A 110113-nucleotide genomic window follows, 5' to 3' on the forward strand; every position below is an offset into this window, starting at 1 on the left:
GAGGTCGACACGCTGGACGAGCTGGAACGCATCGCGATCACGCTGAGCGAGCTGGGCTCCCTCGTCGGTGCCTCCGACCACGGCACCACCAAGGCGCTGTACGCCAAGGACCCCGACGGGCTGGAGTTCGAGGTCTCCTGGCTGGTCCCCGCATCGCTGATCACCGACGAGACCCTGGCCGCCAGGGCCGCCATCCGCCCGCTCGACCTGGCCGCCGACAAGGAGCGGTACGGCGCCGGCACCCGCGGCGGGGTCGGGGTGTCGATCCCGGCCTGACGGTACCGTGGCAGGTATCCGACCCGACCGTTCCGGAGAAGGTCATGCCAAACGATCCGGATCACGTTCTCGACGCCATCGACGGCGTCGTGGACGAGTGGGAGACGCTGAGCGCCGACGCCATGCGCTGGGCGCCTCCCGAGCACAAGTCGCCCGACCTGCTGCACGAGGTGACGGAGCTCTTCACGCCGATCGCCGAGGCGCTCGGCGAGGTGCTGCGGCCGATCGGCGACTCGATCACCCGCGTGCTCGACCGGCTCACCGACGACGACTAGCCGGCCCGTACTGCGGCCGGTCAAGCCCGTACTGCGCCGGCCGGCCCGTACTGCCGGTCAGCCCGTCCGGCGGCGGCGGGTGCGGCGCGGGTAGGACTTGGCCGTCTCGGCCAGCCGGGCCGAGTGCTCGGCCTGCCTGCGCCAGTGTCCGTAGGCGTCGCCGCGCTGGGCCAGCCGGTCGAGCTCGCGCATGGTCGTGAGCGGGATGAACGCTGGCTCGGCGTCCCGCCAGGGCGTGCCGGGCAGCGGCATGAACGTGTGGGTGTGGATGCGGGCGCCCAGCTCGGCCAGGTCGGCGGCCAGCGCGAGCGACTGCCGCTGGTCCTCCTCCGACTCGCCGGGCATGCCGAAGATGAAGTCGACGTTCGCCCTGAAGCCGTGCTCGACGGCGATCCTGACGGCGTCGCGTACGGGCGAGGTGTCGTGGCCGCGTCCTGAGGCGGCCAGCACCCGGTCGGATCCCGACTGGGCGCCGATGATCAGGTTGTCGTTGGCCACGTACCGCCTGAGCAGCCGCATGGCCTCGGGCGTGACGTGCTCGGGCCGCACCTCGGACGGGAAGCTGCCGAAGAACACCCGGCCGTGCGGCGGCAGCTCCTCCTTGACCCCCGCCAGCAGTTCCTCCACCGCGCCGAGATCGGGGTCGGGGCCCGGCGAGCCGTAGGAGAGCGAGGTCGGCGTGATGAAGCGCACGTCCCGCAGCCCCTGCTCGACCATGCCCCTGACGTGCGCGCGCACGCTCGCCACCGACCGGTGGCGGAACTGGCCGCCGAACATGAACGGCGTCTGACAGAACCGGCACGTGTACCGGCACCCCCGCGTGATCTCGATGGGCCCCTTCCGGCCCACGAACGACGGGAACGCGTCGAGCGGGAGCTGCGGGGCGGGCCGCGTCCTGAGCGCGACGCCGTCGCCGTCCTTGACCGCCAGGCCGGGCACGGTGGTCAGCGGCTCGCCCCGCCGCAGCGCCTCGACCAGGGCGATGATCGTGGACTCGCCCTCGCCGATCGCCGCCAGGTCCCAGCCGGCGTCGATGACCTGCTGCGGCTCGGCCGTGGCGTGCACCCCGCCGGCGATGTGCAGCCCCCGGCCGTCGCTGAGCGACCTGACCGTGGCGAGCTCGGCGGCCATGGCCTCGGCGTCGGGCGAGTAGAACGACCAGAGCACGAGCACCCGGTCGGCCCGGCTGGCCGCGATGTGGGCCGCCGTCTCCTCGGGGGTGACGCCGAGCAGCTGCCGGTGCTCCACGCCCGAGGTCTCCAGGGCGGCGAGCACCGCGTGCACGCCGTACGTCACCGCCTTGCGGTAACGGACCACCACATCCACTGCCAGCGTCACGACCGGCAGCGTAGCTCAGGCGTGGGCCAGCCGCATGGGACGCAGCGCGCCGGTGAGCTTGGCCAGCTCGGCGAGCATGGCGTCGGCGGCGGCGATCATCACGTCGTTGGGCGCCACGGTGCCGTCCTCGGCGATGAACTGCTGGTAGAAGGGGATGTTGACGGCCTCGACCACGGGGATCATCTTCAGCGTGCTGACGACCTGGCGCAGGCCGTTCACCGCCCGGGTGCCGCCGGAGATCCCGCCGTAGCTGACGAATCCGGCCGCCTTGTGCTGCCACTCGTGGTGCAGGAAGTCCAGGGCGTTCTTCAGCACGGCCGTGAAGCTGTGGTTGTACTCCGGGGTCACGAACACGAACGCGTCGCCCCGGTCCACGGTGGCGCTCCACTCCTTGGTGTGCGCGTTCACGTACTGCTTGAGCTTGGGGTGGTTCGGCTCGTCGAGGAACGGCAGGCCCACCTCGGCGAGGTCGACCAGCTCGACGTCGAAGTGGCCGGCCGCGACGGCCCGTTCCCGGAACCACTCGGCGACCTCGCGTCCGGCGCGGCCGGGACGGGTGCTGGCGACGATGATCTGCAGGACGGGCTTGTCCATGGGGTCCTCCCTCAGGTAGTTGATACCTCAACATTATTGAGTAGCTAAACATTTCTTAGCAAATGTAGGATCGGCTCCGTGAGCCCCCATTCGGTCTGCGTCCGGTTCCACGTCGCCCTCGAACTGATCGGCGCCCGCTGGTCGGGCGCGGTGATCCACATGATCTTCAAGGGCGCCCACCGCTACGCCGATCTCAAGGCGGCCATCCCGGGCATCAACGACACGATGCTCGCCCGCCGGCTGCGCGAGCTGGAGTCCGCCGGGCTCGTCGAGCGGCGCGTGCTGCCCACGTCGCCGGTGCGGGTCGAGTACCACCTGACGGAGATGAGCCAGGAGCTGCGGCCGGTGCTCGACGAGCTGGTCACGTGGGCGCACAAGTGGATCCCGCTGCCCGAGGAGCCGGCCAGGTCCGCCTAGCGAATACGGGCGAGCGCCGGAGGCGGGCCGGAGGTTAGACTCCCGGGCATGCACTGGCGACATTGATGAACCACCAGCGGCCGACGCGGCAGACGCGCGCGCGGGCCTCCAGGGTGCCGAGCACCAGACGGAGTCCCTGTCCGCCTCTTCCGAGAGGGCCGCATGTTCGTCCCCAAGCTTTACGTCTACACGTTCCTCGGCGAGTTCGTCCTGCTCTACCCGGTGTACACGCTGCTGTTCACCGACTCCGGGCTCTCGGTGGCCGAGACGTCCTCGTTGTTCGTCATCTGGTCCGTGACCGGCATGGTGCTGGAGGTCCCCTCCGGCGCCTGGGCCGACGCGGTGTCCCGCCGCCTGTTGTTGTGCCTGGGCCCGCTGCTGGCCGGCACGGGCTTCGCGTTGTGGGTGCTCTTCCCGTCCTACTGGGCCTTCGCGCTGGGCTTCGTGTTGTGGGGGGCCGAGGGCGCGCTCGTCTCGGGCGCCTTCGAGGCGCTCGCGTACGAGGAGCTCGACCGCCGCGGCCTGCGCAGCCGCTACGCCGTGATCATGGGCAGGGCCCACTCGATCGGCATCGTCGCCGCCGCCTCGGCGATCGCCCTCGCCACGCCCGTCTTCGCACTCGGTGGCTACCCCGCAGTCGGGGCGGCCAGTGTGCTCTCCTGCCTGCTGTGCGCGGCCACGGCGCTGACCCTGCCCGAACGCCGCACGCCGTCCACCGATTCGGACGGCGGCTATCTCGCGATCCTGCGGGCCGGTGTCGCCGAGGCCAGGACCGACCGGAACGTGCTCCAGGCGCTCGTCCTGATCTCCGTGGTGACGGCGATCTGGGGAGCGCTGGAGGAGTACGTCCCCTTCCTGGCCGCCGAGACCGGCGTGCCGAAGACGGCCGTGCCCCTGCTCGTCCTGGCCGTCTGGGTCGGGGCCTCGGCGGGCGGACTGCTGTCGGGGCCGGCCCAGCGGCTGGCCGAGCGGCCGTTCGCGCTGGTCCTGGCGCTGGCGGCGCCGGCCATGGCGGCGGGCGCGCTGGTCCGGCATCCGGCCGGGTTCCTGCTGGTCGCCCTGTCGTTCGGGGCGTTCCAGATGGCCGGCGTGGTGGCCGACGCGCGGTTGCAGGAGCGTGTCACGGGCGCCCAGCGGGCCACCGTGACCTCGGTGGCCGGACTGGGGACGAACGTGGTCACGCTGGCCGTCTACACCGCCTACGGCGCGGGCTCGCCGTTCCTCTCCCATGGGACGACGTTCGCCCTGCTGGTCCTGCCGTACCTGGTCATCGCCCTGTGGCTGGCCCGGGAGCGGGTCGCGCCGATGTGATCCGCTTCGACGCGAACGGGACGCGCTTGGGCAGCGGCGGCGGCTCCTCCCCTTCGGGAGCCGGCGCCTTGCCCTGGCGCGCCCGCCAGCGGGACGGGAACACGGAAGCGGTCAGCAGAATGCCGCCGATCACGAAAGACCAGGTATTCAGCAATGCCGCGTACGCGTCCAGATAATCGGCGGGCACCAGGTCGAATCCCATTCTCCGGTCGCCTCCCGTGACGACCCGCACGATCGTGGCCCCGGCCAGCGCCGAGAAAGCGAGACCGGGCAGCAGCGAGGCGACCGGGGAAATCCGGGAACCGGCCAGGACGCCGATGAGGACCGCCGTTCCGGCGAGTGCCGCGGCGGCCGCCCAGTCCACGCCGGACGGGGTCGTGCGGGGGCCGTACAGAAGACCGGCCGCGATCAGCGGGATCGCGGCCACTCCCACTCCGGCCCCGGCGAAATGACGAACACCATTACCCATAGAGAACACCTCCAGGCCCAATACGATACCGACATACCTCTGGTAACTACTTTAGGGCGAGAAATCTCCATTTGAGGCCCGTGGCCGGAAAACAGGGCATATCGCCGTAATAGGAAATAGTTGGTATCTCCTCATTTTCCTGGCAGCCGTTACGTTGGCAGAACCCCCCATCGAGGAGCGGCGGCATGTTTCGCTGTGCAGTGGCAGGCGTCACCTTCGTGGCCGCCTGCCTGGCCCCCCCCCGGCCACCCGGCAACCGACCCCGTGATCGAGGCACTCTCACGCGACCTCGGCCTCTCGGAGTCCCAGGTGGTCGCCCGGCTCGCGAGCGAGCGGCATGCCGCCACCCTTGAGTCCGAACTGGCCGCCTCGCTCGGCGACTCCTACGCCGGATCGTGGCTGACCGAGGACGCCTCCGCCCTCGTCGTCGCCACCACCGACCCCGCCGGGGCCGCCGCCGTCTCGGCGCGGGGCGCGCGCCCGGTCCTCGTCCGGCACTCGCTGTCGGAGCTGGAGGACGTCGTCCGCCGCCTCGACCGAGCGGCCCGCCGCGTCCCGACCGGCCCCGCCCTCTGGTACGTCGACGTACGGACGAACCGGGTCGTCCTCCAGGCGCCGTCACCGGCCGCCGAAACCCTGGCCGCCGAAGCCCTGACCGCCCGATCCCTGGTCGCCGGATCCCTGGCCGCGGCGGCCCGCAGCACGGTCATCGCGGTCTCGCCGCCCGCCGAGCTGCCCCGGACCTACGCCGACATCATCGGCGGCGACCCCTTCTACGTCGGCTCGACGCGCTGCACGATCGGCTTCTCGGTCACCAAGGGCAGCGTCCCCGGCTTCGTCACCGCGGGCCACTGCGGGCGGACCGGCGACCTGGTCAAGTCCCCGTCCGGCACCTTCCAGGGCTCCTCCTTCCCCGGCAACGACTACGCGTGGGTCGCCACCCCCGGGTACACCGCGCAGCCGTACGTGCGCGGGGCCGGCGGCACGCTGGTGACCGTGCGCGGCTCGGTACAGGCGCCGATCGGCTCGTCGGTCTGCCGGTCCGGCCCGACCACCGGCTGGCACTGCGGCACGATCCAGCAGCACAACGCCACGATCACGTACGCCCAGGGGACCGTCTACGGGCTGACCCGTACCAATGTGTGCGGCGAACCCGGCGACTCCGGTGGTCCGTTCATCTCCGGCGGGCAGGCCCAGGGGGTGACCTCGGGCGGCTCGGGGAACTGCAGCTCGGGCGGCACGACGTACTATCAGCCGGTCAACGAGATCCTCAGCGCGTACGGACTGACCCTGCGCACGGCCTGACCCTTTCCGCCTGCGCTTGTTCGTGGGCACCGATTTTGTCCCGGTTTCGTCCCGCACCGATGAGTTGCCGCCTCCGGTCGAGTCTGTCCTTCCGACAGCGGGTCCTTCCGTACCCGACCGCTCCGACCGCAGGAAGGCAGCGATGACGCGCCCCAACCTGAACAGCCTGCTCCTGTCCAGCACCAACCCCGCACGCCTGCGCACCTGGTACGCCACCGTGCTCGACCCCGAGTCCGACACCGACGTCACCCACTACGGCGTGCTGACGTTCGGCGACTTCCACCTGATTATCGACACGCGGGCGGACGTGGCGGACAAGAATCCCGAGCCCGGACGGGTGATACTCAACTTCGACGTCCCCGACGCGCGCGCGATCGCCGCCCGGATGGAGGAGGCGGGCGTGTCATGGCTGGCCGAGCTGGAGGACCGCGACGGCAGCCTGTTCGCCACGGCGATCGACCCCGACGGCAACTACGTCCAGATCATCCAGCTCAGCGAAGAACACCGGAAGGCGATGTGACGATGTCCAAGTTGTTCAGCGGGACGAAGGCGTTCAGCGGGTTCTCCGTCAACGACCTGGCCGCCGCGAAGGCGTTCTACGGCGACACCCTGGGCCTGGAGGTGTCGGAGTCGCACGGCCTGCTGACCCTGCACATCGCCGGCGGCACCAACATCCTGATCTACCCCAAACCCGACCACGTCCCCGCCACCTTCACCATCCTCAACTTCCCGGTCGAGAACATCGACAAGGCCGTGGACGAGCTGACGGCCCGCGGCGTGCGCTTCCAGCGGTACGACAACCTGAAGACCGACGAGAAGGGCATCTTCCGCGGCGGCGGCCCACTGATCGCCTGGTTCACCGACCCGGCGGGAAACGTCCTGTCAGTCCTCCAAGACTGACCCCGCGCGCCCTGCGGCCCATCCGCAGGGCCACCCCCCAGGCCGCCAGCCCTCCGCCTCCCTGCTCCGCTGGGCCGTCAGCATGGTCACGACCCACCACCAACCTCAGGCATGATCACCTCACCCGAGGCCGACGGCGGCCCATGCCCACGAGAAAGAGATCCCACGAGAGTGAGCGACACCCCTCACGCACCGGTGGAGCAGTTCTCCGACGAGGCCCGAAAGCGGCTGCGCGAAGAAGCCGAGGCATTCGCGGACGCAGTGCTGCGGCACGCCGAAACCCTGTGCGAGTTCGAAGGCCGACAACGTGAGAAACCGGCGATCTTCGAACTGAACGACCTGCTCTCGGCAGCGGCTCACCGTCTCCGCGAAGCCCAGCACGACCTCACCGGGACGTACCCATCGTTCGAACCCTCCACCGACGACGGTGACGACGACGTCCACCCCGCGCACCCCGAGTACCCGGAGTTCACCGATCGGATCGCCGTACTCATGCGCCACGACTTCGCCATCACGGACCGAGAGGCCCTGATGGCTGCCGGCCGAGCGGCGTATCTGCGAATAATGCCGGACGCCGTCGAAGACGACGCCGAGTTCGACGTACGGACCGTGGACAGTGCTGTCTACCAGCTCATGCATGTCTCAGCAGAAGACACGATCCTCGACCACGTCCCGGGCCTGAGGCCGACCGCGAGCGTCACGCGGACCGTGGAAGTCGATGGCCCCCTCGATTTCCAAGCCCCCTTCGCCATCGCCACCGACGATTAGTCGGCGCAACCACGCGTCAGCTCAAGGTCCGCGGGTGCTCCGAACGAAGCCGGCCATGGATCAGATAAACAAGTTCCTTGCATTTCATGAGCGTTCCAGGTGCTCAAAGGTCACTGCGCGTGCGGACTCCGTTGCCCCGCGACGGTGGGCTCATTCAGCCTCCACCACGAGCTTCCTGGAAGGGGCGGTGATGTGCACAGGCGTTCCCCAGCCTTTGTAGAGGACGTTGATCCTCACAGCGTCAGCTTTCTGATCCGGGCCATGGGGCTCGTAGACAGTCTCGGCCTGGAAGCGCCTGGGCAGGTTGTCCGGGCCGAGCCAGAGCTTCCACGTGATGCGGCCTCCTGACCAGTCCCCCATTCGTTCTCCGTAATAGATCCCGGCCTGGCAGAGCCGAGGAGGCCGACCTCAACCGAGCCGTCATGGCGAACAGTGAGGACGCCGTCGTATCTGTCCTTCGTGGGCACCTTCTCGGCGTTGCCGGAGATCAGTTGCAAGAACTTCGGATTGAGGGCGTCCACCAGGTTCTGTGTCCAGAGGAAGGCTCCCTTGTTCCGCCAGTGGTTCCACTTCTTCCCGCCGGACCTGGTTGTAGTAGATCGCGACATCCTCCGGCGCGTGCAGACGCATGTCCGCACCGTCCACCACTCCTGGTGCTCTGCGGCCCTTTCACCGCACTCCAAGAGCGCGAGCGAGCACGACCCTCAAGGGGCTCCCGCTCTTGGACGCTCAATGCCCGCACCACGGCGACCGTCCCATCCCACGGTGGCGGCAGAACTTCTGTTTTCGCAGCTGGACCGCGCCTCACGTGTCCCACACTGTCCCACGGACCATGCGTGCGACCTCGCCGCCATGGTCCGATGAGCCCTGTCACCACGTACCGATCACCACGTACGAGTGACGCAACAAACAAAGCCACCGAGTTTCCCCGGCCAACCCGATGAGAAAAGGCAGTGACAGGGCATGAACCAGCACGTCAGCGAGAACCACCTCCCCGTTGAGGACGTCGAGCAGCAGCCCAAGGGACGCGGAATGCGGTTCACGCTCAACGGCGCACTTTGGTCACTTCAAGCGTTGTGGGGCTTCTTCTTCGCCGGAAGCGGTTTCGGCAAGGTGCTGCTGTACGACGACGCCCTGTATGCGACGGCACCCCAGGCCGTGGCTTGGTACGCGGCAGTGCCACAGTCCCTGATCGTCCTCATCGGGATCCTTGAGGTGCTTGGCGGCATCGGCCTGATCCTTCCGGCGATGACGGGAGTCAGGCCGAACCTGGCGCCACTCGCCGCCGCCGGCCTGACGCTGACGATGATCCTCGCGGCCGGTTTTCACATCATGCGCGGCGAATACGAATTGGTGCCGGCGAATCTCCTGCTGGGAGGCGTCGCGGCGTTCATCGCGGTCGGACGATGGAAGCTGAGGCCCATCGCACCCTCGATCATCACCACCTCACGCGTACTCAAGTCGTTCGCGGTCGTGGTCGCACTGGCCCTGCTGGCATTCGCTCCGACCTGGTTCACGATGACCAACGCCCAGTTCTGAGCACCTTCGCAGGTAGGTCAAGGGCGTCGAGCACAGATCGCCGCACCTCACGGCCGCGCTGTCAGCTTGGGACTCGGCCACCGGTCCTGCCTCTCCGAGCCAGGGAACCCGGGGAGGCAGGTCAGGGCGCAGACCGACCGCGGGTCCCTGTGAGACACCGCCAATCCCCGCCCGTTCCGGCACGCATCCGGCGCGGAAACCGCCCGGTGTCCAATCACACGCGGACAACCCGGTGACGTACTCCGACAAATCCACGGCCCTCGGCCGAGCCGCAAGCCGGCCACGCCTGAAGGACTGCACCGGCCACGTGGACAAGTGCCCCAAACAAACGGGCAGCGGCCTGGTCCTCGCTCAACGGCCGCCCGAACCCCCACGCCCACCTCAAGGCACACCGCGAGACCCAAGACACCGAGCACGAAGAGGCGAAGGACCGCCGGAAAGATCACACCACGCACGTCGCGCCCCTCCAGATGAAGGACGCCGGCGACCGCATGGACTCCGCCCTCTGGACTGACGGGCCAACCGCAACCCGAACTGCAACCGCTCCTGACCCGTGCGGACGCGCGCACTGCTCCAAGACACCCCGGTACCTGACCGCGCATCCAGCCAGTAGACCGGGGACCGATGACTTCCGGGCGGCAGTGTCGTCTAAAGCATCAGCGACAGGCCACAGACGCCGCGGCCAAACGAGCGCTGCGGCCCGGGACACGTCCCCCTGGCCAAGCACGGTCCCCAGACGACCCGAACCCACGGAGTTCTGATCATGCGGAAGCTGATAGCGACAGTGTTCAACTACTCCCTCGACGGCCTTCTCGCCGACGAGGGCACCGAGTTTTGGAAGTTCTGCTTCGACCTGCCCGAAAACCGTCAGCCCGACGCCCCGGCGCACCTCGACTTTCTCCAGAGCGCGTACGCGCACATCATGGGCCGCACCGCCTACGAGGGCATCGCCGTGGGCATGACAACGTCCACCGACCACCCGTTCGCCGACATCCTGAACGCAGGGCGCAAGGTCGTCTTCTCCCGCACCCTGAAGACGGCTGACTGGGCCAACACCACCATCGCCGCTGGTGACACGGCAGAAGAGATCGACAAGCTCAGGCTGGGCGGCGACGGTCACATCGTGGTCTGGGGCGGCGTCAGCCTCTGGCGGTCGCTCATGCGGCTCGACCTGATCGACGAGCTCCAGCTGAGCATGTTCCCCTACGTCGCGGGTGAGGGCACCCGGCTGTTCGACGGCGTCCCCAAGTCTTACCAGCTCGACCTGGTCTCCAGCACCGCGTCCAGCAACGGGATCATGTATCTGCAGTACCGGCGACACCGCTGACCCAGCGACCGGACATGCACAACGAGCGGCAGTCACGCGAGCACCGCCACCTGTCCGAGGAGTCCACGACCCAACTCAAACCAGCCAGCGACACCGGCGGCATCGCCACGATCGACAACGGCAGGTAGACACCGAGGCTCAACCTCAAAGCCCATTACTCCTCGGGGCATTGCCCGCTTTTCCGGTGAGCCAGGGTTCGTGCCTCACCCTGGCTCACCGATCGCCCCAAGCACGTACGGCGTCCAGCCATGCAGTGGCGATCGTAGGGCTGCATCTGTGCAGCGGCGCGGCAACCCCGGTCGGAGCGTTCGGTTGGTACGGCGGGGGCGGCGTGCGGTGCCGCCGCGTGATACGCGATGCAGGCGAGCGCCTGGCCTCCGCACTCTGGGGAAATCCGTAGCCGTTGCAACTTCGACGCCCGGAAAGATCGAAAGGCCCTCCCCCCGAGTTCGGGGAGAGGGCCTTTCACCTGCGGAGGATCGGGGATTTGAACCCCGGATGGTGTTGCCACCAAACCGCATTAGCAGCTCGGGTCTTGGGTGTCCCTATTGGTTCCACCTGGACCACCTGGCCGCGCTGGTCTCCCTGGGACGGCTATGTACGAGATGGGATTGCAACTAGAACTGCAACTAGACCAGCCCCCACCGCCGCCTGATCGCCAAGCGCGGAGTGACGGACATCAATGTAACCATCGCTCCATCGCCGACCTACCGATTCGACACGCGCGTGCTCGCTGCTCGACTCATGGAGACGGCTTCTCAGACATTCTCGGTGCGTGACGATGGCATGGCCGCCAGGGCCGTCGGCGCTCCTGACATCCATGACCACGCCGTCGCCTGCCGGGCTGAGGACGGTGGGCGTGCCGCAGAAGTCGCACAGCCATTAAAGACTGCCGGCAAGCCAAAGCGGCTCTCCGACGAGCCCGAGCTTGTGCGTCGAGGGGAGACGAAGCCGAGCAGTGGGATACCGTCTCCCCAGGCCGACGCCGAGTCCGGCGCGGAAACCCCAGAGCCATGAAATCTCGGCAGCGAGATCGCTACAGGTCGTTTGCGCTGCTCGCAGGGGTCGTTAACGGCCGCTCAAGGTCGCCCGAATATGGCGCGGTTGCTGCTGCGGTTGCCGCCCTCCGGCCCCACCGCCGCGCGAGGGGCCAGACTCTCGAAATAATGACATATCTGCGCAAATCGGAATCTTCGAGAGCTACGCGTCAGGATAATATCCATTATAATGGCGGATATTTGGACATCAAGGACGCTCTTTCCTTTTGCTCCTTGCTGACTATTTGCCCGCTCATAAATGTGCGTGCGTCTATCATTCTTGACACTGGGGTATATCCCTCATCGCGCTATTGCAGCGGTGTGGATGGATGCAAAAAAGAACAACTCCGGCATCCGCGCTACCGCAACACCATTCACGAGCTCGATCTGACACAGGCCAACGAGCCTCGGTAAATTGCCTGACGTTCTCGCTGGGAATGCTCACCACGGAAAGGAATGCCCCATGCCATTCATCATGCGCAACACACTCCCCAAGCTGGCCGCACGTACACTCGCCGCCGCCGCCGTCCTCACCGCAGCAGTCATGACGCCCGCGGTCGCGGCATCCTCTGCCCCCAACCCGGCCGAGGCATACATCTCGAGCGTCAGTGCGAACGGAAACGGGTGCCCACCCGGGACATGGGAGGCGGCGATCAGCCCCGACGGGAAGTCGTTCACCGTTACATTCAGCTCATACGAGACGATCATCGAACCTGGTGGTGATGCTTCGGATAAGGAATGCACGCTCTCGCTGAACGTGCATACGCCGCCGGGGAGCTCGCTTTCCACCGCCAAGTTCTCCTACCAGGGCTACGCGCTCATGGACCAAGCAGGGATGAGCGCGACGCAGAGCGCAAGCTACGACTTCCTCGGTGCTCCCGTCCCGGCTCAGTCGGTTCGCTCGCAGATCTTGGGGCCACACGACGACTCGTACCTCTTCTCCGACCGGATCCTGCTTCACGACGACGTGGCGTCGGCGCAGGGCGCAACCCGCGCGCTGAACGTGGAAACGGGCCTGGTCCTCGCCAACAACCCCGCAGAGACCGGCAGCGGCTTCTTCAACACCAGCAGTGTCGACGGGACGCTCCAAAACGGACCGGGCTGCACCATCGACCGGCGCACCGCCACCTCGGGGCAGACCATCGTCGGCACCTCGGGCGCCGATGTCATCTGCGGGTCACCGTTCGCCGACCGTATAGCCGCGCTGGGCGGCGACGACGTCATCCTCTCCTTCGCGGGCAACGACCGGATCTCCGCCGGCGCCGGCAACGACACCGTCTTCGGCGGCAACGGCGACGACGACATCAGCGGCGACGACGGCAACGACACCCTCGACGGCGAAGCCGGCAACGACCGGATCCTGGGCGGGCCGGGCACCGACACCGCTAACGGCGGACCGGGCACCGATTCCTGCGTAGCCGAGACGACCACCTCCTGCTGAGTCAGGTCGACGCTCCGGTGATGTGGCTTTGGGACGAAGGTCAGCTTCGGTGAGCAGTGGCGACCCAGAGTCCAACTGAGGACTGGAAGATCTGGAAGTCCATCCTTCAGCAGGCCGGCGTCCGGGACGTCCGAGTCCATGACGCCCGCCGCACCGCCGCGACACTCCTCATCGAGCAAGGTGTGAACATCCGCGTCGTTCAACAGGTCCTCGGCCACACCCGCGTGACGACCACTGAGCGGTACACCCACGTATCCACACCGCTGATGCGTGATGCCGGGGAACGACCCGCTTCGGCTCTCTGGGGATAGCCGTTGCAACTATGACGCCCCGGAAGATCGAAAGGCCCTCCCCCCGCACTCGGGGAGAGGGCCTTTCACCTGCGGAGGATCGGGGATTTGAACCCCGGATGGTGTTGCCACCAAACCGCATTAGCAGTGCGGCGCCATAGACCTGACTAGGCGAATCCTCCTGGAAGCCATTGCGGCTCAGCACAGCGTACCGGCCTTCTGGCGAGGCAGCAAAGCGGTTCCGCGCCGCGCCTTCACCAAGAGTTATCAACAGCCTGTGGGTAACCGGCTGTGGATGAAGCCCGCCCCATGCTAGGACGGGCTTCCGGGCTGTGGAAAACCGGCCTCAGGCGGGGTTCGCCTCGCCCTCGATCTCAATCTTGACCTTCTTGCCCACGAGCACACCGCCGGCCTCCAGGGTCTGGTTCCAGGTCAGGCCGAACTCCTCGCGGTCGAACTCGGTGTTGATGGAGAAGCCCCATACCGCGGCGCCCCACGGGTTGGTGCCGGCGCCGCCGTACTCGACGGTGAGCTCGACCTGCTTGGTGACCTCGCGGATCGTCAGGTCGCCGACGACGGTGAACTCGTCGCCCGAGTGGCCGACCACGCGGGTGCTGCGGAAGGTGATCTCGGGGTACTTGTCCACGGCGAGGAAGTCGTCGCTGCGCAGGTGGCCGTCGCGGTCGCCCACGCCGGTGTCGATGCTGGCGGTCTGGATCGTCAGCTCGGCCGTGGACTCCAGCGGGTTCTCCGCGATCGTCACGGAGCCGCTGAAGGCGCCGAAGCTGCCGCGGACCTTGCTCACCATCATGTGCTTGACCACGAACCCGATGCGGGTGTGGGCCACGTCGAGGTTGTACGTGCCGGCGGCGGGGATGGTCAGGGACTCCCACGTGCGAGTGCTCATCGGGTTCTCCTTGGGAACGTTGCTGTGCGGATGTCTGCGGCAACAAATGTCTACACGAGGAATATTCCGCAAGTCAACTAACGTCGGTTAAGCTATGGACGTGAAGCACATCGATGACCCCAGGCTGACGGCGATGGGCCTGCTCGCCGAGGTTCACGCAGGTCTGACGGCCCGGATGCAACCCGTGTTCAGCACGGCGGGGTTGTCGGGCATCGACTTCGAGACGGTGATCCGCCTGGCCAGATCGCCGCGGCAGGCGTTGCGGATGACCGACCTGGCCGCGCAGACCGGCCTGTCCACGAGCGGGGTGACCAGGGTCGTCGACCGGCTCGAACGGGAGGGCCTGGTGACCAGGCAGGCGTGTGCCACCGACCGCCGGGCCTCCTACGCCGCGCTCACCGACGAGGGACGCGAGCGGCTGGCGAGCGTCCTGCCCCAGCACCTCCAGGACATCGAGGACAGCTTCACCGGGCTCCTCAGCGAAGACGAGCTCGCCGCGTTCCTGCGCGCGCTCCGCAAGATCAGAGAGGTCGTACGCCCCTGCGCGACGGCCGGCGCCGAGGAGACCACCCCCGCCCTCCACTGAGGCTACGAGGAGATCCCCAGGGCCCCCCTGAGCTTGGCCATCGCGCGCGACACCGTGCTTTTGACCGTGCCGACGCTGATCCCGAGCGTCCTGGCGATCTCCGGCTCGGTCATGTCCTCGTAGTAACGCAGCACGATCGCGGCCCGCATGCGCTCCGGCAGCTCCTCCAGCGCCTTATCCAGCAGCTCGTGCACCTCGCCGCACACCGTCGTGTCCGTGGTGTCCGCCGTGGCCACCTCGGGCAGCTCGTCCGACGGATACTCCTCCAGCTTGCGCCGCCGCCACTGCGAGATGTTGATGTTGACCATGGCCCGGCGGACGTACCCGTCCAGCGCACCCCGGTCCTCGATCTTCCCCCACGCCAGGTACGTCTTGGCCAGCGCGCTCTGCAACAGGTCCTCCGCGTCGAGCGGATGCCCGGTGAGCTGACGGGCGGCGCGCAGCAGCGCGGGACCGCGAGCCATGACGTACTCGCGGAACTCCTCTTCCCACCCGGTGGTCTGCATCGTGGCCAGAATCGCAGCCTGATGCCCTTTTGTGCCCGAACCACAATCCAGGTTTCGGTCCGACGAAGACAAAGGTCAGTCAAGGTCGGTGGCGGAATGTTCGAAGGCGGATGTCAACTACCTTCCCCGGGGATGCGTATTTTGCTCTCATCTGTTCGCCGCGGCACGACGCGCTCCGGAGTCATGTGAACCTAGTACCTGACGAGGGAGGGCGGATGGGCTATCCGAACGTCGAGCGCCGCAGGGTGCTCGCGGCGGCCGCGCTTGGCCGCGACCCCGGCATCGCCGGCCCCGACCCGGCCGACGGCCAGCCGTTGCGCGCCGTCGCCGGCGAGATCCTTGACGTCAGTCCACATCTCATCACCGTCGAGACCCCCGAAGGCGCCGAGGAACGGCTCGTGATCGCCCCCTGGGCCACGGCCTGGCACGGCGCGGAGATCGCGCCCGCCGACCTCCCGGTGGGCTCCATGGTGCTCATGCGCACGCTGCGCGACGGCCGCGTGGTCGAACGGATCTGGGCCGACACCACCCGGCTCACCGGGACGATCCTGTCGATCGAGGGGCGTAAGGAGCTGACGGTCGAGCTCGACTGCGGCTCACACCGCGGCCACCGGACGATCGTCATCCCCTACCCGGCCACGGGGCGGCTGCAGGTGCGACATCCGAAGTTCGAGCCGGGTTACCTGTTCGACGCGATCGGCATCAGGCGCGACGGCTCCGCCCTCGCGCTGCTGCCGGCGACCTCGCAGCCCGCCTATCGGTCGGGCGCGGTGCCGGCCCCGCCGGTCGCGTACGCCGGGATGCAGTCGCGCATCTCCGGCACGGCCACCTGGTCCGACACGTTCGACGAGGAGGAGCGCGGCGCGGCGTACCCGATGCTGGAGCGCGTCGACACCGGCTGCCCCGACGCGGGGCTGTCCTGCGCCGGTCTGCCCTACCTCGCCATCGGCTCGCTGATCCAGGTCAGGAACATGTGCGCGGACCGTGCCGCCAACCTGCCGGTGGTCGCCTGCGGCTGCCTGGCCGGACGGTTCTGCGACCGCTGCGTCGAATGCGACACCTCGCCGCGCGGGCGTGTCGCCGAACTGTCGCCCGCCTCGTTCGTGGAGCTGGGCGGCGAACTGGTCAAAGGCTGCTTCAACGCTCAGATCGGATTGGGGTGACGGGCGTGCTCGAATCGCAGATGCCGATCCTGATCGTGCTGCTGGTCCTGGGCACCGGCGCCAAGGTCGTCACGGTGTGCAAGGGCGGGGAGCCGGGCGCCCTGTCCAGGCTGGGCCCGGCCGTGCTCATGCCCGGCCGTATGCAGGCGCCCTCGCTGCTGGTCTGCGCGGCCTGCGAGCTGGTGCTCGCGGGCGGGCTGCTGCTCACCACCGCGCCGATCTTCAGGTGGGGCACGGTCTGCTTCTTCGCGATGTCCACGTACGTGCTGGTCGAGCTGCGCAGGCGGCGGCCGGACGCGGGCTGCGGCTGCTTCGGCGAGGTCAGCTCGGCGCCGGTCGGCATGCGTTCGATCGGCCGGACCGTCGTACTGACCGGGATGTCGGCGTTGTCGGTCGCCGCGCCGGTGTCGGGCTGGGCGGCGATGGGCCGTCCGACGTGGCTCATGGCCGCGGGGGTGGCCGTCCTCGTGCTGCTCTCCCCCGAGATCGAGGAGCTGTTCGACCGCGTACGGTACCGCGCCCCCTGCGAGCAGCGCCCCGGCCCCGCCGAGCAGGTCATGTTGTCCAGGCTCAGGTCCAGCGGCCCGTGGCGGGTGCATCAGGAGGTGCTGGCCTCGACGGAGCCGTACGACAGCTGGCGTGAACTGTGCTGGCGCTTCTTCGCCTTCACCGGCCGCGACCGGGACGACGTGGTCTTCGCGGTCTACCTGAGCGGACGGCGCCCGGCGGTGCGCGTGGCGGTGGTCGCCAACGACGGCAGCGACGCTCTGCCGGAATATACGCCAGTATCGGCCCAGCGCTAGAGAGCCCTAGATTTCGCTAGCCGGGCATGACGGTACAGCTCTATTGGGCTGTCTAGCTTCCCCACTAGACAGCCCAATAGAGGTCTAGGGGCGGCGCTCAAACGGGTTGAGACCGCAGGAACCTTCCGAAGTGCGGCACCGTGAACGCGATCAGACCGCGCTCGGCGCTGTAGATGAGCCCTTTCTTGATGAGACTGTCGCGGGCGGGCGAGAGACTGGACGGCTTGCGCCCGAGGGCGTCGGCCACGTCGGCGGTGGCGACCGGCTCGTCGCCGATCTGCGCCATGGCGTGCATGTAGTCGCGCTCGGCGGGGGTGGCCCGCTCGTAGCGGCTGCCGAAGAAGCCCACGGCGAGCTCCTCCTCGGCCTCGGGCGCGGAGACCTTGACGTCGTCGAGGGTGATCGGGCTGCGCGGCGCGAGGTCCCAGGCGACCTTGCCGTAGGCCTGGACGAAGTACGGATAGCCGTCGGCGGCCTCGTAGAGCGCGTCGAGGGCATCCTGGGTGAACTCGACCCCTTCCTCCCGCGCGGGAAGGATCAGCGCCATGTCGGCCGCCTCACGGTCGAGCTTGTCGATGCGCGCGTAGCGGAAGAGCCGTTCGGAATAGCTCTTGCTGGCCGACAACACGCTCGGCAGGTGCGGCAGCCCCGCGCCCACCACGATCAGCGGGCCACCCGACTGGGACAACTCGTGACAGGCGGCGCAGAGCGCGGAGACGTCGGCGGGCTGCACGTCCTGCATCTCGTCGATGAACAGTGCGATGCCCACGCCGAGGTCGGTCGCCACGCTCGCCGCGTCGACGAACAGCTCGGTGAGGTCGATCTCCAGGTCGCCGGAGTCGGCGCGCCCGCGGCTGGCGGGCACCTCGATGCCGGGCGACCAGTGGGACGTGCCCTTGGCCGCGGCCGGGTCGCGCATCGCGAACGCCTTCAGCACGCCGAGGAACTCCTCGATGCGCTCGGGCGCGCGGTGGCGGGGGGCCAGCTCGCGGATGGCCATGTGGAGGGCGGCCGCCACGGGACGCCGGATCGACTGGTCGGGCCGGGCCTCGATCTTGCCCGTGCCCCACAGCCGCTGCATGGCCATGGACTTGAACGTGTTGAGCAGGACGGTCTTCCCGACACCGCGCAGGCCGGTGACGACCATGCTGCGCTCGGGACGGCCTCGGGCCACCCGCTCCAGCACCACCTCGAACTGCTGCAGCTCACGGTCGCGCCCGGCCAGCTCAGGCGGACGCTGGCCGGCGCCGGGGGCGTAAGGATTGCGCACAGGGTCCACGCTCTCGGACTTTATTGCCGGATATAGCGGCCGTCTTAGATTTGGGAAGAAAGTGCTACGGCGTGTCCGAGCAGGGGCGGTGGCAAGCATCGTCATCGGACACACCCCCTCTCACCAGGCCGAACCCTTGTTCGATTTCGATACCCAGAACTGTAGCGCGGACTCGAACACGCATGCGATGGTTTCGAGTAAAAGATCTTTGCAACAGTCCGGGACGCCCGTGCGTCTGGGAGTTGTGGAGTTCGAGGAGTTCGAGCAAGCGCGTGGCGCCGCCCTGCTCCGGTACGGATATGTGCTCACCGGGAATCCCGACGACGCCGCCGACCTCGTGCAGGAGGCGCTGCTCAAGCTCGGCGACACCTGGCGCAAGGTGCGCAACAAGGACAACCCGGAGTCCTACGTACGCACGATCATGACCCGCCAGCACGTGAGCTGGTGGCGCCGGCGGCGCAGGGAGCAGCTCACGGACGAGGTGCCCGAGGGGGCGTACACCGACAGCCACTCCTCCGGCGAGCTGTGGCGGGAGCTGGCGACGCAGCCGCGCAGGCAGCGGGTGGTCCTGGTGCTGCGGTACTACGAGGACCTGTCGGACCAGGAGATCGCCGACATCCTCGGCATCTCCCGCGGAACCGTTCGCAGCCAGGCGTCGCGCGCGCTGCACACGTTGAGGATCCGGCCGGCACTGCTGGAGAGGGAACGGGCATGAGGACCGAGAAGGACCTGACCGAGACGCTTCGTACCGCGGCGGACCACGCACCGGAGCCGGGCGGGCTGCTCGCCGGGGTGGAGGGGCACCGGCGGCGCAGGCGGAGGCGGCGTACCCAGGGGCTGGCCGTCGCGACGGCGGTGGCGGCCGTACTCGCGACCGGCACGGTCATGGCGGCGAACGGACGGCAGGCCGCCGCGCCGCCCCCGGCGGCGCGGCCCTTCCCACAGGCGACGGCCGTGCCCCTGGAGCGGGTGTGGTCGCGGGCCGTCGTCACGATGCCCACTCTGCGGGCCGACGGCCTGCGCCGCGTCCCGGTCACCGCGCTCGACGCCACCCGGATCCTGGCCGTCGCCGGGCCCGGGGCCGACACGATCCGCGCGATCGAGGTCTACGACACCACCACCCGGATGTTCCGCGAGATCACCGACATATCGGTGCCGCCAGACATGAGGACCTACCGCCCCCAGCCGCCGGCGCTCGACGGGCTGAACCTCGCCTGGCACGTGAACGCCGTACGGAAGGACGGCACGAAGGCGCGCGAGATCTGGACGGTCCCGCTCGCCGGCGGCGAGCCCCGACAGGTCGCCGCGATGACGGGAGAGCACCTCCGGATCGAGCGCATCGCCCTCGACGGCGACCGGATCATCTGGTCGGAACGGACCGGCGGCGTGTGGTGGATGCCGCTCGCGGGCGGCGCCCCCAAGCGCTTTCCGGGCAGCGAGGGCCTGCACCTCGTCAAATGGCCGTGGGCGAGCGACGTCGCCGACCTCGAGGACCGGAGCCAGACCAGGGTCGTGAACCTGTCGACCGGCCGCCCCGCCACCAAGGACGTCGTCGCGCCCCTGGACGCCTTGAGGCTGCGCTGCGGCCCGTCCTGGTGCCAGGGCGTACGGGGCGGGCGCACGTACCTGCAGCGCGTCGACGGCAGCGCCGCGGCCGAGCCCCAGGGACTCGGTCTCGTGCCCAGGTTCAGCGACTACCCGGCCCTCGACCGCTTCGTGGTGACCGGCCGCGCGGTCTACGACGTGAGGACCGGCACGCTGGCCACGTACGACCGGCCCGGCATCTGGTGGGGGAACTTCATGTCCGCCGAGCCCAGCTCGACCATGTACTGGAGCGAGCGGGCCAACGAGTACCGGGTGCTCAACTTGGCAGCCGTCCCGCCCGCGCAATAGCGTTCGGGACCATGCGGACCTTCGCGAACGTACAGGAACTCAAGGCGGCCGTGGGCGAGACGTTCGGCCCGACCGAGTGGCGCACGATCACTCAGGAGCAGGTCAACCTCTTCGCCGACGCCACCGACGACCACCAGTGGATCCACGTGGACGTGGAGCGCGCCAAGGAGGGGCCCTTCGGCGGCACGATCGCCCATGGCTACCTGACCCTGTCGCTGCTGCCGACGTTCATGTTCGAGATGGTGCGCGTCGAGAGCATCGTGATGGGCGTCAACTACGGGCTGAACAAGGTCCGCTTCCCCCGGCCGGTGCCGGTGGGCGCGCGGGTCCGGGCCGTGGGCGAGCTCACCGACGTCAAGGGCACCCCGGCCGGCTACCTGGCCAACCTGAAGATGACGATCGAGATCGAGGGCGAGCGCCGGCCCGCGTGCATCGCCGAGTCGCTCAGCCTGTACGTCCCCGCCGAATGATCATCGCAGCGAGATGACGATCCCCGCCACCGCGGCCAGCCCGATCAGCCCGAGATAGGCTAGTACGAGCCGGGTGTCCCTGAGCAGGCACTTGCTCCGGGTCAGCCCGGCCCGCCGCGCCTTCCAGTACCCCGCGAACCCCAGCGCCGCGAACCCGAGCACCGCCCACGGCCCGAGCAGCCAGGCCAGCAGCGCCACGGTCGCGTACACGCACAGTCGGAGCGGATCGTACGGCTGGGCCTTCACAGGATCACCAGCCCCGGCTTCGAGGCGACCGCGGACAACCGCTGCCGCGAGAGCTGCGGCCACGCCTGCACGGCGCAGAACGGCGCACACTGGTCCTGCTCGGCCCGCGTGCCGACGTGCACGCAGCACTGCGTGAGCCGCTCCTCGATCATGGTCGAGATGTCCATGAACGGCTTGACCGTGATCCGGACCACCCGCTCGCCCAGCATCCTGCGCAACTTCTTGCGCCGGCCGGGCAGCGCCGAGGAGGCGAGGGTGAGCAGCGTGGCGACGCCGAGGTCGCAGTTCTCGCAGATGTCGCGCCACAGGTCGCCGATCTGCGGATGGGACAACGACGACTGCTCCGACAGCAGCCCGAGCAGCGACTCCTGCACGGCGAGTCGCAGCTCGCGCGGGATCTCGCTGTCGGCGATGCGGTTGGAGACCAGGCCCAGGTTCTCCTTGAGGCGGTCGTGGCCGATCAGGGCGACCAGCGAGCGCCACTGCTGCGCGTCGTCGCGGATGAGGTAGCCGACCGAGCAGCAGTGGGGGTGTGAGCAGGGCAGGGCGGTCAGGTCGCGCCAGGTCACCAGGCCGTCGGTCTGCGGGCCGAGCCGCTTGAGCACGCCGGTGTGGGTGAGCCGGTCGGACGGGTCGATGACCCCTGACCGGCCCGAGCCGAACTGGGGTTGCAGCGACACGCCGCCGACGAACGGCGTGTCGAGCGAGAGGCGCACGACGTCGCCGATCTCCTCGTCGTTGACGCCCAGGGCCGCGGTCATGACCAGGGTGGTGAAGATCTCCCGCTCCGACAGCCGCCGTACGGCCTCCGCCTTGATCTTGCGCAGGTCGCCGCCGCGGTGGTGCTTGGACGCCTCGGCCGACGAACCGTCGTACTGGAGGTAGACCTCCACCCGGTCGCGGTGCTCGGTGAGCAGGTCGAGCAGCGAGTCGTCGCGGGCGACGAGCACGCCGTTGGTGTTGATCAGGATGCGCGTGACGGGCCGGCTCACCAGCTCGGCGAGCAGGGTCTTCAGCTCTGGGTGGAGCGTGGGCTCGCCGCCGCTCAGCATCAGGACGTCGAGCTTGCCGTTCTCCCTGGCCAGGCGCTGGTCCACGTTCGCCAGGACGTCGGCCACCGGGACGACGCCGGTCAGGTCGGGCGAACTGTCGGCGAAGCAGGTGGGGCAGCGCAGGTTGCACGCCTCGGCGATGTCCTCCAGGAGGATGCAGGTGTGCTGGGTCTGCATCTCGGGCAGACCGCTGAGGTACGCCGCCGGGATCGGGGTGAAGTTTCCGGAGACGTCGGGGATGTGCTGCTTGGTGGGAGCGGTCCACTCTTCCAGGTAGGAGAGGATTTCCGGGTCCTCGTCGTACATCGTCCGGATCAGGCCGTGTTTGCGGCAGCCGCGTTCCAGCCAGACCTTGCCGTCGCGTTCGGCAAGGTAGCCGCTCAGCCGTTCGACCTGGTCCAGGTCCTGGCCGTGGCATTTCGGGCAGAACGCGTTGACGTACCGGAGGATGCGGTCGCCCCGTAGCCCCATCCCTGCGCTCATGTCATGACCTTCCGCTCGAAAAGGGCATCGTAATGGCCGCGTCGCCAGCCGTACGCGAGTCTCAGTGTGAGCAACGCCAGGCCAGGGATCAGGAACCATTGCGGCCCGGTCAGATCGAGCCACAGCGTCTCGTTCGCCCTGGTGAACTCCACCAGGAACCGGAAAACGGCATATCCGGCGAGATAGAGCGTGAACAGCTCACCCGGCTCGGTCAGGCGCCTGCGCGCCCACCACAGCGCGACGAACGCGGCGAGCTGGAAGACGATCTCGTAGACGAACGACGGGTGCATGGCCTGGCCGGTCAGGCAGCCGGGGCATTCCGGGGTGGTGGGCGGCGCGTGCACGCCCCAGGGCAGGTCCGTGGGCCGGCCGGGAGCCTCGGTCAGGTGACAACCGATGCGGCCGATCGCCATGCCGAGCGCCACCGCCGGGGCGAACAGGTCGCCGGTACGCTCCTTGTAGCCGATGACCTTCTTCGCGACGAGGACGCCGACGTACGCGCCGGTCAGGCCGCCGAGGATGCTGCGCGAGCCGTACAGCCAGAGGTCGGCGAGGTTGAGGGTCTCCAGCCAGCCCGCCAGGCGCATGCCGATCGCGCCTCCGACCAGGGCCCCGGTGACGGCGACGAGCGACTGTTCGTTGAGCGCGCCCCTGGCCCTGGCCTCGCGGACGAAGACCACCGAGGCCACGAAGACGCCGAGGCCGACGAATATCTCGTGGTACGGCATGCTTCAGCCGTACATGCTGGGGTTGAGACCGGTGCAGACGCCGGCCGACAACATCGACCAGAGCGCCCAGCCGATCGCGAGCCCCAGCCCGAGGCCACGCGACCAGGGCCTGCGGACGAGACCGAACCCCAGCCCGCCGCCGAGGCCGACGACGGCGAGCAGCACCGCGGCGCCGATCACCAGCGCCTTGTCCGCGCCGTCGAGGGCGGCGAAGAGGACGGCGAAGAAGACGATGACGTTGACGGCGCTGTAGGCGAACAGGCCGGCGACCAGCGTCGCGATGAGCACGAGCGTGGAGTCACGGCCGCTGGGCGGTGGCGGCGGCGGCGGTTGCCGGCCCTGGTGCTGCGGCCCCCACGGGCCCTGCGGCGGCGGCTGCGGTGGTGGTGTCGTCATCCCCTCACCCCTTGGTCGTGAGCATGAAGGTAGGGGGCGACGATTGACGTACGATCAATGCCTTCACCTGTGTGTGCCGGTCGTTCATGCGTACAGGGCCGGGTTCAGGCCCGTGCAGTATCCGGCCGAGACGATCGTCGCCAGGGCCCATCCGATCATCAGCCCGAGCCCGAGGCCGAACGACCACGGCTTGCGCAGGATCGCGAGCGTGAGTCCCGTGCCGATGCCCAGGAGCAGCAGGAAGCCCGCTCCCGCGCCGATCGCCACCGACGAGCTCAGGCTCACCGCCAGAAGCCCGACGATCACGTTGACCACCAGGTAGCCGAAGACCCCGGCGAACGCCAGCGCGACCGTCAACCCTGGCCGGCGCGGCGGCCTCGGAGGGGTCGGAGGCGTCGGGGGATGTGGCGGGGGCGGTGGTGGCGGGATGCTCACGGCGTTCACCCTACGGGGCTAAAGCGACTCTGAGTAGTAAATCGCTGCCTGGACGCGGCTCTTCAGTCCCAGTTTGTTCAGCAGGCGGCTGACGTGGGTCTTTGTGGTGGCCTCGGCCATGTCGAGCTCTTTGGCGATCTCGGCGTTGGACAGTCCGCGGCCGATGCAGGCCAGCACCTCGCGTTCGCGTGGGGTCAGGGTTTCCGGGGCGGGCGGCTCCCTGCGGGGCGGTTGGTCGGCGAAGGCGGCGATCAGGCGTCTGGTGACTCCCGGTGAGATCATCCCCTCGCCGCCCGCAACCAGCCTTACCGCTTCGATCAGTGCGTCGGCCTCGGTGTTCTTCAGCAGGAAACCGGCCGCCCCCGCCCGGAGGGCGCCGAAGACGTACTCGTCCACGTCGAACGTCGTGAGGATCAGGACGTCGCTCACCCCCGCCAGTTCCCTGGTGGCGGAGATGCCGTCGAGGCGGGGCATGCGGATGTCCATGAGGACGACGTCGGGCCGCAGGTCGTGGGCCAGCCGCACGGCCTGCTCCCCGTCGGCGGCCTCGCCCACGACCTCGATGTCGCCGGCGCCGTCCAGGATCATCACGATCCCGGCCCGGACGGCCGCGTGATCGTCGGCCACCAACACCCTGATGCTCATGCCATGTCCATTTCACCGCCGCCGCTTTGAGGGCGTCCGTCGTCATCACCCGCGTCCTCGGCCCTCCGCCCCGGCGGGCCCTTGGCAACCCCCCGCAACACCACCCCACCACCCCCTACCGCCGAACCCCTCTGCTCGGACCTCCGCCCCTCCGACACCCCCGCACCCGACCCCCTCTGCTCGGACCCCCGCCCCTCCGACACCGCCACACCCGAAACCCGCTCAACGGACGCCCGCTTCCCTGAGCCCTGCTCCCCCGGACCCCACCCATCCGGCGCCCGCTCTCCCGAACCTCCCTCGCCCGACGCCCGCTTCCCCGAGCCCCGCTCGTTCGGTACGGCGGATGTCTGCTCCGTCGGGACCTGGGCCTTCGGGACCTGGGCCTTCGGAGGGCGTTCGCCGGACGTGCGGCGATCGAGGGGCCGTGGCGCGTCGAGCGAGGTGGGGAACGCCGCCGCGATCCGCCAGCCGTCCCCCCGTGGTCCCGCCTCGAAGAACCCGCCGACCAGCGAAGCCCGCTCGCGCATGCCGATCAGCCCCGCCCCCGAACCCGGCAACCGAGCACCACGCCGGCCGACCTGGTTCTCGATCGTCAGCAGAACCTCGCCCGGGTCGTACGTCAGCGACACGACCACCGGCGCCTCGCCGTGCTTGAGCGCGTTGGTCAGCCCCTCCTGAAGGATCCGGTAGCCCGCCAGGTCCACCGAAGCCGGCACCTCCCGCAGCTCACCGTCGAACCGCAGCTCGACCGCCATCCCGGCCCGCCGCGTACGCTCGACCAGGCTCTCGGCGTCCGCCAGCCGCGGCCGGGTGGCCTCCAGCTCGGGCCCGTCCCCCTCGCGACCGCCGCCGTCCTCCCGCAGCAACCCGATCATGTCGCGCATCTCGGCCAGCCCCTTGACGCTGTTCTCCCGTACGGACTCCATGACCTTGCGAACCGTCTCCCGATCCAGGTCCTTACGGGACAGGGCTGCCGTCGACTGGATGGCAATGGCGCTGAAATGGTTCGCGATCATGTCGTGCAGCTCACGCGCCATCCGCGTACGCTCGGCCGCGATCGCGGCCTGCCGATCGAGCTCCGCCAGACGCGCGACCTGCTCGGCGCGCACCCGTTCAGCGGCCGCCCGGTCCCGCTGCTCCCGCAGCACCCAAGCCGTGGTCACGGGCGTGACCAGCACCAGCCCCGACTGGATGCCCATGACGGCCAGCAGCCGCCAGTCCGCCGCGACGACCGCTGCCACGGACCCGCCCACCACGGCCAGCACCGTCGTGATCCCGAGCAGCCACCGAGCGAACCGCGCCGGCCCGTAGAGCGCCGCGGCGTAGAGATTGTCGGTGAACACCAGCATGGTGGCCAACGACGGCCCCAGCACGCCGTCGGCCGTGACGGCCACCACCCCGAGCGCCAACGACCACAGCGGAGCCCTCTGCCGTAGCAGCACGGCAGAGCAGGTGATCGCCAGCGGCACCAGCAGCGCCCACACCGGCACGCCACGCCGCACGTACCCACCCGCCAGGATCAGCAGCGCCCCCAGGACGAACGCCAGCACCGCCGCAACCTCGGGCCGCACCCTGCCCTGCCCCGGACCGCCGGCCTTCCCCCGCGCCTCGAAGCGGCTCCACCAGCCTGAAAGCGACCGAGACCCGGCCCGCCACCGCTCAGCGATCATCCGCACCTCAGCCCGCCCTGCCATCCGCACCTCGGACCGCCCTGCCATCCGCGCGTCGGAGCGCCCTGCCCACCTCGAAACCACCCGCACCAGCAAGCAGCACCACAGAACCACTCACCGCACGCCAACCCCCGCGAACCACCACCGCCCCGCACCGTCGCCCGTGTCATGTCCTCATCTCACCACTCCAGGAGGCCGCCGCCTTCCTCCGAGGGTCCGCCTGTGGATACACCTTTCGATGTATCCACAGGTTCGTTTCCGCCGACGATGTGCCTGGTCGCGAACCTCCCCAAACTGGAACACGTGATTGTCGCCATCCTGATCGGTTGCGAGGTCGGCTTCTGGCTCCTCCTGGGGCTCGGCCTGGCCTCCCGCTACCTCTGGAACCTCCGACGGCTCAGTACGGCCCTCCTGCTCTGCGTCCCGCTTCTCGACGTGGTCCTCCTGGTCGCGGCGGTCGTGGACATGCGCGGCGGCGCCACGGCGGACCTGCGCCATGGCCTGGCGGCGGCCTACCTGGCCTACTCGATCGTCTTCGGCCACCGGACGATCCGCTGGGCCGACGCCCGCTTCCGCCACCGCTTCGCCGGCGGCCCCCCACCCTGGAAGCCCCCGGCGGCCGGCCCTGCCCGTACCCGCTACGAATGGGCGTACTGGCTGAAGATAGTCCTGGCGTACGGGATCGCCTGTCTCATCCTCTTCGCCCTCATCTGGCTCGTGAACGACTCCTCCCGTACGAGCGCCCTCCTGGAGTTCATGCTCAACCTGCTCAAGGTCCCCGTGATCGCCCTGATCTGGCCGGTGAGCCACACCCTCTGGCCGAAGAAGGAGGAGCCGGCGAGCGAGTGATCGCGCTATTCGGTTCGATGCACCGCTCAGAACCCGCTATGCTTGCTTACGCAGCGAGCGGCCGTAGCTCAATGGATAGAGCATCTGACTACGGATCAGAAGGTTGGGGTTTCGAGTACCTCCGGCCGCACACATGCGAAAGGCCCGCAACCAGGGGTTCCTGGGAGCGGGCCTTTCTGTTTGTCTGGACAATCTCCGGATCTTGCTAACACCTCTGCTTACACGGCCTCTCATCCCTCACCGATCGCCTCAGCGAGGACATCGGCGGCTGACGCTTCGGCGGCGCGGATCATGTGGGCATAGGCCCTGAGCGTGATCGTGGCGTGGATGTGGCGTAGGTCGTGAAGCCGTGCGTGGGGCGACGGCGTACGAGGGTTCGCCGGGTTGTACCGCTTGATCAGAATCGGGAAGAGCGAGCTGAGCGTGTCCGGGTGAACGGGCTCGCCCATCCCCGCTCTTGTGTCGCCGACCGCGTGTTCATGCCGCCGTAGCAGTGCGTTGGTTGTGTTCCTGAGTGGTCGGTTAGCTGATCCTCTGCACGGTCGTACCCTGTCGGATGGCGCGGGGGATCTCGGCGACGGAGTCCACGATGTCGATCAGGCGGGCGATGCTCTCGGCTGGAGCAGTGGAGCTGACGTCGACGGTGTAGGTGATCCCGGTTGATCGCCAGTTCTCGGTATCGAAGCCGCCGGCTGCGGAAACGCGTACTCCTTGGAGTTCGATTCCCAGTGCGGCGGCCTCCCGGTAGAGGTCGTTGAGGACGCATCCCGCCGCTGCGAGGTGAAGGAGATGTCCTCCGGTGAAGTCCGCCCTGACGCTCACGCCCTCGGGCGTCCACCGATGAGGGAAATGCACCGCATGCTCGTCCGTCACCTTCAGCGATCCTGCGCTCACGATCACGTTGAAACGGTCATCCATGATTCGGCTCCCGGCACCTCGGGCGTACGGACGTGACGACAAGAGCCGTCCTACACGTCGTAGCCGCCAACCGGCAACACCACAACTGGCAACACAGCACTCCCTCACACGGGGACAGCCGTTCGTGCGGCTGGGCCGTCTGGTGGAGGACGCGTCCGTTCGGCTCGGAGTCCGCTCGTGTAACACGTGTGGCATCTCCGCCAAGCACGCCCTCTCGTGCTGCCGCACAGCGGCAGCGACGCGGACCCTGCCGGGACGAATCGCGCGTGGCCGGTGACATTGGCCATCACGGGAGATGTTTGATGGGATTGCCATATGAAGACACGAGGACATGACATCGAGGTCTCGGCTGCGTCGGACCAGGTCGTGGTACGGGTCAAGGACTCGGTTGTCGCGATCTCCTCCCGGCCGCTCGTACTCACCGAGACAGGCTGCCCACCGCGGTACTACCTGCCGCCAGACGACGTGAAGATGGATCTGCTCCGGTCGTCGACGACGACGTCGCACTGCCCGTTCAAGGGTGATGCCGTCTATTGGTCGGTGGATACTGGTGACGATCTGGCCGAAGACGTGGTCTGGTCCTACCCGGAGCCGTTCGAACGGGTCGAGCAGATCGCGGGACGGCTCGCCTTCTGGGCGGAGAAGCCGGGCGTCACCCTTGAGGTGAACGGGCAGGGTGCGTAAGCGTCGCCGACTGCGACCACCGCCACATGAACGGCCACACGAAACGGCAGTCTGCCTCGATTCGGCACCGCCGGTCATGCTCTGGGGCGTCATCGGTTCCTCCGCCCGTCGCCACCCTCGCGGGAGGCCATGAGTTCGAGCTGCGCGGCGGTGCCAGCGGTGGAAAGCCCGTCAGGAACAGCGAGTGGGCCTCATCGGCGGTCAGCCCGGTCAACCGGGCGCGGAAACCGCCGAGCAGTCGATACCCCGCCGTACAGCACCCCGCCGTACAGCGGCACAGCCGCCGTGCTGAGGCGAGGCCGTAACCCTGGAGCGATGGGATCCCGGAGACCGGCCTCGGCCAAGCTCACGAGCGGAGCCACGTTCATGAGCCCGAGCGCGGGAGGCAACGGCTTCCGCGCCGATCTCCTGCCCGAGGGCACTCCGAGACCACATCTCGACTACGCGGAGGCATCGACGCGAAGCAGTCGTTCTTGAAGGTGCTCAGAGGGTGTGGTTTCCCGCACCCCTGAACGGCCACACGCCTCATGGTGGCCGCATCTGATCATTTCTAGTCTTAAATGCATGACGGAATGGCTGATTGACCTGATGGAAATGCTCGGCGCGCCGGGAGCCGGGATCGCGATCGCGCTGGAGAATCTCTTCCCGCCGCTGCCCAGCGAGGTGATCCTGCCTCTGGCCGGTTTCACCGCCTCCCAGGGCGAGATGAACCTGGTCTCCGCGCTGCTGTGGACCACCGCCGGCTCGGTGATCGGTGCGCTCGCGCTGTACTGGGTGGGCGCGCTGCTCGGCCGCGAGCGCACACTGGCCCTGGCCGCCCGGATCCCGCTGCTGAAGGTCTCCGACATCGCCAAGACCGAGGCGTGGTTCCTCAAGCACGGGCGCAAGACGGTGTTCTTCGGCCGGATGATTCCGATCTTCCGCAGCCTGATCTCCGTTCCCGCCGGAGTTGAACGAATGCCGCTGGGCGTCTTCACCCTCTTGACCACCGCCGGCAGCCTGATCTGGAACACGATCTTCGTCATGGCCGGCTGGATCCTGGGCGAGAACTGGTCGCTGGTGGAGGCCTACGTCGGCGTGGGCACCAACGCCGTCATCGCCGCGGTGCTGTTGGCCGTGCTGGTCTTCGTGGGTGTGCGGCTGGGTGAGCGGCGCAGGGGGCGGCATGCGGTGGAGGCCAGATAGCTTCGGCCCCCGGGCGGATGAACCGGCGTTCCCCGCGTCACCGGAGGCGGGGAACGCCGGTGACTGACAAGGCGTCCGACCCTTCCCTACTGAAGGCCCGGTTGGAGTTGCGCGGCACTGTCGGCGTACCGGTGCGGGGCGTGAACGTCGTGCCCGAGGTTTCGTCCGAAGGCCGAGACGCCATGGAGGGGGATCAAGAGCGGTGCGTGGAGGCGGGACGGGCCGATCCTGTGCCGGTGAGCCGTTCACAACCGGTTGGTGGTCCGGAGGTGCCATGGGCGGTCGGCCATCCCCGATGGAGCCGCTCTTCTCGCGCAACACGGAAGACGCTACGCTCATCACGATGAATACCTCCTGCATCAGATTGGGGGCCTCGTTCACGCAAGGTGAGTGCTGATGTCGCACTCGACCTCGAACGAGGATTCCCGCCTAACTCTCTGGCTGCGCGTGCGTGAGTTCGCCGTGCCGCCTCCCATGATCGAGTCAGCGACTGCCCGCCGTGTCACCGGCGACTGGGCCGCGGCGTGCGCAGCAGCACACGTGGACGTCGATCTCGACCTGCGCCACATAGCGCGCCTCCACGGCCGGGAACTGGCCGCCCACCTCCGGACCGACCTCCGCCATCTCGCACCTGACCTGCTGCGCTGGCACATGCCGAGGATCGCCCCCAATGGCCTGATACGTCCGGGCCTGACCCTCTCGCTGGCCCGGTATCAGGAGAGCGGCAACACGGTTCACCTCGTGGCCAGGACCCCGCCGGCCTGGGCAGATGCCGGTCAGCGGATCAGTCTGGCGCTCTGGGACGGTTCCCGGTCAGGACCTCATCCGCATCCGCACCCGAACCGGCGTTTCCGACTCGATCTGCATCGCCACTTGTGGGATGCGCGCAGGGCCGGTGAGCTGCGTACACGTGCGGGGACGGCGCCGCACGCACGGGGCTGGGCCGTCGATCGGTGGCCGGCCGAGGCCCGGTTGCTGCTCCGGGCCGAGGGGCGGGAGGCGGGTACGGTCGCCATCCGGGTCGGCGGACGAGGCGATGAACGAGACCGCGGACGAGACCATGAACGAGACCGCGGACGAGACCGCGGACGGAGCGGCAGGCGAGGCGGCGGACGGCGTCAGGTGTTCCTTGACGTGGACGGGGCCCGGGCCGACGGCGAAGGACCGGCATCGCCGCCGATCTTGCCCGACGCGGCGACCTGGGTGCTGCCCGACCTGGCGTTGTTGCGTGCCGGGCGGATCGAGGCCGGCAGGCTGCACCCGCTCGTCGCAGCGGCGCTCGTACCGGGCCGTCCGCCGGACGCCGGGCCACCTGGCCACTGGAGCGAGAACGGGCCGCGGATCGTCGAGTGCGGCGGTGCCCTGCACAGGGTGGCGCTCGTGAACGGCATGCTGGTCGCCCTGGATCACGACGCGACCGAGATCCGGCGCGAGAAACTGCTGGCCGACCTGACCGGCACCCCGTCGCCCTGTGTGCAACTGATCGAGGCGACCCACCGCTCCCCTGAATGCCTCCTCGATGTCCGCGCACGGCTGGAGCACGGCGACGCCGCCGGTGCTCAGGCCACCCTCGACGGTCTCCTCGGACCTGGTGCGCGGCTGCCCGAGGGGGAGCTGCGTGACGTACTGGAAGAGGCGGCGCGGCGGCGGATCGACCACGGGCTGTTCCGTGCCGGGCTCGGGCCGGGGGCGGCCGAGCGGCCAGAGCGCCGCTCGGCCGAAGCAGCCTCCAAAGCCTCCCGGAAGGGCTCCCGCACGGGCCGGGCCCGCCCCCGCCAAGCCACCTCCGCCTGACGTGCCGGGCGCATCCCCGCCACGCCACCTCCCGTTGACGTGCCGAGCACGTTCGCCCCACGCCACCTCCCGCTGACGTGCCGAGCACGTTCGCCCCACGCCACCTCCCGCTGACGCTTTCCTAGACCTTCAAGGTGATTCATCATGCTTTCGTCTGTTCATGCCTCGCGCCTCGACGTCGCCGGCGATCTGCTCTCCCTGCTCCGCGACACCACCACGGAACCGCGTACCGACCCGCAGTTGGAGGCGTTGACCCTGGCCGTGGCGGCCGACCTGCCCGTCCTGTTGTGGGGGGAGCCGGGGATCGGCAAGACCGCGGCGCTGCGGCAACTCGCCGAGGCGCTCGACCTGCCGCTCACGACGGTGATCGCCAGCGTGCACGAACCGTCCGACTTCTCCGGTCTTCCGGTGGTCGGTGATGATCCCGCCGTGCAGGGCGTCCCGATGGCGCCGCCGGATTGGGCCGTACGTCTGGCTCACGCGGGACGGGGGCTGCTCTTCCTGGACGAGCTGTCCACGGCACCGCCCGCCGTCCAGGCTGCCCTGCTCCGCCTGGTTCTGGAACGGCGGGTCGGGGCCCTGCGGCTCCCGCCAGGTGTCCGGATCGTGGCGGCCGCCAACCCGCGTTCCTCCGCCGCCGACGGCTGGGAGCTGAGCCCGCCGCTGGCGAACCGGTTCGTCCACCTGCAATGGCGTCACGATCACGATGTGGTCGTACGCGGCCTCGGCGGGACCTGGCCGCGCGCGAGCCTGCCATGGCTCGACCCGGAGCAGCTGTCCGAGGCTGTGACGTTCGCCCGGCGTGCGGTGTGCGGGCTCCTCACCGCCCGCCCCGACCTCGTGCACCGGCTGCCGAACAACGAGGCGCACCGGGGTGGCCCGTGGCCCTCTCCTCGTAGCTGGGAGATGGCATTGTGCCTGACCGCCTTCGCCACCGCGGCCGGCACATCCAAGGACGTGCTGTCGATGCTCGTCAGGGGCACGGTGGGAGACGGTCCTGGGCTGGAACTGCTCGCCGCCATGGATCGGATGGACCTTCCCGACCCCGAGACGCTGTTGGCCGATCCCGCGGCGGCCGAGTTGCCCCAGCGGGGTGACCTGCGCCAGGCCGTACTCGACGGTGTGGTCGCGGCGGTGCGGAAGCGTCCGGAGAAGGGCCGGTGGGACGCTGCCTGGGCGCTGCTGGTACGAGCACTGGAGACCGGCGCCCCGGATCTGGTGGTCGTGCCCGCCTCCACGCTCGCCGCGCTGCGCCGCGCGGACTGGCAGGTCCCGGCCTCGATCGAACGGCTCGCCGGAGTGGTCTCCTTGAGCAGGAAGGCGGACGAGGTCGCGGCGCGGGTGGTGGGCTGATGGACCTTGAGAAGCTCTTCACCGCCCGGTTGTACGCCGCGCGGGCCCGGCCCTATCTGGCGACGGCGCTGTTCGCGCTGCACCCGGTGGAGTCGCGGTTCGTGCCCACGATGGCCGTGGACCGGCACTGGCGCTGCTACGTCTCACCGGCGTTCGTCGCACGCACCCCCGTCGAGGAGCTGGCGAGCGTATGGGTGCACGAGGTCTCCCACCTGCTGCGCGACCATCACGGCCGCAGTGACCGGGTGGCTCGGCAACGCGAGCTGACGGGTCCGGGAGAACGGTTGCGGATGAACATCGCCGCCGATCTCGAGATCAACGACGACGTGTACGGTGACGGGCTGGCCTGGCCTGAAGGCGCCGTCCAGCCGAAGATGCTGGGGCTGCGCGAGGGCGAGCTCATGGAGGACTATCTGCGCCAGTTCCGGCTCGGGCCGTACACGCAGGGGCTGGTCTGGCTGGACTGCGGCAGCGGCGCCGACGGCCTTGATCGGGAGTGGGATCTCGGGCCCGAGGGTGCGAACGGGCTGAGCGACCACGAGCGGGAGGCGGTCCGGTTCCGGGTGACGCAGGGCATCAACGCCCATCCGGGGAACGTGCCGAAGGGATGGCGGCGGTGGGCGGAGGAGGCCTTCCATCCGCCGCAGCCGTGGCGGGAACTGCTCGGTACGGCCATCCGTTCGGCGGTGTCAGGGCCCGGCGTGGGCGAGGACTACACCTACGGCCGGCCGCCGCGGCGCTCGGCGAGCCTGCCCGGCGTCATCCTGCCGAGCCTGCGGCGCAGACCGCCGCGGATCAGCGTGGTCATCGACACCTCCGGTTCGGTCAGCGATGCCGAGTTGGGGAGCGCGCTGCTGGAGGTCGCCGCGATCGTCCGCGCCGTGGGCGGCCGGCGCGACCTGGTCAGCGTTCTGTCCTGCGACGCGGCGGCCCAGGCCGTGCAACCGCTGTGCCGGGCCGAAGGGCTGACGCTGGTGGGCGGCGGCGGCACGGACCTGCGTACGGGCATCGCCAAGGCGGTGCGGGCGAGTCCGCGACCGGACGTCGTCGTGGTCCTGACCGACGGGCAGACCCCGTGGCCGCAGGAACGACCGGCGTCCCGCATGGTGGTGGGACTGTTCTCCCGGACCAGGCGGTCGTACGAGGATGATCCCGACTACGTGCCGGACACGCCGCCCTCGTGGGCGCGGGTGGTCGACATCGGCTAGGCGAGTGGGCCGACAACGGTGACGGGTTCGATCGGCCTGGGGCGCGCCCGGTTGTCAGCCGTAGCCCGGCAGGCCGGTGATCGTGGTGAGGGCGGATCGGAGGGTGGTGTCGGTCGGTGGGCGGGTGGGCCAGTGGGCGGCGATGTGGCCGTCGGGGCGGACGAGCAGGGCGCCGCGCGAGGTGAGACCGCAGAGGTCGGCGTGCTCGGCGGGGAGGGGCTCGACGTGCAGCGGCCACGGCTCCTGACATGACCATGCGGCGGGGTCCGGGGTGAGCACGGTGAACCATTCGCCGAACGTGTCCAGCGTCGAGCGGTCGCGGGTGAGCCAGAGGTGCGGCATGCGACGGCCCGGTTCGGCGCTGGGCACGTAGTCGGGGCCGGGCGGCTCGGGTGGGGGGTCTTCGCGGCCGAGGACGGCGGCGGATCGGTACGTGACGCCGAGCACCAGCCCGAGCTGGGCGAAGTACCGCTCCGACCAGGGCAGCTCGACGTGGGCCGGCGCCGCCCGGCCGGCCCGGAGCTGCTCGCGGCGCCGGTTCTGCACGTCGAGCATCAGCTCGGTGTTGGCCACCGCCTGCGCGAGTGTCCGGTGGGCGACGGGCCGGCGCTCCGCCTCGTACGTCTCCAGCAGGCTCGGACCGGCCCATCCCCGCAGGACGCCGGCCAGTTTCCAGCACAGGTTGTGCACGTCGGCGATGCCGGCGTTCATGCCCAGGCCGCCGACGATGGGCATCGCGTGCGCGGCGTCGCCGGTCAGCAGGATCCGGCCGTGCCGGAAGCGCTCGGCGACGAACGCGTTCATCTCCCAGTGCTGGATCCGTACGACCTCGGCCTGGACGCCGCCGCCGAGGGCGCGCGCGAGGAGGGCGGGCCAGTCGGCGGGCCCGGCGTCGCGCGGCGTGGGGACGAACCAGGCCCAGCCGCCTTCCGGGTACAGCGGCGCGAACAGGCCGTGCGCGGTGAAGTAGAGGCCGGCGGGCTGGTGGGCGCACCAGCGGCGGAGATCGGCGTCGAACACGACGGTGGTGAAGCCGCCCATCCTCCCGGGGCCGGTGGCGCCGATGCCCAGCAGCCGCCGGACGGTGGAGTTCGCGCCGTCGGCGGCGAGCACGTAACGGGCGCGGAGGCGGGTGCGCTCACCGGACCGGGGGCCGGTGAGCAGGGCCACGACGCCGCCGTCCGCCTCGGCCAGGTCGGTGAGCTCGATCCCGAAGCGCGCCGGTGACGTCGCGCCGGCGAGCAGGACGGGTTCCAGGCGGTCCTGCGAGGTGATCACGCCGGTCACGGGGCTCTCGGGCACCGGTGCGTCGATCCCGGCCATCGCCGCCGTGGCGAAGTCGTGGTCCTGCACGGTGTCGCGGAAGCGGATGCGGCCGTACTCGGGGGCGAACGCGTCGGCGGTGATCCCGGCGGCGAGCCCGAGCCGGCGGAAGATCTCCATCGAACGTACGTTGACCAGCCGGGCCCGCGGGAACGGCGACGGCTCGGGGTGTCTTTCGACCAGCAGGACCCGCACGCCCCAGCGGTCCAGCAGCGCGCGGGCGGTGAGCCCGACCGGCCCGCCGCCGACGACCAGCACCTCCACCTCGCCGTCCGCCTCGGGCACGCTTCGAAGCCGATCCACGCCTCATCGTAACCACGGCTCTTGAAAGGGGCCGGGGGAAGGCCCGCCGGCTCTACCCCGTCGGGACCGGGCGGGTCAAGGCCGTGTGAGCGCGCTCCGGCCGGGCCCGCGCGCCGGTGAATCGTCCGTAAGCTGAGGGTGTGTCTCCCGTACTGGTCCTGCTCGACGGCGTTCGCTGGCAGGGGTCGCGCGTGGTGGGCGATCGCGCGCACACCCTGCTGGCCGTGCTCGCCATGCGCGGGCGGGCGGGGGTCAGCGACGAGCGGCTGGTCGAGGAGTTGTGGCCGGACGAGGCGCCGGCCAACCCGACCAAGGCGCTCCAGGTGGTCGTCTCACGGACCAGGGCGGCGACCTGCCCCGACGTCGTGGAGCGCATCCCGCGCGGTTACCGGCTCGGGCTGCCCGCCGCCCAGGTCGACGTACTGCTGCTCGGCACGCTGGTGGAGCAGGCGCGGGCCGCGCTGGGCGAGGACGACACGGCGCTGGCGCGCAGCCGTGCCGAGGAGGCCATGGGCCTCGTGGCCGGCGGCCCCGACGGCGCCACGGGCGCGCTCGCCGAGCTGCGCGGCGGCGCCGCGCGGCAGGCGGCCGAGGCCCGGCGGGTGGCGGCGATCGCCTGGAGCCGGAGCGGCGCGCACGAGGGCGCGCTGCCGCTGCTGGAGGCGGCCGCGGCCGACCGGCCGCAGGACGAGGAGCTGCTCACCTGCCTGCTGCGCAGCGAGGCCGCCGTACGCGGCGCCGCCGCCGCGCTGGAGCGCTACGAACGTCACCGCTCCGACCTGATCAACCGGCTCGGCACCGAACCGGGCCCCGAACTGGCCCGCGTGTACGCCGAACTCCTCGCCGCGGACCGCCCGGTGCGCACGGGCATCCTGTTCGACGGCTCCTCGCTGCTCGGCCGCGAATACGACATCCACGCCGTGCACGCTCTCTTGCAGACCAATCGGGTCGTCTCCCTCATCGGCCCCGGCGGCCTGGGCAAGACGAGGCTGGCTCACGTCGTCGGCCGGAACGCCGCCCAGCCCGTCGCCCACTTCATCGAGCTCGTCGGCGTGTCCTCGCCGGAGGGCGTGGTGGGCGAGGTGGGCTCGGCGCTCGGGGTGCGCGACTCGGTCAGCGCCCGTCGTGTCCTGACCGCCGAACAGCGCTCCGACGTACGCGCCCGGATCGCCCAGCATCTCGACCAGGCTCCGGCGCTGCTGATCCTGGACAACTGCGAGCACGTGATCGAGGCCGTCGCCGACCTGGTGGCGTTCCTGACCGTGACGACCCGCGACCTGCGGGTGCTCATCACCTCGCGCGCCCCTCTGTCCATCCCCGCCGAACGCGCCTACCTGCTCGGCGAGTTGCTCCCGGACGACGCGGTCGAGCTGTTCCGCCAGCGTGCCACCGCCGCCCGCGCCGGGGTGCGGATCGACGAGGAGGTCGTCGGCGACGTCGTCGCCCGCCTCGACGGGCTGCCGCTGGCGATCGAGCTGGCCGCGGCCAAGGTACGGATCATGTCGGTGGAGGAGATCGCGCGGCGCCTGGCCGACCGGTTCGCCCTGCTGCGCGGCGGCAACCGTACGGCCCCCGACCGCCACCAGACGCTGCTCGCGGTGATCGGCTGGTCCTGGAACCTGCTGAACGAGCCCGAACGACAGGCGTTGCGCTGGTTGTCGCTGTTCGGCGACGGTTTCACCCTGGCCGCGGCCGAACACGTGCTCGGCCCGGACGCCCTCCACGTCGTGGACGCGCTGACCGAGCAGTCGATGCTGAGCGTGCGCGAGACGGCGTACGGCCTGCGTTACCGGATGCTGGAGACCGTCAGGGAGTTCGGGCAGATGCGGCTGAAGGAGGCCGGCGAGCAGGCGTCGGCCCGGACGGCGCAGCGGGAGTGGGCGACGGCGTACGCGCTCGAACACGCCCACATGATGTTCAGCCCCGCCCAGTACGACGCGGTGGACGCGCTGCGCGCCGAGGAGGGCAACCTCGCCGACCTGCTCCGGCAGGCCCTCGCCGAGGTCGATCCCGTCCTGACGATGCAGTTGCTGGCCGGCGTGGGCTCGCTGTGGTCGATCCGCGGCGACCACTCGCGCATCCTCGTCCACCGGGAGGCGATCAGCCAGGTCGTCACCGGCTGGAAACCGCCGCCGCACCTCGTCGAGGTGACCAGGGCCGCCATGCTGATCGCGCTGATGAACAACATCGTCATGACCGACCGCACCCGCGACCCGCTGCACGAGCTCCTGCGCGAGCTGCCCGAGACCGGCGAGACCGATCCCCGCGTGGCGGCCATGGGCAGGGTGGTGCTCGCGATCGACCAGGCGGACGCCCACCGGCTGCTGGCCGAGCTGCGCCGGAGCCCCGACCACGACGTGGCCCTGGCCGCGACCCAGGCGAGCGTGCACTTCCTGGAGAACGCGGGAGAGGTGAAGGAGGCGACCGAGGCCGCCGAGCAGACCCTGGTGATGCTCCGCGGCGACGAGGGGCCCTGGTTCGGCGCGATCGCGCACACCGTGCTGGCCCACCTGGCCATGCAGCTCGGCGACCGCCCGCGGGCGGTCCGGCACGCGCGGACGGCGATCCCGGTGCTGAGCCGGCTCGGCGCGGTCGAGGACGAGACCCAGCTCCACGCGGTCCTGCTGCTCGCCGCGCTGGCCGACGGCGACCTCGACACCGCCGAGGCCGAGCTGGCCCGCATCACCCGGATCAACGACAACGAGGCGGTGCTCGGCGGGGTGTCGATGGGCTCGATGTGCGCGGCCGAGCTCGCCCTCGCCCGGGGCGATACGGCCGCCGCGCTCGCGGAGTACCGCAGGGCCGTCGAACGCGCCCGCGACCTGCGCCTGCCCGGGTTGCCGCCGGTCGAGTACACGCCATGGATGATCGTCACGGAGGCGGTCACCCTGACGGCATACGCCTACCACGCCGGGCCGCAGGACATCCGGTACGGCGAGGAGCTGTACGCCGCCGTCCAGCGCTACGACGTGCTGGACGTGGACAACCCCGTCCTCGACTTCCCGGTGTGCGGGGCGATGTTGTTCGCGTTGGGCGCCTGGGGGCTGCTGCGGGAGGCCATGGCTCCGCACGACGCGATCGGGCTGCTGGTGCTGGCCGAACGGTTCGCGTACAGCAACGCCATGCTGAGCATGAGCTTCGAGCGGATCGAACCGTACGTCGAGCGGGCCGCCCCGGGCCTGCTCGCCGCCGTACGCGCCGAGTACCGCGACCGGCGTGCCGTCGACCTGCTCGACGAGGCACGGCGGCACGTCGGGCAGGTCTTCGGCCGTCATCGCCGGGGCTCACATGTGCCGCTTGTAGCTGCGTACGGACAGCGGCGCGAAGACCGCGATGACGATCGCGCACGCGAGCAGCGTCCAGGCCACCTCGCCGCTGACGAGGGCGTGGTTGGCGAGGTCCCGCGTGGCCGTGACCAGGTGTGAGACCGGGTTGACCCGGACGAACGCGGCCAGCCAGCCGGGCAGGGTCTCGACGGGGACGAACGCGTTCGACAGGAACGTCAGCGGGAACAGGATCATCATCGAGATGCCCTGCACGGCCTGGGCGCTCCGGGCGATCGTGCCGACCCAGGTGAAGATCCACGCCAGCGACCAGCCCGTGCAGATCGCCAGCAGGACCGCGGCCAGCACGCCGCCCACCCCGCCGCCCGGACGGTAGCCCATCACCAGGCCCATGCCGAAGGTCAGGGTGGCCGCGATCGTGTAACGCAGCAGGTCGGCCACCATCGGTCCGGCGAGCGGCGCGATCCGGGCGATCGGCAGCGACTTGAACCGGTCGAAGACGCCCTTCTCCATGTCCTCGCGCAGCTGCGTGCCCGTGGCCATGCACGTCGTCAGCACGGTCTGGGCGAGGATGCCGGGGATCATCAGCGGGAGGTAGCTCTGCACGTCACCGGCGATCGCGCCGCCGAAGACGAAGGCGAACATCGCGGTGAACAGGATGGGCTGGAACGCCACGTCGAAGAACTGCTCCGGGTTGCGGCGCATCTTCTTCAGCGCCCGCCAGGCCATCGACAGGGTCTGGCCGACGGTCTCCCCCATGGACACGCGCCGCCGGGCGGCCTCCACGCGGTCGGCGGCCCGGACCCTCTCGCGGGTGGGTGCGATCATGGTGCTCATCGGTCCTCCTCCGTGCCGGTCGCGTCGTCCGCGTCCGTCCCGTGGCCGGTCAGTACGAGGAACACCTCGTCCAGGCTGGGCTTGGCCACGCTCACCGAGGAGATCGACACCCCGGCGGTACGCAGCGCGATCAGTACGTCGGCGGCCAGGTCGGCCTGGTCGAGGGCGACATTGAGCCGGCCCTGCTCCGGGCTGAGCACCGGGTCGGAGCCGAGCACCCGCCGTACGATCTCCACGGCGGCCGGCACCTCGTCCGGCTCGGCGAGCAGCAGTTGCAGGGTCGAGTTGCCCACCGTGCTCTTCAGTTCGTCGGGGGTGCCCTCGGCGACCTTGCGGCCGTGGTCGATGACGGCGACGCGGTCGGCGAGCTGGTCGGCCTCGTCCAGGTATTGGGTGGTCAGCAGCAGTGTGCAGCCGTCGGCGACCAGGTCGCGGATGGCGTCCCACATCTGGCCGCGGGTGCGCGGGTCGAGGCCGGTGGTCGGCTCGTCCAGGAAGATCAGCGGTGGCCTGGTGATCAGGCTGACCGCCAGGTCGAGGCGGCGGCGCATGCCACCGGAGAACTGCGCGATCGGCTTGTCGGCCGCGTCCTCCAGGCCGAACTGGCCCAGCAGTTCCGTGCCGATGCGCCGGGCGCGCGGCTTGGCGATGCCCTGGAGGCGGCTGAAGAGCCAGAGGTTCTCGCGGGCGGTCAGGTTCTCGTCCACGGAGGCGTACTGGCCGGTGACGCCGACGAGCTGGCGGATCACGTGGGGGTTGCCGGCCACGTCGACCCCGAAGATCTCGGCCCGTCCGGCGTCGATCTTCAGCAGGGTGGCCAGCATGCGGAGTGTGGTGGTCTTGCCGGCGCCGTTCGGGCCGAGCACGCCGAAGATCTCGCCGGCGCGTACGTCCAGGTCGATGCCGTCGACGGCACGATGCGAGCCGAACGTCTTCACCAGCCCTTCCGCGCGCACGGCCAGCTCGGTGTCCCCGACCGGGGCCGGACGGCCTTCGGTGCGTCCGAGTTCTGTGATGCTCATGACCCAACTGTCGCGGACCCCGGTTTCACGCCACCCTCGACCAGGTTTCACCGAATTGCCGAGCAGGATGGACGCATGCGCAGACCGCCATGGATGATCCTCATCGGCCCCGCCGCGGCGGGCAAGACCACCTTGGGCGACGGGCTGGCCACCGCGACCGGCAGAGCCTTCGTGGACATCGACGCGCTCGGCGAGAGCTACTACGCCGAGGTGGGGTGGACCATGGACCGGCTACGCGCCCGGATCCGGGAGGTGGGCAGGGTCGCGGCCGAGCGGGAATGGGAACCGGCGCGCGCCCATGCCGTGGAACGCGTGGTGGCCGACCACCCTGACGCGATCGTCTCGTTCGGGGCGGGCCACAGCCACTACACGCGCTCCGACCTGTTCGACCGCGTCCGGGCCGCCCTTCGCCCCGTCGATCACGTGGTGCTCGTGCTGCCCTCCCCTGACGAGGAGCGCTCGGTCGAGGTCCTGCGGCGACGCAGCCTCGCCGCGAAGGGCACCGACTGGATCAGCGCGGACGGGCACGACTTCCTCGCCGAGTGGGTGCGCGCCCCGGGGAACCACACCCTGGCGACGACCGTCCTGCACACCGGGGAAGAAGATCCGGAGCAGACCGTCAGGCGGCTGTCGGTCAGGTGTGAGGGCGTCACCGGTCGCCGGTGAAGCGGTAGACCGTCGAGTTTCTGGCTCGGAAGCCGAGGCGTTCGTACAGGCGGTTCGCGGCCGCGCGGTCGGGGCGGGAGGTGAGGTCGACCGTACGCGCCTCCGCCTGCCCGGCCAGGCGCAGCGCGTGCCGGGTCAGCTCGGCGGCGATCCCGCGTCCTCTGGCGGCGGCGTCGACCACCACGTCCTCGATGCGGGCCCGCGTGCCGGTCGCCACCGGGAACACCACCAGGGTCAGCGTCCCGACGATCCGGCCGTCCAGGCGGGCGGTCAGAACGGTGATCGCCTCGTTCCGTACGACCCGGTCGAGCGCCGCGTGGTCCAGCGGCCCGGCGGACGCGGAGAGCTGGGGCAACAACACCGCGAAGGCGTCCACCAGCTCCTGATCGACCTCACGCACGATCTCCACCTCAACACCCATGCGCCGGAGCCTATCGACCCGGCGTCCAGGGGAGATCTCGGACAGGCACCCAAACTATTCGCACCGTTTCTGTACCGTTTCTGGCCACCGAGCCACGCCGGAGCGGCCCACGAGCACGTTAGTCTCATCGAAGGCTAACTAAATGCATTAATCTGGCCACTGTGAGTAATGGACACGTTGTCGGTACGCCCCGGCTTCGCCGTACCATCACCCGGGTCCTCCGCCGAGTCGGGAGGCGGGGCGCCTCCCTGACCTTCGTCGGCCTGCTGAGCCTGGCCATCGCCGCCTCGCTGGCGTTCGTGCCCGACGGCCAGCGCGCCACCCCCGGTTACGCGTCGCTGGCCGTCGTCGCGCCGCTGTCCGCCTGGGCCGTGGTCTGGTGCGCGCTCGGCATGCTCTGCCTGACGCAGGCGTTCATGCGTTCCGACCGGGTGGCCTTCGCCGCCGCGACCGCGCTGCTCCTGTCGTACGGGCTGATCTATTTGATCTCGACCTTCACCGGCGACAACCCGCGCGGCTGGGTCGGCGGGGCGGTCTGGCTGGCCTTCGGCGGCTGGATCGCGCTGATCGCCACCTGGCCCGAGGCCGTCGTGCTCGACCGCCTGCCGGGCAGCCGCAGACCGGCCTCCACGGCCGTCATCGTGGCCGACGCCTCGGGCACGATCCAGTCGTGGAACCCCCAGGCCGAGGCCATGTTCGGCTGGGACACCGACGAGGCGGTCGGCAGGTCGCTGACGATCCTGATGCCGCCGCGCTTCCGCACCCGCCATGCCGACGGGCTGGCCCGGGTGCTCTCCAGCGGCCGTTCCGAGTTGTCCGGCCGTATCATCCCGCTGGTCGGCCTCCATCGCGACGGCAGCGAGTTCGCGATCGGCCTGACCGTCAACGTCTGGCACAGCGACGACGGCGTCACCTACACAGGGGTGATCCGCCCGTTGGGAGGCCCTCATGTCCGGCCTGAGTGACATCCTGGTCCAGCTCGGCGTCGGCATCGTGCCGCTCGGCGTGGCCTATCTGGCCTTCCGATCGGCGACCGACGCCAGCAGGAAGTCCCAGCAGAGCGCGCTGCTCCAGGTCGAACACCAGGCCGAGGTCGAACGCTCCAAGGTCGACGCCGAAGCCTTCATCCGCGCCAAGACGATCTACGAGGACGCCCTGGCGCAGATGGAGAAGCAGATGAGCAGGATGCAGGGCCAGGCCAGCCAGCTCGGGGCCGAGCTGGTCACCGAGCAGTCCAGCTCGGTCGCCATGCGCGACCAGATCCGCCGGTTGCAGGCCCAGATCCGCGCCCTCGAACGTACGGTGCTCGTGCTGCGTTCGCAGCTCGTGGACGCGGGCCTGTCGCCGGCGCCGCCGTCCGACCTGACCGGGCCCCACCGGCTGGGCCCGTAGCGCTCGGCCGACTAGGGCCGGCCGGTCACAGGCCGTGGGCGGCGGCCAGCAGCTCGATGGAGCGCAGCCACGCCTTCCTGTCGGGCGCGGAGGAGACCACGATCAGCTCGTCGGCCTGCGCGTGCCCGGCGAAGCGGGTGAGGTGGTCCTCCACCTCGGCCGGCGTGCCGACCGCCGAATAGCGCATCATCTGCAGGATCTGCTGCCCGGCCGGCGATTCGAGCACCATGTCGGCCTCCTCCGGCGTGAACGTGCGCCCGCGTCCGAGGAACCGGCTCACCCGGTAGCGCTTGGCCGTCAGCAACTGCTCCTGCGCCTCCTCGCTCGTGTCGGCGGCGATCACGTTCACCCCGGCGATCACGTACGGCTCGGCGAGTTGCGCCGACGGCCTGAACTCGCGCCGGTAGAGCGCGACCGCCTGCTCCAGCGCGTCGGGTGCGAAGTGCGAGGCGAACGCGTACGGAAGCCCGAGCGCGGCGGCGAGCTGGGCGCCGAACAGCGACGAGCCGAGGATGTAGAGCGGCACGTTCGTGCCCTTGCCGGGCGTGGCGTCGACGCCGGGGATGCGGGACTCGCCGGCCAGGTAGCCCTGCAGTTCGAGGACGTCCTCGGGGAAGGAGTCGGCGGCGCCGGGGGTGCGCCGCAGGGCACGCATGGTCTGCTGGTCGCTGCCGGGGGCGCGGCCGAGGCCGAGGTCGATGCGTCCGGGGTGGAGGGTCTCCAGGGTGCCGAACTGCTCGGCGATGGTCAGCGGGGAGTGGTTGGGCAGCATGATGCCGCCCGCTCCGAGGCGGATCGTCCTGGTGTGGGCGGCCACGTGGGCGATGAGCACGCTGGTGGCCGAGGAGGCGATGCTCGGCATGTTGTGGTGCTCGGCGTACCAGATGCGGTGGTATCCCAGCTCTTCGGCCCGCTGCGCCAGGCCCACGCTGGCGGCCAGGCTCTCGCTCGCCGTCTCTCCCTCGCCGATGTGCGCCAGGTCAAGGATGGAGAGTGGAAAAGTCATGGGGAACGAGCCCTTTCGCCTGGACGGTGGCCATCGGGCAGTGCAACCGTAGCGGGGCTCCGCTTATTTCCCCGGACGCCCCCGCGCGGGCACACGGGGGCGAGGGGTACGTGGGCGGTGTCAGGACGCGGTGCAGGCGAGCGCGGACGGGGTGCTGGTCGCGGCGTTGCCGTTGGCGAGGAAGCCGAACGTGGTCGTCGCACCGCCGGCCAGGGCGCCGTTCCAGCTCAGGTTCGTCACGGTGGCGTTGCCGGACAGGTTGCCGTTCCAGAGCTGGGTGATCGTCTGGCCGGACGGGAACGTCCACTGGACCTTCCAGCCGGCGGTCGGCGCCGAGCCGGTGTTCCTCACCGTGATCTCGCCCTGGAAGCCGCCCTGCCACTGGCTGGTCACCTTGTAGGCGGCCGAGCAGCCCGCGGGTCCCGTGGTCGGGGTCACCGTGGGAGTCACTGTGGGCGTGACGGTCGGGGTCACCGTCGGGGTCACGGTCGGGGTGGCGGTGGGTGAGGGCGCGGCCATGGCCAGGTCGTACGCCCGCTGCGGCACGAACTGCCCCGCCCCCGCGATGCACCCGTCGGCCTCACCCGGCGGCTTGACCCACAGGTAGGCGTCGATCGCCGCGTCACCCGTGTTCGTGGTGCTCCAGATGCCGGTGGCCCGGCCGGCGGGGTCGCACCACTCGCTGCCCGCGGGGCCGTTGCCGTTGCGGCTGGTGTCGATGACCGCCTTCAGCCTGGAGACGCCGGTCGCCGCGATGATGCTCTTGGCGTACGACACCAGGCCCGGGGTCGCGCGGTAGTTGGAGGTGTTGAGCGCGATGCCGTCGGCGCTGCCCCCGACGTCGGCGCCGTTCAGCCTGGACGCGGCCTCCGAGGCCGACAGCCAAGCGTCGTGCCCGATGTCGAAGTACACCTTGACCTGCGACGACGTCGCCTTGAACTTCTTGCCCGCGTACGCCATGGACGCCTTCACCTCGGCCTGCTGGGCGGCGTTCATGCAGTTGGTCATGATGGCCAGCGCGTCGGGTTCGAGGACGACGGTCGCCGGACGGCCGCCGAGCCCGGCCGCGATCTGGTCGATCCAGGCCCGGTAGGAGGCGTGGTCGGGCGCGCCGCCCGCGCTCGCGCCGCCGCAGTCGCGGTTGGGCATGTCGTACACGACGACGATCGGGATCTTGCCGGCCGCCGCGGCGGCCCCGACGTAGGAGTCCACCTGGCCGCGCACGGTCGCGGGGTTGTAGCTGGCGAACCACCGGCCCTGCGGGACGGCGGCGATCCGGTCCCTGATCACCGGCGTACGGCTGTCGCCCGGGTTGGCGGCGACCCATTTGGCGGCGTTCGTCGTGGGGTCCACGTAGAACGCGGAGTCGGCGGCCTGGGCGGTGGACGAGGCGAGGACGACCGCCCCCGCCGCGGCCATGGCGGTGGCGGCGAGGAGCACCGCGAGCGCGGGCCTTCTGCGAGACATGAGGTTACTCCGTCCGTAGGGTGGGAGTGGGAGCGCTCCCACAGCTCTCTTGGATCGTAGGTAGCCCCTGTCCCTCACTGAAAGGCGGCCGATCGGGGCCCACGGGCTTTGCCCAGGCCACAGCCGGTCACGGGGATGAAAGTTTCACTCCGCCAGGCACGCCTCGAACACCGCCGTCAGCCGTTCGACGTCGGCGGCCGTGGGCCGCTCCGGGCCGAGGCGGCGGCGCATGGCGCCGATGCCCAGGAACACCGCCGTCGCCATCCTGGCCCGCGCCTGGACGTGGGGGCCGTCGAGCTGGGCGGCCAGCGGGTCGAGCACGGCCACGCGCAGGCGTTCGCGTACGACGTCCTGGATCTCAGGGTGGCCGGCCGAACGTTCGAGGGTGCGCAGGATCGGGCTCTCGGGGTCGTGGTGCATGCGCTCGGCCGCGTACTCGGCCAGCCGGCGCGGCAGGGTCGCGCGGTCGCCGGCGAGCATGGCCACGAACGTCGGCTCGCCTTCGAGCACCGCGCCGAAAAGCCCGGCCTTGGATCCGAAATAGCGACCGACCAGGGCGATGTTGGCCTCCGCGGCCGCGGCGATCATCCGTACGGTGACCTGTTCGTATCCGTGCTCGCCGAACAGCACGCGGGCGGCGTCGAGGATGCGTTTGCGGGTGGCCTCGCGTCCGCGCGGCCGGGCGTCCGTCGTCGGGGCGTCCATGTCCCGAACTCTACTCAGGAATAAAGCCACTTGCCGCGCGGCTAGTAAACATGCGTATACTCAACTTTGGATAAGTGCGTACGAAGGGGATGTGGTGTCTTGGTAGCCCAGGCACAGGCCGCACCCCCCGCGCGAAGGCAGTACACCCACCGCGAAATCCTCGAAGTCATGTCCGGGCTCATGCTCGCCATGCTGACGTCGATGATTTCCACGTCCGTGGTGGGTACGGCGTTGCCGACGATCGTGGGGGAACTGGGCGGCCAGGACCAGTACTCATGGGTGGCCAGCGCCACCATGCTGACGATGACGGTCTCGACACCGTTGTGGGGCAAACTGTCCGACCTGTTCGGCCGGAAACTGCTTTTCCAGACCGCTCTCGGTCTGTTCGTGGCGGCCTCACTGGTGGCCGGACTGTCCCAGAACATGGGACAGCTCATCGCGGCACGTGCCGTACAGGGCCTGGGTGTGGGTGGTTTGTCGGCCCTCGCGCAGGTGATCCTGGGAGACATCGTCTCGCCGCGTGAGCGCGGCCGGTACTCCGGCTACATGGGAGCCGTCTTCGGCATCTCCACGGTCGCCGGACCGCTGCTCGGCGGGTTCATCGTGGACACCGACTGGCTCGGCTGGCGCTGGTGCTTCTACGTCGTGGTGCCGTTCGCCATTGTCGCGTTCGCGGTGGTGCAGAAGGTGTTGCGGCTGCCCAAGGTCAAGCGGAACACCTCGATCGACATCTGGGGCGCGACGACCATCACGGCCAGCGCGGCCTCGCTGATGTTGCTGCTGACGCTGGGCGGCAACGAGTTCGAGTGGAACTCGTTCTGGACGTACTTCCTGGGCGCGTTCGCCGTGCTCATGCTGGCCCTGGCGGTGCTCGCCGAGCGTACGGCCCGCAACCCGATCCTGCCCCCGCGGCTGTTCAGGAACCGCACGTTCGTGCTCACCAGCGCGGCCTCGCTGTTCGTCGGCATGGCCATGTTCGGCGCGATGATCTACCTGCCCCAGTACCTGCAGATCGTCAAGGGTCTGAGCCCGACGAACTCCGGCCTGATGACGCTGCCCATGGTGGTGGCGCTGTTCCTCTCGGGCGTGGTCTCCGGCAAGATCGTCACGAACACCGGCAAGTGGAAGATCTTCCCGGTCATGGGCCTCCTGATCGTGGCCGTCGGCCTGTTCCTGCTGTCCAGGCTGCACGTCGACTCCGGCGAATGGCTCATCGGGTTCGACGTGGCCGTGCTGGGCATCGGGCTCGGCCTGTCCATGCAGATGCTCATCCTGGCCGCCCAGAACGGCTCCGAGCTGCGCGACATGGCCTCGACCACGGCCGGCGTCTCGTTCTTCCGCTCGCTCGGCGGCGCCATGGGCGTCGCGGGCTTCGGCGCGATCCTGACCAACCGGCAGGCGAGCGAGATGGCCGACCTGGTCGCCAAGGCCCGCATCCACCTGCCGGGCACCGGCCAGAAGCTGGGCAGCCCCGCCGCGATCCAGCACCTGCCCGAGCCCATCAAGGGCATCATCCTGGAGTCCTTCACCCGGGCTCTGGAGACGGTGTTCCTGGTCGGCGTGCCGATCGCCCTGCTCGGGTTCATCGCGGCACTGTTCCTGAAGGAGCTCCCGCTGCGTGGCACGACGATGCCGGTCGGACCCAAGCCCCTGGGCAAGGACGACCTCGTCCTGGCCGGGCTGCTCCTGGAACTCATCGCCCAGCGCGTCGAGCGGTCGAACGGCCAGCCCTCCGCGCTGCTCTCCGCGGTCGCCAGGATGGCGCCGCCCGACGGCCGCCCCGAGCGCGAACGCGCCTGGACGGTCGCACAGAACGTGCTCCGGCCCACCTCGCGCGCCCTGATCGCGCAGGCCACGCCGCCGCAGCAAGACCTCGTATCCGGAGGAGTCTCACAATGATTCGCAAGTTCGTGGGCGCCGTAGCGGCGGCCCTCGCGGTCATGGCCGGCCTGTGGCTGATGATCGCCCCCTTCGCCCTCGGCACGCAGCCCGAGAACGCCGACTGGACCGGCCCCACCACGTCCGAGTTCTTCTCGGGCCTCGGCGTGACCGTCTTCGGTCTCGTGGGCGTCATCGGCTTCGTCCTGGCCATCCACGAGGAGCTCGTGGTCCGTGGCCTGGTGGCCGTCAAGCAGCGCGTGGAGCCGGAGCCCGAGCCCGTGCCCGCCGCGCCGCAGGCCTCCTCCGCCGAGCTCGCGAGCCTGCTCGCCCCGCTCGTGGAGGCACTGCGTGAGGACATGAACAACTCGAGCCGCGGCGGTGAGCACCGCCAGAACGGCAAGGCCACCCTGGTGGGTCTGGAGGAGTCACGATGAAGGCCAAGCTGGGCGTCTCCGCCCTCGTCCTGCTGTTCCTGAGCGGACTGTGGCTGGTCGCCGCGCCGTTCGCGGTCGGCTACCAGTCCCGGGGCGCCTCGTACGTGGACGCGACGGTCAACGATCTGTGGGTCGGTGGCGGGCTCGCCGCCGTCTCGTTCGTCGCCCTGGTGATCTACGCCGCCGACTCCCTGCGCGAGCTGGCCCGCCGCGGCAAGCACGCAGACCTCTGACGCGAGTCATGCCGTGTTCAGCGGTAGCACAGACCCCGGCCGGGAGCCATTGGAAGGCCGGCTCCCGGCGGGGCAGTTCGAGATCGGCAAGGACGGCGCCGGGCTGCTGGTGGTCGGCTTCGACGGTTCGGCCCCCAGCCGCAACGCGCTCGCGTACGCGGCCGGACTGGCCCGGCGGGACGGCGCCACGCTACTCGTCGCCTTCGTCGAGCCGATCAACAGCACCACCCTGTGGTTCTTCGCCGGCTCCCCGATCATCCCCGACTCCGCGGCCGACCTCACGGACGACCTCCGGGACGAGCTGAAGGGCGCCGGCGTGCCCTGGCAGTTCGTGAGCGTCCGCGGGGACACCGCACGCGAGCTGGAGACACTCGCCAGCTCGTACCGCGCCGACGCCATCGTGGTCGGCAGGTCGCGCTCCTCCTGGCACGCCCTGACCGGCTCGGTGGCCGTCGGCCTGGCGAAACGGGCTCGCCGTACCGTGCTGATAGTCCCCTGACCTGGCACGACGTCGCATATGGTGGCCAGATGAAACGTACAGCCGCCATGGCGTTCGTGGTGCTCGCGTCCGTTTCGTGCGCAGGGCAGAAGCCTGTCGCCTCGTCCGGCGCCACGCCCACGTCCGCGCCGTCATCCGAGGCGTCGTCCGAGGCGGCCACGCCCGACACCTCGGCGACGCCGAGGCCGACGGCTCCGCCGCCGTTCACGGCGAAGGTCACGAAGGTGACGCGCGAGCAGTTGCCGTACTCGTGGCGGCCCGGTTGCCCGGTCTCGTACCAGGACCTCAGGCTGATCACGATGTCGTACTGGGGTTTCGACGACAAACCGCACACCGGCGAGCTGGTCGTCCGCAAGACGGTCACCGACGACATCCAGACCGTCTTCCGGAAACTGTACGACTGGCGCTGGCCCATCCGGCAGATGAAGCTCGTGGACGTCTTCAAAGGCGACGACTACGCCTCCATCGACGCCGACAACACCTCGGCATTCAACTGCCGCCGCGCGACCGGGTCGAGCAATTGGTCGAACCATGCGTACGGCCAAGCGATTGACATCAATCCACGCGAGAACCCATATGTCACCGCAAGCGGCGGGACAGCGCACCAGAATGCCAAGAGGTACACGAAGCGTCCAATGCAGGGTAAAGGTGTGGTAAACCCTGGAGACAAGGTCGTCAAGGCCTTCGCCCAAGTGGGCTGGGAGTGGGGCGGCTACTGGGCCGGCACCAAGGACCTGCAACATTTCAGTAAGGGCGGAGGCTGAGAGAATCCCCTCATGGCGGCTAAGGACGGCGACGGCTGGGCCGAATGCGGGCTCGGACACAGACATTGGGGCATCCACGGAGCGTCGGGCCTGCTCCTCGTCCACCACGACCCCCTCGGCGTGCCCCACGTGCTCATGCAGAAGCGTGCGCTGTGGAGCCACCACGGCGGCACCTGGGGCCTGCCCGGCGGCGCCCGCGACAGCCACGAGGACGCCGTCGCGAGCGCGCTGCGCGAGGCCCACGAGGAGGCCACGCTCGGCGGCGACCGGTTCCGTGTACAGGGCGTCTACCTCGACGACCACGGCGGCTGGTCCTTCGAGACGGTGATCGCCGAGTCGGCCGAGCTGATGCCGGCCGAGCCCGCCAACAGCGAGAGCACCGAGCTGCGCTGGCTGCCGCTGCCCGAGGTGACCGGCCAGAAGCTGCATCCCGGGTTCGCCGCCACGTGGGAGCAGGTGCAGGGCGCCATCCGTCCCGAGACGATCGTGCTCGACGTCGCCAACATCATCGGCGCGCGCGCCGAGCACGGCTGGTGGAACGACCGGGTGGGCGCGGCCACGCGCCTGCTCACCGAGGTGGCCGAGCTCAGGCTCAGGCACCCGGTGTTGTCGCAGTGGTTCCCGCGGGTGGTCGCGGTCGTGGAGGGCGCGGCCAGGAGCACCCCCGAGATCACCGGGCTGCAGGTGGTGGCGGCCACGGGCAGCGGCGACGACGCCATCGTCGACGTCGCACGCCGGGCGAAGCCGTGGGAGCGCGTGCTCGTGGTAACGGCCGACCGGCGGCTCAGGGAACGGGTCGCCGAGCTGGGGGCCGAGACCGAGGGCCCCCGCTGGCTGCTGTCACAGCTCGACCACTGACCCGCCGCCCAACCGTGACCCGGAGGCGTGTGTCGAGATCCGTCGCCGCCTGAACGTGCCCCCCTGTCACCACAGCCGCTATCGTGGTTTCCGCACAGGAGGGTTCGCATAGTGGACGAGTGCAGCCGCCTTGAAAGCGGCCAGGTCAGCGATGGCCTCGTGGGTTCGAATCCCACACCCTCCGCTCACTCGCGCACCCCCGCGAACCCGTCGCCCACGCTGGCGGCGAGCTGCAGGTAGGACTCCCTGGTCGCCTCCTGGAGGCGGTCGAGGTCGATCTCCGCGCCCTCCTCCAGATGCGGGTCGTACGGCACCCGGATCACCGCGCGGCACCTGGCGGCGAAATGGGCCTCCAGCTTTCTGATGTCCACCGCCGACTTCGATCGCGGCCGGACGCTGCACAACACCACGGTCGCGTTCTTCACCAGGTCGGCGTAGTGGTGGGCCTCCAGCCAGTCGAGGGTGGCCGAGGCCGCCCTGGCGCCGTCCACGGAGGGGCTGCTGACCAGCACGATCTGGTCGGCGAGCCCGAGCACGCCGCCCATGGCGGAGTGGAGCAGGCCGGTGCCGCAGTCGGTGATGCAGATGGAGTAGAAGTTCTCCAGCACCTGCGAGACGGCCTGGTAGTCGGAGCCGCTGAACGCCTCGGAGACCGACGGGTCGCGGTCGGAGGCCAGCACCTCCAGCCGCGAGGGTGCCTGCGAGGTGAACGCCCTGATGTCCACGTACCGCTTGACCTGGTCGCGCTCGTTGAGCAGGTCGCGGACGGTGGCCGAGGTCTCCAGCACCAGCTTGTCGGACAGCGTGCCCCTGTCGGGGTTGGCGTCCACGGCGATGACGCGGTCGCCGCGCATCTGCGCGAGCGTCGCGCCGAGGCCGACCGTGGTCGTGGTCTTGCCCACACCGCCCTTCAGGCTCAGTACGGCCACGCGGTGGTGCCCGGTGGTCACGGGGGTGCGCGCCCTGGTCACCAGCTCGCGGCGGCGGCGTACCTCCGGCGCCTCGCCCGGCTTGATCCAGCCGCCGGACGCCTTGTAGACCAGCCGCCGCCAGCCCTTGGCGGGCGCGTTGCGCCTGCCGCGCAGCAGCGACTCGGGGTCGAGGCTGTCGGCGGTCGGCCTGCCGGTGAGCGGCGGCCTCGGGGGCGCGGTGAACACGGGGATCGGCGCCGGACGGCGATGCCGCTCGCGCGGGGGCGGGATCTCGCGCTCGGCCGGCCGCCACTCCTGGCGGTCGCTCCACTGCGGACGCTCGTCCCGCGCGGCCTCCCTGGGCGCGGGGCCGGCCGCGAAGGGAGGGTCGATCCTGGGGGCGGTGTCGGCCTGGAAGGCGAGGTCGATCCTGGGCCCGGGCTCGGGCTTGGGGTCGGACGGCAGTGCGAGGTCGGACGGCAGTGCGGGGTCGGACGGCGGTGCGGGGTCGGTGTGCACGGGGTCGGGCCACTGGAGGCGGCCCTCCCGGAAGGAGCTTTCCGACCATTGCGGCCGTTCGTCCCAGCGCGGACGCTCGTCGGCCGTCTCCTCCTCCACCGTCGCCCGCTCATCCGGCTCGGGGTCCGGTTCGGTACGGGCCGGCTCGCCGAACGCCTTGGGCAGCTCGGTGATCATCGGCAACGTCTCGCCGGACGGCTGCTCGGTGGGCAGCGACCAATCGGCGAGGGACGGCCAGCCGGGTTCCTCGGCCTCCTCGGCGTCCTCCGCGCTCTTCGTCGCGTCCTTCTCCGTGCCCCTCTCCGTGCCCTTCGCCGCGCTCTCGGCCGGCTCGGGCGACGTCGTGAACGGCTGCTCCGGCGGCGTGAACGACAACGAGTAGCTGTCGGTGTCGTCAGGGCGCGGCAGCGGCTTGAGCGGTGCCAGGAAGGGATCGTCGGAACGTCCCAGGCTCGCGGGCGGCACGGCGGGCTCGCCCGCGGCGCTCTCCTGCCCCGTACCGCTCTCCTGCGTGCCGACCCGGTCCAGCCACTCCCCGGCCTCGCTCTCCTCCGCGGGCAGCTCCTCGGCCGCCGCGGAGCCGTACACGGAGTCGACGGCGGCGCGGAACAGCGGCGGGGTCGGTGTGTCGTGCTGGGCCGGGACGAGCGACCAGGGGTCCTTGGGGTACGGCGAGGCGACCGGCTCGTCCGCGGCCGCGATCGGGGCTCCGACGGAGACGGGGGTCTCCTCCGTCTCCTTGATCGCGTCCAGCCAGGCCAGCTGTTCCTCGAGAGATTCTTCTCGATCGTGTCTTGCCACCGTGTTCCCCCTCGGGTGGGTCTAAAGGGGCAGCAAATACTTTGCAGATTAACGCCACGCGTTCCTGCGCAGCTCGGCAACCCACAACTTCTTTGCCCCGCTACCGTGGATCGCATGCGAGCCATTGAGATCACCGCGCCGGGCGGACCCGAGGTCCTGGAGTGGCACGAGGTGCCCGATCCGTCCGTCGGGCCGGGGGACGTGCTCATCGACGTGGCCGCCTCGGCGGTGAACCGCGCCGACGTCCACCAGCGGAGGGGCTTCTACGACCCGCCTCCCGGCGCGCCCCTGTACCCGGGGCTGGAGGTGTCGGGCGTGGTGGCCGCGGTGGGGGCGGACGTCGAGCAGTTCAAGGCCGGTGACGAGGTGTGCGCGCTGCTCGCGGGCGGCGGTTACGCCGAGCGCGTGGCGGTGCCCTGGCAGCAGGTCATGCCGGTGCCCGAGGGGCTGCCGCTGGCCGAGGCCGCCGCGCTGCCCGAGGTGGCCTGCACGGTGTGGTCGAACGTGTTCATGATCGGCCGGCTGCGCCGCGGCGAGACGCTGCTGGTGCACGGCGGGGCCAGCGGCATCGGCACGTTCGCGGTGCAGCTCGCCAAGGCGCTCGGCTCGCGGGTGGCGGCCACGGTCGGCTCGGAGGCGAAGGCCGAGCAGGTCAGGAAGCTGGGCGCGGACGAGGTCGTCAACTACCGCGAGGAGGACTTCGCCGACAGGGTGGAGGCCGACGTGATCCTCGACATCATGGGCGCCAAATACCTGGCGGGCAACGTCCGGGCGCTGCGGACCGGCGGCCGGCTGGTGATCATCGGCCTCCAGGGCGGCGGGAAGGCCGAACTCGACCTCGGCGCGCTGCTGACCAAGCGCGCGACCGTCCACGGCACCACGCTGCGCTCGCGTCCGGTCGACGAGAAGGGCGTCATCGTCCGCAGCGTCGTGGACAACGTGTGGCCCCTGGTCGAGGCGGGCGCCGTACGTCCCGTCGTGTACGCGAAGGTGCCCATGTCCCAGGCGGCCGATGCACACCGAATGTTGGATTCGGGAGAGCACGTCGGCAAGATCCTGCTAGTACGGTGAGTGTTATGAATGCTGAGGACAACAACACCCCTCACATCGTGGTGGTGGGCCCCGACTTCCAAGGTCAGGGCGATAGCGGTGACGAAGAGCGCTCGGTGACCAACCTGGTCGAGCAGCCTGCCAAGGTGATGCGGATCGGCAGCATGATCAGGCAGCTTCTTGAGGAGGTCCGTGCGGCCCCGCTCGACGAGGCCAGCCGCAAGCGTTTGAAGGAGATCCACGAGTCCTCCATCAAGGAGCTTGAGGACGGTTTGGCGCCCGAGCTGGTCGACGAGCTGGAGCGACTGTCGCTCCCGTTCACCGACGACAACGGCGTCCCGCCCAGCGAGGCCGAGCTGCGCATCGCGCACGCCCAGCTCGTGGGCTGGCTGGAGGGTTTGTTCCACGGTATCCAGACCACCCTGTTCGCCCAGCAGATGGCCGCACGGGCGCAGCTGGAGCAGATGCGCAGGGCGCTGCCCGGCGTGCCGCAGGGTGACGAGGGCCACCGGCCGCCGAGCGGGTCGGGCCCCTACCTGTAGAGCCGTTCCAGCACCTGAGCGACGCCGTCCTCGTCGTTGGACGCGGTCACGTGATCGACCGCCGCCAGCACGTCGGGATGGGCGTTCGCGACGGCGTACGACGTGCCTGCCCAGCTCAGCATGGGCAGGTCGTTCGGCATGTCCCCGAAGGCGATCACTTCGGCGGGCCTGACCTCGTGCCTGCCGGCCAGCGTGGCCAGCGCCGTGGCCTTCGTCACGCCCTGGGCGCTCATCTCGACCAGTCCGCCATGGCTGGAATGGGTCGCGGTCACCAGATGCCCCACCAGGTCGTGCACGGTCGCGTGCAGTTCGTCGGCGTTCATGTCCGGATGCAGGGCCAGCAACTTGGCGCAGGGTCGGTCAGTCAGTGCGTCCCGGTCAATCCGGACGACGCCGATGCCCTTGCGATCCAGCCCGCCCAGCCGGAAATCGGACTCATGCGCAAAACCACCTTCATACTCGACCGAAAATGCGAGATCGGACACGTTCGCTCGTAGCTGAGCGACGACTTCCGCGAGTACGTCGACGTCGATCAGGTGAGATTCAACTATCCGTTCGGTATGGAGATCGTAGATCAGTGCGCCGTTGGCGCAGATGGCCAGGCCACGGTGCCGTACGGCCCCCGCCACCCCGCCCATCCACCGGGGCGGACGTCCGGTCACGAAGATGAGCACGGCCCCGGATTCCTCGACTTTCGCGAAGGCCGCAGCCGTCCGGGGAGACACGGTTCCGTCGGCGCGCAGGGCGGTGCCGTCGAGGTCGGTGGCCACAAGACGCGGCGAAGGAAGGCTCTGCATAACAGGTTCCAGTTTGCCCGGTGATGCCGCCTGACAGAAATCTTCGTAGGGACGGGAACACCAACGCGCCAGAATGGTGTTAGATGTGATGGCGTTGTATTAGCTGATCCCGTAGTGAAAACCAGCATGACTTTGTCTGAGCCACCCCGGGTGCTTGCTGTACGACACACCGGGATCCACGAGGTGTGGATCCCATAGATTCACATCCTGAGGGAGAGCTTTTATGGCTCAGGGAACCGTCAAGTGGTTCAACGCCGAGAAGGGCTTCGGCTTCATCGCCCCGGACGGCGGTGCGCCGGACGTGTTCGTGCACTTCTCCGAGATCGTCGGCAACGGCTACCGCAGCCTTGAAGACGGCCAGCGGGTCGAGTTCGAGATCACGCAGGGACAGAAGGGGCCGCAGGCCTCCCAGGTCCGTGCCCTCTGACCTGTAGTTCGTAGTTCGCAAGAAGACCGGGGTCCGCATTCCAGCGGCCTCCGGTCTTTTGCTTGTCAGGCCACGGGGATACCTGCGCGGGCTTGTCAGGCCACGTGGATGTCCACCGATGGGCGCAGGCGGGCCGCCGCCGCCAGAGCCTCGTGCACGGGGTGATCGGTGAAACCGTTCACCTCCTGGCCCGCCGGCTTGGCGGGGAAGGCGAGCTGCTCGTAGGCCGCCTGGAAACGCGGCCCCCACCGCCGCGCCCCCAGCCGCGCCGTACGCGAGCAGTTGTCCACCATGTACGCCACGTCCCGCGCGTGCATGTACGGCAGCAGCGAGTCCACGGCCTCGATCACCGACTCGTTGACGATCTCCGACCACGGGTGCCCGCGCTCGGCGAACTCGTCCACCTGCGCCATCATCGTGGCCACGAACATCCCGGCGGTGAAGGGATCAACGGGCAGCGTGCGCTCGCCGCGCCTGGCCCGGACCGCGTCCCCGGCCGCCCACATGGGCGAGCCGCCGATCCCGCTCATCGGCCGCGAGGCCAGCCGCCGTTCGGCGAGGATGACGCTGCGCAGCTCGGTTCCGTCGGCGACCTCGTCGTAAATCTCGGCGACCAGGTCGCGGGCCGGGCCGTACGCGGCGTGGTAGGCGCGGTCGAAGGTGTCGCGCCCGTCCGGGTCGAGGCGTTCGCGGACCGCGCGCAGGCCGTCGGCCGAGATGGTACGCGCGATGGGGCCGGTGATGTTCTCGCACGATCGCTCGTACGCGGTGACGGGGTCGTCCCCTTCGAGCCTGTAATGGCCGTACAGGGCCTCCACAAGGCCGTGTACGGCCCCCAGCAGGATCGCCCGCTCTCCCACGATGTCCGACATGTACTCGCGCTCCAGGGACGTCTGGAACGTGTACGGCGAGCCGAGCGCCACCGACCAGGCGAGGGCGCGGTCCACCGCCCGGCCGTCCGGGTCGGCGTGTACGGCGAAGCTGCTGTTGATGCCCGCGCCGTTGACCTCGGCGCCCTGCTCGTAGAGGCGGCGGACGGAGTCGCCCATGCCCTTGGGGCAGACCGCGATGACGCCGTGCCCGTCGGGGAACGTGCCGCCGGTGGCGCGCAGGTGGCCGAGCAGGAAGCCGTGCGACAGGCCGATCGTGGCGCCGGGCCGCAGGGCGGCGAAGATCTCCTCGTGGTGCGCGGCCAGGGCGGCGTCCGCGATGAGCAGGATGACCAGGTCGCTCTCCGCCACGACGTCGAGCCAGTCGCCGAGGGTGCCGTCCTGCTCGGTGAAGCCGTGGGCACGCGCGTCGGCGGCCGAGGCCGAGCCGGGACGCAGCCCCACGCTGACCCGGATGCCGGTGCCGGCCAGCGAGTCGCGCAGGTTGCGGCTCTGGGCGCGGGCCTGCGGCCCCCAGCCGATCACCCCGATCCTGCGCACGCCCCCGAAGGCTTCGGGCAGCAGCGGGAACAGGTGCCGGCCGCCACGCAGGATCGTCTCCGTGCCGCCGGGGACGTCCATCGTCTCGGTCTCGAACACCGCGGAGGTGAAGGAATTGCTCATAGCAGGAGTTGTAGGCTGAGCTGTGATGTTGCGGCAAGCGCAACATTCGTATCGGAGCGTTGCGAAGAATGAAAGGCGCTGGTCGTGGCCGATGATCGCGAGTTGCGGATCTTCCTCCACCTGGCCCGCACACTGAACTTCGGCCGTACGAGCCTGGACTGCCACGTCAGCCCCGCCACGCTCACCCGCATGGTCCAGCGGCTTGAGTCGCGGGTGGGCCACCGGTTGCTCGACCGCGGGCCGGGCGGGGTTTCGCTCACGGCCGAGGGACACCGTTTCCGCGAGTACGCCGTCTCCGCTCTCGGCCTGTGGGACGCCTACCGGCGCGGCGATCCCGACCCGGTGGAGCTCACGGGCCGGCTGACCGTGTTCGCCACCGTGACGGCCTGCCACGCGCTGCTGCCCGACCTGCTGGCGCCGTTCCGCCGGGCCCATCCGCAGGTCCGCGTCGACCTGCGTACGGGCGACGCCGCCGCCGCGCTGGCCAGGGTCGACGAGGGCGAGGCCGACGCCGCCGTGGCGGTCGTACCGGCACGGCTGCCGGAATCCCTGGCCAGCCGGACCGTGACGAGCACCGACCTGGTCTTCGTGACCGCGCGCGACCGCCGCGACGACGGGCTCGCCGGGCCGTTCGTCCTGCCCCGGCGCGGGCTGGTGCGGGAGGCCGCCGACCGGTGGTTCCGGGGGCGGGGGCCGTACGGGCTGGCGGCCGAGGCCGACGGGCACGAGGCGTTGCTGACGCTGGTCGCGCTGGGGTACGGCACGGGGATCGTGCCGCGCATCGTGCTGGACGCGGGGGCCGTACGCGATCGGCTGGCGATCGTGCCCGCTGATCCGCCGCCGGCGTCCCTGTCCATCGGCCTGTGCGTGCGCCGGGCCGACCTTCGCCGGCCGCTGGTGGCCGCGCTGTGGAGTCTCACGAATTAGTCACGGACCGCGCCGTTGCCTGAACTTCCCTCCGTTCCGCGCCGTCCACCCGTTCATGAGGTATGCGTGGTTATGTCACCCCGTGACCATGGCCGGGGTCATCGTGCTCTTGCTCAACGACCACCTGTTCAAACAGCTCTGGCCCGGCTTCCTCACCGGCAAGCTCAGTGACGTCGCCGGGCTCGTCGTGGCCCCCGCGCTGGTGGCGCTGCTCTTCCGGCGCCGCGCCGACCTGGCGGCCATCGCCCTGACCGGGCTGCTGTTCACGCTCGTGAAGACCACGGAGACGGGCGCCGAGCTCGCCTCCCAAGCCTGGGGGCTCGTGGCCGGGCCCTCGCGCGTCCTGGCCGACCCCACGGACCTGATCGCCCTGCCCGCCCTCGCCCTGGCCTGGTGGGTACGTCGGCGCAGCGCCACGACGGACTCCCGGAAGTGGCGGATCATGGTCACCGTGCCGCTCGCCGTCCTGGCGGTGACCGCCACGTCCGCGGCCGCCGAACCGCGGGCCGCCGTATCCGTCGAGGTGACCGGCACGGGAAAGATCGTCGTACACACGGCCGGCGACGGATCGGCCTCGCGCGTCTCCGACGACGGCGGTACGACCTGGACCGACGGGACGTTCACGTACTCGGGCGCGACGTCGATGGGCGCCCAGTGCGTGCCCGGACAGGCGACCCGCTGCTACCGCGTACGGCCGGACCGGCTGGGCGTGGAACAGTCCGACGACGGCGGCCGGGCCTGGCGACCGGCGTGGCCCCCGTCACCCGACGCCCACGAGCGGCTGACCAGGACGTACGACGAGAACGAGGTGGGCAGGCTGCGGTCGTACGACCTGGCGGTCCAGGCGCGGCCGGGCGGGCACGTCGTGATCGTCGCCAACGGCGTGGACGGCATCCTGATCCGGGACGTCTCGGGCGTGTGGCGCCGGCTCGGCTGGTCCGACACGCTCGGCACCGCGCCCGCCGCCGATTCCGCCTCCGCCTCCGACCAGGTGGACCTGGGCCCCGAGCAGGGCATCGCGCTCTTCCTGGCCGCGTGCATGCTGCTGGGCGCCGTCGGGGCCGGGATGCGCAAGTATCAGGGCGTCTACCTGGCGTCGGCGGCGGTCGGCTCGCTGGCCATGTACGCCGCGCTGGACAGCGGATCCCGGACGGTCGCGCTCGTCGACCTCACCGCCTTCTTCGGCTGGATCGTGGCGCTGGTGGCGGGCATTGTGTGCCTGGTGCTGGCCTGCGACGCCAAGGCGAAGCCGGTGAGCGCGGCGACCGGCGTGGTCGCCGCGCCCCTGGTCTACGCGACCGTCTACACGCCCTTCTACGGCTGGTCGCTCGGCACACCGGCGACCTACGGGACCGCCGTCGTGCTCGCGATCGTGTTGACGAGCGTGATCGTGCTCGCGGGCGTCACCGTCATCGCGGTCGACGCCCGCCGCCATGCCTACTTGGCCGGCTCCAGCACGTCGAGCCCCACGTAGGGACGCAGCGCCTTGGGAACCACCACCGAGCCGTCGGCCTGCTGGTGGTTCTCCAGGATCGCCACGATCCACCGGGTGGTGGCCAGGGTGCCGTTGAGCGTGGCCAGATGCTGTGGCTTGCCGTCCTTGTCCCGAAAACGGACGGCGAGCCTGCGGGACTGGAACTGGGTGCAGTTGGAGGTCGAGGTCAGCTCGCGGTAGCGCCCCTGGGTGGGGATCCACGCCTCGCAGTCGAACTTGCGCGCCGCCGACATGCCGAGGTCGCCCGCCGCCGTGTCGATGATCCGGTAGGGGACCTCGATCTTGGACAGCATCTCCTTCTCCCAGGCCAGCAGCCGCTGGTGCTCCTCGTGCGCGTCCTCGGGACGGACGTAGGAGAACATCTCCACCTTGTCGAACTGGTGGACCCTGATGATGCCCCGGGTGTCCTTGCCGTACGAGCCGGCCTCGCGGCGGAAGCACGACGACCAGCCCGCGTAGCGCAGCGGCAGCTCGTCGGCGCTCACGATCTCGTTGGCGTGGTAGCCGGCCAGCGCCACCTCGGAGGTGCCGACCAGGTAGAGGTCGTCCTCGGGCAGGCGGTAGATCTCCTTGTCGTGGGCCACGTGGAAACCCGTGCCCTGCATGGTCTCCGGCTTGACCAGCACCGGCGTGATCATCGGCGTGAACCCGGCCTCGATCGCCTGCTGCATCGCCATGTTGAGCAGGCCGAGCTGAAGCCGGGCGCCGACGCCCTTGAGGAAGAAGAACCGCGAGCCCGACACCTTGGCGCCGCGCTCCATGTCGATAGCGCCGAGCGCCTCGCCCAGCTCCAGGTGGTCCTTCGGCTCGAAGTCGAACGCGCGCGGCTCGCCGAACGTCTCCAGCACGACGTAGTCGTCCTCGCCGCCCGCAGGGGCGCCTTCCTCGACGAGGTTGGGCACCGTCTGCATGAGCTCGTCGAGCTCGGCGGCCAGCTTCTCCGCCTCGGACTCGGCGGCCTTGACCTGGCTCGCGAGGTCCTTGGCCCGCTGGAGCAGCGCGGCCTTCTCCTCGCCCTGCGCCTTGGAGACCGACTTGCCCATGCTCTTTTGCTCAGCGCGCATCGACTCGAACGAGGTCAGCGCGGATCGGTGGCGCTCGTCGAGGTCGAGCAGCGTGTCGACGACGGAGTCGTCCTCACCGCGGGCACGCTGCGACGCCCGTAGCCGGTCGGGATCCTCACGAAGGGTACGCAGGTCAATCACAAGGAAAAGGCTACCGGCGCCTGCCCCCACCCCGCCCCCCGTATTCCTCCCGCCCCTCCGATTCCTGGGCCGTCGCAGGCGGGCACAGCCGCAACCGGGGCACTCTCACCCGCCGGTAGCGTGCGATTCCCGGGCGCGTCACAGGCGCGCATGGCGCTGCCCCGGTGTCGCGCAGGTGGGTCAGACCTTGCCGGCTCTGACGCGGGCCAGCCAGTCGGCGGCATCGGCGAACTCCGTGTCGGCCGTGCCCCTCTTGAGCTGCGGCGCGACCCCGTCGGCCCGCGGATAGCTGCCGAGGAAGCGCACTTCACCGCAGATCCGGTGAAGCCCGGCGATGGCCTCGCCGACCCGCGCGTCGGCGACGTGCCCCTCGAAGTCGAAGTGGAAGAAGTAACGCCCGATCCCGTCACCCGTGGGCCGCGACTCGATGCGCGTCAGGTTGACCCCGCGCACGGAGAACTCGGTCAGCATCTCCAGAAGCGCACCCGGATGGTCGTCGGCGAGGAAGACGACCAGCGTGGTGCGGTCGGACCCGGTCGCCTCCGGCAGCGGCCCCGGACGGCTCACCTTGATGAACCTGGTCACCGTGTCGGACCGGTCACCGATGTCGTCGGCCAGCCCGACCAGCCCGTAGTGCTCACCGGCGATGCGCGCGGCGATGGCCGCGTCGTACGGCGACCCGGGCAGCGAGACCTCCTGGGCCGCGGCCGCCGTCGAAGGCGCGGCGACCACCACGGCGTCGGGCAGCTCGCGGGCGATGAAGGCGCGGCACTGCGTGATGGCCGCGGGATGCGTGTAGACCCGCTTGATGTGCACGATCTCGGTGTCGGGCCTGGCCAGCAGCGAGAACTGGACCGGGAGCAGCAGCTCGGCCGTGATCATCAACGGCTCGCCCCAGGCGAACTCGTCGAGCGTCGTGGTGATCGCGCCCTCGATGGAGTTCTCCAGCGGCACGACGGCGCCGTCGGCGTCACCGGAACGGGCGGCGTTGAGCGCCGCGCTGACCGTGGCGCAGGGCAGGCGCTCGGCGATCGGGTCGAGGAGCCTCAGGGCCTCTTCGGTGAAGGTCCCTTCCGGTCCGAGATAGGCGAGTCTGGGCATGCTTCCAGAGTATCCGCAGGTGGGCGCATCACGCCGCCTTTTCACCGACCGCGTACCGCGACCGTCCGACCACACTCCGAAGTCGCACCAAGACCCGCGACTATCCCTTCAGAATCCGCGACGGAACCAGCGGCCCGAGGCCCAGCCGGGCCGCCCGTACCGCCTGCTCCTCCTCCGGCGAGAGCGGCTGCTGCCCCTTGCCGCCCACCACCGGCCGCACGTACGTGCGGGTCTCACTCGTCCCGTTGATCGAGGTCAGTACGATGCCGTCGCCCAACCCGTTGATCATGGCGACCGAGAACGAGAGCCTGCCGGTCATCTCGGCGAGCGCGTCGTAGCGGCACACGGCCACGTCCCTGATGGCCTTCAGGTCACCGCCGCCCTCGCCCGCCTGCCTGGCCAGCCGCCGCAGGCAGTCGTCGACGGCGGCCCTGGCCTGCCTGAGGCCCATGTAGCCGATGAGCACGCCGCTCGCCCCGGCCACCACACCCACGACAACCCAAGCGGTAATGAACACGACACAGAGCGTAATGCCTCAGTCAGGCCAGTTGCCGCCGTTTTGGCAACCACGAGACGAGCAGCCAGACCAGAACCAGCGCCCCCAGCCCGAACCCGTTCTGGACGATCTTCCCCAGGACCAGGCTCACCCCCGGGATCTGGGCGGCGATCAGCGAAACCCCCCACCAGGGGACGGGAACCACGTAGAACAGCCAAACCCCCGCGGCCACCCGCAACCTGACCGGATCGCGCCCGTCACCGACGATCGCCCCGAGCACCACGACCACCCAGGCCAGATGGTGGATCCAGGCGACGGGCGAGAGCAGCACCGCCATGAGCCCCGTGAGCGCGACCGCCGTGAGCTGGTCCTTCGCCTGGTACGCCGCCCGCGCCCCCCGGAACCCGTACCAGGCCACGACCGCCACGACCACGGCCCAGATCACGAACGTCAGCGACTCCGGCATGTACAGCCGCAGCAGCATGCCCCGGATCGACTGGTTCGTCGTGGCCCTGTTCGCCCCCAGCCGTTCCGGATCGAGCAGCGCCGAGAACCAGAAGTCGGACGCGTCCTGCGGGATCACCACGAACGGCAGCAACGTCAGCGCCGCCGCCACGAAGGACGCCATGAAGAACGTCCGCCACTGCTTGGTGATCAGCAGATAGATCAGGAAGACGCCCGGCGTCAGCTTCACCGCCGTGGCCAGTCCGATCATGAATCCGCGCGGCCACCAGGGCCTCCGCGCCACGCAGTCCACCAGGCACAGGGTGACCAGCAGGATGTCCACCTGCCCGAACCGCACCTGGTCGCGGATCGGCATCAGGTACGTGCAGGCCACCATGAGCAGCGCGAACACCCACGGCACGTACGACCGCAACGCCTGGCGGAAGGAGAACCAGACCGTGACGGCCAGCGCCACGAAGATCCCGGCCGTCCACACCCATTGCGCGGTGCCCCAGGACATCTCGGCCAGCAGCACGGCCAGCATCGCCGCGATGGGCGGGTAGGTGAAGGGCAACAATTGAGGCGCGGGCGTGAAGAACTCGTACACCGGGCGCCCGTCGAGCAACATCTGCCCGCCGGTACGGTAGACGTCGAGGTCGACGAGCCGCTGATCGTCCGGGTTGGTCAGCCACGTGTGCACCAGGGGCGCCGCCGCCGCCGCGACGACGAGCGCCACGACCACCCACGCCCACCACTGCCGCCGGATCACCTGCACCTCGCCTCTTGTCACGATGTGGCACGTTACCGTGGCTGTTGATCGAGGGCGCAGACACTGGGGGTTCCGTACATGCCATCCGCCACGCTCGGGGCCGAGCACCGAGAGCATCACGCCCGCCCCGCGTACGCGCCCGCAACCCCCCGTCCTGGAGCCGCAGCACGCCGAGCACGCCGCCCGCTCGTCACCCCGCTCCTCACCCTGCTCCTCGGTCTCCTCCTCGCGACCGCCCTTCTCCCCGCCACGCCCGCCGCCGCCACATCCACCACCACGCCCGCAGCCACACCGGGCGCGGCGTCCCATGGCCCGGCGGGCCGGGTGGCTCTCGTCGGCGTCCCCGGTCTCCAGTGGAGCGACTTCAGCGAGTCAGGCACCCCCACCCTGTGGAAACTCGTCACCCAGGGCGGCTCCGCCTCGCTGTCCACCCGCGCCGTACCGCCCCCTGACCGTGGCATCACCTGCCCCATGGCCGGTTGGCTGACCATCTCCGCAGGCCAGCGCGCCGGAACGCCTGGCCGAGGCTGCCCCTCCCCGCAGAGCCCCCGACCGGCCGGAGAGGGCGCCACCGTCCCCGGCTGGCAGGACCTGGTGGCCTTCCAGTCCGACACCGGTTACGCCGCCCAGCTGGGCACGCTCGGCCAGCTGGTGACCGACAGCGGGGGCAAGGTGGCGGCGATCGGCCCCGGCGCTGCTCTCGCCGCCGCCGACAAGACCGGAAAAATCGCCAAATACGCCCCCACCCTCGACACCCTGAACGACCTGACCCCCTACAACCTGATCGTCTTCGAAGCCGCCGACCTCGCCACCGCCTGGGCCCACACCCCCCTCGACGAGTACGGCATCCCGACCTCCCTCCCGGCCCCCGAACGCCAGGCCGCCGCGACCCGCGCGGACCAGCAGATCGCCGCACTGGTCGGCAAGCTGCCGCCGAACACCACCCTCCTGCTCGCCGGCATCTCCGACATCAGCCCCAACGCCCACCTCCACGCCGCCATCGCCACGGGCCCGTCCCCGAACGGGCAGCCGTACCCGCACGGCTACCTCACCGCCTCCTCCACCCGCCAGGACGGCCTGGTCACCATCACCGACCTCACCGCCACCGCCATCCAGCTCCTGGGCCTGACCGCCCCCCAGGGCGTCGTCGGCCGCCCCTGGCAGCCCGACGGCAACGCCCCCGCGTCGGCCGCCGGCACGGTGACGCGGCTCGCCGACGGCGACCTGGCCAGCCAGGTCCTCAAAGACGTACGCGGCCCCTTCTTCACCGTCTTGGTGAGCGTCCAGCTCCTCTTCTACGCCTTCGCCGCCCTGGCACTCCGCCGCCGCTCGGCCCGCGTCCCGGAAACCCCGTCCACCGGCGACGACACCCCCAGCACGCCCTCCTCCGAGGACGACCACCCCGGCACGCCCGCCACCACCTCCCCGACCGGGGAAACCCCACCGGACGAGCGCGCCCCCACACCACCCCCGGCCCCGCCCTCGACCCCGCCCCCGAGCGGCGCGCCGGCGGACGCCTCAAGGCTGCTGGTGGCGGTTCAGGTGGTGGCGACCGTCAGCGGCGCCATCGCCGTCTCCACCTTCCTGGCCCAGCTCGTGCCCTGGTGGAGCCTGCCGATGCCGATGGTGTCGGTGATCGTGACGATCCTGGCCATAGCCGCCCTGATCACCGCCCTCGCCTTCGCCGGCCCGTGGCGCTCGCACGTGCTCGGCCCGCTCACCGTGGTCGCCTCCATCACCTCGCTCGCCCTCCTCATCGACGTGATGACCGGCTCGGCACTCCAGGTGAACGCCGTCACCGGCTACGAACCCGTGACCGGAGGACGTTTCTACGGCTTCAGCAACATCGCCTTCGCCGTCTACGCCACCGGCACGATTCTCGGCCTGGCCGGAGTGGCGCAGTGGCTGCTCGGCAGAGGCGTCTCCAGGACCGTGGTCGTGACGCTGTGCGCCCTGTACGCGGCGTTCGCCGTCTTCGCGGATGGTTCGCCCTCGTGGGGCGCCGACTTCGGCGGTGTTCCGGCGTTCGTCATCGGTGCGGCGGTCTTCCTCATCCTGCTGTCGGGCAAGCGCGTGTCGGTGCTGAAACTGCTCCTGGTGGGAGTGGTCGCGGTCGTGCTGATCGCCGGCATCTCGGTCTTCGACTGGATGCGCCCCGCCGACAGGCGAACCCACCTGGGCACCTTCGTGCAGCAGGTCATCGACGGCCAGGCGTGGACCGTCGTCGGGCGCAAGCTGACGGCCATGATCGGCGTAACCGTGGGCAACTGGTCACTGACCCTCCTCTCGCTGGTCGCGCTGGCCTTCCTGTTCCTGGTGCTGGCCCGGCCCTCGCGGTGGGGCGCCTCGGCGCTCGGTCAGGCGTACGCGCTGGCCCCGCCGCTCAGGGCCGGCCTGTTCGGGACGCTGACGTGCGCCTTCATCGGCTTCCTCATGAACGACTCGGGCATCGCCATCCCGGCCATGGCGCTCACGGTGGCGGTGCCGCTGACGCTGGCGGCCTGCGTACGCGCCCTCCAGCTCGCCACGCCCACACCGTCAGAGCAACGGTCAACGCCAGCAGCGCCCACGCGATCTGAGGCCTGACCACGCCACTGAGCCATTCGAGCCCCGGCGGCTGCCCGTCCACCCGGGCGGGCAGGTACGCCAGGGACAGGACCAGCAGGTGTACGACCACGAACCCGTCCACGGCGGAGGCCCCCACCAGGACGAGCATCCCGAACGCCAGCCCGTCGTACCAGGGCAGGATGTACGGCGTGGCGAACAGGTAGGCCACGACGAGCGCCGCCGCCACGACCGGCGCCTCCAGCCCCCCGGGCGCGGCCTGGCCCGCCGCGGCACGCCTGGACGCCAGCCGCAGCAGCGACCACGCGACGAGGCCGAGCACCATGAGGGCACCGACCTGGATCTCCCCCCGGTACGCGCTCCCCGTCCCCACCAGGGCCCAGAGCCACCCCTGCACCAGCTTCCAGAACGACACGTGCGAGATCGCCTTGCTGGTCGTGGTCACCGGCGTGATCGCCTCGGGGCCGACGATCGCGTAACCGGCGATCACCACGGCCAGCGCGGCGGCCGCCATGACGGCGAGCCGCCCCGGACGCCGGCGCAGCTCCCACGCCGGCCCCAGCGCCACCAGGCCCGCGTTGAGCTTCGTCGCCACCCCCAGCCCGAGCAGCAGGCCCGATGCCAGGGGACGTGCCCTGGCCAGCAGCGCGGCCACCATGCAGGCGATGGCGAGGGTGTCGGCGTGCATGCCCGCGACCAGGTGGTAGAGCAGGAGCGGGTTGGCCGCCCACAACAGGGCCGCCCGCCGGCGCCGGGCCGGGTCGTGCCTGGTGAAGCGGTCGACGAGCAGAGCCGTGACGATGAAGGCGGCGGCGTTGAACACCGCCAGCACGAAGATGGTCAGCCGGAGCGAGTCGCCGCCGATCCAGCTCGCCAGCGCCTGGAGGGCCGTGGCCACGGGGCCGTAGACGCTGGGCTCCTCGCGCCACGGCCGCTCGACCGCGTCGGCGATGGGATCTCCCGGCAGGTCGTCGGCGCCGTGCGTGTACGGGTTCAGCCCCAGCGTGACCATGCGCCCATATGCGGCGTAGTTGAGATGGTCGCCGGACCCCGAGGGCGGCAGGAACGCGAGCACCCCTGCGGCGAGGCACCCGAACAGCACCAGAAGACGCGGATCCGGCCGGAGCCGATCACGCGGGACGGCCGCCAGCGCCGCCAGCAACCCCAGCCCCCCGACCACGATCGCGGCAGCGGCCAGCACGATCACCAGGTACGGATCAGGACGGGCGTCGAACGAGTACGACGGCTGCCACGCGGGCCCGCCCAACGCCGGAACCATGGGCGAAGGCCCGAGCAACCCGATCGTGATCGTCAGCAGCACCGAGACCGCGATCATCACCAGCCCCGGGACCGCGAGCCGCCCACGCACCCCGCCGACCAGCCGCTCGTCGGCGGCCGACCTCGGAAGACGTGGCGATCCCGCCCTGAAGGGCAGGTCTTGTGCCTGTTTGCGGCGCCTCTCCGAAGTCACCCGCAAATTCCAGCACACTCACCACAACCTCAGCTCCGGATCACCCACCCCTGTGGATAACCCGCAGCCCAAAATCACCGCTTAGGGCGGAGTTTGCCAAGATTTTCAACCACCACCGGCTCCCGAGTCGCCAGAGCCAGCGCCACGTCCCGGAGCTGCCGAGCCCGATGCAACTGGGCCCGCCAGTCGTTGCCCGTGGCCCGGTGGGACATCTCCACCTCGACCTCGGTGACCCTGAACCCCTTGCGCAACAGGTCGATCGTCAGCGCCGTCTCCACACCGAACCCGTGCGCCAGCGGCCGGGCGGCCTCGAAGGCGGCCCTGGTCAGGCAGCGCTGGCCGTTGAGCGGCTGGGTGGCCTCGAAGCCGGTGGCACGGCGGATGCCGTCCTTGGACACGCGCACGACTAAGCCGTGGCCGCCGAGCTTCACCCGCGTGCCGAAGACCGCGATCGTCATGTCGGCCTCACCGGCGCGTACGGGCTCCATCAGCGGCGCCGCGGCGCCCGCCGTGTCACCCAGATCGGCGTCGAGGAAGAGCAGGTGGCGAGGGGTACGGTCCTCGTCGAGGAGGCGTACGGCCTCCGCACCCGTCTCCATGGCCGCGGCCTTGCCCCGGTTGCGGCTGTGCCGGACCACCCGCGCACCCGCCGCCCGCGCCACCCTGCCGGTCTGGTCCGTCGAGCCGTCGTCGACGACCACGACGAGATCGACACCGGGCAGGCCGGCCGCGGCGGCGACGGTGGCGGCGATGCGGTCGCCCTCGTTCGCCGCGGGGATGACGACCGCCGTGTCCCCTTGCGTCATGATCCCTCGGTGATGAGGAACTCCTGCGGCACCTCGTCATGCACGGTGAACACCGAGACGAGCCCCGTCACCTGCAGGATCTTCCGGACGGCAGGACGCGGCGCGGCCACCTCCAGCACGCCTCCCCGCTCTTTCATGCGCTTGAGCGCCGAGAGCAGCACGTTCATCCCCGTGGAGTCGCAGAAATCCACGGCGGACATGTCGATGACCACCCGGCTGGGCCCGTCCTGCAGCAGCCGAGTGAACTCGGCCTGCAGGTGAGGCGCCGTATAGAGGTCGATTTCTCCGGTGATGGCAACGAGTGCGCACCCGGCATGTGATCGAGTCGAGACCTTGAGCTCCACATGGGCAGGCTAGCGGCGCGGAGGCTTCCGGTCACGTTGTCACGCCGAGAGGGGAACGACAGGTTTTTGTCCTCCGTTTGGGCTCCATCAAAACGGAGAGTACGCGAAGCTTGACAGCGTGACACCGGAACCGGCACCGCTTCATGGAGAAGGAGGGGCTGAGGCCCGCCGTTCGGGCCTCGTATCGATGAATGCAGAGAAACCTGAAGATCCACAGCGCCAGGGTCTCCGAGAACGTCTGGAGACCATCCTCATCCGTACAGAAAAGGCGGCTTCATGGCATGACGAGGCAGCGCGGCTGCGCAGTCTGCTGAACCACGAGGGCTACGTCCCGATCCGCACCAGGCTCGCCAGCGAGGACCTCGACTTCCTGGCCGGCGCCCGCGCCGACCTGCTCAGGTTCTCCGAGCTCGGGCTGCGGCTGCTCGACCTGCACCAGCCGCGCGACGCGGGGGGCATCACGAGCGACACCGCCAACCCGATCCTGCGGTGCCGGAGCTGCATGTGGCGCTGGCCCTGCCCGACATTTCGGGCGATGTCGGAGTCGTTCGGTCAACGTGACGCCGCGCTCCCCGAAACCGCCTGAACCGGGCGGCCCACCCAAGGCGCCCTCCGAAGCGGCAGAGCCAAGGCGGGCAAGGCACACCGAGGCAGCACACCAGGCTGCGTGACCAGAGCGGTGAATCGAGGCAGGACACAGTGCGGGAACGTCAGCTTCCGGGCACCAGGGGCAACCGGATCTCGAACCGGCACCCCGGCCCTTCGTTGACCACCCCGATCATCCCATCATGCGCCTCGACGATCCCCTGGGCGATCGCCAGCCCGAGCCCGGCGCCGCCGTCGGCGGTGGGCGTACGCGCGGCCTCCCCCCGGAACGCCACCTCGAACACCCGAGGCAGATCCTCCTCGGGAATCCCCCCGCAACCATCGGCCACCGACAGACAGGCCATCCCCGCCTCGTCCACACCGGCCCGCAGCACCACGGCCCGGTCCGAAGGCGTGTGCCGGACGGCGTTGACGACCAGGTTCCGCAGGGCCCGGCCCAGCGCGGCCGCGTCGGCCTCCACGGGCACTGCCCCCGCCGCCTCCGCCGTGAGCACTACCCCCTTGGCCCTGGCCAGCGGCTCGACCCCGGCCAGCGTGTCCGCGACGAGGTCGGCGAGCCCGATCCTGGTCCGTGAGAGCCGCAGCGCGCCCGCGTGGATCCGCGACAACTCGAACAGGTCGTCCACCATGGCCGAGAGCCGTTCGACCTCCAGCTTGATCTGCCCGTGATAGCGCGCGACCGTCGCCGGGTCGGCCACCACGCGGTCCTCCAGGGCCTCTGCCATGGCCCGCAGGCCCGCGAGCGGCGTGCGCAGGTCGTGGCTCACCCAGGCGACCAGTTCCCGCCGCGCGCCTTCGAGCGCGCGTTCCCGCGCGTACGCCTCCTCAAGGGTGCTCGCGATCTCCTGCAACTCGGCCGGCAGCCCCAGGGGCGCCCTGAACGGCACGTCGCGTACGGCCGCCACCAGCCGCCTGCTCTCGCCCACCACCCGCTTCGCCAGCACGAACGCGACCCCGAGCCCCACCAGCCCGCCCACGGCGACCACGCTGAGCACGAAGTCCTTGACCGCCCCCTCGATGATCATCCTCATCGTGATGGCGACCACGCCCGCCAGCGTCGCCGCGACGGCGACCACCACGACGACGGCCAGCATCACCCCGATCGACCTGGTCCGCAGCCGTCCCATCACCCACAGGCCCGCGGCCGCGACCAGCAGCCCCAGCCCGGCCGAGACGGCCACGACCACGGGCAGCTCGCTCACGGACACCATGACCTCCGGGCACGTCTCCCCCAGGCAGGGCGACGGGGTGATCACCCCGCACCCTCCAGCGGCTCGTAGCGGTATCCAACGCCCCAGACCGTGACGATCCGCCGCGGCTCGGTCGGGTCCGCCTCGACCTTCTCGCGCAGCCGCCGTACGTGCACGGTCACCGTCGAGGAGTCTCCGAACGACCACCCCCACACCTGGTCGAGCAGCGCCGACCGGCTGAACGCCTGCCGCGGGTTGCGCATGAGGTAGGCCAGCAGGTCGAACTCCCTGGCCGTCAGCATCACCTGGTCGCCGCCCAGCCGTACGTCGTGGGCCCCGACGTCGACGACGAGGTCGCCGTCGCGCAGCACGCCGGTCCCGGCCGTGACGGACGCCCCCCGGGCCCTGCGCAGCACCGACTGGACGCGCAACGCCAGCTCCCGAGGGCTGAACGGCTTGGTCACGTAGTCGTCGGCCCCGGTCTCCAGGCCCACCACCCGGTCGATCTCCTCGCCGAGCGCGGTCAGCATGATCACCGGGACCGGCCAGCGCTCCCTGAGCTTCCTGCACACCTGGAGCCCGTCGATCCTGGGCAACATCAGGTCGAGCACCATGAGGTCGGGCGGATCGGCCAGCGCCCTGCGCAACGCCTCGGCGCCGTCGCCCACGCACTCGACCTCGTGCCCGTCGCGCTCCAGATAACGCGCCACGACCTCCGAGACGGTCGGATCGTCGTCCACCACAAGGATGCGCGTGTTCACCGTCTCACCGTACGGCTGAGCCCCACGTGGGCGACATGTACGTCATGAGTTCGTAAGCCTCGCGGATCACCCACCGAGGACGTACGGTGGCCTCATGAGTAGAGTCGTCATGCTCGTTCTAGGGGCCATTCTCGGCCTCTTCGTGCTGTTCACCTTCCTCCTGCCCCTGCTGGCGGGTCTGATCAAGATCGCTCTGATCATCGGGGTCGTGGCTCTGATCGTCTTCGTCGCGGTCACCGTCGTCGGTAAGTCCCGTTCGTCACAGTGACGCTTTTCCTGTTCGACCCGTGGCTGGTGGGGATCACCATGGTGGCGATCCTCCTGCTTGCCACGTGGGCGGCCACGTTGCTGCCCACCGTCGGCGGCGAGCCTCCGGGCTCCCCGCTGACCTACGCGCGCCGCACGGCCTTCCAGCGGCTGCGCGATCCCGACGCGGCCGGACGCCCGCGTCCACGAGCGCCTTAACCGAGCCCCGCTTCCCGTCAAGCGGGGCTCGTCATCACGTATGAGCCCTGGTCCACCGTCATGTCCGAAGGTCTGAAGGGCTCATGATCGATTCACTTGTCACGTTCGTCATCGGTTTGTCCGGGGGCGACGCCGCGCTCGCCATCGTGCTGTTCACCCTCGCCGTACGCCTGATCCTGCTGCCGCTCAACGTCCGCCAGGCCCGTACGAACAAGGTCAGGCAGCGGCTCGCGCCGAAGCTGCGGGAGCTGCAGAAGCGCCACGGGCGTGATCCCGAGCGGTTGTCCAAGGAACTGACCGCGCTCTACGCCAAGGAAGGCACGTCGCCGTTCGCGGGGATCTTGCCGATGCTGGCGCAATTGCCGTTCATGTGGCTGATGTTCAGGGTGGCCACGCATCCGACCGCGCTGGCCGGTCACACCCTTTTCGGGGCGCCGCTGGGTCAGCAGTTCGCGGGTGTCGTCACCCATTTCGGTCTGATCAGTTGGCCGGTTTCGGTCTTCGTGATCCTGATCGCGGGGTTGGTGCTGCTGGCATGGTTGTCGGCACGTTCGATCAAGGTCTCGGAGGAGCAGCCGGAGTTGCTGCGGAAGATCACGCCGCTGCTGCCGTACGGCTCCGTGCTGGCCGCGTTCGTGCTCCCCCTGGCGGCCGGCCTGTACCTCCTGGTCTCGACGGCGTGGGCCGTCACCGAACGAGCCGCGCTGGCGGCCCGGACCGCCTAACCGGCCTCCTTCAGGGCCGCGACCTGCCCGTTCACCGACGCGCCGTTGGGAGCGGGCAGGATGGCCCACACGGTCGTCGTGTCACCGTCGTGACGAACCCCCCAGCTCTCGGCCACGTATTCGACGATTCCCAGCCCCCGGCCCCCGAGCGAGGACAGGGTCGGGCGGCCCGCCCGCGGCTCCGTCGCCGCACCCCCGTCGCTCACAGCCACCTCGATGTGATCGTCGCTGCGCAGCCAGGCGACCCTCACCATGCCTGAAGGCAGCGGATGCGCGTGCCGCAGCGCGTTGCTCAGCAACTCGCTCACCACCAGCACCGCATCGTCGATCGCGGTGGTGTAGACGCCACTGTCCTGCAGGTCAGTGCTCAGACGCTGGCGGGCGACGGCGACGCTGGACGGCGCGTACGGCAGCAGCACCACGCTTGACACACCCACCTCCCCGTTCCCTGTGCCCCCCGCGGGAACACTCCCCGGTACGACCGAAATGCCCCGTTAGCCAATCCCAGAAACCGCATCTCGATCACAGCTTGTACACATTGGACGATAGATCAGCTCAACTGTGACCACCTCGTTACCGCATCGGTGTGTCGGATCCGATAGTGGAAGCACGTCTCAGAACCAGCCTCATGCGGGTACCCCCTCCTGGCCTCGCGTGAGCACTCACATCTCCCCCTTGTGCCCTGGCCAGACTGCGCACGATGTAGAGCCCGAGCCCCACTCCACCAAAGCGCCTCCGGTCCCCACTGTCCACCTGGACGAAGCGCTCAAAGATCCGTTCCCGGTCAGGCGGCGCGATTCCGACCCCCTCGTCATCCACGACCACGACCACGCTGTCGTCTTCGGACCACGCCTCAACACAGATCAATCCACCCATTGGCGAGTATTTAAACGCATTCTCCAGCAATTGCCCCAAAACTATGTCGGTTGCCAGGGCATCTCCCAGCACCGGCGGCAATCCTTCGGGGATGACCACCTCGACGCGATGCCGGTCGGACAACACCGGGAGGCCGAGCGTGGCCGCGTGGATCCTGGCCCCGAGGTCGAACGCCTCGATCCGCACCGCCAGTTCCTCCGCGCCCGCCCTGGCCCCGAGCAGCAGGTGGTCCATGAGCTGCCCGAGCGACCCGGCCCGCTCGGCGATCGTGTGCACGGCCGAACGCCGCTCGGCGTCGCTCAGCTTGTCCCAGCGGGCGTCCAGCGTGCCGGCGAAGCCCCGCACGATCGTGATCGGGGTGCGCAGTTCGTGGCTGGTCGTGGCCAGGAAGAGGTCTTTGGCCTCCTCCAGCTCCTTGGCCCTGGTGACGTCGCGGAAGTCGATCACGACCTCGCCGGTCTCCTCGATCTTCGCGCTCACCACGTCGAGCCAGCGCCCGTTCTCCATCTGGAACGTGAGCTTCTCTCCCGGGCTGGGCAGCGGGAACGGCGGCGGCCCGCCGATCACCACGTCGGCGGGGAAGGCGGTCAGCTCGGCCGCGGCGGGGTTCCAGCGCACGACCTGCCCGGCGTCGTCCAGCACGGCGATGCCGTCGGCGCTGGCGTCGAACACGGCCCGCTCGTGCGCCCGCTGGCGTACCGCCTCCTGGTAGGCGACCGCGTTGCCGACCGCGATGCCGGCGTGCCCGGCCAGCAGTTCGAGCAGCTCCAGCTCAAGATGGCCCGGGATGCGGCGGGCGAACAGCGCGTAGAGGGCGCCGTAGGGCCTGCCGCCGACGGCGGCCAGGCCGAGCGCGATCGTGTGCAGCCCGTTGAGCTGCGCCCACACGAGGTCGCCGAGCCCCTGGGACTCCAGCATCACGGTCTTGCCCGTACGTAAGAGCTTGTCCACCAGGCTCGTACGCAGGTCGGTGGTGGTGCCCCTGAGCGTCTCCGGCAGCAGGTACGTGCTGACCAGCCGCAGCCGTTCCCCCTCGATCAGCACGAACCCGCCCGCGTCCGCGCCCGTCAGCTCGGTGAGGCTGGCCGAGATCCGGTCGAGCACGGCCGGCAGCTCCAGCTCGGAGTTGATGTCGCCCACCACGTCCGTGAGCCGGCGCACCAGCCTGGCCCGGCGTTCCATGCGCAGCCCGGCCATCTCGTCGGCCTGGGCGGGATGGTGGGCGCAGACGTAGCCGACCACGGAGTTGCCCAGGCGCAGGGCGTTGATGTCCACCCGCAGGTCGAGGGCCCGGCCGTCCTTGTGGACGCGCTTGGTGCGGACCGACACCTGCACCCCGGTGCGTACGCGCTCCAGCACCGCGTTGTGCTCGGCGGTCAGCTCGTCGGGCACGATCGGGGCCCGGCGTCCCAGCATCTCCTCGGCGGTCCAGCCGAAGAGCTGCTCGGCCGCCGCGTTCCAGACCAGCACGCTCTGGTCGCGGTCGAGCGCCACGACGGCGTTGGGGGAGCCGGCCAGCACGGCGCGTGCGATCTCCTCATCACTGCCTGCCCATGCGTCCCCCACACCTCCATAGTGCACGTGGCGTGATGGGTCCGTCGGGCGATCCGTCCGATACGCTGCGCTCACGAAGATTCCGGTGGCTGAAACAGGTGAGAGGCATGTCGAGCAGTGACCTCGATGCCCTGCTGAGAGTGACCTCCAGCACTTACAAGGGTGAGGGCCCGCCCGACATCGCGTTCGGCACCTACGACGGCGCCGTCGGCAGGCTGATACTCGCGGTGACCGCCAAGGGCATCGCGGCCTGCAGTTTCGAGGCCGAGAACACCGTGTACGAGCGGGTCGCGAAGGAGGTCGGCACGTTCATCGGGCCCGACGCGCGCCGGCTCGACCCGGTGCGCCGGGAGCTCGACGCGTACTTCTCCGGCCGCCTGCGCACGTTCACCACGCCGGTCGACCTCGCGCTGGCCACGCCGTTCGCCCGTACCGTGTTGCAGAAGACCATGGCCGTCCCGTACGGCACGACCACGACGTACGAGGCGATCGGCACGAGCATCGGCCGGCCGCGCGCGTTGCGGGCGGTCGGCAACGCGGTCGGCGCCAACCCCGTGTGCGTGGTCGTGCCCTGTCATCGGGTGGTCCGCGAGGACGGCGACCTCGGCGACTACGCCGGAGGCGTGGCCGCCAAGCAGCACCTGCTCAACGTCGAACGCCGCGTCTCAGCGGGCCGCTGAGCGGCGCCGGGCGCCGGTGAGCGCGCCGATGAGCAGCGTCACCAGCGCGGCGACGAGCGCGCCGCCGAGCGCGCCGTTCATCCACGTCTCCCGGGTGAAGCCGACCGCGTCGCGGGCCCCGGCCCAGAACGCGTCCCATCCGGCGACCGTGGGCGTCGAGGTGGTGAACCAGTACGCGGCGAAGCCGAGCGCCCACGGCACCAGCATCAGCCAGCGCGAGGGCGCGTCCTCGTCGGTGTTCCACCGGGCGGCGCCGCCGAGCACGAAGTAGTCGACGGCCAGCACCGCGAACATCGGCACGAACACCGCGCCGATCACGCCGAGGAAGGCGCCGTAGGACGTGACGTCCACGACCAGGGCGATCGCCGTGGTGAGCACGCCGATCGCGGTCGAGACGACCCGCCGGTCCACCTTCGGCCACAGGTTCTGCAGCGAGACCGTGGTGGAGTAGACGTTGGCGAAGGACTGGTCGGTCTCGCGCAGCACGAGGATGCCGAAGAACAGCGCGCCCAGCGGCGCCGCGACGAACGGCTGGAACACGGCCATGCCGTCGGCCTTGACCGACTGCGCGCCGGCGATGGCCACCGCGTACACGCCGAGGGCCAGGCAGGCGACCTGCGCGACGGTGTAGCCGCCGACGACGCCGGTGAAGGCGGCCCGGCTGGAGCGCGAGTGCCTGGCGAAGTCGGCGGCCATCGGCACCCACGACACCGACAGGGCGATCACGTAGTCGACGGCCGGGGCGAAGGCCGTCCAGGACCCGCCCGTGTACGTCGGCGCCTCGCCGAGGAACGACACGGTGAACCAGATCAGCGACACGATCACGCCCGCGGTCACGTACCGGCGCAGGAGCCTGATCGACCCGAGCGGCCAGACGGCGAGCGCCGTGGTCAGCACCCCCGCCGCCACCACCCACACCTGGTACGGGACGTCCCCGAAGATCGCGGTAGCGGCCTTGGCGATCACCCAGAGCTCGAAGGCGCCCCAGCCGAGCATCTGCACGATGTTCAGCACGGACGGGACGTACGACATCTTCGCCCCGAACAGCCCGCGCAGCAGCACCATCGCCGGCCGCCCGGTCTGCGTGCCGGGGATGGCCGACAGGCCCACCATGGCGGTGCCGATGAGGCTGCCGACCACGGCGGCGGCGAGCGCGGCCACCAGGCTGAGCGGCGCGCCGCCCAGGGGGTCGATCAGGATGAGCGCGCCCGAGAAGCCGAGGAGGCTGACACCGAGGTTGGCCCAGAGGGCGCCCTGGTCGAGCACGCCCAGGGTCTTGGGGGGCGCGCCGTCAAGGGTCAGCGGAACTTCGTCGACGACATGCGTCATCGCACACTCCCTACGCCGGCATTACCCGGACAGGTTCAGGCGGTCGGCAGCGGCTGTGTTGCTGCCCTCTCAGCCCGGCACCCCGAGCTCCCGCGACTATGCAGTTGGCGCCCTCATCATGCCTCAATGGCGGCAGAACCGCCACAGTGGGGCATTCAGGCCACGAACGGTTGCTGCCCGGTCTCGCTGACCATCGGACGGTGCGCGGACTCCCACGACTGCATGCCGCCGCCCACGTTGACGGCGTCGCGGCCGAGCTGGTTGAGCCACGCCGTGACCTGCATCGACCGGCCGCCCACCCGGCACACGACGTAGACCGTGCGGTCGGCGGGCACCTCCTCGACCCGGCCCTGGATCTGCGACATGGGGATGTGCACAGCCTCGGGGGCGTGGCCGGCGAGCCATTCGTCCTGCTCACGGACGTCGAGCAGATAGGCGTCGTCGGGAACGGCGTTGGCCTCGATCTCAGGAACGGTCATGCCTCCATCATCTCGTGCCCCTGCCCCTACTTGAGCAGGCGCGACATGCGCCGGTCGGCCAGCGGCTTGCCGCCCGTCTGGCAGGTCGGGCAGTACTGGAGCGCGGAGTCGGCGAACGACACCTCGCGGATCGTGTCGCCGCACACGTCGCACGGCTGGCCCGCCCGGTTGTGCACGCGCAGCCCGGACTTCTTCTCCGCCTTGAGGTCCTTGGCCGCCAGGCCGTGCGCCCGCTCAACGGCGTCGCGCAACGTCGTCACGATGGCCTCGTGCAGGTCGGCGATCTGCGCGTCGGTCAGCGACGACGCGATCTTGAACGGCGACATCTTCGCGACGTGCAGCACCTCGTCGGAGTAGGCGTTCCCGATGCCGGCGATCACCTTCTGGTCGCGCAGCAGGCCCTTGATCTGGGTACGGTTGCCGCCCACGATCCGCTTGAGCGCCTCGACGGTGAAGGCGTCGTCGAGCGGGTCGGGGCCGAGTGCGGCGATGCCGGGGACGTCCTCCGGCCGGTCGGTGACGTAGACGGCCAGGCGCTTCTGCGTGCCGGCCTCGGTCAGCTCGAACCCGGGGGCCAGGCCGTCGTCGTCGGGCGCCAGCCGTACGCGGGCGGCCAGCGGGCCCTTGCCGGGACGTACCGGCCGCGCGCCGGTCAGGTCGTCACGCCAGCGCAGCCAGCCGGCGCGGGCCAGATGGATGATCAGATGCAGGCCGTCGCAGTCGAGGTCGAGGAACTTGCCGTGCCTCGACACGCCCGTGACGGTGAGCCCGCCGAGCGCGGTGACCGGCGGGTCGAACGTCTTGAGCGCCTGGAAGGCGACGACGTCCACGCCCGCGATCGAACGACCGACCGCCCGCTCGCGCAGGAAGTCGGTGAGCGACTCCACTTCGGGAAGTTCCGGCATGCCACCAGGGTATGGCGCACGCCGGACTGTCACGCGACTACGGCACGTCCCAGAAGGCGAGCTCGTGCGCCATGCCCTCGGTGAACATCGCCTCCGCCCGTACGGGGTCGGGGTCGGCCTCGTCGATCATCTGCCCGATCCGTACGGTCAGCGCCGCGAACCCCGGATCGGCGTACGTGTCCACCCACGCCCGGTACCGCGGCTCGGCGGGCGGGTTCTCCGCAAGCAGCTTCCCAAGACTCGAATATCCCCACATGCAGGGATAAAGCGCAGCCAAGCCTTCTCCATAGGACCCCGCCGACTCCAACAGGAACGCCGTGTACGCCGCGCAGGCCGGCCCCTTCACCGCCCCGTCGAGATCGGCCCCGAACTCGGCCGACAACGACCTGTGCAGGTTCAACTCGTCGTGATAGGTGGTGTGCGCCAAGTCGACCAGGTCCCCCAGATGCGCGGCCGGCGCCTGCCAGGCCAGCTTGGCGAACACCCGCACGTAGTCGTGCAGGAACAGGTAGTCCTGCTCCAGCCAGGACCTGAAGACCGGCTCCGCCAGGTCGCCACGCGCGATCCCGGCCACCGTGGGGTGGTCGAGCTGCGCCTGGAGCAGCGGGCGGCCGATCGCGTGAAGTTTTTCCGAGATGGTCATGCTGGGAGGTTAGTGTCGGGACATGACCGTGACGATCGCCGAAGAACTCCTTCTCCTCGCCTACAGCGAGGACGAAGGCAAGCAGCTCATCGGGGTGACGCAGCTCGATCCCGCGCTCGGCGGCGCGATCCTCGCCGAGCTGGCCGCCGCCGGTCGCGTGGAGCTGGCCGACGACAAGGTGACGGTCAAGGACCGTACCCCGCTGGGCGACGAGGAACTCGACGCCACCCTCGCCCGCATGGCCGAGGACGGCAAGGCCAGGAAGCCCGCCTGGTGGGTGCAGCGGGTGCAGTCGGCCAAACTGCGCAAGCGCCTGCTGACCCGGCTCGCCGGGGCGGGCGTGCTGACCGAGGAGCACGGCAAGGTCCTGGGCATCTTCCCGACCACCCGCTGGCCGGAGGCCGACCCCAGCGTGGAGGCCGACGTACGGGAGCGCGTGACGGCCGCCCTCGCGGGCGCCGAGCCCGACGCCAGGACGGCCATGCTGATCGCGATCATGCACGCGGCGAAGCTCGACCGCAAGGCGTTCCCCGGTGCCGACCGCGCGCGGGTCAAGGAGATCGCCGAGGGGGAATGGGCGGGCGCGGCGGTCGCCAAGACGATCGCCGCCATCAACGCGGCCATCGCCGTCACCGCCTCCACCGCCGCGGTCGTCGCCGCCACAAGCTGAAGCGCCCATCGAAGGCTCAAGCTCCGGCCGCGAGGCGCGCCCAGGCGGCGCGCCTCGCGGAAGCGGAACAGGTCAGCCGGCGTCCACGACGTCCTTCGGCACGGGCTTGTCGGCCTTCAGAGCGTCGAAGAGGGCCAGAGCCTTGACCCGGTCCCACTTGACCGCCGCGCCGCCGCCTGCGACGACCTCGTTCCCGCCGAACGGCACCACCGTCGTGACCGGGCTGTCGCCCATGGCCAGCCCCAGCGAGAGCATGTCGAACGCGCCGGTGCTGGAGTCGACCTCGACGGCGTCCGTGGCGCTCATGGCCAGCGGGATCGACGTGAACGGGTTGATCAGCACCCCGGGGCTGGCGGCCTTCTTCACCACCGCGCCGAGGAACTGCCGCTGCCGCTTGGTGCGCTCGAAGTCCGGCAGCGCGCCGCCCTTGCGGGTACGTACGTAACCGAGGGCCTGGGCGCCGTTGAGCACCTGCTTGCCCTTCTTCAGCTTGAGCCCGGCCTTGGGGTCGTCGACGTCGGCGCGTACGTTGATCTCGACGCCGCCGACCGCGTCCACGATGTCCACGAAACCGGCGAAGCCGATCTCCATGTAGTTGTCGACGTGCAGGCCGGTGACGGTCTCGACCGTACGGACCAGCAGCTTCGGCCCGCCGGACGCGTACGCCGCGTTGAGCTTGTCGCGCCCCCGGCCCGGGATGGTCACGGCCGAGTCGCGCGGGAGGCTGACCAGAGTGGGCTTGTCGCCATTGTCGGAGATGTGCAGCAGCATCATCGAGTCGGTGCGCTGCCCGACCGCGCGCCCGGTGGCCAGCTTCTTGCGGTCGGCCGCGGACAGGCCCTTGCGGCTGTCGGAGCCGACCAGCAGCCAGTTGGTGCCCGGGGTGTCCGCGGGCCGGCCCTCGTACTCGTCGAGCACGCCGTCGATGCCCGCCAGCCGGGAGTCGATCCAGAAGAACAGGCCCACGGCGGCCACCAGGAGCAGCGCGACGACGCCCGCGATGATCTTGAGTACCGTCTTGCCGCGCATCCGCGGCCCTCTGGGCCCGCGCGGGCCGCGCGGCTCGCGCGGCTCCTTCGGCGCGGACTCGCCGGCCGACCTGAATGGTTTGACCGGGCTGTTCCCGGCCCGCTCCCGCCCGTAGACCTTCCCCGACTTGGGCGGCGGAGGAGGCGGAGGCGGCGGCTGCTCGTCGGAGTAGGCGGGCAACTTGTGTGTAGGCGCGTTCGGCACGCCCGGCGGCACCCGGTGGGCGGGTGCGCCGCCTGAGCGCGGACCGTCCCCGGGCCTTGGTGGCAGCGGGCGGCCGTCGCCCGGCGAGCGCATGGCCCGCGTCCGGTCGTCCTCAGACACTTCGCCTTCTTCCCTTCGGTATGCCATAGACGCTACGTCCAACCCCCTGTCAGTGAAGACATCTCACCAAGTTTCTCCCACGGAGAAGTACGCACAACTGGCTGAGAGTCACTCCGGAAACATAGACGCGGCCTGCGTCGTTAGCGTTATGGACGACCTCTATCGAAGGGATGATCGTGTCCGCTCCGGACTCGTGGAGTCTTCGCCCGTGCTCAGGCACGGGTTCCTCTGAAGGCTCACTCTGGTGAGCGCCTATCTCGGCCTGCTGGCCCTTTTCCTCCTCACCGCCGCCACGGGATACTTCGTCGCCCAGGAGTTCGCCTTCGTCGCCGCCGACCGGGGCCTCCTGCGCGAGCAGGCCGCCGCCGGTGACGCCGCGGCCGAAAAGGCGCTCAGGGTGACCTCGCGGCTGTCTTTCATGCTCTCGGGCGCGCAGCTCGGCATCACCGTCACGGCACTGCTCGTCGGCTTCCTGGCCGAGCCCGCCATCGCCGTTCTCGTACGGCCCTGGCTCGACACCACGGGCCTGCCCGACGCCGCGATCACGGGGGTCTCCGTGGCCGCCGGCGTGTTCGTGGCGACCGTGGTGCAGATGGTGCTCGGCGAGCTGGCGCCGAAGAACCTCGGCATCGCCAGGCCCGAGGTGGTGGCCAAGTTCCTCGCCGGGTCCACGCTGGTGTACCTGACGGTCGTGGGACCGGTGGTCAAGCTGTTCGACTCGGCCGCCACCGGGCTGCTCCGGCGGGTCGGCATCGAGCCGGTCGAGGAGGTCGAGCACGGCGCCACCCCTGAGGAGCTCTCCCGGATCATCGAGGAGTCGACCCAGGCCGGCGAACTGCCTCCCAGACTCTCGGAGCTGCTGGAACGCGCCCTTGAGTTCGGCGACCACAGCGCCGAGGAGATCATGGTGCCGCGCCCGCGCGTGGTGGCCCTGCGCGACTCGCAGCCGATCTCCGACCTGCTGGAGGTCATGCGCGAACGCGGCCACTCCCGCTACCCGGTGCTCGGCGACGACGGCGACGTCGTGGGCGTGACCGGCGTACGCGAGCTGCTGGAGTCCGGCCTGGACGAGGGCCTGATCGGCAGCATCACGCGCCCCGCGCTGCTGGTGCCCGACTCGGTGCCGCTGCCCGCCGTCCTCGACCGGATGCGCGCGGCCAAGGACGACATCGTCTGCGTCATCGACGAGTACGGCGGCCTGGCCGGCGTACTGACCGTCGAGGACCTGGCCGAGGAGCTGGTCGGCGAGCTCGTCGACGAGAACGACCCCGAGCCCGCGGGCGCCGTCGAACGGCCCGACGGCGTCTGGGAGGTGCCCGGCTGGCTCAGGCTCGACGAGGTCGAGCGCGCCACCGGCGTCGCCCTGCCGGAGAGCGACGACTACGACACGCTGGCCGGCCTGGTGCTGGCCAGGCTGGGCCGGATGCCCGACCCCGGCGACGTGGTGACCGTGCCGATCGAGGGCGACTCCGACCCGTTCGCCGACGACGCGGCCGAGCACCTGGCCGAGCTGACCGTCATGTCGCTCAACCGCCGGGTGCCCGAATGGGTGCGGCTCGCGCCCGTGCAGCACGCGGAGGCGTCCCGATGACGATGATCCTCGTCAGCCTCGCGCTGCTGTTCTTCAACGCGTTGTTCGTGGCGGCCGAGTTCGCGTTCGTCTCCGCCAGGCGGCACCGCCTTGAGGAGATGGCCTCGGGCGGCAACCGCCTGGTCAGGATCGCCGCCAAGTCCGCCGTGGGCGGCGGGCGGCAGCTCTCGCTCATGCTGGCCGGCGCGCAGCTCGGCATCACGCTGTGCACGCTGGGCCTGGGCCAGGTCACCGAGCCGGCCATCGAGCACTTCCTGGAGCCGGTCTTCGCCGCCGTCGGCGTGCCGGAGTCGCTGCGCATGCCGATCGCGCTGACGATCGCGCTGGCGCTGGTGACGTTCCTGCACATGGTGGTGGGCGAGATGGCGCCCAAGTCGTGGGCGCTGACGCACCCCGAGCGGGCCGCGCTGGTGCTGACGCTGCCGTTCCGCGGGTTCACGCAGCTCATGCGCCCGCTGCTGTCGTCGCTGAACGCGCTGACCAACTTCATACTGAGGCTGTTCGGCGTGCAGGCGCGCGACGAGCTGGCCACCACCAGGACTCCGCGCCAGCTCGCGATGCTGGTGGGCGAGTCGGGCCGGATGGGCCTGCTCGACCGCGAGGAGCACGACCTGCTCACCCGCGCGCTGCGGCTGCAGGCCGAGGGCATCGAACGCCTGATGGTGCCGATCGACCGGGCCGTGAAGGTGCCGCCGACCGCCGGGGCGGCCCAGATCAGGGCCAGGGCGGCCGGGAGCGGCCACCTGCGGCTGCTGGTGGGCGGCCCCGAAGGGATCGAGGGCGTCCTGCACGCCCGCGACGCCCTCCTGCAGCCCACGCGTACGGCCGGCGAGCTGTCCAGGCCGCTGCCCAGGCTCGCGTGCGTCACGCAGGTCCCCGAGGCCGTGACGGCCCTTCAGGAGGCCCGCGCGCACCTGGCTCTGGTCACCGGCCAGGGCGGCGCGGTCATCGGCATGGTGAGCCTCACGGACCTCCTGGGCGAGCTCCTGGACACCAAGGCCGCCTCGCGCGCCTACTCCCCGGCGGCGAACCCGTCGAGGTAGGCGGCGTGCTGGGCCCGCTCGGCCTCGATCAGCGAGTGGGGCTCGGCGTAGACGTGTTCGAACATCGCCGAGGGAACGGGGTCGGGCAGTTCGAGGCAGCGCCTCCGCAGCTCGGCCCCGATCTTGGCGGCATCGGCCTCGACCTCCTGGAAGAAGTCGTCGCCGGTGCCCGCCGCGCTCAGGTACGCCCTGACCCGCTCGATGGGGTCGCGCCGCCGCCACGCCTCCACGTCGTCCTTGGCCCGGTAACGGGTGGGGTCGTCGGAGGTGGTGTGCGCCCCCATCCGGTACGTGAACGCCTCGACGAGCGTGGGCCCCTGCCCTGACCTGGCGTCCGCCAGCGCCTTGCGGGTGACCGCGAGACAGGCGAGCACGTCGTTGCCGTCGACCCGTACGCCGGGGAACCCGAAGCCCTCCGCCCTGCGGTACAGCGGGATCCGCGACTGACGTTCCTGCGGCTCGGAGATGGCCCACTGGTTGTTCTGGCAGAAGAAGACGATCGGCGCGTGGCAGGCACCCGCGAAGACGAACGCCTCGTTCACGTCGCCCTGGGAGGTCGCGCCGTCGCCGAAGTAGGCGATGGTCGCCCCGGCCTTGTCGGTGCCGATGACGCCGTCGCGCTGCATCCCCATCGCGTATCCGGTGGCGTGCAGCGCCTGCGTGCCGATCACGATCGTGTAGAGGAAGAAGTTGTGCTCGGCCGGGTCCCAGCCGCCGTGGTTGACGCCCCGCCACATGGCGACGACGTCGAGCGGGTCCATCCCGCGGCAGTAGGCGACCCCGTGCTCGCGGTAGGAGGGGAAGACGGCGTCCAGGTCTCCGACGGCGCGTCCGGAGCCGACCTGGGCGGCCTCCTGGCCGAGCAGGGACGTCCAGAGCCCCAGCTCCCCCTGCCGCGCGAGCGCGACAGCCTCGGAATCGATCCGCCGGACGACCACGAGATCCCGATACAAATCCCGAATCTCATCATCCGAGACGACAAGCGGATATTCCGGATGCTCCACGCGCTCCCCGGCGGGTGTGAGCAGTTGAACCATCGACTCATCCATGAGCGGCAACTCCCCTGAACAGAACCCAGCGGCCACAGTTTGCCGTAGCCCTAAGAATCACCCGAACCCGCCCCAGGAACCAATGTGACCTAAATCACGCAAGCCACCAGAAAGCCCTCTGCAAGCGCCACGTTCTAGAGTCCGAGAGGCGCGAGGCGGTGTCACAAAGAAATCGGCGGACTCTTGCGAAGCAAGGCGACCGTACGCAACTGTGGGCCAGACCCGCGAAACGAGCAACCACCGTAATGGGGGTCCGGGGGAGAATCCCCCGGAACGCTTGTCCCTCCTGGGGGTCCGGGGGTCATCCCCCGGGCAGACATGACGAAGGGACCCGAGGGAGCCGGCCTTAAGGCCGGCGACCAAGGATCCCCTAGTCACAGAGTGGGCGAGGAGGGATTTGAACCCTCACGTCCTTTCGGACACACGGACCTGAACCGTGCGCGTCTGCCGTTCCGCCACCCGCCCGTTTGTGGGTGCGGAGAAACAGTAGCACGGAACAGCCACTGGTACTGAACCCGGATACGATCGCATAAGACACGGGAGCGGAGGAGCTGGGCGCGACTGGCAACGAGCGCCACGAGACCGCCACGTGGGACGAGCGGAAACCGGGCGCCGGAAGCGTCTGGGGCCGCGATCATATGCAGGGAAGAAGGGAGGTACCCGGTGGGAGTCCTTCAGCGCTTCGAGCGAAGGCTCGAAGGCTTGGTTGAGGGGGCCTTTGCGCGGGCGTTCAAATCTGACCTTCAGCCGGTCGAGGTCGCCAGCGCGGTTCAGCGGGAGATGGATGAGCGGGCGGCGATCGTCGCGCAGGGCCGCACGCTCGTGCCCAACGACTTCGTGGTGGAGCTGTCCACGACCGACAGCGAGAGGCTTGAGGTCTACGCCGACAGCATCAGCCACGAGCTGGCCAACCTCGCCAGGGAGTACGCCAAGGAACAGGGCTACTCCTTCGTGGGACCGGTCCGGGTGCGCTTCGAGACCGCCGCAGACCTGGCTGTGGGCCTGTTCCGCATCCGGTCCGGCGTCATCCGGGGCGCGACGGTCGAGCAGGACGAGATCCGCCAGCCGGCGAGCGACCTGCCCCCGTCCAGGCCCGGGGCCTTCAACGGGCGGCCCAGGCTGCTCGTCTCCACTCAGGACGACCCGCAGGGCGACCGCTCCTACGAGCTCACCACTCCGGTGACCTTGCTAGGCAGGGGCACCGACTGCGATCTTCGTCTCGTCGATCCGGGAGTCTCGCGGCACCACGCGGAACTCCGCGTCGAGGGCCAGCTCGTGGCCCTCGTCGATCTCGGTTCGACGAACGGCACCTTCGTCAACGGCCAGCCGGTACGCAGAATCGAGCTCCAGAACGGCACGCGAGTGACCCTGGGGCGTACGACTCTGGTGTTCCGGCGCGATTAGGGGTAGACAGACGGTCCATGTCCGAGCTCACGCTGCTGCTGATCCGGCTCGCCTTCCTGGCGGTGCTGTGGTTTTTCGTCATTGCCGCAGTCGGCGTGATCCGGACTGACTTGTTCGGTTCACGCACGGCTCCCGCGGGCCCACGTAAAGCCGTGAAGCCCGCCAAACCGGTGGCCAAGCCCAAGAGCAAGAAGGGCGAGCCACGCCAGCTCATCGTTACCGGTGGCCCGTTGCAGGGCACCACCATTAACCTCACGGAGACGCCCATCACCATTGGCCGGGCGAACGACGCCACGCTGGTAGTCACCGACGACTACGCATCCAGCCGGCATGCCCGGCTCTTCCCTCAGGACGGTCAGTGGATCGTGGAAGATCTCGGTTCGACCAACGGCACGTATCTCGACCGCTTGAAAGTCACCCGTCCGACCCCGGTGCCGCTCGGTGTTCCGATCCGCGTCGGCAAGACAGTCATTGAATTGCGCAAATGACCATCGCACTCCGCTACGCCGCCCGCTCGGACGTCGGCCTCCTCCGCGAAGGGAACGAGGACTCGGCGTACGCTAGCGGCCGCCTGCTGGCCGTCGCCGACGGCATGGGCGGGCACGCACACGGCGAGGTGGCGAGTTCCGTCGCCATCGCCGCCATGGCCTCGCTGGAAGAGGCCCAACAGGGGGGTGACCTGCTCAACGCCATCGAGGCAGCGGTACGCGACGCCAACCGCAGGCTGCACGAGATGGTCGGGCGGGATCCCAGCCTCAAAGGCATGGGCACGACGCTCACCGCCATGCTCTGGAACGGCACCCAGGTCGCCCTGGTGCACGTGGGCGACTCGCGCGCCTATCTCCTGAGACGCGGCGAGCTCTACCAGATCACCCATGACCACACCCTGGTGCAACAGCTCGTCGACGACGGGCGCATCACGCCCGAAGAGGCGGCCACGCACCCGCAACGCTCGATCCTGCTGCGCGCGCTCGACGGCAGCGGCGAGGTCGATCCGGACCTCACGCTGCGCGAGGCACAGGTCGGCGATCGTTACCTGCTCTGTTCCGACGGCCTGTCGGGCGTGGTGAGCGCGGAGACACTGCACGCCACGCTCACCAACATCGACGATCCCGAAGAGGTCGTCCGCCAGCTCATCGACCTGGCCAACCGGGGCGGTGGGCCCGACAACATCACGTGCGTGCTCGCCGACGTGGTGGAGCTCGCCGAGGGCCAGCAGGTGCCGGTGGAGGCCGCGGTGGTCGGCGCCGCGGGCATGACCAGGCTGCGAGGAGGCGACCAGGAGACCTCGCCGGGGCGAGTGAGCGCGGTGACCGCACCCCAGCCGGCGATCACCGGTGACGACTTCGACGAGCCGGTCGCGCAGGCGGCCCGGCGTCCGGGGAAGCGTCGTCGTGTGTGGCCCGTGCTGGTCACCGTGCTCGGGATCGGCGCCGTCGCCGTGGGCGCCGGCGGTTACCTTGGATATCAGTGGACCCAGGACCAGTTCTTCGTCGGTGCTAGGGGCGACGAGGTGGTCATCTTCCAGGGGATCAAGCAGGAGGTCGGGCCGTTCCAGTTCTTCCATGTGGAGAAGAGCACGGGCCGTCCGCTCTCCAAGTTGTCCCCGGCGGACCAGGCCCTGATCAAGAGCGGCATCCCCGTCACCGACGTCGACGAAGGCGTGACGAAGATAAACGGACTGAAGTTCTCCCAGGACGACAAGGGCGACAAGGGCGACGCGACCTCCACGTCGGACACGTCTCCCACTCCCACCGCCACCAAGACGAAATCGCAATAAATGGCAGAAATGCTCGCGACCCCCGTCCCGATGCCGGCCAAACGGCGGGTGGCCCAGCTGGTCCTGCTCGCCATGGCGGTGCTGATCATCATGGGCGCCTACGCCAACGTCGGCCTGGCCGTCGACGGCAAGGTGCCCGCCGGCATGCTGGCCTACGGGCTGGGCCTGGGCGGCCTGATGCTGGCGGCCTACCTGGTGCTGGCCAAGTTCGCGCCATGGGCCGACCCGCTGATCCTGCCGCTGGTGACCCTGATCAACGGCCTCGGGCTGGTGATGATCTACCGGCTGGAGTCGGCCGACATGGGCGGCGCCTCCACGGCCAACCAGATCATGTGGACCGGCGTCGGCGTCGTGATGTTCTCGATCACGCTGATCGTGCTGCGTGACCACCGCATGCTGCAGCGCCTGACGTACACGGCGGGCGCGGTGGGCCTGGTGCTGCTGGCGATCCCGGCGTTGCTGCCCGGCTCGCTCAGCGAGGTCCAGGGCGCCAAGATCTGGATCCGCATCGGCGGCTTCTCCATCCAGCCGGGCGAGTTCGCCAAGCTGGCGCTGGTGGTCTTCTTCGCCGGCTACCTGGTGGCCAAGCGTGACGTGCTGGCGCTGGCCGGGCGGCGGCTGCTGTTCATCGACCTGCCGCGCGCCCGAGACCTCGGCCCGGTCCTGGTCACCTGGGGCCTCAGCCTGCTGGTGCTGGTCTTCGAAAAGGACCTCGGCACCTCGCTGCTGCTGTTCGGCACGTTCATCGCGATGCTCTACATCGCCACCCAGCGCACCTCGTGGGTGCTCATCGGCATCCTGCTGTTCGTCGGCGGCGCCTTCCTCGCCGGGCAGGTCTTCGACCACGTGGGCGCTCGGTTCGACGCCTGGCTCGACCCGAGCAACCCGGTCTTCTACGGCACGGCTCCCGTCTGCCTGGAGGACCCGCCGGGCGACCCGATGTGCAGCAAGAGCTACCAGATCATGCAGGGGCTGTTCGGGTTCGGCGCGGGCGGCATCCTCGGCACCGGGCTCGGCCAGGGCCACCCCGACCTGATCCCGCTGAGCTTCTCCGACTTCATCTTCGCCGCGACCGGCGAGGAGCTCGGGCTGACCGGCCTGATGGCGCTGCTCATGCTCTACGCGCTGCTGGTCGAGCGCGGCCTGCGCACCTCGCTCGTGGCCCGCGACCCGTTCTCGAAGCTGCTGGCGGGCGGCCTGTCGTTCATCCTGGCCTGGCAGGTGTTCATCATCGTCGGCGGCGTGACGAACCTCATCCCGCTGACCGGCCTGGTCACGCCGTTCATGTCGCAGGGCGGCTCGGCGCTGCTGGCTAACTGGATCCTTATCGCGCTCCTGGTACGCATGTCAGACGCGGCGCGACGGCCCCCGCCCCAGGCGATCCAGAACGAAGGACTCACCCAGGTGTTCCAGCGATGAACAGCACTCTGAAGCGCACGGCCGTGGCCTGCCTGGTCATGTTCGCGCTCCTGATGATCAACGTGAACATCCTCCAGGCGGTCCGCGCCGACGACTACCGCTCCAACCCGAGCAACCGGCGCAACTACTACGAGCGCTACGCCGTCGAACGCGGCCGGATCACCGCCGGCGGCAAGGTGATCGCCCAGTCGATGGAGACCGACAACAAGAACTTCAAGTTCATCAGGAAGTACACCGACGGGAAGCTCTACGCGCACGTCACGGGCTACTTCTCGCCCGAGAGCGCGAGCGCGATCGAGGGGGCCGAGAACAAGCTGCTCGACGGCTCCAGCGCCGACCTGCTGCTGCGGCGGAGCATCGACCTGTTCACGGGCGAGCCGACCAGGGGCGCGAACGTCGACCTCACGATCAACCCCAAGGCCCAGAAGGCGGCCTACGACGCGCTGCGCGCCAGCGGCAAGCGCGGCGCGCTGGTGGCGCTCGACCCGCGGACGGGCGGGATCCTGGCGATGGTGTCGCTGCCCACCTTCGACCCCGCCGAGCTGTCGGGCACCGACAAGGGCACGGTCTTCTCCCGCTACAACGAGCTGGACAAGGACAAGAGCCAGCCGCTGCTCAACCGGGCCATCGCCCAGACGTACCCGCCGGGCTCGACGTTCAAGGTGGTGACGGCGGCGGCGTACCTGGAGGACGACTCCTCGCGCGGCGGCGACACCACGGTCGACGCACCGCAGCGGCTGCCGCTGCCCAACACGACCATCAGCCTGCCCAACTACGGCGGCGCGGCCTGCGGCGCCGGCCAGGTGCAGCTCGTGTACGCGCTGGAGAAGTCCTGCAACACGCCGTTCGCCAAGATCGGTATGCAGCTGGGCTACGACAAACTCAACGAGCAGACCGAGAAGTTCGGCATGGGCAAGCAGATCGGCGTGCCGATGTCGGTGGCCCAGAGCGACTTCGGCAGCAAGTACGACGACGCGGCCCTCGCGATGGCCTCGATCGGCCAGCGCGACAACCGGATGACGCCGCTCCAGATGGCCATGATCGCCGCGGGCATCGCCAATGACGGCAAGGTGATGAAGCCGTACCTGGTGAACAAGATCACCGACTCCAAGAACGACGTCATGGAGGAGGCCAAGCCCGAGGAGCTGACCGAGGCGGTCAGTTCCGAGACGGCGGGCAAGCTGCGCGACATGATGGTCAGCGTGGTCAACAACGGCACGGCCAACCTCGCGCAGGTGCCCGGCGTCCAAGTGGGCGGCAAGACCGGCACCGCGGAGACCGCCAACGGCGCGCCGCCGCACGCCTGGTTCATCTCCTTCGCGCCCGCCGAGAACCCGAAGGTGGCGCTGGCGGTCATCGTCGAGTCGGGTGCCGCCAACGTCGGCGCGGAGGCAACGGGCGGCCACACCGCCGCTCCGATCGCAAAGGCTGTGCTGGAGGCGGTGCTGAACAAGTGAGTGACGGTAACGTGCTGGGTCATGCGGCTCCGTAACCGCTATCTCCTGCTCTCCCGCATCGCCACGGGCGGTATGGGAGAGGTGTGGCGTGCCCGTGACGAGCTTCTCGGCCGCGAGGTCGCGGTCAAGATCCTGCGCAGTCACATGCACGCCGACCCCACGTTCCGCGAGCGCTTCCGCAACGAGGCGCGACTCACCGCCGCCCTGGCCGACCCCGGGGTGGCCCAGATCTTCGACTACGGCGAGCAGAGCGACCTGGCCTACCTGGTCATGGAACTCGTCCACGGCGAGCCGCTGTCGGCCATCCTGGGGCGCAACGGCGCTCTCGGGCCCGAGGTGGCGCTCGACGTGGTGCACCAGACCGCCAAGGCGCTGCACGCGGCCCACTCCTCCGGGATCATCCACAGGGACGTCAAGCCGGGCAACCTGCTGGTGACCCGCGAGGGCACGATCAAGGTGACCGACTTCGGCATCGCCCGCGCCCTGGAGGCCGCGCCGGTGACGCAGACCGGCACCGTCCTCGGCACGGCCCAGTACGTCAGCCCCGAGCAGGCCCAGGGTTTCCCGCTCACGCCCGCGACCGACCTCTACTCGCTCGGCGTGGTGGCCTACGAGTGCCTGGCGGGCCACACGCCGTTCCGGGCCGACAGCCAGGTGGCGATCGCGCTGCTGCACCTCAACGAGCAGCCGCCGCCGCTCGGCCCGGACGTTCCCGCCACGGTGCGCGATCTGGTCATGACGCTGCTGGCCAAGGAGCCGGGCATGCGTCCCGCCTCCGCGCTGGAGGCGGCCGACCGGGCGTATGTGCTGCGGCAGTCGCTGGCCGAGGGGGTCGAGCAGGGCGCCGACCTGAGCATGTTCACCGATCCCGGTGGTTTCCGGGTGCGCGAGCCGGCCACGGAGGACCAGCGGACGACCGACAGCCTCGACCCGGCGACGACGGTCCAGCACCCGCCCGGCCCGCCGGCCCGCAGCCGCCGCACCGCGCGCACGCTGGCGTTGGTCGCGACGGCCGGCTGTGTGGCCGCGGTGGGCCTGAGCGCCATCACGTTCGCCAACCGCGATGCGGCGCTGCCTCTCCCGCCGGTGATCATCGAGCCCAGCCAGACCCCGCTGGATCCTCCCGAGCTGCTCAGGCCCACGCGGACGAAGAAGCACACGCGCCGACCTCCCGCGCTTCCGGTGAAGTCGACGCGGCCGGTACCCTCGCGGTCGGCTACGGTAAGCAAGTCGGCTACTCCTACGAAGAAGCCGACGCCGAAGCCAACCCCGACCACCCGTACCCCGACTCCCACCCCCACCAGCCCAACGCCAAGCAGAACACCGACAACTCCGACACCAATCGCTTCGCCGGACCCGGGTGGCACAAACCCGCCGAAGGAGGAGACGTGATGCGCTACGGGGTCGATGATGGACACCGGCGGCCCCCCGAGCAGGCCGGTACCCAAGATGAACGGTAAGGGACAGTGCAGGAAATGACTCAGCCTCGGCTACTCGGAGGTCGTTACGAGCTCGACGGTGTCGTCGGGCGCGGCGGCATGGCCGAGGTGTATCGCGCCCGAGACATCCGGCTGGACCGCATAGTCGCGATCAAGACCCTCCGCTCCGACCTTGCGCGCGATCACACCTTCCAGGCCCGCTTCCGCCGCGAGGCGCAGTCGGCGGCCTCACTGAACCACCCCGCCGTCGTCGCCGTCTACGACACCGGCGAAGACGTCACCGACGGCACCCCCGTGCCCTACATCGTGATGGAGTACGTCGACGGCAGGACGCTGCGCGACCTGCTGCGCCAGGACCGCCGGCTGCTGCCCGAACGGGCGGCCGAGCTGGTCGACGGCATCCTGCGCGCGCTCGACTACAGCCACCGCGGCGGCATCGTCCACCGTGACATCAAGCCGGCCAACGTGATGATCACGCGCGCCGGCGACGTCAAGGTGATGGACTTCGGCATCGCGCGCGCGATGGCCGACTCGGCCGCCACCATGACCCAGACGGCGCAGGTGATAGGGACCGCCCAATACCTGTCGCCCGAGCAGGCCCGCGGCGAGCGCGTCGACGCCCGCAGCGACATCTACTCCACCGGCTGCGTCCTCTACGAGCTGCTCACCGGCCAGCCGCCGTTCACCGGCGACTCCCCCGTGGCCATCGCCTACCAGCACGTCCGCGAAGAGCCGATCCCGCCCTCGCAGATCGACCGCGAGATCCCGGCGTGGGCCGACGCGATCGTGCTCAAGGCCATGGCCAAGGATCCGGCCCACCGCTACCAGAACTCGGGCGAGATGCGGGCCGACATCCAGCGGGCCATGTCCGGCATGCCGGTCGACGCCCAGACGATGGCGATGACCGGGAACTTCAACCAGGGCACCCGCATGATGACCGCCACCCAGGCGGGCCAGGGTCCGGCCACGCAGCGCACCGGCGCGATCCCGCCGTACGAGTACGGCGACGGCGACGGCGGCACCCGCGTGGGGCGGCGCAGGGCCTCCGGCGGTGGCGGCAACGGGCTCAAGACCGCGTTGTGGATCATCGTCCCGCTGCTGATCATCGGCGCCTTCGTCACGGTCGGCTACCTGGTGTTCGGCACCAAGAGCACGCCTGCCGACGCGGGGATCGTCATCCCCGCCCTGGCCACGCAGAAGCAGGATTCGGCCCAGCGCGCGCTCAACGCCCTGGAGCTGAAGTACGAGGTGGTCCAGGAGGCCAGCGACGAGTTCGACAAGGGCACGGTCATCAGGACCGAGCCCGCGGAGGGCGAGAAGGCCAACAAGGGCGACACGGTCAAGCTGTTCGTCTCCAAGGGCAAGGAGAAGGTCGCCGTTCCCGACGGCCTGATCGGCATGAGCACCGAGGACGCGATGAAGGCCCTCGACGATGCCGGGCTGCGGGGCACGATCAAGACCAAGCAGTCCTCCAAGCCCCAGGGCAAGATCTTCGAGACCAAGCCGGCGGCCGGCACCGAGATCGAGAAGGGCGGCTCCGTCACCCTCTACGTGCCGTTCGAGCTGACCGAGCTGCCCGACGTGATCGGCTACACCAAGGAGGACGCCACCGCCACGCTCAGGGGCGCCGGCTTCAAGGTGAAGGTCTCGCCGCAGGCCAACGACCAGGCCGAGGGCACGGTCATCCAGCAGAACCCGCCGGCCGGCCAGAAGCTGCAGCCGAACACGACGATCACGATCGTGGTGTCCACCGGCCCCGACGACACGGCCCCGCCGCCCACCAGCGACCAGCCATCCGACCAGCCATCCGACGAGCCGACCGACGACTTCCCGTCCGACGAGCCGACCGAGGACAACCCGATCGGCGACGACGGGCTCAACGGCTGACACAGCACCACGGGCCGCTCATCTCCCACGGGGGGATGGGCGGCCCTCGGCATGAAAGAACGCCCCCGCCGCTCGGGGGCAACGGCGGGGGCGTTCACTTGGTAGTCGCTCTGCGCGAGGCGGGCGTTACACGATCCCGCGCAGCCAATTCAGCAGGAGCCGGTGGCCGTACTCGGACAACACCGACTCGGGGTGGAACTGGATGCCCTCGACGGGCGCCCGGCGGTGCCGCAGCCCCATGATGACCCCGTCGTCGGTACGGGCGGTCACGTCGAGGACCTCGGGGACGGTCTCCGGCAGCACGGCGAGTGAGTGGTAGCGGGTCATCGCGACCGGCGACGGCAGGCCCTCGAAGACGCCCATGCCGTCGTGCAGCACGGCGCTGGTACGGCCGTGGACCAGCTCGGGCGCGCGGGCCACGGTGGCGCCGAAGGCGACCGCGATGGCCTGGTGGCCGAGGCAGACGCCGAGCAGGGGCGTGCCGCGTTCGGCCGCGCGCAGCACCAGGGGCACGCTCACGCCGGCCGCCTCGGGTGTGCCCGGCCCGGGACTGACGAGCACGCCGTCGAAGCCGTCGGCGTCGCGCACGTCCACGACGTCGCGGGGGCGCACGTCGCAGTCGGCGCCCAGGACGCGCAGGTATTGGACGATCGTGTGGACGAAGCTGTCGTGGTTGTCCACGACCAGCACGCGGGTCATCTTCTTACGGTCACCTCGTCAAGTGTCACCGCGGGCTCCAGGAGCGGGAACACGGCATACCAGAGTACGACCCCCGCGACCACGACCAGCAGGGCGGCCGCCAGCAGCTTGGCGCGGGTGTCGCCGGGCAGCTTGCGCCAGATCCAGCCGTACATGTCATTCCTTACGCAGTTCGGTCTTCTTGAGCACGCCGTACACGATGAGGCGCTGGGCGGCGGAGTATTCGGGGTGGCAGGTGGAGAGCGTGATGTAGGCGCGGATGGGACGGATGTCGGGCTTGCCGGGCACGGGGGCCAGTACGTCCACCTCGGTGGGTTCCACGACGTCCTGTGAGGTCACGCGGTAGGTGTAGCGGGCCTCGCGGGCGTCGACGACGATCTCGTCGCCGCGTTCGAGCTCGTCGAGCTCCTTGAAGGGGGCCGCGTACGTGGTCCGGTGGCCGGAGACCACGAAGTTGCCGATCTGGCCGGGCATGGCGCTGTCGGGGTAGTGTCCCGGGCCCTTCTTCAGGTGCTCGGCGTCCACGCCCTCGACGATGGCGTAGTGGTAGTCGCGGCCGAGTCTGGGGATGCTCAGCAGGGCGACGGCCTTGCCCAGCTCGATCCTGTCGACGCGGCCGCGGTCGCGCTCCGCCTTGTCGGCGGCCAGCTCGCGCTGGAGCAGCAGTTGCTGGCTCTTGGTGTAGGCGCCGGTGCCCCAGAGCAGGTACGCGCAGAACAACATGAGGACCAGGCCCGCGGTGATGCTCAGCTCCCCCACAGCCCGGAGAGTGGACCGCATGTCGTCAGCGTATTCATGACATCTCCCGACGTGGGGGATCGCCATGTCGTGCGCGTGGCGACTATCCTGGGGCACGCTTCAACTACGCTTAACGAAGAGCCTGTGGACGATCCGGAAGCCCAGGCCCTCAGCAGGAGTTACCCAGTGCCCAAGTCCAAGGCTCGCAAGAAGGCGGTTTACACGCCGCCGCAGAAGTCCCAGCAGGTCAAGGTCAGCCCGCGCTGGCTGGCGCCCACCATGGTGGTGTCCTGGATCATCGGCATCCTGTGGATCGCGATTTACTACGTCGCTCCGCAGGCGCCCTTCTTCAGCGACCTCCAGAACTGGAACCTGCTGATCGGGTTTGTTTTCATCATCTTCGGTGTGGTTCTTTCCACCCGCTGGCGTTAGTTTTTTCCACAGTCTTTTCCACAGCCTGGGGAAGTCAGATGGCGCTCAGGATCGCCGAGGTCCGAGCCATCACGAGCACGGCTAGCACGGCCAGCGCTCCCGCGACCGCCAGCACCTGCCACAGGGTCCTGTTGTTCTTGGGGGCGTAGGCCAGCGCTCCCGCCAGCAGCGAGCCGGTGATCAGGCCGCCGATGTGCCCGGTCCAGCTGATGCCGGGGAACACGAAGGTGATCACCAGGTTGATCACGATGAGCATGGCGATGCCGCGTACGTCCATGTTGAGCTTGCGGCCCACCACGAAGACGGCGCCGAACAGGCCGAAGATGGCCCCGGACGCGCCCACCGTCGGCTGGCCGAGCGGGTCGAGCCACAGGCTGAGCGTGCTGCCGCCGACCGCGCTGACGAGGTAGATGGCCGCGAAGCGCACGTGGCCGAAGGCGCGTTCGAGGTAGGGGCCGATGACGTAGAGGGCCCAGCAGTTGAACAGGATGTGGAAGACGCCGGCGTGCACGAACGCGGAGCTGACCAGCCGGTAGTAGTCGCCGAAGACCGCCACGCCGGCCGGCCACATCTGCAGGGCGCCGGTGACGGAGGGCGCGAGGTATTGGGCGCCGAAGACCAGGACGTTGAGGGCCAGGATCGCCCACGTCACGTAGGGCGTGCTGACGACGGCGCCGCCGAAGGTGGAGCGGGCCTGTCGGAAGCCCTGGTTGCCCTGTGCGACGCATTCGGGGCACTGGAAGCCCACGGCGGCGTCGCGCATGCAGTCGGGGCAGATGGGACGATCACAGCGCTGGCAGCGGACCCAGGTCTCCCTGCCGGGATGCCGGTAGCACGTGGGGACCGCCTCGGCGGGCTGCTCGGGCTGCGAGGGCGGGCTGGGCGGCTGGCTGGTCATGCCCAGAGCCTATGACGTACCGGACACCGCCGCGTGCCGTCGATCAGGGGCTTGAGGGCCCCAGGGGGGCGGGACCCGAGGGTGGCCCGCCCCGACCGGGATCCGCTCAGCCCTGTACGCGGTCGATGGTGACCGACTCCAGGACGACGTCCTCGACCGGCCTGTCACGCCGGTCCGTCTGGGTCTTGGCGATGGCGTCGATGATCTCCTGGCCCTCGACGACCTCACCGAAGATCGTGTGCTTGCCGTTGAGGTGCGGCGTGGGCACGACCGTGATGAAGAACTGCGAGCCGTTGGTGCCCTTGCCGAACCGGACGCCCGCGTTGGCCATGGCCAGCAGGTAGGGCCGGTTGAAGTAGAGGTCCGGGTGGATCTCGTCGTCGAACTCGTAGCCGGGGCCGCCGATGCCCTGACCGAGCGGGTCGCCGCCCTGGATCATGAAGCCGGAGATGACCCGGTGGAAGATGGTGCCGTCGTAGTAACGGTCGGTGCTCTTCACACCCGTTTCCGGATGCGTCCACTCACGGGTGCCTTCGGCGAGCTCGACGAAGTTCCGTACGGTTTTCGGCGCCTGGTTCGGGAAGAGTTCCACCTTGATAGCGCCGCGATTGGTCTTCAGATTAGCGATCAGCTTCTCAGCCACGAGACAGCTGCCCCCCTCTATGTACAGGGTTGTTTTGTGATGTTTTGAGGACAATGGCCGTTCGGCCTCCGGAGCCATCCTCCCACGGACCGCCATGATTGAGCCGCCTTGTCCAGGGAAGGTCAGGCTCGGGGCCCCAACGACAGGGGAGGTTGTCGTGTCCCTGACACTGAGAAGACGCCGCGTGACAATAGAGGTACCTGCCACGTGGATGGGCCGAATGAAGGCCCAGGCCGTCAAGACCGGCCATCGTATGGCGCCAATGGCGGACCAGGCCAAGGTGGTCACCGCCCAGCGCATCGAAGACGCCCGCTATTGGGCGGCGCCGCGGCTCGACGCCGCTGCGCACGGGTTCGAGGATCAGGTCGCCCCCAAGGTCAGCAGGATGCTGTCCGCGGCGGCCAGGAGAATCGACCCGAAACCGTCACGGTCACGGCAGTGGCCGATGATGTTGTTGCTGACCGGTCTTGCGGTCGGCGCGATCGGCTACATGGCCTATCGCCGCAACGCCCAGCAGTGGACCGAGCACATGAAGGACTCTGCCTCCGATGCATCACGCTGGGTCAGCGAGAAGGCGGACAGGACCGCGCAGTCGGCGGACCGCATGGCGGCCAACGTACAGAACAAGTCGGACCAGTCATCCCGCAACATGCCCTGATCCGGCCGGGAAGCGCGCCCTCGCGGAAGCGGGGGCGCGCTTCGCGTTCCCGGCCGGACGTTGACTGTTTACCAAGCGCTTGCTACAAACCCGAGCATGGCGCTGTCACCGCTCGACGATCACCCCGTGCACCAGGCCGCCCAGGTCATGCGGCACGTCGCCACCTCCGACCGCAACTTCTACGACCGCTACTACTTCAACTGCCACCCCGGCACCGACGAGCTCATGCTGATCGTCGGCCTCGGCCAGTACCCCAACCTCGGCGTCACCGACGCCTTCGCCTGCGTACGCCACGGCGACCTGCACCGCGTCGTACGGGCCTCCCGTGAGCTGGGCGCCGACCGGATGAACACCGAGATCGGCCCGTTCCGCGTCGAGGTGGTCGAAGGGCTCAAGCGGCTCCGCGTGATCCTGGAGCCGAACGAGCATGGCCTGTCCTTCGAGCTCGACTGGGAGGGCACGATCCCGGCGACCCTCGAACCCCGTCACTTCCTGCGCTCGCAGGGGCGCGTCCTGTTCGACTCGGTACGGCTGGCCCAGACCGGCCGCTGGTCGGGCAGCATCACGGTCGGCGACCAGGTGTTCCCGGTCACCCCCAACCGCTGGCTCGGCACCAGGGACCGTTCGTGGGGCATCCGCCCGGTCGGCGAGCCCGAGCCGCCCGGCATCCAGGCCAACAACCCCGGGACGTTCTACTGGCTGTACGCGCCGATGAGGTTCGACGACCACGCCATCCTGTGCATCGTCCAGGAGGACGACCGGGGGCGGCGTCTACTGGAGGAGGCCGTCCGCGTCTGGTCGGACGGGCGGGAGGAGGAATGGCTCGGCCGGCCCGACTACCGCCCGGTCTACGCCCCGGGCACCCGCGACGTCGTGGAGGCCGTGATCGGGTTCTCGCCACCGGGCGGCAAGCCGTTCGAGGTGCGCTGCACGCCGCTGCTGCCGGTCCACCTGATGGTCGGCACCGGGTACGGGCTGGAGCCGGACTGGAAGCACGGCATGTACCAGGGCCCGGGGCCGGTCGTGCAGGGGGTGACGTACCGGCTGCCCGACGACGCCGCCAGGATGTGGGGCCTGGTGGACGCCGTCGGCCGCTTCGAGTACGACGGGCTCGTCGGCCACGGCCTGTACGAGTACTGGGCGCTCGGCCCCCACCCGTCGTTCCCCGCGTAGTCCTGCTCCGCGGACTACTCCGCGGGCTTCTCCGCCACGCAGACGACGTTGACGACCTTGCCGAGGTCCTCGATCTTCGTGGCGTTCGGCGGCAGCTCGGTCGCGGGCTGCGCGGGAACCGTCCGAAGAGCCTTGCCCTGCACGAGGGGCGCGTCCGGCGTCGCGAGCTCGCCGTCGGGGACGGTCGCGGCCGGTGTCGTGGGCGCGGCCTCGGTGAGGGGGGCGATCTCGACCGTCCGGCTCGGCTCGCCCTTGAGGGCCGGCGCCCCGCCGTCCAGGTCCACCCGCTCGCCCGGAGCGAGGAACACGCGCGCGCTCACGCTCTCGGCGAGCTTGACCTCCTTGCCGTCCGGCGTCTTGCAGACCGCCGCGGTCGTGACGGCCACGGCGTCGGTGGCGGCATCGGGAGCAGGGGTTTCGTCGGCCATGGCGGAGCCGCCGAGGCCCGCGACTGCGAGCACCGCCACCGTGCCGAGGACCGCGAGACGTCGTTTGAACATGCATTCTCCTCAGTGGAATCTCTTCGACGCCCCGATCGTGCGCGCCCGTACCTGAAGCGACCCTGAACGCGCCCTAAATGATCTTCAGGTTGGCTTTAGGTTCGCTCAGGCACTCTGGACGTCGTGCGAGTGTTGCTGGTGGAGGACGAGGAGCGGCTGGCCGACCTGATCAAGGGCGGCCTGGCGGGCGAGGGCTTCGCCGTGGACGTGGCCCATGACGGGCGCGACGGCCTGTGGATGGCGACCGAGAACAGCTACGACGTGATCGTCCTGGACGTGATGTTGCCCAGGATGAACGGCTACACGGTCTGCTCCCGGCTGCGCGAGGCCGGCGACTGGACGCCGATCATGATGCTCACCGCCAAGGACGGCGTCTACGACGAGGCCGAGTCGCTCGACAACGGCGCCGACGACTACCTGGCCAAGCCGTTCTCGTACGTGGTGCTGCTGGCCAGGCTGCGTGCCCTGGTCCGGCGCGGCGGGACCGAGCGGCCGGTGTCGATCACGGTCGGCGACCTGGTGATCGACCCGGCGGGGCTGCGCTGCCGCAGGGGCGAGGTCGGGATCGGGCTGACGCCGAAGGAGTTCGCGGTGCTGCACGCGCTCGCCCGCCGGCCCGGGGAGGTGGTCTCCAAGGGCGAGCTGCTGGCCCAGGCATGGGACTTCTCCTACGACGGCGACCCGAACATCGTCGAGGTCTACATCAGCGCCCTGCGCCGGAAGATCGACCTGCCCTTCGGCAGGACGACGCTGGTGACCGTCCGAGGGGCGGGCTACCGGTTGGAGGGGGCATGAGGGCGCTGCCGGCCGGGTTGTCGTCGGTGCGGCTGCGGGCCACGCTCGCGGCGACGCTGGTGGTGGCCCTGGCGCTCGGCGTCGCCGTTCTGGTGCTGATCGTGGCGTTGCGCGGCACGCTGGAGGGCAACGCGGGCGCGGAGGCGGCCAGGCGCGCCGAGGCCGCGGCGCCGTACGCGGAGACGGTGCGGGTCGGGGAGGCGGTGCCCGAGGGGACCGTGCCGAGCGAGAAGTCCACGAGCGCGGCCCGCCTCACCGAGGCGGCCACGGTCAAGCTGGACGACCTGTCCGTGGTCCGGCTCAGCGACCCCGACCTCGTGCTGGCCACCCGTGCCACCGATTCGCCCGCCCTGTGGGCGCGGCCGGCGGACTACGCCGTCGCGGGCCTTCAGGTGACCACGCCGACCGGCCCGGCCACGCTCTGGTCGCGGGTCTCGCTGGACGGCGTGGAGCAGGCCGTACGGGCCCTGTACGGCCTCCTGCTGCCCGGTGTGCCCGCCTTGCTCCTTGTGGTGGCTGGAATGACCTGGTTCTCCGTGGGCCGCGCGCTGGCCCCCGTGGCCGCGATCAGGGCCAAGGTGGCCGACATCACGGCTCGCGACCTGCACCAGCGGGTCCCCGTACCGGGCTCGAAGGACGAGATCGCGGCGCTGGCCGTCACCGTGAACGGCACCCTCGACCGCCTGGAGACGGCCGTGGGCCGGCACAAGCGGTTCGTCGCCGACGCCGCGCACGAGCTGCGCAGCCCCATCGCCACCCTGCGCGCCCGGCTGGAGCTGGCCGAGCAGAGCGAGCTCACCCGCGAGGCGCTGGCCGACGTCGAACGCCTGCAGTCGCTGGCCGCCGACCTGCTCATGCTGGCCAAGCTGGACGCCGGCGAGCCGCTGCGCACCGACGAGCTCGATCTCGGCCAGGTGGCGGCCGAGGAGTCCCTGCGCGCCAGGCGGCGGCCCGACGTGCGGGTGGAGCTGGACATCGAGCCCGACGTGGTGATGAACGGCTCGCGCGCCCACCTCGACCGGTTGGTGACCAACCTGGCCGACAACGCGGTACGGCACGCCGCCTCGACCGTGTGCGTACGGGTGCACGCCGAGGAGGGCGAAGCCGTGCTCGAAGTGCGGGACGACGGCCCCGGGATCCCGCCGGAGCAGCGCGAGGCCGTCTTCGGCCGCTTCACCAGGCTGGACGAGGCCAGGGCGAGGGACGCCGGCGGCGCGGGGCTCGGCCTGCCCATCGCCAGGGACATCGCCCACCTGCACGACGGGACGCTCACGTACACGGAGGCCGGTTTCGTGGCCAGATTTCCCCTGCGGATCACCTGAACCGCGGGCCACCCTCGCACGTGTGGATGGTTGAAGGAGGCAACCATGCTCACACGCCGTGCATTGATCACCCGAGGTGGCGCCGCAGGGGCGGCCGTGCTCTTCCTCTGGCCGAAGGCAGCCGAGGCGGAGACGGAGACGGCCGGTCCCGTACTGGCCAGTACGAAGAGCATTCCCGTAGGCGGCGGCCGGATCGTCAAGGGCAAGTACGTCATCACCCAGCCGAAGAAGGGCGTCTACCGGTGTTTCAGCGCCAAGTGCACCCACCAGGGCTGCACGGTGGCGAGCGTGAGCCGTGGCACGATCAACTGCCCGTGCCACGGCAGCCGGTTCAGCGCCTCGACCGGCGCGGTGGTGAACGGCCCCGCCAAGCTGCCGCTCGCCCGCAAAAAGATCAAGGTGACGAAGGGGACGATCAGCCTGGCGTGACCGGCAGGACGTAGTTCGTGCTGCGCTGGAGGATCTCGAAGCCGGAGCGGGCGTAGACGCTGACGGCTCCCGTGGGGTTGTCGGCGTCGACACCCAGCCCGGTGGTGTCGAACCCCTGGGCCCGGAAGGCGGCGAGGGCGTGCGCGATCAGCGCGCTCGCCACGCCCTTGCCGCGCCACTCCCTGAGCGTGCCGATGATCTGGATCCAGGCCCGGCGTTCGCCCGACTGCTCGTTGTAGCCCTCGAAGGTGTGGGTGATGAGCACGCCCACCGCCCGGTCCTCATGCAGGGCCAGGTACGACGAGCCGGGCAGGAAGTTGCGGGAGCCGACGATGTAGTCCCGCCAGCTCTCGGGCGTGTGCGGGACGCTGCCCCAGTGGTCGAGGAACGACTCGTTGCGTACGTTGCGGGCGCCTTCGTCCAGGTCGGGCGACCAGGGCACGATGGACACGCCGGGAGGCGGCGTGAAGGCCGGCAGGTCGCCCGACAGCGGGCGGCCCATCTCGGCGAACCAGCGGCCGGCGGTGAACCCCGTCCCCTCGGCCAGTGCCTTGAGGCCCTGGTTGCTGTCGGGGGCGTTCAGATGGATCTCCAGTGGGACGCCGGGGAACACCTTCTCGCTCAGCGGCGGCGCCGTGGCGAGGCTCCAGTCGATGAGCCGGCGGCCGAGCCCGCGCCGACGGTGCGCCGGGTGCACGCCGCCCCACAACCGCATGACATGGGACTCGGTGGCCGACTGCCGGACCGGCAGGTAGCCGAAGGCGACGATCCTGTCACCCTCCCTGGCCGCGAGCGTGCCCGCGGCCAGGTCGATCAGGTGGTGGCCGAGCTGCTCCCTGACGTCGTCGAGGTCGTGCACCTCGCCGGTGTGGTCCTCGGCCTCGATCGCGGCCAGGAGGTCGGTGAGCGCCTCCGCGTCGTCAGGGGTCAGCGGTTCCCACGCCAGGCTCATGGCCAGCAGCCTAGGCCAGCCTGGCGAAACACCCCAATTCTTTTCCTATGGCGGCGATCCGCTCGGCGAACGCCTCCCGCGTCCGCCGCCCGAACCCGATGAAGAGCCGGTTGGCCAGGGCCACGCCCCAGCGTCCCCACTCGGCCACGTCGTAGACGCGGTGCTCCACGCGGGAGCCCTCGGGGTGCGGGAGCACGGTCCATTCGCCCCGGTACCACCAGCCGCCCTGGTAGGCGACGGTGTGCCCGTTCTTCTCGACGGTCATCGGATGGCCGGGCGGCGAGCCCACGAGGGCCTGCCACACCTGCTCGACCGGAGCGCCGACCACCCCGGCCACCTCGGTGATCAGCCGCTTCCTCACGGCTTGCTCACCCGGCTGTTCTGGAAGGAGGCGAACCGCCAGCCTTCCGGCGTGCGCAGCGCGGTCAGCGAGATGACCGACGTCCTGCTCGGGTCGGGCACGCCGTCCACCGACGACGTGCCGCCCGCGATCACCAGCGCGACGTCGTCGGTCAGCGGCCTGACGATCGGCTCGGGGCCGCCCTCCGCGAGCTTGATGGAGGTCCTGAACAGCGCGCGGTGGGTCTCCTCGATGGCCTGCCTGCCCTTCAGGTGCAGGCCGAAGAACGTGATGTAGTCGGCGTCTTCGGTGAACAGACCGGCGTAGCCGGCGGAGTCGCCGGCGTTCCAGGTCTGCGTCATCCGCTCCAGCAGACGCGTGATCTCCTCGGACATGGCACAGCTCCCTTCGTCGCGGCGCCTATCCTTGGGAGTTACGGGTCCGGGCAGGGCAGGCGCCGTGTTCGGATGTCCGGCCGCCGGGGTGTTGGCGCATCCCGGCGGCCCTTCTCTCACCTCTCGGCCGTGCTGGTCCAGGTCAGTTCGCCCTGGTCGAGCCGGTCGAGAAGCTTCCTGATCCAGGCGAGTTCGGCGGTGTGCAACGCCTGCTCGCACTCGACCTCCAGCATGAGGATCTCGGGCAGGCCACTGTCGTTCATGGCCTTGATGTGCCCCTCCATCCCGGCGAGCACCCCTTCGAGGGTGGCGGCGCGGGCGCGGAGCGCGCGCTGCGCCTCGGGCAGCGGCAGGCAGCCGATCAGCGAGATGGCGGCCACGAAGACGCGCCGGTCGGGATCGGGCTGCTCCAGCAGCCGCCGGAGCCGGGTGACCAGCTCCTCGCGGCCCTCGTCGGTGATCTCGTAGACCGTGCGCTCGGGCCGGCGGCCCTCGCGGTCGGTCTTGGCGGGGACGATCAGCTCGTCCGCGGCCAGCCGCTCGACCGCGTGGTAGAGGCTGCGTGGCAGGCCGGTGATGTAGTCCTTGTGCGTGTCGATGATGAAGCGGTGGAGCTCGTAGGGGTGGCTCGGGTGCACCGTGAGCAGGGCGAGCACGGTCAGGTCGACCAGCCCCTTGCGTTGCGCCATGTTGCCACCCTCCATATTGCAACTTGCAATATAGCCTACCCGTCGAGCTGAAGGAAGGCGCGCTCGATCGCCTGCCTCGACACCTCCTCCGGGTACGGGAACCGCCCGATCGAGTCGCGCAGCCCCTCCACGTGGGCCTTCGCGGCCAGATCGGCCACCAGCGCGAGCTCGGCCTGCTGGTTCCGGACGAAGGCCCGGTCGACCACGGCGCCGTGCCCCGGCACGAACACCTGCTCGGGCAGCGCGGCGAGCATCGCGGCCGTCGTGGCCGGCCAGTCGAGCGGGTAGGAGTCGCTGAACGCCGGTGGCGCGCCCTCCTCGACCAGGTCGCCGGCGAACACCACGCCGGCGTCCGGCACGTGCAGGACGATGTCGTTGCTGCTGTGCCCGAGCCCGAAATGCCGTAAGTGCACGATGCGCCCGCCGATGTCCAGGCTGGCGGAGGTGGTGAAGGTGTGGTCGGGCGGGGCGATCGTGACCTCCTCGATCTCCGCGCGGCGGTCGGGCAGGCGTTCCATGACGTTCGCGCGGTGCTGACCGCCATAGAGGTCGATCTCCTCGGCGCACCGGACGTGGCTCCAGATCTCGCCGGGGCGGAAGAGCGCGTTGCCGAAGTAGTGGTCGAAATGCGAATGACTGTTCACTACCGTCCATGGGTGGCCGGTGATCGTACGGATCGCGTCGATCAGGTCGGCCGCCTCCCGGTGGGAGCTGCGGGTGTCGAGCACCAGGCAGTGCCCGTCGCCCACGATCAGGCCCGTGTTCATGTCGAAGGACTCATGGCGACGTACGTAGACCCGGTCGCCGACCTCCTGCCACCGCTCGTTCATGGGAACGAACCCTACTTTTCGGGCTTCCCGCCGGTCATCCCTGCAGGTAGGCCAGCACGGCCAGGACCCTGCGGTGCCCGTCGGCCTCCGGCGGCAGGTCGAGCTTGGTGAAGATGCCGGCGATGTGCTTGGCCACGGCGGCCTCGGTGACGACCAGCTCCCTGGCGATCGAGGCGTTGGAACGTCCTCCGGCGATCAGGCCCAGCACCTCCTGCTCGCGCGGGGTGAGCCTGGCCAGCGGGTCGCGCCGCCGCCGCAGGAGCTGGCGTACCACCTCGGGGTCCACGACCGTGCCGCCCGCGGCCACCCGGTCGAGCGCGTCGACGAACTCGCGTACGTCGCCGATGCGGTCCTTCAGCAGGTAGCCGACGCCCGCGCCGTCGCCGGACTCCAGCAGCTCGGCCGCGTACGTCTGCTCGACGTACTGGCTGAGCACGAGCACGGCCAGCTCCGGGAAACGGCGGCGCAGGTCGAGCGCGGCGCGCAGGCCCTCGTCGGTGAAGTGCGGCGGCATCCGCACGTCGGTCACCACGGCCTCCGGCCGGTGCTCGGCGACCGCGGCGACCAGGGCGTCCGCGTCGCCGACCGAGGCCGCGACGGTGTGGCCGAAACGTTCGAGCAGCCCGGCCAGCCCCTCGCGCAGCAACACGGCATCCTCAGCGATCACGACGCGCACGGGATCTCCACTCGTACCAGGGTCGGCCCGCCCGGCGGGCTGGACAACGACAATCTTCCCCCGACCACGGCCAGCCTGTCGGCCAGGCCGGTCAGCCCGGTCCCCTTGGCCGGGTCGGCGCCGCCCGCGCCGTCGTCGCGCACCTCGACGGCCAGCGTGCCGGCCGCCGTACGGGCGGTGACCGCCGCCCTGGTGGCGCTGCTGTGCCTGGCCACGTTCGCCAGCGCCTCGCTGACCACGTAGTACGCGGTGACCTCGACGGGTGCGGGCAGCCGGCCCAGTTCGTCGGCGTCCACGTCGACGGGCACCGGGGAACGTCCGGCCACGTCGCGGATCGCCGCGCCCAGCCCCCGGTCGGTGAGCACCTGCGAGTGCACACCCCGGATCAGCTCGCGCAGCTCGGCCAGCGCCTGCCTGGCCTCGTCGTGGGCCGTGCCGAGCATCCGGGCCAGCGGGGAGTCCTCGGGCACGTCCAGCCTGGCGATGCCGAGCGTCATCGACAGCGCGACCAGCCGCTGCTGAGCGCCGTCGTGCAGGTCCCGCTCGATCCTGCGGCGCTCCATCTCGAACGCGTCCACCAGGCGCGCCCGCGACCGCATGACCTCGCTCAGCTCGGACCCGGCCGGCGCGAGCACCGCCCTGACCATCGCGCCCCGCGCCCCGCCCCACGCCGTGACCGTGTACGCCGCCACCGGCAGCAGCAGCACCCCCGCCACGCCGGCCGCCACCCCGACGACCGGGATGACCTGCGGCTGGACCACGGGCGACAAGATCAGCAACACCGGCCCCGCGACCGTGAACCCCAGCATGACCAGGTCGATCCACCACATCGCGAACACCGTCATGACCGCGACCCCGGCCTCGCGCCTGCGCCGGTCGGGCACCACCGGCAGGGGCGCGCTGTCCACCAGCCGCAGCCGCCGGCGTTCGAGCCAGGCGAGCGGCGGCACGACCAGCACCAGCAGCACCGGTACGAGCAGCAGGCCCACCGGCGGCCCGGCGAGCATGACCACCGTGACCCCCAGACCGACAGCCGCCCCTGGCACCACGCTGACCAGCAGGTACGCCACGCACCGCCACGGCCAGGCCGACCGGAGGAAGGCGGGCGGCCGCTGCGTGAGCGCTTCGAGCGCGGTCCTGTTTCCCACCTCGTGACCGTATCGAGGACGGGGAACGGCACGCAGTAGTGCAGGGTCTACCGTCGGCGGCTCAGCCCGCCATCAGCGGCTCGGCGGCCGTACGCAGCTCCGCGCTGAACGGCGTGGGCCGGAAGGTCTGCGGGTCGAGGTTGACGTTCACGCGGTAGCCCTCGGCGTACACGATCGAACGGTCCCGCGACAGGACACGGAAACCGTAGACCCCGCTGGTACGGCCCATCCGGTCCATCCAGAAGTCCACCAGCACCTCACCCGCGCCCATGACCGGCGCGTTGTACGTGATCTTGAACTCGCGTACGGCCAGGTAGAGGTCCTTGAACCGGGAGACCGCCGGGTCGAAGCTCCACCCCTGCTCGGCCCAGTAGGCGGAGATCGCGCGCTCGACGAGCAGGGCGTAACGCGAGTTGTGCAGCAGGCCCATCGCGTCGAGGTCGTCGAAGTGCACCTGGACGGGTCGGGTTTGGGTCACGCGAGCTCCTTCAATCGGTCGTGGACGGCACGGCGGGCCCGTTCGTAGGCGGCATCGCCCCTGCCGAGCAGGCGGGTGTGGGTGACCACGGCCTCGCCCAAGGCGTCGATCTCGTAGGCGAGCTGCGCCGGGTCGGTCTCGGGAGGCAGCTCGCCCAGCTCGACCGCCTCGCGGACCAGCCGTTCGATGAACCCGAGCCAGTCGGCCATCGCCCTGACCACCCGTTCCCGCACCGGGCCCGGACGGTCGTCGAACTCGACCTGGACGGTGAAGAAGAAGCAGCCGCCGGGGAGCACGCCGTTCTCGTAGAAACGCAGGCGGGCCTCGTGCAGGGCCAGGATGCGGGCCACGCCCCGGGGGGCCTGGAGGGCGGGTTTGACGATCTCGTCCGACCACTGGCGGACGGCCCACTCGACGGTGTCGAGCTGAAGTTGCTCCTTGTCGCGCCAGTGGGCGAAGAAGCCTGCCTTGCTGACCCCGGCGGCCTCGGCCAGCCTGCCCAGGGTCAGCCCGTCGAGGCCGTGCACCGAGGCCAGTGACACGGCCTGTTCGAGGATCGCCTCACGGCTGCGCCGGCCGCGCGCCCGGCGACCGTCTTCCTTCACGTCGGCCATGCCGCCAGCATACATTAACGACCGATCGTTCATATTGGTGGGCCGGGCTCTGCCGGTCAGCTTCTGCCGTAACGGACCGCGACCTCGTCGAACATCCTGACCGCCGCCGCCGTGTCCACGTCCGCGAGCGGCCGGCCGAGCTGCGGGTCCTGGCCGCCGAGGCCCGACTCCCGCTCGACGATCCGGGCGACCTGGTACATCAGGTCCACGACTCGGCTCGCCGCGTCGCCGTGCCACCAGTACGGGACGCTGATCCCCCAGGCGCCCTCCCAGTGGTTCACGGTGATGCCGGTGCCCTCGTGTTCGAGGTCCCAGTTGGGCGGGTCCTCGAAGATCTTCACGTCACCGAGGAGGTCGCGGGCCTGGGTGACGACGTTGTTCCAGGCCGCCAGGTCCGGCGGGCGCGGCTCGTCGCCATCGGGGCCGAAGTTGAGGTCGTAGCTCATGGTGGACGAAGGTAGTGCCGATCCCCAACGAACCTGCGCAAAATACGCCGAACAACCACAACCAGCGCAAGCACCACCCCGATCCCCACCACCACGGAACCTCC

120 protein-coding genes, 4 tRNA genes, 1 pseudogene and 1 riboswitch (2 of these 126 cut by a window edge) are annotated in these 110113 nt (G+C 70.0%); of the genes and pseudogenes, 63 read left to right on the plus strand and 62 right to left on the minus strand.

Features of this window, described 5'->3' with window-relative positions:
* A protein-coding gene (locus tag IEZ27_RS11255) for a VOC family protein (RefSeq protein ID WP_125644187.1) crosses the window boundary here: on the plus strand, window positions 1-276 show its 3' portion. The gene continues 234 nt to the left of window position 1, outside the view; only the last 276 of its 510 coding nucleotides appear in the window; its start codon lies beyond the left edge, outside the window; it ends in the stop codon at window positions 274-276.
* Window positions 277-320: 44 nt separating this feature from the next.
* Window positions 321-551, plus strand: a complete 231-nt coding sequence (locus IEZ27_RS11260) for a hypothetical protein (protein ID WP_125644189.1) — start codon at window positions 321-323, stop codon at window positions 549-551.
* A gap of 57 nt (window positions 552-608) precedes the next feature.
* Here IEZ27_RS11260 and IEZ27_RS11265 read toward each other — a convergent pair whose 3' ends face one another.
* Both IEZ27_RS11265 and IEZ27_RS11270 read right to left on the minus strand, forming a co-directional pair.
* A complete protein-coding gene (locus tag IEZ27_RS11265; protein WP_229823873.1) occupies window positions 609-1889 on the minus strand; it encodes a TIGR04013 family B12-binding domain/radical SAM domain-containing protein in 1281 nt (426 codons plus the stop codon).
* Between the two features lie 15 nt (window positions 1890-1904).
* Window positions 1905-2483 carry an NADPH-dependent FMN reductase gene (locus IEZ27_RS11270; RefSeq protein ID WP_189647137.1) on the minus strand — a complete coding sequence of 193 codons (579 nt, stop codon included), beginning with the start codon at window positions 2481-2483 and terminating at the stop codon, window positions 1905-1907.
* A 78-nt stretch (window positions 2484-2561) separates the two neighbouring features.
* On the opposite strand from IEZ27_RS11270, the gene IEZ27_RS11275 reads away from it, so the two are divergent.
* Complete coding sequence (locus IEZ27_RS11275; RefSeq protein WP_221762554.1) at window positions 2562-2900, plus strand: winged helix-turn-helix transcriptional regulator; 339 nt, start codon at window positions 2562-2564, stop codon at window positions 2898-2900.
* A 162-nt stretch (window positions 2901-3062) separates the two neighbouring features.
* Window positions 3063-4211, plus strand: coding sequence for an MFS transporter (locus IEZ27_RS11280; protein WP_189647138.1), 1149 nt, complete (start codon window positions 3063-3065; stop codon window positions 4209-4211).
* On the opposite strand, the gene IEZ27_RS11285 is transcribed toward IEZ27_RS11280, so the two are convergent.
* Window positions 4168-4638 (minus strand): hypothetical protein, encoded by a 471-nt coding sequence (locus IEZ27_RS11285; protein ID WP_189647139.1) that lies wholly within the window; start codon window positions 4636-4638, stop codon window positions 4168-4170. The genes IEZ27_RS11280 and IEZ27_RS11285 overlap by 44 nt on opposite strands.
* Before the next feature lie 306 nt (window positions 4639-4944).
* Between IEZ27_RS11285 and IEZ27_RS11290 the strand changes: the two genes are divergently transcribed.
* The 8 genes from IEZ27_RS11290 (at window position 4945) to IEZ27_RS55480 (ending at window position 13308) form a co-directional block, all read left to right on the plus strand.
* Window positions 4945-5985: a S1 family peptidase gene (locus IEZ27_RS11290; RefSeq protein WP_189647140.1), complete on the plus strand. Its 1041-nt coding sequence runs from the start codon at window positions 4945-4947 to the stop codon at window positions 5983-5985.
* A 142-nt stretch (window positions 5986-6127) separates the two neighbouring features.
* Window positions 6128-6505 carry a VOC family protein gene (locus IEZ27_RS11295; RefSeq protein ID WP_189647141.1) on the plus strand — a complete coding sequence of 126 codons (378 nt, stop codon included), beginning with the start codon at window positions 6128-6130 and terminating at the stop codon, window positions 6503-6505.
* 2 nt (window positions 6506-6507) lie between these two features.
* On the plus strand, window positions 6508-6885 hold the full coding sequence (locus IEZ27_RS11300; protein WP_308427270.1) for a VOC family protein: 378 nt from the start codon (window positions 6508-6510) through the stop codon (window positions 6883-6885).
* 171 nt (window positions 6886-7056) lie between these two features.
* The gene (locus tag IEZ27_RS11305; protein WP_189647142.1) at window positions 7057-7653 is read left to right on the plus strand and encodes a hypothetical protein; all 597 of its coding nucleotides are present in this window, start codon (window positions 7057-7059) and stop codon (window positions 7651-7653) included.
* Window positions 7654-8616: 963 nt separating this feature from the next.
* Window positions 8617-9192 carry a DoxX family protein gene (locus tag IEZ27_RS11310; RefSeq protein WP_189647143.1) on the plus strand — a complete coding sequence of 192 codons (576 nt, stop codon included), beginning with the start codon at window positions 8617-8619 and terminating at the stop codon, window positions 9190-9192.
* A gap of 763 nt (window positions 9193-9955) precedes the next feature.
* Window positions 9956-10519, plus strand: coding sequence for a dihydrofolate reductase family protein (locus IEZ27_RS11315; protein WP_189647144.1), 564 nt, complete (start codon window positions 9956-9958; stop codon window positions 10517-10519).
* 1500 nt (window positions 10520-12019) lie between these two features.
* Window positions 12020-12997, plus strand: a complete 978-nt coding sequence (locus IEZ27_RS11320; RefSeq protein WP_189647145.1) for a DUF4360 domain-containing protein — start codon at window positions 12020-12022, stop codon at window positions 12995-12997.
* A 56-nt stretch (window positions 12998-13053) separates the two neighbouring features.
* Window positions 13054-13308: a tyrosine-type recombinase/integrase gene (locus IEZ27_RS55480; RefSeq protein ID WP_189647146.1), complete on the plus strand. Its 255-nt coding sequence runs from the start codon at window positions 13054-13056 to the stop codon at window positions 13306-13308.
* 72 nt (window positions 13309-13380) lie between these two features.
* On the opposite strand, the gene IEZ27_RS11330 is transcribed toward IEZ27_RS55480, so the two are convergent.
* Both IEZ27_RS11330 and IEZ27_RS11335 read right to left on the minus strand, forming a co-directional pair.
* Window positions 13381-13469 (minus strand) — tRNA-Ser (locus IEZ27_RS11330).
* Window positions 13470-13633: 164 nt separating this feature from the next.
* Entirely contained in the window at window positions 13634-14194 is a 561-nt protein-coding gene (locus tag IEZ27_RS11335; RefSeq protein WP_125649494.1) for a YceI family protein, read from the minus strand.
* Between the two features lie 94 nt (window positions 14195-14288).
* Here IEZ27_RS11335 and IEZ27_RS11340 point away from each other — a divergent pair, with 94 nt between their 5' ends.
* On the plus strand, window positions 14289-14780 hold the full coding sequence (locus tag IEZ27_RS11340; protein ID WP_125649491.1) for a MarR family winged helix-turn-helix transcriptional regulator: 492 nt from the start codon (window positions 14289-14291) through the stop codon (window positions 14778-14780).
* A 2-nt stretch (window positions 14781-14782) separates the two neighbouring features.
* Here IEZ27_RS11340 and IEZ27_RS11345 read toward each other — a convergent pair whose 3' ends face one another.
* Window positions 14783-15286, minus strand: coding sequence for a SigE family RNA polymerase sigma factor (locus IEZ27_RS11345; protein WP_189647147.1), 504 nt, complete (start codon window positions 15284-15286; stop codon window positions 14783-14785).
* A 215-nt stretch (window positions 15287-15501) separates the two neighbouring features.
* Here IEZ27_RS11345 and IEZ27_RS11350 point away from each other — a divergent pair, with 215 nt between their 5' ends.
* Window positions 15502-16449, plus strand: coding sequence for a hypothetical protein (locus IEZ27_RS11350; RefSeq protein ID WP_189647148.1), 948 nt, complete (start codon window positions 15502-15504; stop codon window positions 16447-16449).
* Window positions 16450-16454: 5 nt separating this feature from the next.
* Window positions 16455-17252: a MauE/DoxX family redox-associated membrane protein gene (locus IEZ27_RS11355; RefSeq protein ID WP_229823874.1), complete on the plus strand. Its 798-nt coding sequence runs from the start codon at window positions 16455-16457 to the stop codon at window positions 17250-17252.
* Between the two features lie 97 nt (window positions 17253-17349).
* Here IEZ27_RS11355 and IEZ27_RS11360 read toward each other — a convergent pair whose 3' ends face one another.
* Window positions 17350-18522: an AAA family ATPase gene (locus tag IEZ27_RS11360; RefSeq protein WP_446686150.1), complete on the minus strand. Its 1173-nt coding sequence runs from the start codon at window positions 18520-18522 to the stop codon at window positions 17350-17352.
* Window positions 18523-18751: 229 nt separating this feature from the next.
* On the opposite strand from IEZ27_RS11360, the gene IEZ27_RS11365 reads away from it, so the two are divergent.
* The 3 genes from IEZ27_RS11365 to IEZ27_RS11375 are packed head-to-tail and all read left to right on the plus strand — an operon-like array spanning window position 18752 to window position 20885.
* Window positions 18752-19237 carry a SigE family RNA polymerase sigma factor gene (locus tag IEZ27_RS11365; protein ID WP_229823875.1) on the plus strand — a complete coding sequence of 162 codons (486 nt, stop codon included), beginning with the start codon at window positions 18752-18754 and terminating at the stop codon, window positions 19235-19237.
* The gene (locus tag IEZ27_RS11370) at window positions 19234-20415 is read left to right on the plus strand and encodes a TolB-like translocation protein (RefSeq protein WP_189647152.1); all 1182 of its coding nucleotides are present in this window, start codon (window positions 19234-19236) and stop codon (window positions 20413-20415) included. The genes IEZ27_RS11365 and IEZ27_RS11370 overlap by 4 nt, the downstream gene beginning before the upstream one ends.
* 11 nt (window positions 20416-20426) lie before the next feature.
* Window positions 20427-20885 (plus strand): MaoC family dehydratase, encoded by a 459-nt coding sequence (locus tag IEZ27_RS11375; protein WP_125649472.1) that lies wholly within the window; start codon window positions 20427-20429, stop codon window positions 20883-20885.
* Here IEZ27_RS11375 and IEZ27_RS11380 read toward each other — a convergent pair whose 3' ends face one another.
* From IEZ27_RS11380 to IEZ27_RS11410, 7 genes are all read right to left on the minus strand, one after another.
* Window positions 20886-21131 carry a hypothetical protein gene (locus IEZ27_RS11380; protein WP_185845328.1) on the minus strand — a complete coding sequence of 82 codons (246 nt, stop codon included), beginning with the start codon at window positions 21129-21131 and terminating at the stop codon, window positions 20886-20888.
* Window positions 21128-22666: a radical SAM protein gene (locus IEZ27_RS11385; protein ID WP_189647153.1), complete on the minus strand. Its 1539-nt coding sequence runs from the start codon at window positions 22664-22666 to the stop codon at window positions 21128-21130. Before IEZ27_RS11385 ends, IEZ27_RS11380 begins: the two co-directional genes overlap by 4 nt.
* Window positions 22663-23394, minus strand: a complete 732-nt coding sequence (locus IEZ27_RS11390) for a prolipoprotein diacylglyceryl transferase (RefSeq protein WP_189647154.1) — start codon at window positions 23392-23394, stop codon at window positions 22663-22665. The genes IEZ27_RS11385 and IEZ27_RS11390 overlap by 4 nt, the downstream gene beginning before the upstream one ends.
* Window positions 23395-23397: 3 nt before the next feature.
* A complete protein-coding gene (locus tag IEZ27_RS11395) occupies window positions 23398-23790 on the minus strand; it encodes a hypothetical protein (RefSeq protein WP_189647155.1) in 393 nt (130 codons plus the stop codon).
* Between the two features lie 84 nt (window positions 23791-23874).
* Window positions 23875-24147: a hypothetical protein gene (locus IEZ27_RS11400; protein ID WP_189647156.1), complete on the minus strand. Its 273-nt coding sequence runs from the start codon at window positions 24145-24147 to the stop codon at window positions 23875-23877.
* Between the two features lie 96 nt (window positions 24148-24243).
* Window positions 24244-24870, minus strand: coding sequence for a response regulator (locus IEZ27_RS11405; protein ID WP_189647157.1), 627 nt, complete (start codon window positions 24868-24870; stop codon window positions 24244-24246).
* Complete coding sequence (locus IEZ27_RS11410) at window positions 24867-26441, minus strand: histidine kinase (protein ID WP_229823876.1); 1575 nt, start codon at window positions 26439-26441, stop codon at window positions 24867-24869. The genes IEZ27_RS11405 and IEZ27_RS11410 overlap by 4 nt, the downstream gene beginning before the upstream one ends.
* A 402-nt stretch (window positions 26442-26843) precedes the next feature.
* On the opposite strand from IEZ27_RS11410, the gene IEZ27_RS11415 reads away from it, so the two are divergent.
* Together IEZ27_RS11415 and IEZ27_RS11420 are read left to right on the plus strand one after the other, a co-directional pair.
* Window positions 26844-27389: a hypothetical protein gene (locus tag IEZ27_RS11415; protein ID WP_125649452.1), complete on the plus strand. Its 546-nt coding sequence runs from the start codon at window positions 26844-26846 to the stop codon at window positions 27387-27389.
* A 57-nt stretch (window positions 27390-27446) separates the two neighbouring features.
* Window positions 27447-27519, plus strand: a tRNA-Arg gene (locus IEZ27_RS11420).
* A 100-nt stretch (window positions 27520-27619) separates the two neighbouring features.
* Here IEZ27_RS11420 and IEZ27_RS11425 read toward each other — a convergent pair.
* On the minus strand, window positions 27620-27838 hold the full coding sequence (locus tag IEZ27_RS11425; protein ID WP_189647158.1) for a hypothetical protein: 219 nt from the start codon (window positions 27836-27838) through the stop codon (window positions 27620-27622).
* Window positions 27839-27911: 73 nt separating this feature from the next.
* Window positions 27912-28307, minus strand: coding sequence for an OsmC family protein (locus tag IEZ27_RS11430; protein WP_189647159.1), 396 nt, complete (start codon window positions 28305-28307; stop codon window positions 27912-27914).
* A 315-nt stretch (window positions 28308-28622) separates the two neighbouring features.
* On the opposite strand from IEZ27_RS11430, the gene IEZ27_RS11435 reads away from it, so the two are divergent.
* Window positions 28623-28991, plus strand: a complete 369-nt coding sequence (locus tag IEZ27_RS11435) for a DUF427 domain-containing protein (protein WP_189647160.1) — start codon at window positions 28623-28625, stop codon at window positions 28989-28991.
* A gap of 564 nt (window positions 28992-29555) precedes the next feature.
* Window positions 29556-30176, plus strand: a complete 621-nt coding sequence (locus tag IEZ27_RS11440) for a DedA family protein (protein ID WP_189647161.1) — start codon at window positions 29556-29558, stop codon at window positions 30174-30176.
* A gap of 483 nt (window positions 30177-30659) precedes the next feature.
* On the opposite strand, the gene IEZ27_RS53775 is transcribed toward IEZ27_RS11440, so the two are convergent.
* Window positions 30660-30827 carry a hypothetical protein gene (locus IEZ27_RS53775; RefSeq protein ID WP_229823877.1) on the minus strand — a complete coding sequence of 56 codons (168 nt, stop codon included), beginning with the start codon at window positions 30825-30827 and terminating at the stop codon, window positions 30660-30662.
* A 483-nt stretch (window positions 30828-31310) separates the two neighbouring features.
* Here IEZ27_RS53775 and IEZ27_RS53780 point away from each other — a divergent pair, with 483 nt between their 5' ends.
* The 3 genes from IEZ27_RS53780 (at window position 31311) to IEZ27_RS11455 (ending at window position 34531) form a co-directional block, all read left to right on the plus strand.
* Window positions 31311-31970, plus strand: a complete 660-nt coding sequence (locus tag IEZ27_RS53780) for a hypothetical protein (RefSeq protein WP_229823878.1) — start codon at window positions 31311-31313, stop codon at window positions 31968-31970.
* A gap of 144 nt (window positions 31971-32114) precedes the next feature.
* Entirely contained in the window at window positions 32115-33323 is a 1209-nt protein-coding gene (locus IEZ27_RS11450; protein ID WP_189647162.1) for an AAA family ATPase, read from the plus strand.
* Window positions 33323-34531: a vWA domain-containing protein gene (locus tag IEZ27_RS11455; protein WP_189647163.1), complete on the plus strand. Its 1209-nt coding sequence runs from the start codon at window positions 33323-33325 to the stop codon at window positions 34529-34531. The genes IEZ27_RS11450 and IEZ27_RS11455 overlap by 1 nt, the downstream gene beginning before the upstream one ends.
* Window positions 34532-34585: 54 nt before the next feature.
* Here IEZ27_RS11455 and IEZ27_RS11460 read toward each other — a convergent pair whose 3' ends face one another.
* A complete protein-coding gene (locus tag IEZ27_RS11460; protein ID WP_229823879.1) occupies window positions 34586-36157 on the minus strand; it encodes an FAD-dependent monooxygenase in 1572 nt (523 codons plus the stop codon).
* 233 nt (window positions 36158-36390) lie between these two features.
* Here IEZ27_RS11460 and IEZ27_RS53785 point away from each other — a divergent pair.
* Window positions 36391-37761: pseudogene (locus tag IEZ27_RS53785) on the plus strand (ATP-binding protein); the annotation flags it as partial.
* A 1680-nt stretch (window positions 37762-39441) separates the two neighbouring features.
* Here the strand turns inward: IEZ27_RS53785 and IEZ27_RS11470 are convergent.
* Both IEZ27_RS11470 and IEZ27_RS11475 read right to left on the minus strand, forming a co-directional pair.
* A complete protein-coding gene (locus tag IEZ27_RS11470) occupies window positions 39442-40278 on the minus strand; it encodes an ABC transporter permease (RefSeq protein ID WP_125641105.1) in 837 nt (278 codons plus the stop codon).
* Entirely contained in the window at window positions 40275-41300 is a 1026-nt protein-coding gene (locus IEZ27_RS11475; RefSeq protein WP_189647164.1) for an ATP-binding cassette domain-containing protein, read from the minus strand. Before IEZ27_RS11475 ends, IEZ27_RS11470 begins: the two co-directional genes overlap by 4 nt.
* A 75-nt stretch (window positions 41301-41375) precedes the next feature.
* Here IEZ27_RS11475 and IEZ27_RS11480 point away from each other — a divergent pair, with 75 nt between their 5' ends.
* Complete coding sequence (locus tag IEZ27_RS11480; protein WP_189647165.1) at window positions 41376-41966, plus strand: shikimate kinase; 591 nt, start codon at window positions 41376-41378, stop codon at window positions 41964-41966.
* Here the strand turns inward: IEZ27_RS11480 and IEZ27_RS11485 are convergent.
* A complete protein-coding gene (locus IEZ27_RS11485; protein ID WP_189647166.1) occupies window positions 41950-42387 on the minus strand; it encodes a GNAT family N-acetyltransferase in 438 nt (145 codons plus the stop codon). The genes IEZ27_RS11480 and IEZ27_RS11485 overlap by 17 nt on opposite strands.
* 161 nt (window positions 42388-42548) lie before the next feature.
* Here IEZ27_RS11485 and IEZ27_RS11490 point away from each other — a divergent pair, with 161 nt between their 5' ends.
* Together IEZ27_RS11490 and IEZ27_RS11495 are read left to right on the plus strand one after the other, a co-directional pair.
* Window positions 42549-43352 (plus strand): PAS domain S-box protein, encoded by an 804-nt coding sequence (locus IEZ27_RS11490; RefSeq protein ID WP_189647167.1) that lies wholly within the window; start codon window positions 42549-42551, stop codon window positions 43350-43352.
* Window positions 43336-43779, plus strand: coding sequence for a hypothetical protein (locus tag IEZ27_RS11495; RefSeq protein ID WP_189647168.1), 444 nt, complete (start codon window positions 43336-43338; stop codon window positions 43777-43779). Before IEZ27_RS11490 ends, IEZ27_RS11495 begins: the two co-directional genes overlap by 17 nt.
* 25 nt (window positions 43780-43804) lie before the next feature.
* Here the strand turns inward: IEZ27_RS11495 and IEZ27_RS11500 are convergent, their stop codons facing one another.
* From IEZ27_RS11500 to IEZ27_RS11510, 3 genes are all read right to left on the minus strand, one after another.
* Window positions 43805-44785 carry an LLM class flavin-dependent oxidoreductase gene (locus IEZ27_RS11500; protein WP_189647169.1) on the minus strand — a complete coding sequence of 327 codons (981 nt, stop codon included), beginning with the start codon at window positions 44783-44785 and terminating at the stop codon, window positions 43805-43807.
* A gap of 120 nt (window positions 44786-44905) precedes the next feature.
* A complete protein-coding gene (locus IEZ27_RS11505; protein ID WP_189647170.1) occupies window positions 44906-46252 on the minus strand; it encodes a glycoside hydrolase family 6 protein in 1347 nt (448 codons plus the stop codon).
* Window positions 46253-46396: 144 nt separating this feature from the next.
* Window positions 46397-46957: a TetR/AcrR family transcriptional regulator gene (locus IEZ27_RS11510; protein WP_189647171.1), complete on the minus strand. Its 561-nt coding sequence runs from the start codon at window positions 46955-46957 to the stop codon at window positions 46397-46399.
* A 99-nt stretch (window positions 46958-47056) separates the two neighbouring features.
* On the opposite strand from IEZ27_RS11510, the gene IEZ27_RS11515 reads away from it, so the two are divergent.
* The 7 genes from IEZ27_RS11515 to IEZ27_RS11545 all read left to right on the plus strand — a co-directional run bounded on the left by IEZ27_RS11515 (window position 47057) and on the right by IEZ27_RS11545 (window position 51810).
* A complete protein-coding gene (locus IEZ27_RS11515; RefSeq protein WP_189647172.1) occupies window positions 47057-48856 on the plus strand; it encodes an MDR family MFS transporter in 1800 nt (599 codons plus the stop codon).
* Window positions 48853-49272 carry a hypothetical protein gene (locus tag IEZ27_RS11520; protein WP_189647173.1) on the plus strand — a complete coding sequence of 140 codons (420 nt, stop codon included), beginning with the start codon at window positions 48853-48855 and terminating at the stop codon, window positions 49270-49272. Before IEZ27_RS11515 ends, IEZ27_RS11520 begins: the two co-directional genes overlap by 4 nt.
* Window positions 49269-49505, plus strand: coding sequence for a hypothetical protein (locus IEZ27_RS11525; RefSeq protein ID WP_189647174.1), 237 nt, complete (start codon window positions 49269-49271; stop codon window positions 49503-49505). Before IEZ27_RS11520 ends, IEZ27_RS11525 begins: the two co-directional genes overlap by 4 nt.
* Window positions 49506-49554: 49 nt before the next feature.
* Window positions 49555-50004 (plus strand): universal stress protein, encoded by a 450-nt coding sequence (locus tag IEZ27_RS11530; protein WP_189647175.1) that lies wholly within the window; start codon window positions 49555-49557, stop codon window positions 50002-50004.
* 29 nt (window positions 50005-50033) lie between these two features.
* Entirely contained in the window at window positions 50034-50768 is a 735-nt protein-coding gene (locus IEZ27_RS11535) for a M15 family metallopeptidase (RefSeq protein WP_229823881.1), read from the plus strand.
* Between the two features lie 12 nt (window positions 50769-50780).
* Window positions 50781-51626 (plus strand): NUDIX hydrolase, encoded by an 846-nt coding sequence (locus tag IEZ27_RS11540; RefSeq protein ID WP_189647176.1) that lies wholly within the window; start codon window positions 50781-50783, stop codon window positions 51624-51626.
* Window positions 51627-51723: 97 nt separating this feature from the next.
* Window positions 51724-51810, plus strand: a tRNA-Ser gene (locus IEZ27_RS11545).
* Window position 51811: 1 nt separating this feature from the next.
* On the opposite strand, the gene IEZ27_RS11550 is transcribed toward IEZ27_RS11545, so the two are convergent.
* On the minus strand, window positions 51812-53857 hold the full coding sequence (locus tag IEZ27_RS11550; RefSeq protein WP_229823882.1) for a MinD/ParA family ATP-binding protein: 2046 nt from the start codon (window positions 53855-53857) through the stop codon (window positions 51812-51814).
* Between the two features lie 114 nt (window positions 53858-53971).
* On the opposite strand from IEZ27_RS11550, the gene IEZ27_RS11555 reads away from it, so the two are divergent.
* Entirely contained in the window at window positions 53972-54928 is a 957-nt protein-coding gene (locus IEZ27_RS11555; protein WP_189647177.1) for an NAD(P)H-quinone oxidoreductase, read from the plus strand.
* A 5-nt stretch (window positions 54929-54933) separates the two neighbouring features.
* Window positions 54934-55449, plus strand: a complete 516-nt coding sequence (locus IEZ27_RS11560; protein WP_189647178.1) for a bacterial proteasome activator family protein — start codon at window positions 54934-54936, stop codon at window positions 55447-55449.
* Here IEZ27_RS11560 and IEZ27_RS11565 read toward each other — a convergent pair.
* On the minus strand, window positions 55440-56246 hold the full coding sequence (locus IEZ27_RS11565) for an HAD family hydrolase (protein WP_189647179.1): 807 nt from the start codon (window positions 56244-56246) through the stop codon (window positions 55440-55442). The genes IEZ27_RS11560 and IEZ27_RS11565 overlap by 10 nt on opposite strands.
* Before the next feature lie 223 nt (window positions 56247-56469).
* Between IEZ27_RS11565 and IEZ27_RS11570 the strand changes: the two genes are divergently transcribed.
* Window positions 56470-56673, plus strand: coding sequence for a cold-shock protein (locus IEZ27_RS11570; RefSeq protein ID WP_080043977.1), 204 nt, complete (start codon window positions 56470-56472; stop codon window positions 56671-56673).
* 95 nt (window positions 56674-56768) lie between these two features.
* Here the strand turns inward: IEZ27_RS11570 and IEZ27_RS11575 are convergent, their stop codons facing one another.
* Window positions 56769-58226 (minus strand): ketol-acid reductoisomerase, encoded by a 1458-nt coding sequence (locus tag IEZ27_RS11575; protein WP_189647180.1) that lies wholly within the window; start codon window positions 58224-58226, stop codon window positions 56769-56771.
* A gap of 84 nt (window positions 58227-58310) precedes the next feature.
* Between IEZ27_RS11575 and IEZ27_RS11580 the strand changes: the two genes are divergently transcribed.
* Together IEZ27_RS11580 and IEZ27_RS11585 are read left to right on the plus strand one after the other, a co-directional pair.
* Complete coding sequence (locus tag IEZ27_RS11580; protein ID WP_189647181.1) at window positions 58311-59153, plus strand: LysR substrate-binding domain-containing protein; 843 nt, start codon at window positions 58311-58313, stop codon at window positions 59151-59153.
* 88 nt (window positions 59154-59241) lie between these two features.
* Window positions 59242-60627 (plus strand): hypothetical protein, encoded by a 1386-nt coding sequence (locus IEZ27_RS11585; RefSeq protein WP_189647182.1) that lies wholly within the window; start codon window positions 59242-59244, stop codon window positions 60625-60627.
* On the opposite strand, the gene serS is transcribed toward IEZ27_RS11585, so the two are convergent.
* The 4 genes from serS to IEZ27_RS11605 all read right to left on the minus strand — a co-directional run bounded on the left by serS (window position 60591) and on the right by IEZ27_RS11605 (window position 64684).
* Window positions 60591-61853: a serine--tRNA ligase gene (gene serS / locus IEZ27_RS11590; protein WP_125641049.1), complete on the minus strand. Its 1263-nt coding sequence runs from the start codon at window positions 61851-61853 to the stop codon at window positions 60591-60593. The two genes, IEZ27_RS11585 and serS, sit on opposite strands and share 37 nt — an antisense overlap.
* A gap of 180 nt (window positions 61854-62033) precedes the next feature.
* Window positions 62034-62954, minus strand: coding sequence for a prephenate dehydratase (gene pheA / locus IEZ27_RS11595; RefSeq protein ID WP_189647183.1), 921 nt, complete (start codon window positions 62952-62954; stop codon window positions 62034-62036).
* Window positions 62955-63054: 100 nt separating this feature from the next.
* Complete coding sequence (locus IEZ27_RS11600) at window positions 63055-63471, minus strand: DUF4446 family protein (protein WP_229823883.1); 417 nt, start codon at window positions 63469-63471, stop codon at window positions 63055-63057.
* A gap of 22 nt (window positions 63472-63493) precedes the next feature.
* Window positions 63494-64684: a glycosyltransferase 87 family protein gene (locus IEZ27_RS11605; protein ID WP_229823884.1), complete on the minus strand. Its 1191-nt coding sequence runs from the start codon at window positions 64682-64684 to the stop codon at window positions 63494-63496.
* 57 nt (window positions 64685-64741) lie between these two features.
* Here IEZ27_RS11605 and IEZ27_RS53790 point away from each other — a divergent pair, with 57 nt between their 5' ends.
* Window positions 64742-67249, plus strand: a complete 2508-nt coding sequence (locus tag IEZ27_RS53790; protein ID WP_229823885.1) for a hypothetical protein — start codon at window positions 64742-64744, stop codon at window positions 67247-67249.
* Here IEZ27_RS53790 and mptB read toward each other — a convergent pair.
* The 3 genes from mptB to IEZ27_RS11625 all read right to left on the minus strand — a co-directional run bounded on the left by mptB (window position 67134) and on the right by IEZ27_RS11625 (window position 69849).
* On the minus strand, window positions 67134-68699 hold the full coding sequence (gene mptB, locus IEZ27_RS11615; RefSeq protein ID WP_229823886.1) for a polyprenol phosphomannose-dependent alpha 1,6 mannosyltransferase MptB: 1566 nt from the start codon (window positions 68697-68699) through the stop codon (window positions 67134-67136). The two genes, IEZ27_RS53790 and mptB, sit on opposite strands and share 116 nt — an antisense overlap.
* Before the next feature lie 74 nt (window positions 68700-68773).
* The gene (locus tag IEZ27_RS11620; RefSeq protein WP_189647184.1) at window positions 68774-69505 is read right to left on the minus strand and encodes a glycosyltransferase family 2 protein; all 732 of its coding nucleotides are present in this window, start codon (window positions 69503-69505) and stop codon (window positions 68774-68776) included.
* On the minus strand, window positions 69502-69849 hold the full coding sequence (locus IEZ27_RS11625) for an STAS domain-containing protein (protein ID WP_125641041.1): 348 nt from the start codon (window positions 69847-69849) through the stop codon (window positions 69502-69504). Before IEZ27_RS11625 ends, IEZ27_RS11620 begins: the two co-directional genes overlap by 4 nt.
* A gap of 187 nt (window positions 69850-70036) precedes the next feature.
* Between IEZ27_RS11625 and IEZ27_RS11630 the strand changes: the two genes are divergently transcribed.
* The gene (locus IEZ27_RS11630) at window positions 70037-70435 is read left to right on the plus strand and encodes a hypothetical protein (RefSeq protein WP_125641232.1); all 399 of its coding nucleotides are present in this window, start codon (window positions 70037-70039) and stop codon (window positions 70433-70435) included.
* Window positions 70436-70559: 124 nt separating this feature from the next.
* On the opposite strand, the gene IEZ27_RS11635 is transcribed toward IEZ27_RS11630, so the two are convergent.
* Both IEZ27_RS11635 and IEZ27_RS11640 read right to left on the minus strand, forming a co-directional pair.
* Window positions 70560-71711: a sensor histidine kinase gene (locus tag IEZ27_RS11635; RefSeq protein WP_229823887.1), complete on the minus strand. Its 1152-nt coding sequence runs from the start codon at window positions 71709-71711 to the stop codon at window positions 70560-70562.
* Window positions 71708-72406, minus strand: a complete 699-nt coding sequence (locus IEZ27_RS11640) for a response regulator transcription factor (RefSeq protein ID WP_125641039.1) — start codon at window positions 72404-72406, stop codon at window positions 71708-71710. Before IEZ27_RS11640 ends, IEZ27_RS11635 begins: the two co-directional genes overlap by 4 nt.
* A 94-nt stretch (window positions 72407-72500) precedes the next feature.
* On the opposite strand from IEZ27_RS11640, the gene IEZ27_RS11645 reads away from it, so the two are divergent.
* The 3 genes from IEZ27_RS11645 (at window position 72501) to IEZ27_RS11655 (ending at window position 73596) form a co-directional block, all read left to right on the plus strand.
* Window positions 72501-72674, plus strand: coding sequence for a hypothetical protein (locus IEZ27_RS11645; RefSeq protein ID WP_189647424.1), 174 nt, complete (start codon window positions 72501-72503; stop codon window positions 72672-72674).
* Complete coding sequence (locus tag IEZ27_RS11650) at window positions 72671-72871, plus strand: DUF6412 domain-containing protein (RefSeq protein WP_125641036.1); 201 nt, start codon at window positions 72671-72673, stop codon at window positions 72869-72871. Before IEZ27_RS11645 ends, IEZ27_RS11650 begins: the two co-directional genes overlap by 4 nt.
* A gap of 83 nt (window positions 72872-72954) precedes the next feature.
* The gene (locus IEZ27_RS11655; protein ID WP_125641033.1) at window positions 72955-73596 is read left to right on the plus strand and encodes a YidC/Oxa1 family membrane protein insertase; all 642 of its coding nucleotides are present in this window, start codon (window positions 72955-72957) and stop codon (window positions 73594-73596) included.
* Here IEZ27_RS11655 and IEZ27_RS11660 read toward each other — a convergent pair.
* Entirely contained in the window at window positions 73593-74027 is a 435-nt protein-coding gene (locus IEZ27_RS11660; protein ID WP_308427271.1) for an ATP-binding protein, read from the minus strand. The two genes, IEZ27_RS11655 and IEZ27_RS11660, sit on opposite strands and share 4 nt — an antisense overlap.
* Before the next feature lie 142 nt (window positions 74028-74169).
* Complete coding sequence (locus IEZ27_RS11665; RefSeq protein ID WP_189647186.1) at window positions 74170-76038, minus strand: ATP-binding protein; 1869 nt, start codon at window positions 76036-76038, stop codon at window positions 74170-74172.
* Between the two features lie 95 nt (window positions 76039-76133).
* Between IEZ27_RS11665 and IEZ27_RS11670 the strand changes: the two genes are divergently transcribed.
* Window positions 76134-76706 (plus strand): methylated-DNA--[protein]-cysteine S-methyltransferase, encoded by a 573-nt coding sequence (locus IEZ27_RS11670; RefSeq protein ID WP_189647187.1) that lies wholly within the window; start codon window positions 76134-76136, stop codon window positions 76704-76706.
* Here the strand turns inward: IEZ27_RS11670 and IEZ27_RS11675 are convergent.
* The 4 genes from IEZ27_RS11675 to IEZ27_RS11690 form a co-directional block, all read right to left on the minus strand.
* A complete protein-coding gene (locus IEZ27_RS11675; RefSeq protein WP_189647188.1) occupies window positions 76692-78035 on the minus strand; it encodes a purine-cytosine permease family protein in 1344 nt (447 codons plus the stop codon). The genes IEZ27_RS11670 and IEZ27_RS11675 overlap by 15 nt on opposite strands.
* Window positions 78026-78139: riboswitch (TPP riboswitch) on the minus strand. It overlaps the preceding gene by 10 nt.
* Window positions 78140-78190: 51 nt before the next feature.
* A complete protein-coding gene (locus tag IEZ27_RS11680; RefSeq protein ID WP_125641018.1) occupies window positions 78191-78514 on the minus strand; it encodes a rhodanese-like domain-containing protein in 324 nt (107 codons plus the stop codon).
* A 26-nt stretch (window positions 78515-78540) separates the two neighbouring features.
* On the minus strand, window positions 78541-79419 hold the full coding sequence (locus IEZ27_RS11685; RefSeq protein ID WP_125641015.1) for an Fpg/Nei family DNA glycosylase: 879 nt from the start codon (window positions 79417-79419) through the stop codon (window positions 78541-78543).
* Window positions 79420-79456: 37 nt separating this feature from the next.
* The gene (locus IEZ27_RS11690; protein ID WP_189647189.1) at window positions 79457-80062 is read right to left on the minus strand and encodes a TenA family protein; all 606 of its coding nucleotides are present in this window, start codon (window positions 80060-80062) and stop codon (window positions 79457-79459) included.
* 22 nt (window positions 80063-80084) lie between these two features.
* Here IEZ27_RS11690 and IEZ27_RS11695 point away from each other — a divergent pair, with 22 nt between their 5' ends.
* Complete coding sequence (locus tag IEZ27_RS11695) at window positions 80085-80732, plus strand: GOLPH3/VPS74 family protein (protein ID WP_189647190.1); 648 nt, start codon at window positions 80085-80087, stop codon at window positions 80730-80732.
* Window positions 80733-80804: 72 nt separating this feature from the next.
* Here IEZ27_RS11695 and IEZ27_RS11700 read toward each other — a convergent pair whose 3' ends face one another.
* Window positions 80805-82085, minus strand: a complete 1281-nt coding sequence (locus IEZ27_RS11700; RefSeq protein WP_229823888.1) for an LCP family protein — start codon at window positions 82083-82085, stop codon at window positions 80805-80807.
* 244 nt (window positions 82086-82329) lie between these two features.
* Between IEZ27_RS11700 and IEZ27_RS11705 the strand changes: the two genes are divergently transcribed.
* Both IEZ27_RS11705 and IEZ27_RS11710 read left to right on the plus strand, forming a co-directional pair.
* Window positions 82330-83676: a hemolysin family protein gene (locus IEZ27_RS11705; protein ID WP_189647191.1), complete on the plus strand. Its 1347-nt coding sequence runs from the start codon at window positions 82330-82332 to the stop codon at window positions 83674-83676.
* Window positions 83673-84719 (plus strand): hemolysin family protein, encoded by a 1047-nt coding sequence (locus tag IEZ27_RS11710; RefSeq protein ID WP_189647192.1) that lies wholly within the window; start codon window positions 83673-83675, stop codon window positions 84717-84719. Before IEZ27_RS11705 ends, IEZ27_RS11710 begins: the two co-directional genes overlap by 4 nt.
* On the opposite strand, the gene pdhA is transcribed toward IEZ27_RS11710, so the two are convergent.
* Together pdhA and IEZ27_RS11720 are read right to left on the minus strand one after the other, a co-directional pair.
* On the minus strand, window positions 84689-85768 hold the full coding sequence (gene pdhA / locus IEZ27_RS11715) for a pyruvate dehydrogenase (acetyl-transferring) E1 component subunit alpha (RefSeq protein WP_189647193.1): 1080 nt from the start codon (window positions 85766-85768) through the stop codon (window positions 84689-84691). The two genes, IEZ27_RS11710 and pdhA, sit on opposite strands and share 31 nt — an antisense overlap.
* A gap of 382 nt (window positions 85769-86150) precedes the next feature.
* A tRNA-Leu gene (locus tag IEZ27_RS11720) sits at window positions 86151-86233 on the minus strand.
* A 198-nt stretch (window positions 86234-86431) separates the two neighbouring features.
* Between IEZ27_RS11720 and IEZ27_RS11725 the strand changes: the two genes are divergently transcribed.
* The 7 genes from IEZ27_RS11725 (at window position 86432) to pknB (ending at window position 95154) form a co-directional block, all read left to right on the plus strand.
* Complete coding sequence (locus IEZ27_RS11725; protein ID WP_189647194.1) at window positions 86432-87172, plus strand: FhaA domain-containing protein; 741 nt, start codon at window positions 86432-86434, stop codon at window positions 87170-87172.
* 17 nt (window positions 87173-87189) lie between these two features.
* Window positions 87190-87660 carry an FHA domain-containing protein FhaB/FipA gene (locus IEZ27_RS11730; protein WP_125640993.1) on the plus strand — a complete coding sequence of 157 codons (471 nt, stop codon included), beginning with the start codon at window positions 87190-87192 and terminating at the stop codon, window positions 87658-87660.
* Entirely contained in the window at window positions 87657-88952 is a 1296-nt protein-coding gene (locus IEZ27_RS11735) for a Stp1/IreP family PP2C-type Ser/Thr phosphatase (RefSeq protein WP_189647195.1), read from the plus strand. Before IEZ27_RS11730 ends, IEZ27_RS11735 begins: the two co-directional genes overlap by 4 nt.
* Window positions 88953-90371, plus strand: a complete 1419-nt coding sequence (locus IEZ27_RS11740) for an FtsW/RodA/SpoVE family cell cycle protein (RefSeq protein WP_229823889.1) — start codon at window positions 88953-88955, stop codon at window positions 90369-90371. It abuts the gene before it with no gap.
* Window positions 90368-91828: a peptidoglycan D,D-transpeptidase FtsI family protein gene (locus IEZ27_RS11745; RefSeq protein ID WP_189647196.1), complete on the plus strand. Its 1461-nt coding sequence runs from the start codon at window positions 90368-90370 to the stop codon at window positions 91826-91828. Before IEZ27_RS11740 ends, IEZ27_RS11745 begins: the two co-directional genes overlap by 4 nt.
* A gap of 21 nt (window positions 91829-91849) precedes the next feature.
* On the plus strand, window positions 91850-93220 hold the full coding sequence (locus IEZ27_RS11750; RefSeq protein WP_189647197.1) for a protein kinase domain-containing protein: 1371 nt from the start codon (window positions 91850-91852) through the stop codon (window positions 93218-93220).
* An 83-nt stretch (window positions 93221-93303) separates the two neighbouring features.
* The gene (gene pknB, locus IEZ27_RS11755; RefSeq protein WP_189647198.1) at window positions 93304-95154 is read left to right on the plus strand and encodes a Stk1 family PASTA domain-containing Ser/Thr kinase; all 1851 of its coding nucleotides are present in this window, start codon (window positions 93304-93306) and stop codon (window positions 95152-95154) included.
* Window positions 95155-95280: 126 nt separating this feature from the next.
* Here pknB and IEZ27_RS11760 read toward each other — a convergent pair whose 3' ends face one another.
* The 3 genes from IEZ27_RS11760 to IEZ27_RS11770 are packed head-to-tail and all read right to left on the minus strand — an operon-like array spanning window position 95281 to window position 96633.
* Window positions 95281-95853 (minus strand): anthranilate synthase component II, encoded by a 573-nt coding sequence (locus IEZ27_RS11760; protein WP_189647199.1) that lies wholly within the window; start codon window positions 95851-95853, stop codon window positions 95281-95283.
* A complete protein-coding gene (locus IEZ27_RS11765; protein ID WP_185844994.1) occupies window positions 95850-96008 on the minus strand; it encodes a hypothetical protein in 159 nt (52 codons plus the stop codon). The genes IEZ27_RS11760 and IEZ27_RS11765 overlap by 4 nt, the downstream gene beginning before the upstream one ends.
* A 1-nt stretch (window position 96009) precedes the next feature.
* A complete protein-coding gene (locus tag IEZ27_RS11770; RefSeq protein WP_125640974.1) occupies window positions 96010-96633 on the minus strand; it encodes a class E sortase in 624 nt (207 codons plus the stop codon).
* A gap of 144 nt (window positions 96634-96777) precedes the next feature.
* On the opposite strand from IEZ27_RS11770, the gene IEZ27_RS11775 reads away from it, so the two are divergent.
* Window positions 96778-97023, plus strand: coding sequence for a cell division protein CrgA (locus IEZ27_RS11775; RefSeq protein ID WP_125640971.1), 246 nt, complete (start codon window positions 96778-96780; stop codon window positions 97021-97023).
* Window positions 97024-97057: 34 nt separating this feature from the next.
* On the opposite strand, the gene IEZ27_RS11780 is transcribed toward IEZ27_RS11775, so the two are convergent.
* Together IEZ27_RS11780 and IEZ27_RS11785 are read right to left on the minus strand one after the other, a co-directional pair.
* On the minus strand, window positions 97058-97921 hold the full coding sequence (locus tag IEZ27_RS11780) for a rhomboid family intramembrane serine protease (RefSeq protein WP_125640968.1): 864 nt from the start codon (window positions 97919-97921) through the stop codon (window positions 97058-97060).
* A gap of 106 nt (window positions 97922-98027) precedes the next feature.
* Entirely contained in the window at window positions 98028-98564 is a 537-nt protein-coding gene (locus IEZ27_RS11785) for a peptidylprolyl isomerase (protein ID WP_189647200.1), read from the minus strand.
* Window positions 98565-98784: 220 nt separating this feature from the next.
* Here IEZ27_RS11785 and IEZ27_RS11790 point away from each other — a divergent pair, with 220 nt between their 5' ends.
* Together IEZ27_RS11790 and IEZ27_RS11795 are read left to right on the plus strand one after the other, a co-directional pair.
* Window positions 98785-99222 carry a hypothetical protein gene (locus IEZ27_RS11790; RefSeq protein ID WP_189647201.1) on the plus strand — a complete coding sequence of 146 codons (438 nt, stop codon included), beginning with the start codon at window positions 98785-98787 and terminating at the stop codon, window positions 99220-99222.
* A gap of 96 nt (window positions 99223-99318) precedes the next feature.
* Window positions 99319-100395 (plus strand): hypothetical protein, encoded by a 1077-nt coding sequence (locus IEZ27_RS11795; RefSeq protein WP_189647202.1) that lies wholly within the window; start codon window positions 99319-99321, stop codon window positions 100393-100395.
* Between the two features lie 14 nt (window positions 100396-100409).
* On the opposite strand, the gene IEZ27_RS11800 is transcribed toward IEZ27_RS11795, so the two are convergent.
* Window positions 100410-100895 (minus strand): hypothetical protein, encoded by a 486-nt coding sequence (locus tag IEZ27_RS11800; RefSeq protein WP_189647203.1) that lies wholly within the window; start codon window positions 100893-100895, stop codon window positions 100410-100412.
* A gap of 123 nt (window positions 100896-101018) precedes the next feature.
* On the opposite strand from IEZ27_RS11800, the gene IEZ27_RS11805 reads away from it, so the two are divergent.
* Genes IEZ27_RS11805 through IEZ27_RS11815 form a run of 3 tightly spaced genes read left to right on the plus strand, consistent with a single transcriptional unit; the run spans window position 101019 to window position 103441 of the window.
* Window positions 101019-101690 carry a response regulator transcription factor gene (locus tag IEZ27_RS11805; protein WP_189647204.1) on the plus strand — a complete coding sequence of 224 codons (672 nt, stop codon included), beginning with the start codon at window positions 101019-101021 and terminating at the stop codon, window positions 101688-101690.
* Window positions 101687-103012 carry a sensor histidine kinase gene (locus IEZ27_RS11810; RefSeq protein ID WP_229823890.1) on the plus strand — a complete coding sequence of 442 codons (1326 nt, stop codon included), beginning with the start codon at window positions 101687-101689 and terminating at the stop codon, window positions 103010-103012. The genes IEZ27_RS11805 and IEZ27_RS11810 overlap by 4 nt, the downstream gene beginning before the upstream one ends.
* A gap of 45 nt (window positions 103013-103057) precedes the next feature.
* Complete coding sequence (locus tag IEZ27_RS11815; RefSeq protein ID WP_189647205.1) at window positions 103058-103441, plus strand: Rieske (2Fe-2S) protein; 384 nt, start codon at window positions 103058-103060, stop codon at window positions 103439-103441.
* Here IEZ27_RS11815 and IEZ27_RS11820 read toward each other — a convergent pair.
* The 11 genes from IEZ27_RS11820 to IEZ27_RS11870 all read right to left on the minus strand — a co-directional run.
* The gene (locus tag IEZ27_RS11820) at window positions 103428-104393 is read right to left on the minus strand and encodes a GNAT family N-acetyltransferase (RefSeq protein WP_189647206.1); all 966 of its coding nucleotides are present in this window, start codon (window positions 104391-104393) and stop codon (window positions 103428-103430) included. The genes IEZ27_RS11815 and IEZ27_RS11820 overlap by 14 nt on opposite strands.
* Before the next feature lie 10 nt (window positions 104394-104403).
* Complete coding sequence (locus tag IEZ27_RS11825) at window positions 104404-104754, minus strand: hypothetical protein (RefSeq protein WP_189647207.1); 351 nt, start codon at window positions 104752-104754, stop codon at window positions 104404-104406.
* Window positions 104751-105128 carry an SgcJ/EcaC family oxidoreductase gene (locus tag IEZ27_RS11830; protein WP_189647208.1) on the minus strand — a complete coding sequence of 126 codons (378 nt, stop codon included), beginning with the start codon at window positions 105126-105128 and terminating at the stop codon, window positions 104751-104753. The genes IEZ27_RS11825 and IEZ27_RS11830 overlap by 4 nt, the downstream gene beginning before the upstream one ends.
* Window positions 105129-105244: 116 nt before the next feature.
* Complete coding sequence (locus IEZ27_RS11835) at window positions 105245-105817, minus strand: PadR family transcriptional regulator (RefSeq protein ID WP_125640944.1); 573 nt, start codon at window positions 105815-105817, stop codon at window positions 105245-105247.
* Between the two features lie 35 nt (window positions 105818-105852).
* Window positions 105853-106647: an MBL fold metallo-hydrolase gene (locus tag IEZ27_RS11840; protein ID WP_189647209.1), complete on the minus strand. Its 795-nt coding sequence runs from the start codon at window positions 106645-106647 to the stop codon at window positions 105853-105855.
* A gap of 34 nt (window positions 106648-106681) precedes the next feature.
* Window positions 106682-107323 (minus strand): response regulator, encoded by a 642-nt coding sequence (locus IEZ27_RS11845; RefSeq protein WP_221762473.1) that lies wholly within the window; start codon window positions 107321-107323, stop codon window positions 106682-106684.
* A complete protein-coding gene (locus IEZ27_RS11850) occupies window positions 107311-108471 on the minus strand; it encodes a sensor histidine kinase (protein ID WP_189647210.1) in 1161 nt (386 codons plus the stop codon). The genes IEZ27_RS11845 and IEZ27_RS11850 overlap by 13 nt, the downstream gene beginning before the upstream one ends.
* Before the next feature lie 61 nt (window positions 108472-108532).
* Window positions 108533-108949, minus strand: a complete 417-nt coding sequence (locus IEZ27_RS11855; RefSeq protein ID WP_229823891.1) for an acyl-CoA thioesterase — start codon at window positions 108947-108949, stop codon at window positions 108533-108535.
* Window positions 108946-109563 carry a TetR/AcrR family transcriptional regulator gene (locus IEZ27_RS11860; RefSeq protein WP_189647211.1) on the minus strand — a complete coding sequence of 206 codons (618 nt, stop codon included), beginning with the start codon at window positions 109561-109563 and terminating at the stop codon, window positions 108946-108948. Before IEZ27_RS11860 ends, IEZ27_RS11855 begins: the two co-directional genes overlap by 4 nt.
* A 56-nt stretch (window positions 109564-109619) precedes the next feature.
* The gene (locus tag IEZ27_RS11865) at window positions 109620-110009 is read right to left on the minus strand and encodes a hypothetical protein (RefSeq protein WP_189647212.1); all 390 of its coding nucleotides are present in this window, start codon (window positions 110007-110009) and stop codon (window positions 109620-109622) included.
* Window positions 110006-110113, minus strand: the end of a protein-coding gene (locus IEZ27_RS11870; RefSeq protein WP_189647213.1) for a DUF6082 family protein. 624 nt of this gene lie beyond the right edge of the window; the window shows 108 of its 732 coding nt (coding positions 625-732); its start codon lies beyond the right edge, outside the window; it ends in the stop codon at window positions 110006-110008. Before IEZ27_RS11870 ends, IEZ27_RS11865 begins: the two co-directional genes overlap by 4 nt.

The sequence above is a fragment of the Nonomuraea spiralis genome, from assembly GCF_014648435.1.
Taxonomy (GTDB): domain Bacteria; phylum Actinomycetota; class Actinomycetes; order Streptosporangiales; family Streptosporangiaceae; genus Nonomuraea; species Nonomuraea spiralis.

Bases quoted from the DNA above. Each gene is read 5' to 3' on its own strand.
- IEZ27_RS11260 (WP_125644189.1), top strand. From the start codon at position 321: ATGCCAAACGATCCGGATCACGTTCTCGACGCCATCGACGGCGTCGTG.
- IEZ27_RS11270 (WP_189647137.1), bottom strand. From the start codon at position 2,483: ATGGACAAGCCCGTCCTGCAGATCATCGTCGCCAGCACCCGTCCCGGC.
- IEZ27_RS11280 (WP_189647138.1), top strand. From the start codon at position 3,063: ATGTTCGTCCCCAAGCTTTACGTCTACACGTTCCTCGGCGAGTTCGTC.
- IEZ27_RS11295 (WP_189647141.1), top strand. From the start codon at position 6,128: ATGACGCGCCCCAACCTGAACAGCCTGCTCCTGTCCAGCACCAACCCC.
- IEZ27_RS11300 (WP_308427270.1), top strand. From the start codon at position 6,508: ATGTCCAAGTTGTTCAGCGGGACGAAGGCGTTCAGCGGGTTCTCCGTC.
- IEZ27_RS11310 (WP_189647143.1), top strand. From the start codon at position 8,617: ATGAACCAGCACGTCAGCGAGAACCACCTCCCCGTTGAGGACGTCGAG.
- IEZ27_RS11315 (WP_189647144.1), top strand. From the start codon at position 9,956: ATGCGGAAGCTGATAGCGACAGTGTTCAACTACTCCCTCGACGGCCTT.
- IEZ27_RS11320 (WP_189647145.1), top strand. From the start codon at position 12,020: ATGCCATTCATCATGCGCAACACACTCCCCAAGCTGGCCGCACGTACA.
- IEZ27_RS11335 (WP_125649494.1), bottom strand. From the start codon at position 14,194: ATGAGCACTCGCACGTGGGAGTCCCTGACCATCCCCGCCGCCGGCACG.
- IEZ27_RS11340 (WP_125649491.1), top strand. From the start codon at position 14,289: ATGGACGTGAAGCACATCGATGACCCCAGGCTGACGGCGATGGGCCTG.
- IEZ27_RS11345 (WP_189647147.1), bottom strand. From the start codon at position 15,286: ATGCAGACCACCGGGTGGGAAGAGGAGTTCCGCGAGTACGTCATGGCT.
- IEZ27_RS11350 (WP_189647148.1), top strand. From the start codon at position 15,502: ATGGGCTATCCGAACGTCGAGCGCCGCAGGGTGCTCGCGGCGGCCGCG.
- IEZ27_RS11370 (WP_189647152.1), top strand. From the start codon at position 19,234: ATGAGGACCGAGAAGGACCTGACCGAGACGCTTCGTACCGCGGCGGAC.
- IEZ27_RS11375 (WP_125649472.1), top strand. From the start codon at position 20,427: ATGCGGACCTTCGCGAACGTACAGGAACTCAAGGCGGCCGTGGGCGAG.
- IEZ27_RS11385 (WP_189647153.1), bottom strand. From the start codon at position 22,666: ATGAGCGCAGGGATGGGGCTACGGGGCGACCGCATCCTCCGGTACGTC.
- IEZ27_RS11390 (WP_189647154.1), bottom strand. From the start codon at position 23,394: ATGCCGTACCACGAGATATTCGTCGGCCTCGGCGTCTTCGTGGCCTCG.
- IEZ27_RS11395 (WP_189647155.1), bottom strand. From the start codon at position 23,790: ATGACGACACCACCACCGCAGCCGCCGCCGCAGGGCCCGTGGGGGCCG.
- IEZ27_RS11405 (WP_189647157.1), bottom strand. From the start codon at position 24,870: ATGAGCATCAGGGTGTTGGTGGCCGACGATCACGCGGCCGTCCGGGCC.
- IEZ27_RS11425 (WP_189647158.1), bottom strand. From the start codon at position 27,838: ATGGGCGAGCCCGTTCACCCGGACACGCTCAGCTCGCTCTTCCCGATT.
- IEZ27_RS11430 (WP_189647159.1), bottom strand. From the start codon at position 28,307: ATGGATGACCGTTTCAACGTGATCGTGAGCGCAGGATCGCTGAAGGTG.
- IEZ27_RS11435 (WP_189647160.1), top strand. From the start codon at position 28,623: ATGAAGACACGAGGACATGACATCGAGGTCTCGGCTGCGTCGGACCAG.
- IEZ27_RS11440 (WP_189647161.1), top strand. From the start codon at position 29,556: ATGACGGAATGGCTGATTGACCTGATGGAAATGCTCGGCGCGCCGGGA.
- IEZ27_RS11450 (WP_189647162.1), top strand. From the start codon at position 32,115: ATGCTTTCGTCTGTTCATGCCTCGCGCCTCGACGTCGCCGGCGATCTG.
- IEZ27_RS11455 (WP_189647163.1), top strand. From the start codon at position 33,323: ATGGACCTTGAGAAGCTCTTCACCGCCCGGTTGTACGCCGCGCGGGCC.
- IEZ27_RS11470 (WP_125641105.1), bottom strand. From the start codon at position 40,278: ATGAGCACCATGATCGCACCCACCCGCGAGAGGGTCCGGGCCGCCGAC.
- IEZ27_RS11475 (WP_189647164.1), bottom strand. From the start codon at position 41,300: ATGAGCATCACAGAACTCGGACGCACCGAAGGCCGTCCGGCCCCGGTC.
- IEZ27_RS11480 (WP_189647165.1), top strand. From the start codon at position 41,376: ATGCGCAGACCGCCATGGATGATCCTCATCGGCCCCGCCGCGGCGGGC.
- IEZ27_RS11485 (WP_189647166.1), bottom strand. From the start codon at position 42,387: ATGGGTGTTGAGGTGGAGATCGTGCGTGAGGTCGATCAGGAGCTGGTG.
- IEZ27_RS11495 (WP_189647168.1), top strand. From the start codon at position 43,336: ATGTCCGGCCTGAGTGACATCCTGGTCCAGCTCGGCGTCGGCATCGTG.
- IEZ27_RS11500 (WP_189647169.1), bottom strand. From the start codon at position 44,785: ATGACTTTTCCACTCTCCATCCTTGACCTGGCGCACATCGGCGAGGGA.
- IEZ27_RS11505 (WP_189647170.1), bottom strand. From the start codon at position 46,252: ATGTCTCGCAGAAGGCCCGCGCTCGCGGTGCTCCTCGCCGCCACCGCC.
- IEZ27_RS11510 (WP_189647171.1), bottom strand. From the start codon at position 46,957: ATGGACGCCCCGACGACGGACGCCCGGCCGCGCGGACGCGAGGCCACC.
- IEZ27_RS11520 (WP_189647173.1), top strand. From the start codon at position 48,853: ATGATTCGCAAGTTCGTGGGCGCCGTAGCGGCGGCCCTCGCGGTCATG.
- IEZ27_RS11525 (WP_189647174.1), top strand. From the start codon at position 49,269: ATGAAGGCCAAGCTGGGCGTCTCCGCCCTCGTCCTGCTGTTCCTGAGC.
- IEZ27_RS11535 (WP_229823881.1), top strand. From the start codon at position 50,034: ATGAAACGTACAGCCGCCATGGCGTTCGTGGTGCTCGCGTCCGTTTCG.
- IEZ27_RS11540 (WP_189647176.1), top strand. From the start codon at position 50,781: ATGGCGGCTAAGGACGGCGACGGCTGGGCCGAATGCGGGCTCGGACAC.
- IEZ27_RS11555 (WP_189647177.1), top strand. From the start codon at position 53,972: ATGCGAGCCATTGAGATCACCGCGCCGGGCGGACCCGAGGTCCTGGAG.
- IEZ27_RS11560 (WP_189647178.1), top strand. From the start codon at position 54,934: ATGAATGCTGAGGACAACAACACCCCTCACATCGTGGTGGTGGGCCCC.
- IEZ27_RS11565 (WP_189647179.1), bottom strand. From the start codon at position 56,246: ATGCAGAGCCTTCCTTCGCCGCGTCTTGTGGCCACCGACCTCGACGGC.
- IEZ27_RS11570 (WP_080043977.1), top strand. From the start codon at position 56,470: ATGGCTCAGGGAACCGTCAAGTGGTTCAACGCCGAGAAGGGCTTCGGC.
- IEZ27_RS11575 (WP_189647180.1), bottom strand. From the start codon at position 58,226: ATGAGCAATTCCTTCACCTCCGCGGTGTTCGAGACCGAGACGATGGAC.
- IEZ27_RS11585 (WP_189647182.1), top strand. From the start codon at position 59,242: ATGGCCGGGGTCATCGTGCTCTTGCTCAACGACCACCTGTTCAAACAG.
- pheA (WP_189647183.1), bottom strand. From the start codon at position 62,954: ATGCCCAGACTCGCCTATCTCGGACCGGAAGGGACCTTCACCGAAGAG.
- IEZ27_RS53790 (WP_229823885.1), top strand. From the start codon at position 64,742: ATGCCATCCGCCACGCTCGGGGCCGAGCACCGAGAGCATCACGCCCGC.
- IEZ27_RS11620 (WP_189647184.1), bottom strand. From the start codon at position 69,505: ATGACGCAAGGGGACACGGCGGTCGTCATCCCCGCGGCGAACGAGGGC.
- IEZ27_RS11630 (WP_125641232.1), top strand. From the start codon at position 70,037: ATGAATGCAGAGAAACCTGAAGATCCACAGCGCCAGGGTCTCCGAGAA.
- IEZ27_RS11645 (WP_189647424.1), top strand. From the start codon at position 72,501: ATGAGTAGAGTCGTCATGCTCGTTCTAGGGGCCATTCTCGGCCTCTTC.
- IEZ27_RS11655 (WP_125641033.1), top strand. From the start codon at position 72,955: ATGATCGATTCACTTGTCACGTTCGTCATCGGTTTGTCCGGGGGCGAC.
- IEZ27_RS11670 (WP_189647187.1), top strand. From the start codon at position 76,134: ATGTCGAGCAGTGACCTCGATGCCCTGCTGAGAGTGACCTCCAGCACT.
- IEZ27_RS11675 (WP_189647188.1), bottom strand. From the start codon at position 78,035: ATGACGCATGTCGTCGACGAAGTTCCGCTGACCCTTGACGGCGCGCCC.
- IEZ27_RS11680 (WP_125641018.1), bottom strand. From the start codon at position 78,514: ATGACCGTTCCTGAGATCGAGGCCAACGCCGTTCCCGACGACGCCTAT.
- IEZ27_RS11685 (WP_125641015.1), bottom strand. From the start codon at position 79,419: ATGCCGGAACTTCCCGAAGTGGAGTCGCTCACCGACTTCCTGCGCGAG.
- IEZ27_RS11690 (WP_189647189.1), bottom strand. From the start codon at position 80,062: ATGACCATCTCGGAAAAACTTCACGCGATCGGCCGCCCGCTGCTCCAG.
- IEZ27_RS11695 (WP_189647190.1), top strand. From the start codon at position 80,085: ATGACCGTGACGATCGCCGAAGAACTCCTTCTCCTCGCCTACAGCGAG.
- IEZ27_RS11710 (WP_189647192.1), top strand. From the start codon at position 83,673: ATGACGATGATCCTCGTCAGCCTCGCGCTGCTGTTCTTCAACGCGTTG.
- pdhA (WP_189647193.1), bottom strand. From the start codon at position 85,768: ATGGATGAGTCGATGGTTCAACTGCTCACACCCGCCGGGGAGCGCGTG.
- IEZ27_RS11730 (WP_125640993.1), top strand. From the start codon at position 87,190: ATGTCCGAGCTCACGCTGCTGCTGATCCGGCTCGCCTTCCTGGCGGTG.
- IEZ27_RS11735 (WP_189647195.1), top strand. From the start codon at position 87,657: ATGACCATCGCACTCCGCTACGCCGCCCGCTCGGACGTCGGCCTCCTC.
- IEZ27_RS11740 (WP_229823889.1), top strand. From the start codon at position 88,953: ATGGCAGAAATGCTCGCGACCCCCGTCCCGATGCCGGCCAAACGGCGG.
- IEZ27_RS11745 (WP_189647196.1), top strand. From the start codon at position 90,368: ATGAACAGCACTCTGAAGCGCACGGCCGTGGCCTGCCTGGTCATGTTC.
- IEZ27_RS11750 (WP_189647197.1), top strand. From the start codon at position 91,850: ATGCGGCTCCGTAACCGCTATCTCCTGCTCTCCCGCATCGCCACGGGC.
- pknB (WP_189647198.1), top strand. From the start codon at position 93,304: ATGACTCAGCCTCGGCTACTCGGAGGTCGTTACGAGCTCGACGGTGTC.
- IEZ27_RS11760 (WP_189647199.1), bottom strand. From the start codon at position 95,853: ATGACCCGCGTGCTGGTCGTGGACAACCACGACAGCTTCGTCCACACG.
- IEZ27_RS11765 (WP_185844994.1), bottom strand. From the start codon at position 96,008: ATGTACGGCTGGATCTGGCGCAAGCTGCCCGGCGACACCCGCGCCAAG.
- IEZ27_RS11770 (WP_125640974.1), bottom strand. From the start codon at position 96,633: ATGCGGTCCACTCTCCGGGCTGTGGGGGAGCTGAGCATCACCGCGGGC.
- IEZ27_RS11780 (WP_125640968.1), bottom strand. From the start codon at position 97,921: ATGACCAGCCAGCCGCCCAGCCCGCCCTCGCAGCCCGAGCAGCCCGCC.
- IEZ27_RS11790 (WP_189647201.1), top strand. From the start codon at position 98,785: ATGAAGGCCCAGGCCGTCAAGACCGGCCATCGTATGGCGCCAATGGCG.
- IEZ27_RS11795 (WP_189647202.1), top strand. From the start codon at position 99,319: ATGGCGCTGTCACCGCTCGACGATCACCCCGTGCACCAGGCCGCCCAG.
- IEZ27_RS11800 (WP_189647203.1), bottom strand. From the start codon at position 100,895: ATGTTCAAACGACGTCTCGCGGTCCTCGGCACGGTGGCGGTGCTCGCA.
- IEZ27_RS11810 (WP_229823890.1), top strand. From the start codon at position 101,687: ATGAGGGCGCTGCCGGCCGGGTTGTCGTCGGTGCGGCTGCGGGCCACG.
- IEZ27_RS11815 (WP_189647205.1), top strand. From the start codon at position 103,058: ATGCTCACACGCCGTGCATTGATCACCCGAGGTGGCGCCGCAGGGGCG.
- IEZ27_RS11820 (WP_189647206.1), bottom strand. From the start codon at position 104,393: ATGAGCCTGGCGTGGGAACCGCTGACCCCTGACGACGCGGAGGCGCTC.
- IEZ27_RS11830 (WP_189647208.1), bottom strand. From the start codon at position 105,128: ATGTCCGAGGAGATCACGCGTCTGCTGGAGCGGATGACGCAGACCTGG.
- IEZ27_RS11835 (WP_125640944.1), bottom strand. From the start codon at position 105,817: ATGGCGCAACGCAAGGGGCTGGTCGACCTGACCGTGCTCGCCCTGCTC.
- IEZ27_RS11840 (WP_189647209.1), bottom strand. From the start codon at position 106,647: ATGAACGAGCGGTGGCAGGAGGTCGGCGACCGGGTCTACGTACGTCGC.
- IEZ27_RS11860 (WP_189647211.1), bottom strand. From the start codon at position 109,563: ATGGCCGACGTGAAGGAAGACGGTCGCCGGGCGCGCGGCCGGCGCAGC.
- IEZ27_RS11865 (WP_189647212.1), bottom strand. From the start codon at position 110,009: ATGAGCTACGACCTCAACTTCGGCCCCGATGGCGACGAGCCGCGCCCG.